Origin of the sequence: Acidovorax sp. ACV01 (genome assembly GCF_014851495.1) — a bacterium.
GTDB classification, from domain to species: Bacteria; Pseudomonadota; Gammaproteobacteria; order Burkholderiales; family Burkholderiaceae_C; genus Acidovorax; species Acidovorax radicis.
Map to the genome: position 1 here is coordinate 1 of NZ_JACUZT010000013.1, position 83,706 is coordinate 83,706.

The 83,706-nt window shown below is 63.9% G+C and carries 104 protein-coding genes, 4 tRNA genes and 1 pseudogene; 73 read left to right on the top strand and 36 right to left on the bottom strand.

Annotation, left to right across the window (positions count from 1 at the left end; genetic code table 11):
- The 13 genes and pseudogenes from IB243_RS25545 to IB243_RS25605 all read left to right on the top strand — a co-directional run.
- Positions 1-126, top strand: a pseudogene (locus IB243_RS25545) (elongation factor Tu); the annotation flags it as partial.
- A 28-nt stretch (positions 127-154) separates the two neighbouring features.
- A complete protein-coding gene (rpsJ, locus tag IB243_RS25550) occupies positions 155-466 on the top strand; it encodes a 30S ribosomal protein S10 (RefSeq protein WP_005796953.1) in 312 nt (103 codons plus the stop codon).
- Positions 467-681: 215 nt separating this feature from the next.
- Positions 682-1,356: a 50S ribosomal protein L3 gene (gene rplC / locus IB243_RS25555; protein ID WP_192429933.1), complete on the top strand. Its 675-nt coding sequence runs from the start codon at positions 682-684 to the stop codon at positions 1,354-1,356.
- A complete protein-coding gene (gene rplD, locus IB243_RS25560) occupies positions 1,356-1,976 on the top strand; it encodes a 50S ribosomal protein L4 (protein WP_010467171.1) in 621 nt (206 codons plus the stop codon). Before rplC ends, rplD begins: the two co-directional genes overlap by 1 nt.
- The gene (gene rplW, locus IB243_RS25565; RefSeq protein WP_010467173.1) at positions 1,973-2,287 is read left to right on the top strand and encodes a 50S ribosomal protein L23; all 315 of its coding nucleotides are present in this window, start codon (positions 1,973-1,975) and stop codon (positions 2,285-2,287) included. The genes rplD and rplW overlap by 4 nt, the downstream gene beginning before the upstream one ends.
- Positions 2,288-2,289: 2 nt before the next feature.
- Entirely contained in the window at positions 2,290-3,114 is an 825-nt protein-coding gene (gene rplB / locus IB243_RS25570) for a 50S ribosomal protein L2 (protein ID WP_010467175.1), read from the top strand.
- A 10-nt stretch (positions 3,115-3,124) separates the two neighbouring features.
- Entirely contained in the window at positions 3,125-3,400 is a 276-nt protein-coding gene (gene rpsS, locus IB243_RS25575; RefSeq protein ID WP_010467177.1) for a 30S ribosomal protein S19, read from the top strand.
- 9 nt (positions 3,401-3,409) lie between these two features.
- Positions 3,410-3,742: a 50S ribosomal protein L22 gene (gene rplV, locus IB243_RS25580; protein ID WP_007847806.1), complete on the top strand. Its 333-nt coding sequence runs from the start codon at positions 3,410-3,412 to the stop codon at positions 3,740-3,742.
- 15 nt (positions 3,743-3,757) lie between these two features.
- Entirely contained in the window at positions 3,758-4,639 is an 882-nt protein-coding gene (gene rpsC / locus IB243_RS25585) for a 30S ribosomal protein S3 (protein WP_010467178.1), read from the top strand.
- A gap of 2 nt (positions 4,640-4,641) precedes the next feature.
- The gene (rplP, locus tag IB243_RS25590) at positions 4,642-5,058 is read left to right on the top strand and encodes a 50S ribosomal protein L16 (RefSeq protein WP_010467180.1); all 417 of its coding nucleotides are present in this window, start codon (positions 4,642-4,644) and stop codon (positions 5,056-5,058) included.
- Between the two features lie 16 nt (positions 5,059-5,074).
- Positions 5,075-5,269: a 50S ribosomal protein L29 gene (gene rpmC, locus IB243_RS25595; protein ID WP_010467182.1), complete on the top strand. Its 195-nt coding sequence runs from the start codon at positions 5,075-5,077 to the stop codon at positions 5,267-5,269.
- A gap of 9 nt (positions 5,270-5,278) precedes the next feature.
- Complete coding sequence (gene rpsQ, locus IB243_RS25600) at positions 5,279-5,548, top strand: 30S ribosomal protein S17 (RefSeq protein WP_010467186.1); 270 nt, start codon at positions 5,279-5,281, stop codon at positions 5,546-5,548.
- 155 nt (positions 5,549-5,703) lie between these two features.
- A complete protein-coding gene (locus IB243_RS25605; protein WP_010467187.1) occupies positions 5,704-6,213 on the top strand; it encodes a peroxiredoxin in 510 nt (169 codons plus the stop codon).
- 144 nt (positions 6,214-6,357) lie between these two features.
- On the opposite strand, the gene IB243_RS25610 is transcribed toward IB243_RS25605, so the two are convergent.
- The 3 genes from IB243_RS25610 to IB243_RS25620 all read right to left on the bottom strand — a co-directional run bounded on the left by IB243_RS25610 (position 6,358) and on the right by IB243_RS25620 (position 9,419).
- A complete protein-coding gene (locus tag IB243_RS25610; protein ID WP_192429934.1) occupies positions 6,358-7,947 on the bottom strand; it encodes a reverse transcriptase family protein in 1,590 nt (529 codons plus the stop codon).
- Between the two features lie 247 nt (positions 7,948-8,194).
- A complete protein-coding gene (locus tag IB243_RS25615; RefSeq protein WP_057225640.1) occupies positions 8,195-8,686 on the bottom strand; it encodes a GNAT family N-acetyltransferase in 492 nt (163 codons plus the stop codon).
- A gap of 46 nt (positions 8,687-8,732) precedes the next feature.
- Positions 8,733-9,419, bottom strand: a complete 687-nt coding sequence (locus IB243_RS25620; RefSeq protein ID WP_192429935.1) for a cytochrome b/b6 domain-containing protein — start codon at positions 9,417-9,419, stop codon at positions 8,733-8,735.
- 160 nt (positions 9,420-9,579) lie between these two features.
- Here IB243_RS25620 and IB243_RS25625 point away from each other — a divergent pair, with 160 nt between their 5' ends.
- The gene (locus tag IB243_RS25625) at positions 9,580-10,035 is read left to right on the top strand and encodes a cytochrome c (RefSeq protein WP_010467195.1); all 456 of its coding nucleotides are present in this window, start codon (positions 9,580-9,582) and stop codon (positions 10,033-10,035) included.
- 333 nt (positions 10,036-10,368) lie between these two features.
- Here IB243_RS25625 and IB243_RS25630 read toward each other — a convergent pair whose 3' ends face one another.
- Positions 10,369-10,872 (bottom strand): TlpA disulfide reductase family protein, encoded by a 504-nt coding sequence (locus IB243_RS25630; protein WP_010467197.1) that lies wholly within the window; start codon positions 10,870-10,872, stop codon positions 10,369-10,371.
- Positions 10,873-11,053: 181 nt separating this feature from the next.
- On the opposite strand from IB243_RS25630, the gene IB243_RS25635 reads away from it, so the two are divergent.
- The 5 genes from IB243_RS25635 to ptsP are packed head-to-tail and all read left to right on the top strand — an operon-like array spanning position 11,054 to position 15,329.
- The gene (locus IB243_RS25635; protein WP_029414399.1) at positions 11,054-11,608 is read left to right on the top strand and encodes a hypothetical protein; all 555 of its coding nucleotides are present in this window, start codon (positions 11,054-11,056) and stop codon (positions 11,606-11,608) included.
- Positions 11,605-12,876, top strand: coding sequence for an MFS transporter (locus tag IB243_RS25640; RefSeq protein WP_192429936.1), 1,272 nt, complete (start codon positions 11,605-11,607; stop codon positions 12,874-12,876). Before IB243_RS25635 ends, IB243_RS25640 begins: the two co-directional genes overlap by 4 nt.
- Positions 12,873-13,325: a PTS sugar transporter subunit IIA gene (locus tag IB243_RS25645; protein WP_010467203.1), complete on the top strand. Its 453-nt coding sequence runs from the start codon at positions 12,873-12,875 to the stop codon at positions 13,323-13,325. Before IB243_RS25640 ends, IB243_RS25645 begins: the two co-directional genes overlap by 4 nt.
- Positions 13,294-13,563, top strand: coding sequence for an HPr family phosphocarrier protein (locus IB243_RS25650; protein ID WP_192429937.1), 270 nt, complete (start codon positions 13,294-13,296; stop codon positions 13,561-13,563). Before IB243_RS25645 ends, IB243_RS25650 begins: the two co-directional genes overlap by 32 nt.
- On the top strand, positions 13,560-15,329 hold the full coding sequence (gene ptsP / locus IB243_RS25655) for a phosphoenolpyruvate--protein phosphotransferase (RefSeq protein WP_010467205.1): 1,770 nt from the start codon (positions 13,560-13,562) through the stop codon (positions 15,327-15,329). The genes IB243_RS25650 and ptsP overlap by 4 nt, the downstream gene beginning before the upstream one ends.
- A gap of 57 nt (positions 15,330-15,386) precedes the next feature.
- Here ptsP and IB243_RS25660 read toward each other — a convergent pair whose 3' ends face one another.
- The 14 genes from IB243_RS25660 to IB243_RS25725 all read right to left on the bottom strand — a co-directional run bounded on the left by IB243_RS25660 (position 15,387) and on the right by IB243_RS25725 (position 25,983).
- Entirely contained in the window at positions 15,387-16,001 is a 615-nt protein-coding gene (locus IB243_RS25660; protein WP_370540395.1) for a class I SAM-dependent methyltransferase, read from the bottom strand.
- A gap of 424 nt (positions 16,002-16,425) precedes the next feature.
- Positions 16,426-16,917, bottom strand: coding sequence for a phage virion morphogenesis protein (locus tag IB243_RS25665; protein ID WP_192429938.1), 492 nt, complete (start codon positions 16,915-16,917; stop codon positions 16,426-16,428).
- Between the two features lie 4 nt (positions 16,918-16,921).
- Entirely contained in the window at positions 16,922-17,620 is a 699-nt protein-coding gene (locus IB243_RS25670) for a phage minor head protein (protein ID WP_192429939.1), read from the bottom strand.
- Positions 17,613-19,235: a DUF935 domain-containing protein gene (locus IB243_RS25675; RefSeq protein ID WP_192429940.1), complete on the bottom strand. Its 1,623-nt coding sequence runs from the start codon at positions 19,233-19,235 to the stop codon at positions 17,613-17,615. The genes IB243_RS25670 and IB243_RS25675 overlap by 8 nt, the downstream gene beginning before the upstream one ends.
- 9 nt (positions 19,236-19,244) lie before the next feature.
- The gene (locus tag IB243_RS25680; protein WP_192429941.1) at positions 19,245-20,900 is read right to left on the bottom strand and encodes a hypothetical protein; all 1,656 of its coding nucleotides are present in this window, start codon (positions 20,898-20,900) and stop codon (positions 19,245-19,247) included.
- A gap of 187 nt (positions 20,901-21,087) precedes the next feature.
- Complete coding sequence (locus IB243_RS25685; protein WP_192429942.1) at positions 21,088-21,681, bottom strand: DUF3486 family protein; 594 nt, start codon at positions 21,679-21,681, stop codon at positions 21,088-21,090.
- 3 nt (positions 21,682-21,684) lie between these two features.
- A complete protein-coding gene (locus IB243_RS25690; RefSeq protein ID WP_192429943.1) occupies positions 21,685-21,999 on the bottom strand; it encodes a hypothetical protein in 315 nt (104 codons plus the stop codon).
- The gene (locus IB243_RS25695; RefSeq protein ID WP_192429944.1) at positions 21,996-22,343 is read right to left on the bottom strand and encodes a hypothetical protein; all 348 of its coding nucleotides are present in this window, start codon (positions 22,341-22,343) and stop codon (positions 21,996-21,998) included. Before IB243_RS25695 ends, IB243_RS25690 begins: the two co-directional genes overlap by 4 nt.
- A complete protein-coding gene (locus IB243_RS25700; RefSeq protein WP_225585358.1) occupies positions 22,340-22,576 on the bottom strand; it encodes a TraR/DksA C4-type zinc finger protein in 237 nt (78 codons plus the stop codon). Before IB243_RS25700 ends, IB243_RS25695 begins: the two co-directional genes overlap by 4 nt.
- Entirely contained in the window at positions 22,569-23,084 is a 516-nt protein-coding gene (locus tag IB243_RS25705; RefSeq protein WP_192429946.1) for a hypothetical protein, read from the bottom strand. Before IB243_RS25705 ends, IB243_RS25700 begins: the two co-directional genes overlap by 8 nt.
- Complete coding sequence (locus tag IB243_RS25710; protein WP_225585366.1) at positions 23,081-23,893, bottom strand: transglycosylase SLT domain-containing protein; 813 nt, start codon at positions 23,891-23,893, stop codon at positions 23,081-23,083. Before IB243_RS25710 ends, IB243_RS25705 begins: the two co-directional genes overlap by 4 nt.
- On the bottom strand, positions 23,893-24,261 hold the full coding sequence (locus tag IB243_RS25715; RefSeq protein WP_192429947.1) for a putative holin: 369 nt from the start codon (positions 24,259-24,261) through the stop codon (positions 23,893-23,895). Before IB243_RS25715 ends, IB243_RS25710 begins: the two co-directional genes overlap by 1 nt.
- 121 nt (positions 24,262-24,382) lie before the next feature.
- Positions 24,383-24,925, bottom strand: a complete 543-nt coding sequence (locus IB243_RS25720; RefSeq protein ID WP_192429948.1) for a hypothetical protein — start codon at positions 24,923-24,925, stop codon at positions 24,383-24,385.
- A gap of 617 nt (positions 24,926-25,542) precedes the next feature.
- A complete protein-coding gene (locus IB243_RS25725; protein WP_225585368.1) occupies positions 25,543-25,983 on the bottom strand; it encodes a helix-turn-helix domain-containing protein in 441 nt (146 codons plus the stop codon).
- An 82-nt stretch (positions 25,984-26,065) separates the two neighbouring features.
- Here IB243_RS25725 and IB243_RS25730 point away from each other — a divergent pair, with 82 nt between their 5' ends.
- The 35 genes from IB243_RS25730 to IB243_RS25900 all read left to right on the top strand — a co-directional run bounded on the left by IB243_RS25730 (position 26,066) and on the right by IB243_RS25900 (position 54,695).
- Positions 26,066-26,323: a helix-turn-helix domain-containing protein gene (locus tag IB243_RS25730; RefSeq protein ID WP_192429949.1), complete on the top strand. Its 258-nt coding sequence runs from the start codon at positions 26,066-26,068 to the stop codon at positions 26,321-26,323.
- On the top strand, positions 26,320-26,631 hold the full coding sequence (locus IB243_RS25735) for a helix-turn-helix domain-containing protein (protein ID WP_192429950.1): 312 nt from the start codon (positions 26,320-26,322) through the stop codon (positions 26,629-26,631). Before IB243_RS25730 ends, IB243_RS25735 begins: the two co-directional genes overlap by 4 nt.
- A gap of 29 nt (positions 26,632-26,660) precedes the next feature.
- Positions 26,661-27,722, top strand: a complete 1,062-nt coding sequence (locus IB243_RS25740; RefSeq protein WP_192429951.1) for a hypothetical protein — start codon at positions 26,661-26,663, stop codon at positions 27,720-27,722.
- Between the two features lie 9 nt (positions 27,723-27,731).
- Positions 27,732-29,540 carry a hypothetical protein gene (locus tag IB243_RS25745; RefSeq protein ID WP_192429952.1) on the top strand — a complete coding sequence of 603 codons (1,809 nt, stop codon included), beginning with the start codon at positions 27,732-27,734 and terminating at the stop codon, positions 29,538-29,540.
- The gene (locus tag IB243_RS25750; RefSeq protein WP_192429953.1) at positions 29,540-30,733 is read left to right on the top strand and encodes an ExeA family protein; all 1,194 of its coding nucleotides are present in this window, start codon (positions 29,540-29,542) and stop codon (positions 30,731-30,733) included. Before IB243_RS25745 ends, IB243_RS25750 begins: the two co-directional genes overlap by 1 nt.
- Positions 30,734-30,740: 7 nt before the next feature.
- On the top strand, positions 30,741-30,953 hold the full coding sequence (locus IB243_RS25755; protein WP_192429954.1) for a hypothetical protein: 213 nt from the start codon (positions 30,741-30,743) through the stop codon (positions 30,951-30,953).
- Positions 30,950-31,192 carry a hypothetical protein gene (locus IB243_RS25760; RefSeq protein WP_192429955.1) on the top strand — a complete coding sequence of 81 codons (243 nt, stop codon included), beginning with the start codon at positions 30,950-30,952 and terminating at the stop codon, positions 31,190-31,192. Before IB243_RS25755 ends, IB243_RS25760 begins: the two co-directional genes overlap by 4 nt.
- Positions 31,189-31,788 (top strand): hypothetical protein, encoded by a 600-nt coding sequence (locus IB243_RS25765; RefSeq protein ID WP_192429956.1) that lies wholly within the window; start codon positions 31,189-31,191, stop codon positions 31,786-31,788. Before IB243_RS25760 ends, IB243_RS25765 begins: the two co-directional genes overlap by 4 nt.
- On the top strand, positions 31,785-32,024 hold the full coding sequence (locus IB243_RS25770; protein WP_192429957.1) for a hypothetical protein: 240 nt from the start codon (positions 31,785-31,787) through the stop codon (positions 32,022-32,024). The genes IB243_RS25765 and IB243_RS25770 overlap by 4 nt, the downstream gene beginning before the upstream one ends.
- Positions 32,025-32,036: 12 nt before the next feature.
- Positions 32,037-32,654 (top strand): DUF3164 family protein, encoded by a 618-nt coding sequence (locus tag IB243_RS25775; protein WP_192429958.1) that lies wholly within the window; start codon positions 32,037-32,039, stop codon positions 32,652-32,654.
- Positions 32,651-33,142 carry a hypothetical protein gene (locus tag IB243_RS25780; protein ID WP_192429959.1) on the top strand — a complete coding sequence of 164 codons (492 nt, stop codon included), beginning with the start codon at positions 32,651-32,653 and terminating at the stop codon, positions 33,140-33,142. Before IB243_RS25775 ends, IB243_RS25780 begins: the two co-directional genes overlap by 4 nt.
- Complete coding sequence (locus tag IB243_RS25785) at positions 33,139-33,417, top strand: hypothetical protein (protein WP_192429960.1); 279 nt, start codon at positions 33,139-33,141, stop codon at positions 33,415-33,417. Before IB243_RS25780 ends, IB243_RS25785 begins: the two co-directional genes overlap by 4 nt.
- On the top strand, positions 33,414-33,680 hold the full coding sequence (locus IB243_RS25790) for a hypothetical protein (RefSeq protein ID WP_192429961.1): 267 nt from the start codon (positions 33,414-33,416) through the stop codon (positions 33,678-33,680). The genes IB243_RS25785 and IB243_RS25790 overlap by 4 nt, the downstream gene beginning before the upstream one ends.
- 1 nt (position 33,681) lies before the next feature.
- Positions 33,682-34,389 (top strand): DUF2786 domain-containing protein, encoded by a 708-nt coding sequence (locus IB243_RS25795; RefSeq protein WP_192429962.1) that lies wholly within the window; start codon positions 33,682-33,684, stop codon positions 34,387-34,389.
- Between the two features lie 349 nt (positions 34,390-34,738).
- Positions 34,739-34,957 (top strand): hypothetical protein, encoded by a 219-nt coding sequence (locus IB243_RS25800; RefSeq protein ID WP_225585375.1) that lies wholly within the window; start codon positions 34,739-34,741, stop codon positions 34,955-34,957.
- Positions 34,958-34,959: 2 nt separating this feature from the next.
- Complete coding sequence (locus tag IB243_RS25805; protein ID WP_192429963.1) at positions 34,960-35,397, top strand: regulatory protein GemA; 438 nt, start codon at positions 34,960-34,962, stop codon at positions 35,395-35,397.
- Positions 35,398-35,421: 24 nt separating this feature from the next.
- Complete coding sequence (locus tag IB243_RS25810) at positions 35,422-35,844, top strand: Mor transcription activator family protein (protein WP_225585370.1); 423 nt, start codon at positions 35,422-35,424, stop codon at positions 35,842-35,844.
- A 109-nt stretch (positions 35,845-35,953) separates the two neighbouring features.
- Positions 35,954-37,084 (top strand): phage protease, encoded by a 1,131-nt coding sequence (locus IB243_RS25815; protein WP_192429965.1) that lies wholly within the window; start codon positions 35,954-35,956, stop codon positions 37,082-37,084.
- Between the two features lie 36 nt (positions 37,085-37,120).
- Positions 37,121-37,522: a hypothetical protein gene (locus tag IB243_RS25820; protein WP_192429966.1), complete on the top strand. Its 402-nt coding sequence runs from the start codon at positions 37,121-37,123 to the stop codon at positions 37,520-37,522.
- 48 nt (positions 37,523-37,570) lie between these two features.
- Positions 37,571-38,473, top strand: a complete 903-nt coding sequence (locus IB243_RS25825) for a Mu-like prophage major head subunit gpT family protein (protein ID WP_192429967.1) — start codon at positions 37,571-37,573, stop codon at positions 38,471-38,473.
- A 15-nt stretch (positions 38,474-38,488) separates the two neighbouring features.
- Complete coding sequence (locus IB243_RS25830; RefSeq protein WP_192429968.1) at positions 38,489-39,001, top strand: DUF1320 domain-containing protein; 513 nt, start codon at positions 38,489-38,491, stop codon at positions 38,999-39,001.
- A complete protein-coding gene (locus IB243_RS25835; protein ID WP_192429969.1) occupies positions 39,001-39,465 on the top strand; it encodes a hypothetical protein in 465 nt (154 codons plus the stop codon). The genes IB243_RS25830 and IB243_RS25835 overlap by 1 nt, the downstream gene beginning before the upstream one ends.
- Positions 39,466-39,467: 2 nt before the next feature.
- The gene (locus tag IB243_RS25840; RefSeq protein ID WP_192429970.1) at positions 39,468-39,797 is read left to right on the top strand and encodes a hypothetical protein; all 330 of its coding nucleotides are present in this window, start codon (positions 39,468-39,470) and stop codon (positions 39,795-39,797) included.
- Positions 39,790-40,263, top strand: coding sequence for a hypothetical protein (locus IB243_RS25845; RefSeq protein ID WP_192429971.1), 474 nt, complete (start codon positions 39,790-39,792; stop codon positions 40,261-40,263). Before IB243_RS25840 ends, IB243_RS25845 begins: the two co-directional genes overlap by 8 nt.
- Positions 40,264-40,267: 4 nt before the next feature.
- Positions 40,268-40,789, top strand: coding sequence for a hypothetical protein (locus IB243_RS25850; protein ID WP_192429972.1), 522 nt, complete (start codon positions 40,268-40,270; stop codon positions 40,787-40,789).
- Between the two features lies 1 nt (position 40,790).
- Complete coding sequence (locus tag IB243_RS25855) at positions 40,791-41,495, top strand: hypothetical protein (protein WP_192429973.1); 705 nt, start codon at positions 40,791-40,793, stop codon at positions 41,493-41,495.
- Positions 41,496-41,551: 56 nt separating this feature from the next.
- The gene (locus IB243_RS25860; RefSeq protein ID WP_192429974.1) at positions 41,552-41,932 is read left to right on the top strand and encodes a discoidin domain-containing protein; all 381 of its coding nucleotides are present in this window, start codon (positions 41,552-41,554) and stop codon (positions 41,930-41,932) included.
- Positions 41,929-42,549, top strand: a complete 621-nt coding sequence (locus tag IB243_RS25865; protein WP_192429975.1) for a hypothetical protein — start codon at positions 41,929-41,931, stop codon at positions 42,547-42,549. Before IB243_RS25860 ends, IB243_RS25865 begins: the two co-directional genes overlap by 4 nt.
- Positions 42,550-42,625: 76 nt before the next feature.
- Positions 42,626-42,871: a hypothetical protein gene (locus IB243_RS25870; protein WP_192429976.1), complete on the top strand. Its 246-nt coding sequence runs from the start codon at positions 42,626-42,628 to the stop codon at positions 42,869-42,871.
- A gap of 6 nt (positions 42,872-42,877) precedes the next feature.
- A complete protein-coding gene (locus IB243_RS25875; protein WP_192429977.1) occupies positions 42,878-43,678 on the top strand; it encodes a hypothetical protein in 801 nt (266 codons plus the stop codon).
- A 305-nt stretch (positions 43,679-43,983) separates the two neighbouring features.
- Positions 43,984-48,312, top strand: coding sequence for a phage tail tape measure protein (locus IB243_RS25880; RefSeq protein ID WP_192429978.1), 4,329 nt, complete (start codon positions 43,984-43,986; stop codon positions 48,310-48,312).
- Positions 48,313-48,414: 102 nt separating this feature from the next.
- Positions 48,415-51,483, top strand: coding sequence for a hypothetical protein (locus tag IB243_RS25885; protein WP_192429979.1), 3,069 nt, complete (start codon positions 48,415-48,417; stop codon positions 51,481-51,483).
- Positions 51,480-53,108 (top strand): carboxypeptidase-like regulatory domain-containing protein, encoded by a 1,629-nt coding sequence (locus IB243_RS25890; protein ID WP_192429980.1) that lies wholly within the window; start codon positions 51,480-51,482, stop codon positions 53,106-53,108. The genes IB243_RS25885 and IB243_RS25890 overlap by 4 nt, the downstream gene beginning before the upstream one ends.
- Complete coding sequence (locus tag IB243_RS25895) at positions 53,108-53,752, top strand: hypothetical protein (RefSeq protein WP_192429981.1); 645 nt, start codon at positions 53,108-53,110, stop codon at positions 53,750-53,752. The genes IB243_RS25890 and IB243_RS25895 overlap by 1 nt, the downstream gene beginning before the upstream one ends.
- A 151-nt stretch (positions 53,753-53,903) precedes the next feature.
- A complete protein-coding gene (locus tag IB243_RS25900; RefSeq protein ID WP_192429982.1) occupies positions 53,904-54,695 on the top strand; it encodes a DNA adenine methylase in 792 nt (263 codons plus the stop codon).
- Between the two features lie 82 nt (positions 54,696-54,777).
- Here the strand turns inward: IB243_RS25900 and IB243_RS25905 are convergent, their stop codons facing one another.
- Together IB243_RS25905 and IB243_RS25910 are read right to left on the bottom strand one after the other, a co-directional pair.
- Entirely contained in the window at positions 54,778-54,921 is a 144-nt protein-coding gene (locus IB243_RS25905) for a hypothetical protein (protein ID WP_370540394.1), read from the bottom strand.
- Positions 54,922-54,954: 33 nt separating this feature from the next.
- Complete coding sequence (locus IB243_RS25910; protein ID WP_057271496.1) at positions 54,955-55,914, bottom strand: LysR family transcriptional regulator; 960 nt, start codon at positions 55,912-55,914, stop codon at positions 54,955-54,957.
- Between the two features lie 124 nt (positions 55,915-56,038).
- Between IB243_RS25910 and IB243_RS25915 the strand changes: the two genes are divergently transcribed.
- Positions 56,039-57,064, top strand: coding sequence for a zinc-binding alcohol dehydrogenase family protein (locus tag IB243_RS25915; RefSeq protein WP_192430001.1), 1,026 nt, complete (start codon positions 56,039-56,041; stop codon positions 57,062-57,064).
- Positions 57,065-57,145: 81 nt separating this feature from the next.
- Here IB243_RS25915 and IB243_RS25920 read toward each other — a convergent pair whose 3' ends face one another.
- From IB243_RS25920 to IB243_RS25940, 5 genes are all read right to left on the bottom strand, one after another.
- The gene (locus IB243_RS25920) at positions 57,146-57,979 is read right to left on the bottom strand and encodes a DMT family transporter (RefSeq protein WP_192429983.1); all 834 of its coding nucleotides are present in this window, start codon (positions 57,977-57,979) and stop codon (positions 57,146-57,148) included.
- A 95-nt stretch (positions 57,980-58,074) separates the two neighbouring features.
- Complete coding sequence (locus IB243_RS25925; RefSeq protein ID WP_192429984.1) at positions 58,075-58,785, bottom strand: AraC family transcriptional regulator; 711 nt, start codon at positions 58,783-58,785, stop codon at positions 58,075-58,077.
- 35 nt (positions 58,786-58,820) lie between these two features.
- A complete protein-coding gene (gene lipA / locus IB243_RS25930) occupies positions 58,821-59,801 on the bottom strand; it encodes a lipoyl synthase (protein ID WP_192429985.1) in 981 nt (326 codons plus the stop codon).
- A gap of 15 nt (positions 59,802-59,816) precedes the next feature.
- On the bottom strand, positions 59,817-60,512 hold the full coding sequence (gene lipB, locus IB243_RS25935; RefSeq protein ID WP_192429986.1) for a lipoyl(octanoyl) transferase LipB: 696 nt from the start codon (positions 60,510-60,512) through the stop codon (positions 59,817-59,819).
- 25 nt (positions 60,513-60,537) lie between these two features.
- The gene (locus IB243_RS25940; RefSeq protein ID WP_010467220.1) at positions 60,538-60,855 is read right to left on the bottom strand and encodes a YbeD family protein; all 318 of its coding nucleotides are present in this window, start codon (positions 60,853-60,855) and stop codon (positions 60,538-60,540) included.
- 276 nt (positions 60,856-61,131) lie between these two features.
- Here IB243_RS25940 and IB243_RS25945 point away from each other — a divergent pair, with 276 nt between their 5' ends.
- The 9 genes from IB243_RS25945 to IB243_RS25985 all read left to right on the top strand — a co-directional run bounded on the left by IB243_RS25945 (position 61,132) and on the right by IB243_RS25985 (position 68,301).
- Positions 61,132-61,605, top strand: a complete 474-nt coding sequence (locus IB243_RS25945) for an ATP synthase subunit I (RefSeq protein ID WP_192429987.1) — start codon at positions 61,132-61,134, stop codon at positions 61,603-61,605.
- Between the two features lie 19 nt (positions 61,606-61,624).
- Positions 61,625-62,503 (top strand): F0F1 ATP synthase subunit A, encoded by an 879-nt coding sequence (gene atpB, locus IB243_RS25950; RefSeq protein ID WP_010467223.1) that lies wholly within the window; start codon positions 61,625-61,627, stop codon positions 62,501-62,503.
- Between the two features lie 54 nt (positions 62,504-62,557).
- Positions 62,558-62,827, top strand: a complete 270-nt coding sequence (gene atpE, locus IB243_RS25955; protein ID WP_007847749.1) for a F0F1 ATP synthase subunit C — start codon at positions 62,558-62,560, stop codon at positions 62,825-62,827.
- Between the two features lie 34 nt (positions 62,828-62,861).
- Entirely contained in the window at positions 62,862-63,332 is a 471-nt protein-coding gene (locus tag IB243_RS25960) for a F0F1 ATP synthase subunit B (protein ID WP_007847746.1), read from the top strand.
- Positions 63,333-63,342: 10 nt separating this feature from the next.
- On the top strand, positions 63,343-63,885 hold the full coding sequence (locus IB243_RS25965; RefSeq protein WP_010467227.1) for a F0F1 ATP synthase subunit delta: 543 nt from the start codon (positions 63,343-63,345) through the stop codon (positions 63,883-63,885).
- A gap of 42 nt (positions 63,886-63,927) precedes the next feature.
- Positions 63,928-65,481 (top strand): F0F1 ATP synthase subunit alpha, encoded by a 1,554-nt coding sequence (gene atpA, locus IB243_RS25970; RefSeq protein ID WP_010467229.1) that lies wholly within the window; start codon positions 63,928-63,930, stop codon positions 65,479-65,481.
- Between the two features lie 18 nt (positions 65,482-65,499).
- The gene (gene atpG, locus IB243_RS25975; RefSeq protein ID WP_010467230.1) at positions 65,500-66,366 is read left to right on the top strand and encodes a F0F1 ATP synthase subunit gamma; all 867 of its coding nucleotides are present in this window, start codon (positions 65,500-65,502) and stop codon (positions 66,364-66,366) included.
- A 33-nt stretch (positions 66,367-66,399) separates the two neighbouring features.
- Entirely contained in the window at positions 66,400-67,806 is a 1,407-nt protein-coding gene (atpD, locus tag IB243_RS25980; RefSeq protein ID WP_010467231.1) for a F0F1 ATP synthase subunit beta, read from the top strand.
- Between the two features lie 78 nt (positions 67,807-67,884).
- Entirely contained in the window at positions 67,885-68,301 is a 417-nt protein-coding gene (locus IB243_RS25985; protein WP_010467232.1) for a F0F1 ATP synthase subunit epsilon, read from the top strand.
- A 105-nt stretch (positions 68,302-68,406) separates the two neighbouring features.
- Here the strand turns inward: IB243_RS25985 and IB243_RS25990 are convergent, their stop codons facing one another.
- From IB243_RS25990 to IB243_RS26015, 7 genes are all read right to left on the bottom strand, one after another.
- Positions 68,407-69,003, bottom strand: coding sequence for a hypothetical protein (locus IB243_RS25990; RefSeq protein ID WP_225585371.1), 597 nt, complete (start codon positions 69,001-69,003; stop codon positions 68,407-68,409).
- 14 nt (positions 69,004-69,017) lie between these two features.
- Complete coding sequence (locus tag IB243_RS27215; protein WP_225585372.1) at positions 69,018-69,239, bottom strand: hypothetical protein; 222 nt, start codon at positions 69,237-69,239, stop codon at positions 69,018-69,020.
- A gap of 173 nt (positions 69,240-69,412) precedes the next feature.
- Positions 69,413-69,706, bottom strand: coding sequence for a DUF4148 domain-containing protein (locus tag IB243_RS25995; protein ID WP_192429988.1), 294 nt, complete (start codon positions 69,704-69,706; stop codon positions 69,413-69,415).
- Between the two features lie 82 nt (positions 69,707-69,788).
- Positions 69,789-70,076, bottom strand: coding sequence for a hypothetical protein (locus IB243_RS26000; RefSeq protein ID WP_010465399.1), 288 nt, complete (start codon positions 70,074-70,076; stop codon positions 69,789-69,791).
- A 466-nt stretch (positions 70,077-70,542) separates the two neighbouring features.
- Positions 70,543-71,082: a TPM domain-containing protein gene (locus IB243_RS26005; protein WP_192429989.1), complete on the bottom strand. Its 540-nt coding sequence runs from the start codon at positions 71,080-71,082 to the stop codon at positions 70,543-70,545.
- Positions 71,083-71,084: 2 nt separating this feature from the next.
- Positions 71,085-72,026, bottom strand: coding sequence for a YgcG family protein (locus IB243_RS26010; RefSeq protein WP_192429990.1), 942 nt, complete (start codon positions 72,024-72,026; stop codon positions 71,085-71,087).
- 37 nt (positions 72,027-72,063) lie between these two features.
- Positions 72,064-72,675, bottom strand: a complete 612-nt coding sequence (locus tag IB243_RS26015; protein WP_010467264.1) for a LemA family protein — start codon at positions 72,673-72,675, stop codon at positions 72,064-72,066.
- Positions 72,676-72,906: 231 nt separating this feature from the next.
- On the opposite strand from IB243_RS26015, the gene IB243_RS26020 reads away from it, so the two are divergent.
- From IB243_RS26020 to IB243_RS26030, 3 genes are all read left to right on the top strand, one after another.
- Positions 72,907-73,356 carry a nuclear transport factor 2 family protein gene (locus IB243_RS26020; RefSeq protein ID WP_057225606.1) on the top strand — a complete coding sequence of 150 codons (450 nt, stop codon included), beginning with the start codon at positions 72,907-72,909 and terminating at the stop codon, positions 73,354-73,356.
- 65 nt (positions 73,357-73,421) lie between these two features.
- Complete coding sequence (locus IB243_RS26025; protein WP_192429991.1) at positions 73,422-74,444, top strand: YheT family hydrolase; 1,023 nt, start codon at positions 73,422-73,424, stop codon at positions 74,442-74,444.
- Complete coding sequence (locus IB243_RS26030) at positions 74,437-75,012, top strand: DUF2946 family protein (RefSeq protein WP_192429992.1); 576 nt, start codon at positions 74,437-74,439, stop codon at positions 75,010-75,012. Before IB243_RS26025 ends, IB243_RS26030 begins: the two co-directional genes overlap by 8 nt.
- A gap of 78 nt (positions 75,013-75,090) precedes the next feature.
- Here the strand turns inward: IB243_RS26030 and IB243_RS26035 are convergent, their stop codons facing one another.
- The 4 genes from IB243_RS26035 to IB243_RS26050 all read right to left on the bottom strand — a co-directional run bounded on the left by IB243_RS26035 (position 75,091) and on the right by IB243_RS26050 (position 81,976).
- On the bottom strand, positions 75,091-75,951 hold the full coding sequence (locus IB243_RS26035; RefSeq protein ID WP_192429993.1) for a cytochrome c5 family protein: 861 nt from the start codon (positions 75,949-75,951) through the stop codon (positions 75,091-75,093).
- A gap of 161 nt (positions 75,952-76,112) precedes the next feature.
- Positions 76,113-77,531, bottom strand: coding sequence for an efflux transporter outer membrane subunit (locus IB243_RS26040; RefSeq protein WP_192429994.1), 1,419 nt, complete (start codon positions 77,529-77,531; stop codon positions 76,113-76,115).
- A complete protein-coding gene (locus IB243_RS26045) occupies positions 77,524-80,679 on the bottom strand; it encodes an efflux RND transporter permease subunit (protein ID WP_192429995.1) in 3,156 nt (1,051 codons plus the stop codon). The genes IB243_RS26040 and IB243_RS26045 overlap by 8 nt, the downstream gene beginning before the upstream one ends.
- A gap of 13 nt (positions 80,680-80,692) precedes the next feature.
- Positions 80,693-81,976, bottom strand: coding sequence for an efflux RND transporter periplasmic adaptor subunit (locus IB243_RS26050; protein ID WP_192429996.1), 1,284 nt, complete (start codon positions 81,974-81,976; stop codon positions 80,693-80,695).
- A gap of 192 nt (positions 81,977-82,168) precedes the next feature.
- Between IB243_RS26050 and IB243_RS26055 the strand changes: the two genes are divergently transcribed.
- From IB243_RS26055 to IB243_RS26080, 6 genes are all read left to right on the top strand, one after another.
- Entirely contained in the window at positions 82,169-82,828 is a 660-nt protein-coding gene (locus tag IB243_RS26055) for a TetR family transcriptional regulator (RefSeq protein ID WP_192429997.1), read from the top strand.
- A gap of 96 nt (positions 82,829-82,924) precedes the next feature.
- Positions 82,925-83,000, top strand: a tRNA-Arg gene (locus IB243_RS26060).
- 100 nt (positions 83,001-83,100) lie between these two features.
- A tRNA-Tyr gene (locus IB243_RS26065) sits at positions 83,101-83,186 on the top strand.
- Between the two features lie 75 nt (positions 83,187-83,261).
- A tRNA-Gly gene (locus IB243_RS26070) sits at positions 83,262-83,335 on the top strand.
- 62 nt (positions 83,336-83,397) lie between these two features.
- Positions 83,398-83,472, top strand: a tRNA-Thr gene (locus IB243_RS26075).
- A gap of 74 nt (positions 83,473-83,546) precedes the next feature.
- The coding region (locus IB243_RS26080; RefSeq protein ID WP_255509277.1) for a GTP-binding protein at positions 83,547-83,706 on the top strand (160 nt) is incomplete at its 3' end.

Sequence of the window (83,706 nt, forward strand, 5' to 3'; positions counted from 1 at the left end):
GGTGACAACGTGTCGATCACTGTGAAGCTGATCAACCCCATCGCCATGGAAGAAGGCCTGCGCTTCGCTATCCGCGAAGGTGGCCGTACCGTGGGCGCTGGCGTCGTGGCCAAGATCCTCGCGTAATCTGTTCTGAATTGCACAAGGAATCGCCATGTCCAAGCAAAAAATCCGCATCCGCCTGAAGGCGTTTGACTACAAGCTGATCGACCAGTCCGCTGCCGAGATCGTTGACACCGCCAAGCGCACCGGTGCGATCGTCAAGGGCCCCGTGCCCCTGCCGACACGCATGAAGCGTTTTGACATCCTGCGCTCGCCACACGTCAACAAGACGTCGCGCGACCAGCTCGAAATCCGCACTCACCAGCGTCTGATGGACATCGTGGACCCAACGGACAAAACCGTTGACGCCCTGATGAAGCTCGACCTGCCCGCGGGCGTGGACGTCGAAATCAAGCTGCAGTAATGGCTGTTGAGAAGCCGGTCTGACCGGCCTCTCTGCGTCAGAAATAACGCGAACTTGCTTGAAAAAGCAGTTCGCGTTATACTTTAGGGCTCCGCTCAATTTGCGCCTGTGAAAAGGCATGAATTGAGCGAAGTTTTATTAACCTTCTTTCATGCACGCGAGTGCAAACGCTGCAGCCAATTGAAGTTGTAGCGGTGGAAGTTTTGGAGAAACAAATGAGTCTGAGCAACTCCCTCGGGTTGCTGGGTCGCAAAGTGGGCATGATGCGTCTGTTCACCGATGATGGGGACGCAGTGCCTGTCACGGTGGTGGATGTGTCCAACAACCGCGTTACCCAGATCAAAACCCAAGAGAACGATGGCTACGTGGCCCTGCAGGTCACGTTCGGTTCGCGCAAAGCATCGCGCGTGACCAAGCCAGAAGCCGGCCACCTTGCCAAGGCAGGTGTGGAAGCCGGTGAAATCATCCAGGAATTCCGCGTGACTGCCGATACCGCTGCCCAGTACCAAGCTGGCGCATCGGTGGCTGTGACGTCCGTGTTCTCCGTGGGTCAAAAGGTCGACGTGCAAGGCACCTCGATCGGTAAAGGCTACGCCGGCACCATCAAGCGTCACAACATGAAGTCGCAGCGCGCGTCGCACGGTAACAGCCGTTCGCACAACGTGCCCGGCTCCATCGGTATGGCGCAAGATCCAGGTCGCGTGTTCCCCGGCAAGCGCATGACGGGCCATCTTGGTGACGTCACCAAGACCACGCAGAACCTCGATGTGATCCGCATCGACGAAGCACGTCAACTGATCTTGATCAAGGGTGCAATCCCGGGCGCCAAGGGTGGGTTCGTGACCGTGCGTCCCGCAGTCAAGGCCAAACCTTCCAAAGGAGCGAACTAATGCAGCTCGAACTCCTGAATGACCAAGGCCAAGGCGCATCCAAGCTGGATGTTCCAGAAACCGTGTTCGGTCGTGAATACAACGAAGATCTGGTTCACCAGATCGTGGTGGCCTATCAGGCCAACGCACGCCAAGGCACTCGCGCCCAGAAGGATCGCGAGCAAGTCCGTCACTCGACCAAGAAGCCTTTCAAGCAAAAGGGTACGGGTAACGCACGTGCAGGTATGACCTCGTCGCCACTGTGGCGCGGGGGCGGTCGGATTTTCCCGAACATGCCTGACGAAAACTTCACGCAAAAGATCAACAAGAAGATGTACCGCGCCGGCATGTCTGCGATCCTGTCGCAGCTCGCCCGTGAAGGTCGTCTGGCTGTGGTCGATTCGCTGAAGCTTGACTCGCCCAAGACCAAGGTCCTGGCCGACAAGTTCAAGGCGATGAATCTGCAATCGGTGATGGTGATCGCCGAGGAAGTGGACGAAAACCTGTACCTGGCATCGCGCAATCTGGTGAACGTGCTCGTCGTCGAGCCACGCTACGCCGATCCCGTGTCGCTGGTCCGTTTCAAGAAAGTGCTCGTCACCAAGGGTGCAATCGACAAACTCAAGGAGATGTTCGCATGAGCACACTCAAGTTTGACGAAGGTCGTCTGATGCAAGTGCTGGTCGCTCCTATCGTGTCCGAAAAGGCCACCATGGTTGCTGAAAAGTCCAATGCTGTGACGTTCAAGGTGCTGCAGAACGCAACCAAGCCAGAAATCAAGGCCGCTGTGGAATTGATGTTCAAGGTCGAGGTCAAGGGCGTCTCTGTGGTGAACACCAAAGGCAAGACCAAGCGTTTTGGCAAGACCATCGGCCGCCGCGACAACGTTCGCAAGGCTTATGTCACGCTGCAGCCTGGTCAAGAGCTGAACCTCTCTGGGGAGGCCGCGTAATCATGGCTGTCATCAAGATGAAACCCACTTCGCCCGGCCAACGTGCCGTGGTGAAGGTCACGCGTGACCACCTGTACAAGGGTGAAGCGTACGCCCCCCTGCTGGAACCACAATTCCAGAAGGCCGGCCGTAACAACAACGGTCACATCACCACCCGCCACAAGGGCGGTGGCCACAAGCACCACTACCGCGTAGTGGACTTCAAGCGCAACAAGGATGGCATTCCGGCCAAGGTTGAGCGCATTGAGTACGATCCAAACCGTACGGCCCACATCGCTCTGGTGTGCTATGCCGACGGCGAGCGTCGTTACATCATCGCTCCCCGCAACCTGGAAGTGGGCGCAACCCTGCTGTCCGGTTCGGAAGCCCCGATCCGCGCTGGCAACACGCTGCCTATCCGCAATATCCCCGTGGGTTCGACCATCCACTGCATCGAGCTCAAGCCCGGTGCCGGTGCACAGATCGCTCGCTCGGCCGGTGCTTCGGCAACGCTGCTGGCCCGTGAAGGCGTCTATGCCCAGGTGCGTATGCGCTCGGGTGAAGTGCGCAAGATCCACATCGAATGCCGCGCCACCATTGGTGAAGTGGCCAACGAAGAACATAGCCTGCGCCAATTGGGCAAGGCCGGTGTGAAGCGCTGGATGGGTATTCGCCCAACGGTTCGCGGCGTTGCCATGAACCCAGTGGATCACCCTCACGGTGGTGGCGAAGGCCGCACCGGCGAAGGCCGCCATGCAGTCGATCCTTGGGGCAATCTGACCAAGGGTTATCGCACCCGTAACAACAAGCGCACACAGATCATGATCGTGTCGCGTCGCAAGAAGTAAGGGGTAACAGATGACTCGCTCTCTTAAAAAGGGTCCATTTGTTGACCATCACTTGCTGGCCAAGGTCGAAAAGGCCGTCGCCACCAAGGACAAGAAACCAGTCAAGACCTGGTCGCGTCGCTCCATGGTTCTGCCCGAGTTCATCGGTCTGACCATTGCCGTGCACAACGGCAAGCAGCACGTACCTGTCTATGTCACCGACCAGATGGTGGGCCACAAGCTGGGCGAATTCGCCCTGACGCGCACCTTCAAGGGTCACCCCGCTGACAAAAAAGCGAAGAAGTAAGGAACGACCATGTCTGAAACACGTGCAGTCCTCCGGGGCGTCCGTCTGTCGGTCGACAAGGGCCGTCTGGTCGCTGACCTGATCCGCGGCAAGAAGGTGGACCAGGCTCTGAACATCCTGAACTTCACGCAGAAAAAAGCTGCGGGAATCGTCAAGAAGGTTCTGGAGTCGGCCATCGCCAACGCCGAACACAACGATGGCGCTGACATCGACGAACTGAAGGTCAAGACCATCTACGTCGAACAAGGCACCACGCTCAAGCGCTTCACCGCGCGCGCCAAAGGCCGCGGCAACCGCATCAGCAAGCCCACGTGCCATGTGTACGTGACGGTTGGCAACTAAAGGCTCGGGAAGACTATGGGACAAAAAATCCATCCTACCGGCTTCCGCCTTGCGGTCAGCCGCAACTGGTCCAGCCGTTGGTACGCCAGCAACCGCGATTTCGCGGGCATGCTGGCCGAAGACATCAAGGTGCGTGAGTACCTGAAGGCCAAGTTGAAGAACGCGGCTGTGTCGCGCATCCTGATCGAGCGTCCTGCCAAGAACGCCCGCATCACCATTTACTCGGCACGTCCTGGTGTGGTGATCGGCAAGAAGGGTGAAGACATCGAGAACCTCAAGAAGGAACTCGCTGCTCGCCTGGGCGTGCCTGTTGCAGTGAACATCGAAGAAGTGCGCAAGCCTGAAATCGATGCCAAGCTGATTGCCGACAGCATCACGCAGCAGCTCGAAAAGCGGATCATGTTCCGCCGCGCGATGAAGCGTGCCATGCAGAACGCCATGCGTCTGGGTGCCCAAGGCATCAAGATCATGTCGTCCGGTCGTCTGAACGGTATCGAAATCGCTCGCTGCGAGTGGTACCGTGAAGGCCGCGTGCCACTTCACACGCTGCGCGCCGACATCGACTACGGCACCTCTGAAGCCAAGACCACCTATGGTGTGATCGGCGTCAAGGTCTGGGTCTACAAGGGCGATACGCTGGGTCGTAACGACCTGCCTGCCGTGGAAACCCCACGTCCAGACGAAGAACGCCGCCCACGCGGTCCACGCCGTGATGGCCGCCCAGGTGGCGACCGTCCAGGCGCAGGCCGTGGTCCACGTCGTCCTGTCGGTGGCAACACCGCACCGGCCGACGGCAGCGACAAGCCAGTGGAAGCTGGTGGCGCTGATAACACCGCCGTTAAGCGCGTACGCAAAGTCGCCGCGCCCGCTACAGCAGCGGACGGAAAAGGAGAATAAGTATGCTGCAACCTGCTCGCCGCAAGTATCGCAAGGAGCAAAAGGGCCGTAATACCGGTGTCGCAACGCGGGGTGCCTCCGTTGCGTTCGGTGATTTCGGTCTGAAGTGCACCGATCGTGGCCGTCTGACGGCCCGCCAGATCGAAGCTGCACGCCGTGCGATTTCCCGTCACGTCAAGCGTGGCGGCCGTATCTGGATCCGCGTGTTCCCGGACAAGCCAATCTCTACCAAGCCCGCAGAAGTGCGTATGGGTAACGGTAAGGGCAACCCCGAGTACTACGTGGCCGAAATCCAGCCCGGCAAGATCGTTTTCGAGATCGTCGGTGTGCCCGAAGAACTGGCCCGTGAAGCGTTCCGCCTGGCTGCTGCCAAGCTGCCGCTGCGCACCACGTTCGTCAGCCGCCTGATCGGCGCGTAATTCAGGAGAACAAGCAATGAAGACTACTGAACTGCGCCAAAAAGACGTCGCCGGCATCGAAACCGAAATCAAGGCGCTGCAAAAGGCCCATTTCGGCCTGCGCATGCAAAAGGCTACGCAGCAATTGGGTAACACCAACACGCTGCGCACCACCCGCCGCGATATCGCCCGTGCCAAGACCATTCTTGCTGAAAAGCAAGCCGCCAAGTAAGGAGCCCACATGACGGAACCTAAAAAATCCCTCAAGCGCACCTTGGTTGGCAAGGTGGTCAGCGACAAGCGTCAAAAGACTGTGACCGTGCTGGTCGAGCGCCGTGTGAAGCACGAGCTCTACGGCAAGATCGTCGGTAAGTCGAGCAAGTACCACGCCCATGATGAAAAGGGTGAGTACAAGCTGGGCGACACGATCGAAATCACCGAGAGCCGTCCGCTCTCCAAGACCAAGAACTGGGTTGCTACCCGCTTGGTGCAAAAGGCCGGCCTGCTGTAAATCAGCACCATGCTGCCCCGGGGCCAAAACCCCGGGCGGCAAAGCCCTTCAAAACGACCCACAATGTGGGTCGTTTTGCTTTGTGGGCCACACTTTTATGGCCCTGGGCAGTTCGCTCTTCCATCCCCATTCATCCCAATTTAAGGAGATAAGCAATGATCAAAGTCGGTGACACCCTGCCAGCCAGCACACTCATGGAATATTCGGAAGTCGAGGGCGAAGGCTGCAGCATTGGCCCGAACCCCGTGCCTGTGGACAAGGCCACGGCCGGCAAGACGATTGCCCTGTTCGCGTTGCCCGGCGCCTTCACCCCAACCTGCTCGGCCAAGCATGTGCCTGGCTATGTGGAAAAGGCCGCTGAGTTCAAGGCTGCAGGTGTGGATGAGATCTGGTGCGTGAGTGTGAACGACGCCTTCGTGATGGGCGCCTGGGCACGGGACCAGAAGACCGATGGCAAGGTCCGCATGCTGGGTGACGGCGATGCCACCTTCGCCAAGGCCACCGGTCTGACGCTGGACCTCAATGGCAAAGGCCTGGGCCTGCGCAGCAACCGTTATTCGATGCTGGTGCGCGATGGCAAGGTGGTCACGCTCAACGTGGAAGCCCCGGGCAAGTTTGAAGTGAGCGACGCCGACACGCTGCTCCAGCAAGCCCAAAAGGCTTGAGTTCAGTGCTACAGGCTGCGGCGAGTGGGTCCCCGCGATTTCGGGGCGCTCTGGCTTCGGCAGGCCGCCGGGGTCGCCATTGCCGTGGCGGGCGTTTGCGAAGCCGCCCGGCAACGCGATCCCCGGGAAGGTTTTGAACGGGTTCTAAGCCTCGTTTGAAAATCGGATGGCGTGGAGCAGCCGCTGCAGCTTTGCGCTGCGCGTCGGCGCCAGCCATTGGCTGGCCCATTGGATCTCACCTGCCAGCCGGGCCCGCTCGCTGATGTTCACCGGGGGCTGTTGGGCCAGCCGGTGCAGGCGGGCCTTGAGGGTGTCGAACTGGGTGCGGCTGTAGTTGGTGCGCTGGTTGACCACCAGGCCCGTCACATACTGCCGCTGGTGCGCGGGCATCACGCGGGTCTTGTCCGCGCGCAGGGTGAATCCTTCGTCTTGCGCAATGGCGGTCACCCAAGCACGAAAGTCCACCCACTGGCGGTGCAGCAGTGCCTTGGGACCCGAGAACACCAGGTCATCGGCATAGCGCGTGTAGTGCGCGCCAAAGTGCTCTGCCAGTGCGTGCAGCCGCAGGTCCAGTCCGAATGCGCACAGATTCGCCAAGGCTGGTGATGTGGGTGCGCCCTGCGGCAAATGGGATTGCTTCAGGCGGGCACCGATGGTGTGGCGCTGCGCGATGGCCTCAGGAGGGATGGAGGTAGCTTCCAGCAACCGGTCACGGACGGCCTGGGGAGTGCGCGTGGTGGTCAGCCGCGTCAGTAACTCGGCGGCAGGGCGGCCGTGGCCCAGTGCCCGCCATAGCGCGCGCACGCGCGTGGCAGTGATGCACGTGAAGAAATCAGCCAGATCAAACCGGATCACCACGGCCTGGTGGGTATGAACCTGTGCATGGCTACCCACGCTGCGGCCACGCACAAAGCCATGGGCGGCCTCGTGCACAGGAACACCGGCCAGCAGGCTGTCCAGAATGCGGCGTTGCGTGCTGGCCAGGCGCGGGCGGGGCGCCTCCAGCAGGCGCAGCCCGCCGCTGGGCTTGGGCAGCAAGCGATAGCGATACTGTGAAAGGGGCAGGGCATGGCGCCCGTTCTGGCGTTCGCGCCAATGCGCATGCTCGGGCGCGAGCCACAGCAGGTCGTCCAGCGAAATGACCAGGGCCTCGGTTACGTCGGTGGCGGTCGCGAGCACCGGAGCGGTGCTGTCGCGGCCCTTCCATGCGGGCTGCGGGCCTGCAGCGGCAGGGCGCAGCAGCCAGTGCAACGTTTCACCGGCACGCACGTTGGCGGCCCAGGTGCGGAAAGCCCGGGCGAGTTGGGGATCAGGCCATTGGTGCACAGGCAGGGCGGGCTCGGCGTCTTCATCACCTTCGTCCGCCAGATGGCCCCAGGCATCCTGCTCTTCTGCGTCCTGGCCGCAGTTCGCCGTAAGCGCCTGCAGGGCGGAGCCGTTGCGCACCCCCGCTTTGCGCCACCAGATACCCCAGCACAGCCAGGTGGCCACGTCCTCGGGCTCCAGCCGGGCCCATTCGGGGTCGGACATGTTGGATAGGCGGCGCAGCTGCTCGGACAAAGGCGCGGGCAGTGGATCGGGGCTGTCCGCCGGGGTGGTGCGGCCACCCAGGCAGGCACCCGCGCGCGCGGACAGCGCCTGGAGGGTGTGGCGTTCCGGCTCCCGGGCATCGGCCAGCACGGCCATCGCCAGCGCCTTGGCCAGCGCGCGTGTGCGGGGTGAAATCTTCTTCACGAAGCAGCGAAGTGTAGGAGGTTGGCCCGGTGCCAACCGGCGGGTTGGGCGCGAACATCGCGCCACGGGTGGCGGGAGGTTCGTGCGCCGCGATGGACGCTTTGGAAGACAACACCGTGGGGCTGCCCCACGGCTCGAACCTGATGAACAGGCTCGAAATGCTTGGCACCGGGCGACCGCAATTCTATGGGTGCTACAAAAATAGTAGCTATTGACGCAATGCCAATAAGCGCCAGGCCCAAAAAACTCAAGAAATATCGACCTTGAGGTAGTGCGCGCCCGCAATGGGGTTGTGGTAGTAGGGCGGGATCTCTTCAAAGCCCAGGTCGGTGTACAGCGCGCGCGCCGACTCCATGTCGTCAAGCGTGTCGAGCAGCACACAGGCGTAACCCGCCTGGCGGGCGCGGTCGAGCATGGCCTCGGCCAGCTCGCGGCCCAGGCCGAAGCCGCGAAACGCCTTGCGCACATACAGGCGCTTCATCTCGCTCGCATTGGGGTAGTCGGCGGCATCTAGCGGGCGCAGGGCGCAGCAGCCTGCGATGGCCCCTTCGACCTGTGCCAGCAGCAGCGCGCCGCGCGGCGGGCCGTAGTCGCCGGGCAGGCCCGCGAGTTCATTTTCAAAATCCTGAAAGCACAGGTCCACGCCGAGGGTGTCGGCGTATTCCCGGAAGATATCGCGGACCGCATCCATCTCGGCAGGCGAGGTGGGGGTCAGCAGGGTGACGGAAGGCTTGTCCAAAGCGCAGCAGTGAAAAACGGCGGAAAGAGCAGTGTAGCCAGTCCGGTTAGAACCCCGCAGCGGCCGTCCCCAGCGACGATACCCACCAGGCCAGAGCGGCACTCAGGGCCAGCACCACCAGGGCCACGGCGCGGCTGGCCAGATCGTCGCGGGATGGCGCAGCCGGCGCGGGCAGCACCTTGTCGCCATGCAGCATGGGCCGGACGAGCCGCTGGCGGCGCACCAGCACATAGAAAGCGATGGCGAGCAGGTGCAAGGCGACCAGCCCCAGCACCAGGTACTGGCCAATTTCCTTGTGATAGCCCGTGGCCTGGCCGACCACCGCGTTCGAGACGAAACGCGTGAGCGGGCCCGCGAACGCGATCTCGTCATCACTGAGCAGCCCGGTGCCCACCTGGGCCATCAGCACGGCCAGCAGAGCGAAGACCGACAGGGCGCCCAGCGGGCTGTGGCCAATGCTGTCCTCGGCGTGGGCCGAGCCCCGCAGATACCGCAATACCCGAACGGGCGAATACAGAAAGCTCGCGAAGCGCGACCAGCGCCCGCCAATCAGGCCCCAGACAACGCGGAACACCAGCAGCGCCAACACACCGTACCCCAGCCGGAAATGCCATTCCATGGCGTTGCCACCCAACTTGGCGGTAACGACCAGGGCCACGATGCTGGCGGCCAGGGCCCAATGGAAGATACGGGTGGGAAGGTCCCAGATGCGGGTGGTGTGCTGCTGCGTCATGGTGGTGGGGGCCGGGGGTGTGGGAAGGGCAGATGGCCGCATTGTGAAGGAGGCTGGGTAAACCCGAAAGGGTGCCGCCGCTGCGAAATTGGCGGTAAACCGGCATACTCCCTGCGGGTCAAAAGGTTTTTGTCCACCCCACGAAAAAAGGAAACTCCCCATGAAAGCACTTGCCGCGTTTGTCCTTGCCGCCGCCACGCTGACCTTGTCCGCACCGGCCTCCGCCCAGTTCGCCAAGGCGGAAGACGCCATCAAATACCGCCAGAGCGCGTTGTTCGTGATGGGCCAGCATTTCGGGCGACTCGGGGCCATGGCCAATGGGCGCATCCCCTTTGACGCCAAGGCGGCACAAGAAAACGCAGACGTGGTGGCCCAGATGGCCAAGCTGCCTTGGGCGGGCTTCGGCGCCGGCACCGACAAGGGCGCGCCCACCAAGGCGCTGCCTGAAATCTGGACCGAACAGGCCAAGTTCAAGGAACATTCCGACAAGCTCGAAGCCGAATCGGTCAAGCTGGCCGCCGCCGCCAAGACGGGCAGCCTGGACAACCTCAAGACGGCCTTTGGCGCCGCAGCAGGCACCTGCAAAGCCTGCCACGACAACTACCGCGCGAAATAGGGTACATCCCCCTGAGCGGCTGCGCCGCTCGGTGCTGGTCGCCATAGGCGACAGCTCTTCGGGCCGTCCAAGCCTGCGCAGGCAGGCTTGAAGCCGCGGCCCTTCTCTCTGCGCGCTACGCGCTCCGGGAAGGGGGACGACGCCAGCGCACGCAAGCGAAGCGCCGCCCACGCGGCTTGGCGGCCCATGCACGGCGTCCGCTGGTCTGGGCAGCGCCAGTTGCAGATGCCATTTTCAATATTGATAGCTGCTGGCGCTTGTCGCATAAGCGGAAAAGGCCGATTTCATGAGAAATCGGCCTTTTGTCTTTGGAAGGACTGAGGGGGATGCGGCTCAGGTCTCGGCCAGCAGTTTCTCGATGAGCTGGTGCAGCTCGGGGAAGTTGGGTGCGCCCACATAGGTCTTCACGATCTCGCCGCGCTTGTTCACGATGAAGGTCGAGGGTGTGAGCCGCACATCGCCCCAGGCCTGGGCCACCTTGCCGGTGTTGTCGATGGCCACCTGGAAGGGCAGCTTGCGGGTTTCGGCAAAGTTCACCACGTAGCTGGGTGGGTCGTAGCTCATGGCGACGGCCAGGGTGTCGAAGCCTTTGCCGTGGTATTTGTTGTAAGTGGCCACGATCTCGGGCATTTCGGCCACGCAGGTGGTGCAGCTGGTGGCCCAGAAATTCACCAGCGTGACCTTGCCGTGCAGATCGGCCGTGGATTTGCTGGAGCCGTCCAGCAGCACAAAGGTGGATTCCGGTGCCGCAGAGCGGCCCGTATCCAGGTACACATAGGCGCCCACGGCCGCAAACGCTGCCACTGCCACACCTGCCGCCCAATGTTTGATCGCCATGACTTCCTATCCATCCAGAACTGTGGGCCGGGCCCCCGCCGGCAAGGGCCGGACACCGCACCGAAACCCGGCTGTAGCCGAGGCCTCGATTGTCGCAGCATGGTGGATTCCCGTGGCGCGCAAAAGTTCGGGCCAAAACGACTGGACCGCCACCGCACGCGGCTGTGCCGATAATCGACCAATGAACCGAACTCCGACCCGGGCTGCGGCCCTGCCGCCCGTGCTGTTGGTGATGTGGCTGGCAGGCTGCAGCCCCGCGCTGAACTGGCGCAGCGTGCCACTGCCCGAGGCCTCCATCACCGTCACGCTGCCCTGCAAGCCCGACCAGGCCGTGCGCGTGGTGGAACTGGCGGGGTCACCTGTCGAGCTGGCCATGGCGGGCTGCGATGCCGATGGCGCCACTTTTGCGGTATCGCACGCGGCGCTCCCCGATCCGGCCCTGGCGGGCGCTGCGCTCACCCACTGGCGTGCGGCTGCCATCGCCAACCTCGGCAACGGTGCGGCGGCCAGCGCGGTCGATGTGCCATATGCGCCGCCCGGCGTGTTGCCCTTGCCGCAGTCCGTGCGTACGGTGGTGCAGGGCCAGCGCGCGGATGGCGGCGCGGTGGTCGCCCAGGGCGTGTGGTTTGCACGCACCGTGGGGCCACAAATGCGGCTGTACCACGCGGTGGTCTACACCAGCAAGCCTCGGCCCGAGGTGGCTGACCAGTTCTTTGCCGGGATCACGCTCCAATGACTGGCCACAGCGTGTTGCCGCGGCGCGCCGCAGTCATCGTCTTCCTGGCCTTCGCCTTCGCCTACTTCCTGTCGGCCCTGGTGCGGGCCGTCACGGCCACCCTGGCGCCCACGCTGTCGCAGGAGTTTTCGCTGCACGCCAGCGACCTGGGGCTGTTGGCTGGGGGGTACTTCCTGGGCTTTGCCGCCACGCAGTTGCCGCTGGGCACCTGGCTGGACCGGCATGGCCCCCGGAAGGTAGCGCTGGGATTTTTGGGCGTGGCCGTGGTGGGCAGCCTGGTGTTCTCGGTGGCCACGGGATTTTCGGGCCTGCTGGCTGGGCGCGTGCTGTGTGGCGCCGGGGTCAGCGCCTGCCTGATGGCGCCGCTCACCGGTTATCGGCGCTGGTTCGAGCCCACCACGCAAATGCGCGCCAACTCCTGGATGCTCATGACGGGCTCGCTGGGCATGGTGGCGTCCACGCTGCCGGTGCAGTGGGCCTTGCCGCTGGTGGGTTGGCGGCCCCTGTTCTGGGGGTTGGCGGCGCTGATCGCGCTGTCGATGGTCGTGATTGCGGTCTGGGTGCCGGGCTGGGCTGCGGCCACCCCGGGTGCGCATGTTGCCCAGCCTGAATCGGGCAACAGTGCCGCAGTGCCCCAGGGCTACGCGGTGGTGTGGCGCCACCCATATTTCCAGCGCCTGGCTCCCTTGGGGTTTTTTGTGTACGGCGGCATGGTCGCCATGCAGACGCTGTGGGCTGGCCCATGGATGCAGCGGGTGGCGGGCTACACGCCGCTGGAGGCCGCGACGGGGTTGTTCTGGATCAACGTGTCCATGCTCTGCACGTTTTGGACCTGGGGCATGGTCAACCCCTGGCTGCTGCGCAAGGGGCTGGGGGCGGACCGGTTGATGGCTGCGGGCCTGCCGCTGTGCCTGGTGGTGCTGGTGGGCATCCTGTTCGCGGGGCCGCAGGCGGGGGGCGGGGCCTGGGCGCTGTTCTGTGTGTCGTGCACGTTTGTGTCGCTGTCGCAGCCTGCGGTGGCCATGGCGTTCCCGCAGGCGCTCGCTGGGCGTGCGTTGTCGGCCTACAACCTGGTGATTTTTGCGGGTGTGTTTGTGGTGCAGTGGGGCATTGGCCTGGGGGTGGACGCCTTTGCCGCTGCGGGCCTGTCTACCGTGCGGTCCTTTCAGGCGGCCATGGCGGTGTACCTGGCGTGCAACGCAGGCGCCTACGCGTGGTTCCTGCTGCGGGGGCGGCGCCATAATGTGCTGCAAACCACCGCGCCATGAGCACCACCAGCATCCTCATCATTGCCCACGCCCCGTTGGCCCATGCGCTGCGCGAATGTGCGCTGCATGTGTTTCCCGACTGCGGCGACAGCGTGGCCGCCCTCGATGTGCAGCCCAACCAGCCGCCCGAAGAATCGTTGGCGCAGGCCCGCATCATGCTGCACCAGCTGGGCGCAGATTCCACCCTGGTGCTCACCGACGTGTTCGGTGCCACCCCGTGCAACGTGGCGCAGCGCGTGATCGAGAACGTCCGCTCCCGCCTGGTGACGGGTGCCAACCTGCCCATGCTGCTGCGCGCCGTGAGCTACCGCCACGAACCCCTTGATTCAGTGGTCACCCGCGCCGTGGTGGGGGGCACCCAGGGCGTCATGCAGGTGGCCATCTCCGCACCGCAGAACCAGAACACCCGCAACCGACATGATCAAGACCCGTACGACCATCAGCAATAAATTGGGCCTGCACGCCCGTGCCTCGGCCAAGCTGACCAAGCTGGCCGGCAGTTTCCCGTGTGACGTTTTCATGAGCCGTGGCGACCGCCGCATCAACGCCAAAAGCATCATGGGCGTGATGATGCTGGCTGCCGGCATGGGCACTGAGGTGGAGATCGAAACCAACGGGGATCGCGAGCAAGAGGCCATGGAGGGGCTCCTGGCCCTGATTGCCGACAAATTTGGTGAGGGTGAATGACTTTCTCCGTCCACGGTCTCGCAGTCGCTCGCGGTATTGCCATCGGCCGTGCCGTGCTGGTGGCGTCCAGCCGGGTGGACGTGGCGCATTATTTTGTGAAGCCCGAGCAGGTCGAGGGCGAGATCGAGCGGGTGCGCAATGGCCGCAATGCCGTGGTCGAAGAGCTGCAGCGTCTGCAGACCGACATGCCGGCCGATGCGCCGCATGAACTCACCGCGCTCCTCGATGTGCACCTGATGCTGTTGCAGGACGAGGCCCTCACGGGTGGTGTCAAGCACTGGATCACCGAGCGCCTGTACAACGCCGAATGGGCGCTGACCACGCAGCTCGAAGTCATTGCGCGCCAGTTCGACGAGATGGAGGACGAGTACCTGCGCGAGCGCAAGGCCGACCTGGAACAGGTGGTCGAACGCATCCTGCGCTACATGAAGGGCGTGGCCGGCCCTGTGGCGCCGCCGGTCAGCAGCCCGCGCCGCCACAAGCAACTGGGCCTGCAGCAAGACCTGCTGCTCGACGACACCGTGGACGTGCCCCTGGTGCTGGTGGCGCACGACCTTTCGCCTGCCGACATGCTGCAGTTCAAGCAAAGCGTGTTCGCCGGTTTTGTGACCGATGTGGGTGGAAAGACCAGCCACACCGCCATCGTTGCGCGCAGCATGGACATTCCTGCCGTGGTGGGCGCACGTGCCGCGAGCCAGCTGGTGCGGCAGGACGACTGGGTCATCATCGACGGCGATGCGGGCGTGGTCATCGTCGATCCGTCACCCATCATCCTGGCCGAATACGGCTTTCGCCAGCGCCAGGTGGAGCTGGAGCGCGAACGGCTGGCGCGGCTGCGCCACACCCCCGCCATCACCATCGACGGCCACAAGATCGAGCTGCTGGCCAACATCGAGCAGCCTGGCGACGCGGCCACCGCCGTGCGCGCTGGGGCCGTGGGCGTGGGGCTGTTCCGCAGCGAATTCCTGTTCATGGGCAAGACCGGCAACCTGCCGGGGGAAGACGAGCAGTACCGCGCCTACTGCGAGGCCATCGACGGCATGCAAGGCCTGCCCGTCACCATCCGCACCATCGATGTGGGTGCTGACAAGCCGCTGGACCACAAGAGCCACAAGGACAATTACCTGAACCCCGCGCTGGGCCTGCGCGCCATCCGCTGGAGCCTGGCCGACCCGGCCATGTTCCGCACCCAGCTGCGCGCCGTGCTGCGTGCGGCGGCCCATGGCAAGGTGAACCTGCTGTTTCCCATGCTGGCGCACACCCACGAGATCCAGCAGACGCTGGCGCAGGTTGATCTGGCTCGGGGCGAGCTGGACGCGCGTGGCGAGCCCTACGGCCCGGTGCAACTGGGCGCCATGATCGAGGTGCCCGCCGCCGCGCTCATGGTGCGCACCTTCCTCAAGTATTTCGATTTCCTCTCGATCGGCACCAACGACCTGATCCAGTACACGCTGGCTATCGACCGTGCCGACGAGGCCGTGGCCCACCTTTACGACCCGCTGCATCCCGCGGTGTTGCGCCTGGTGGGCGATGTGATCGCCGAGGGCGAGCGCCAGGGCAAGAGCGTGTGTGTGTGTGGTGAGACGGCGGGCGACGTGACCATGACGCGCCTGCTGCTGGGCCTGGGCCTGCGCAGCTTCTCCATGCACCCCGCGCAGATCCTGGCCGTCAAGCAGGAGGTGCTGCGCGCCGACACCCGCAAGCTCGCGCCTTGGGCGCAGCAGGTGCTGGAAGGCGACGAGCCTGCGGCGCTGCTGGCGTCTTGATCACGGTTTTGCTACTGAATTGATAGCTTTCTGCGCATGTGGATAGAGCGCTAGGCCTCAATTTTTCGTGACATCGGCGCCCGGTGCAGTCGCCACCACGGGGCGTTCGAGCGCCAACACACTCCAGTGCACATCGGCGCGGCCCTGCGTGTCCTCGCGGCGGCCGCTGTAGACCTCCGCGAGCCCGTGGCGCGCCCCTTGTTTTGCCGTGGCCTGCGCGGACACATCAAACATGCGGCGCCCCTCGGGCACCGGCCCGTGGCGCAGCGACATCACCACGCGCCCGCCGGGAGCGACCAGTGCCGCGACGCAGCGCATCGCGGTCTCGCGCTCCTGGGCATCCAGGTGCATCCACACAGCGGTCAGCAGCACCAGGTCAAATGGGCGATGGCTGCCGCGCAGCACGGCAAGCGCCGGCAGGTGGTCGTCGATCCATTCAACCGGCAGCGCGGCGTGAATCCGCTGGCCGTGCTGCCGCAGCGCGGCGGTAGGCTCCACAGCCACCACCTGATGGCCTGCGCGGGCCAGCGCTGCCGCATCCCGTCCCGAGCCTGCACCGATGTCCAGCACCCGGCTGGGTGAACGGAGTTGAGATAAAGGAAGAGTGGGCGGCGCGATAAATTGGGATTTCGCGGGCTTAGGCGGGACGGAGTGGGATGGAATCCTGCAAATCTCTTTCCCAGTGCGAAAGTATGGAGCTCAAGAAAAATCGGCGCCGATCTGGCGCCATTTTTAATTGAAAACCCGGTCAATCAAACTCAGGGCCACGGCCGGAAAACCTTTTCCCATCTGCGACGACAAAGCCAGGTGGACTCACGTGCACCCGGCCATCGCTACAAAGGGCGCCGTTGACGGTCACAGTGCGAGGTCCGTTTACATGGATGCCCCGCGCCACAAGCCAGGCATCAACCGCCATCGCAACCTCATCGCCGGTCAGTTCAATATCTACCCCAGGCCCAAATTCTGTCGGCCCTTTCCCATATCTAACGTCCATGTGTCACCTCCTTATACCGATTGTGCGACTTAGAAATAGGGTTGCAACAGTCTTTCAGGCCTAAAACGGCACATCGTCCGGCCAATCCCCCACCTGCATTGCTCATTTCAGCCCCCCTGACGTCCTAAGCCAGTCCAGCGTGCGCTCCACCAGCTCGTTTTGGTCCGCGTCTGACAAGCCCAAGTAGGGCCGGGCCGGGATCGTCACGGATTTGGCGACGTGGCCACGGAAGGCGAGCAGTTTGCCGCTCTTGGGCTTGATGGTGCCGCCGAACTGGTGCACGGCCGCATAAACCAAGTTGCTCCCCACCTCGACGGACTTGCCCCCCACCACTTGCGACACCAGCTGGCCGCGCAGAAAGCCGCGCAGGGTGAGCACGCGGTTCTTGTTCTGGGACTTTTCCTTTTTGTACCAGGGCTGCAAAGCGGCCCAGGCCGTGCCATCAGGCCCAGTTTGGGTTTTGAAGCGGTCGCGCGTGGTGCGCAGGGTGTATTCGCCCAGTTGGGCGAGCAGTGGCGCCGGGTTTTCTATGCCCGCCAGCAGCCCGCGCAGGCTTGCCGTTGCTGCCGCCCCATCGAATCTCACCCCGGCCATGGCGTCACTCCTTGGAACGGTACGAGCGCCACCGATCCCGGCCAGGCGCGTACTCAAAACCGGGGTCGATGCCCTCGGGGACGGTCACCTCGCGCGGGCCGCCTGGGCTGTTCTGGCCGATGAGGCGATCCGTCCAAACCACCTCGGGCGCCTGGTCCGGCTGGGACTTGCCCAGCCGCGCCAGGTCGCGTGGCCACAGGCCAATCACCTTGCACTGGCACCCCCAGCCGTTGGGTGGGTAGTGCGTGCGCCACCAAGGGTCATCACGGGCCAGCACCAGGCCATCCCAGGCCAAATGCTGGTGCCGTGGGTTCTCTACCCAATCGGCGTGCTCGTACTGCCAGTAAGGCGCGGCCTGCAACTGTTCCCACCGGCCCGCCGCATAGCTGGTGTTCAGGTTGGTCTCGTAAATCACACGGGTGCGCCAGTCCCGCCCGCCGTTGTAGTCCCACCCGTAGCGCGCAACGATGCGGTCGAAGTCGCGCCGGAACTCCTCCAGCGTGGTGCCATCGGCAATCGCCTTGTCCACGGCCTCGCGGAAGTCACGCACGATGGCATCCCGGTTTGCCCCAGCCACCACAAACGACCACTCATGCTCGGCCGCGTACACGTCCAGCCATGACTCGGTGGTGAGGTTCAGTTTGCGCCGGAAAAACGCGATCATTTCCCGGAACGGCAGGCTCCCATAGGCGACATCAGCCATTCGCGCCAGCCTCCTGCAGCACCTCGTAGCGGCCCGCCAAGTGGGCAGCGGCCAAGGCCTCGGCCATGGCTGCAGCGTAGTCATCCAGGCTCATATTCGGGTCAAGTGCCGCGATGCCGTCCCGGATTTGCTCCAGGCTGGTGGCCTGCGAGACCAGCTCCCGGATTTTGTCCACCCAGGCAGTAGCCGGGGCCTTGATGTTGGCCGCGAGCTGGGGCTGCATGGCCGTTTGGGGGCTGGGGGGCAACTGGCCTGCAGGTAGCTGCCCTGCAGCGGCAGCAACGCCCCACAAATGGCCCGGAAACGGCACGCGGCCCGTGGTTGCCGCCATGCCCTGCCGCCAGATGGCCGGGGAAGTGGCCTGCAGGACTGGCTCACCGGCCTCCGGCTGCGGGATGCCCACCTTTTCCTGCGCCCACTGCACCGGGATTTGAAAGCCAACATCCACCAGCTTCGGCAGGGCATCTGCGTAGACCTTGATGTCCTCAGTCTCGCCCACATCCAACCAGAAGACAGGGCAACGGCGCATGCCTTCGGAAGCCAGACCGTTGAGCGCGGCCATCGGATACAGCAGGTCCCTCGTAATGGTGCTTCGCACCTGACGGATATCGCTGTCGCGCAGGTCCTTACGCACCTCGTTATGCACGTTGCCGAGCGCGTTGGTGCTGCTCTTGCCGTCCGCACCGCTGGTCAGCGTGCCGCCCAGGATCACCTTGGACTGGGTGCGCTCACACCAGTTGAGCATCAGCTCAAAAGCCTTGGGGTCGCCCGTGGCCGCGTCCAGAAAATCCAGCTCCATGCCCGCAGGGATGATGCCCGCCGCGTTGTGGCCAATGCCCACCAGCGCGCGCAGCAGCGTCATCTTCTCCTTTTCGCTGGCACCGCTGGGGTATTTGCCGATGCGCACAGGGATACCGTAAATCTCCAGGAACTCGGCTAGGTCGCCCACCGAGTAATTTTTGAAGAGATACGGCCACACCAGCTGCCGGAACATGGCCGTGCGTTCCAAATAGCCGCTCTTGGCCTTGTGCACGTGCGTGATCCAGCCAAACGGCTGCAGCGGCTCGCCCACGATGCCATCCACCGTGGTGTTGCTGCGCAAGCGCAGCTGCTGCCGGTAGCCACGATGCACGGTGAACCAGCTTTGCGGCCGATGCGTGATCGTCTTGGGCACCCAGTACTTGCCCGGCTTGTGCCACTCGATTTCGCAGCAAGAAAAGCCCTTGCCGATGGCGTCTGTCACGTCAAACAGCACGTCCTCAAAGTCCGCAATCTCTCCAACCAGCTCGGCCAGCAGCTCCGCGTTGCTCTTCTCCGCAGGCGTCGGGTTGTCGGGCGGCACCACGCTCCAATCAACCAGCAGCGCGCGGCGGCGCTTGCCCAGCTCGGCGGCAATGTGGCCGTCCTTTTCCTCCATGTCTTCATAGAGGTCGAACTGGGCCAGCAGATCGCCCTGCTCGGCCTGGTCGAGGATCGATGCCAGCTTGGACGGCGTGAGCCCGCGCGTCGGGTGGGTCTGCAGCTCGCGCTGCAGGTGCGAATAGTGCGACGTCTGAGGCTCAGACAGCGCTTCGGTGGTGATGGGCAGGCCATCAGGCCCCAGGATTTTTGCCATGCTTGCTCCTTACCAGCCGCCTGGCTCCGGCATGGGGAAGTCCAGGTCGGCGTGCGAGTTGATCTTGTTGTCGAACCCGCGCGAATGCCCGGGAACGGGGATGTAGTCGATGACGGCACTCAAATTGAGCGTGGCGAACCACCCCAGACACAGCATCACGGCGCCGTCGCCGTGGCGAAACAGGTCCGGGTCCTTCACATCGGCGCGCCGGGCCTTGGCCACCATGGCGATGCCGTCCACCTCTTCGATCGCGCGCAAGTCCTGCGCGATATTGGGGTCGGCCGGGATGTCGATCATTCCGTCTTCGAAGCCCTGCACCAGCTTCGGCATCCAGGTGCCGTACCAAGACCGATTCAGCTTGACCTGGTGCACATGCGAGTGCCCGAACTTGTCCGCCGTCTCTTCGGCCAGCGGTTCGCCCGAGCCCGTCGCATCCATGGCCCCACCGCAGCGGCGCGGCAGGCGCTCAATGGCATGCCAGGTGAGCTGGCGCTGCTGTGAGTAGGGCACCTTGTGCATCTCAACGACCAGCGGCACGCGGCGGCGCATGCCTGCGCCAAGCACCATCGCCCCCCAGCTCGAAAAGTCCCGGTGCCGCGCGTAGTCGTGCGAGAACACGTGCCGGTCGCGTGGGTCCAGCCGCTCCAGCGCAGGGTCGAGATAGCGTTCGATCCAGTCGGCCATCCAGGACTCACGCTCTTTGGGGCTCTTGAGGACGAAGTCCTCGTCCAGCGTCAGTCGAAGCACGCACTCAGGCTCCAGCACCATCGCCTGCTCAATCCACACACCAGGCAGGCACACTCCGTTGCCATCGCGGGGGATAGCGTCCAGCTCCTCGCGCATGGCGGCTTTGCGCACGCCGTAGCCGTTGCGAATCTTGGTGTACCAGGCCTTCTTGCCTTCCGCCGTGGGCGGGGTGCCCTTCATGAAGCAAACGCGCTCGTACAGGCCGTTGGCCACCGCATCGTCAAACGTCACGGTGACCACCGTGGCATCGCTGCCGTAGCGGCCAGCCTCAATGTCGCGGCAGAACTGCGCGAACGGGTTTTTCTTCCCGTTGTGCGAGCTGATCACCGTGATCTGGCCGCCCCAGATCAGCAAAGCGGCCGCAGCGTCCAGCACGCCCTGCACATCCGGGTGAAACGCGGCCTCATCAATCACCACATGACCCTGCAGCCCCCGGATATTGGCCGGGCGGCTGGACAGCGCACACACTTGGAAGCCCGAGGCAAAGCGGATGCGATAGGCATTGATGTGCCGGGTTTTGCCGGTGTCGTCCTGGTCTTCAAACAGGAACTCTTCCACGCCCGAAACGCCCTGGCCTTGAGCCTGGGCGATCACGCGGGCGAACTTGGCGCAGTAGCCGATGGCCTCCAGGCCCTTTTCCTTGGTGTCGCCGATGTAGTAGACGTTGTCGCCCCCCGCGCTCTTGCGCGCGGCGGCCACCAGCGTCTTGTTGAGCATCGTGCCGAAGGTGATCCCGGTGCGGCGCCCCTTGGGCACCGCAATGATGGCCGACTGAATGGCCGCCACCTCGCGCTGGTGCTTCATGAGCACGCCGTCATCCAGCGGGTTGAAGCCCTCGGGAATGGACCGCACGCTGGCTGGGAGGTCTTCCCATTCCAGCGTGCGCAGGGTTGTGGCCAGGGGCTTGATGGCGTTCATCGGAGCAATCTCCAAAGGAGCACCAGGGCAAGGACTGGCCCACTGAACACGAGCGCGACGGATATGGCGAGCCAGAAACCCTGCACAAACACGTTGCGCCATTCTTTCCGGCGCCATGAGCCACGGACGCGTCTGCCACGCTCAAACAGAATGAACAGCACAGCGGCCAGAACTTGGAAAAGAACGTTCATGTGCCTATCCCCAAGAATTTGCGCCGCCAGAAATCGACCTGGGCTTCATCCATGCCTTGGGCCTTGGCGACTTCCTGCAGGTTGGCCTCTTGCTCCGCGTGCAGGCGCTTGCGCGTGGCTTCCTCAACCTTGGCCTGGAATTCCTTCAGGTTGATGCTCGACCTGGTCAGCGTGGCGATGTTCTTCGCCGCCTTCGACAGCAACGCCACGCGCTCACCGGGATCGACCTTTTCGCCGTCCTCGCCAACTTCATCGGCCTCTTGCAACGCAAGGATGGCCTCGAAAAGCTCGGTCTGCACCATTGCCGTGAGGGCCTCGCTGCGGGCGTCCTTGTCGTCGCCAGCGTGCGCCTGGATCATCTTGGCCGCTTCGGTGCTGGCACGGATCGCTGATAGGCGTCGCTCCAGCTTCTGCCCGTAACGGCCCACGGCCGAGCGGCTCGGAAGATCACCCGCCGTGGCCGCAGCTGGGTAGCGCGCCTGCAGGTCGCCGATCAACTCGTCCAGCGTCATGCTGCCCGAGGCCAGCATGGCCTGGATGTACGCCTTGATCTCCGGATCAAGCCGGTCGATGGTGCTCTTGCGGCCCATGGCTTACCAGTACTTCGCGGGCCGCGCGATCCCTGGCTCGCAGGGGATCGTGTATTCGGCCAGGTCAACGCCGATGCGCGTCAGCTCCGCGTGCCAGCGGCCAGAGGGCTGCTTGTCCAGCGTCACTAGCTGCCGGTCATACAGGTAGTCCAGCTCGCGGCGCAGCTCCAGCGGCGTGGCGTCTGGGTATTCAGACTGGGCCACGCTCAGCACAGGGCCTTCAAACGCGCCGATGGGCCGCGCGTTGTTCAGCGTCAGCAGGATAAGCCAGCGCAGGTTCTCGCGGCGGATTCGGGCGGTGTCGATGGCGGTATTCATGTGCTCCCTCGCTCATTCATGGATGCGCGCAACTGCGCGTTGTCGATCTTGGTGGCCAGGCCGTCCAGCTTGGCTTCCACGATGGATTGGCCGCGTACGTAGTCCTCGCGGCGCACGTAGTGCAACGGCAAATCGGCCTTGAAGGACATGAACTCGCGTTCCATATTGGTGATCCCTGCCACCTCGGCCTCACGGGCCTTCTGCAGCACATCGAAGCGCTCATTGATGCGCGATTCAAACTGCGCGGCGATCAACCGGCCCGCTGTAAAAATGACCCCGGCAAACGCCGTAATCAGCGTGAGGGCAACGCCCAACAACTGCCAAAAATCCACTTGCAATGTCATCTCGCCCCCTTCTTTTTTTCACGGCGTCCCTGGCACGCCACGCACAGTTGCACGCCAGGAATCGCCCGACGCCGCTTTTCGGGGATCACCTCCCCACACCCCCGCGCCTGGCAGACCTCGGCCGAATCAGCGGCCGTCTTGCCCGCCAGGCCTGCACGCAGGCTCTGATCGCGCAACGCATCCGAGAGAATCTCGGCCTCACGCGCCTGGGCGCGGTCGATGTCATCAATCAACGGTGCCCCCCGTCTTGCCCGCGCCGCACACATTGCGGGCAAAGTCCTGCAGCCCCGTCACTTGGTCTCTGAGTCCATCAGCCTCTGCCGCCAGCTCTTGATACGCGCCAGCGCTTTCTCCGAATAGCTCTCGGGCGGTACGGGCTTCGCGAGCGCAGGCGACAAGTCCGGCATCTCCTGTTGGGTAGGGATCGGGGCGGCTGTTGAGGCGGGCAATCTCGGTGTGCAGGCTGCGCACAGCAGCAACGGCAGCAGCATCACGAGCGCGGCGCGCGGCCTCGCGTTTGGCGTCTTCATGGGCGGTCCTTTCGGCATTGCGAAACTTGGTGGCGTTGTCGCGGGCGGTAGCCGCGTTGCGTTCGTTCTCTTGCGTGTCCCACGCGTGCTGCACACGGGTGGCGCCTTGGGCATCACCCTTGCTGACCAGGTGGGACTGCCAGAACTTGACGCCCGCAATGGCCGCCGCGATAGCGACGGCGATGGCGATGGAGCGGATGCTGAGACTCATAGACCTGGCCCCCACTGCAGATAGCGCGGTTGGATCACCACCAGGATGCGGTGGGGGTAGCCCAGGTTTTCTTTGCAATGCACGGCCGCGCGGCGGGCTTTACCGCAGGCCGCGTCAACCTGAGCGCGCGAAGGCTGGGCCAGCCCGGTACTGGCGGCCTCGCGTTGCCAATGGCCTAGCCCGCCGTTGTAGGAGCGCAGAGCGACCCACATGCGGTCGCGAGGTGCGTAGTGGGTGGGTGCGCGGTCGTAGAGCCAGCGGTCGTATGTGACCAAAGCGCGGATTGCCCAGGCCGGATTGAATGGCTGCTGCATGGCCAGCTCAGGGTCTTGGCCTGCGATCCATTTCGTGGTTGCTGGCATGAACTGAGCCAAGCCCTGCGCGCCCACGTGAGAGATGGCACCGACGCGCCAAGCGCTCTCCTGGTGAACCTGGGCAGCGAAAACGGCCACAGGCGCATCAAGGCCCCAAATGGCATGGGCAGTGCGTACCAGCAGCGCACGATGCTGCAGGGCAGCCGAAGGCACCGGGGATGGGGAAGCCTTGGTGGGAGCCGCCCATTGCGACGCGGCCTCAATCACGGGCGCCGGTTCCGCTGCTGGCGGGACTAGCTCAGGCGCGGACGCGGGCGCTTGTTGAGAGGCAGGCACGGCCGCCGGTGCGGGAGCTTGCGCAACGGGCGGCAACGGATAGAGTTGCTGCGCGGTCCGGGGCGCCGGTGCTGTGCCAGTGGGCAGCACGGAAGCCACCAGCGCACACAGCACCACCAGCCCCGCAGCAATGGCCAAATACTTGATCGCCCTGTGCATCACAGCCCCATTGCGGCGGCGAGCACTACGCCACCGATCACGATGGCGCGGCGGATTTGAGCCACGCAGAAAGGGGCGATGTACTCAGGCTTTGCGATGGGAAAATCAGCATCGCCCTCTGGCTCGCTCGTGCCCTTGCGCCAGTCGCGGTAGAGGTACGAATCGGGGCGGGCGTAGGGAAAGACGATGCGGTCGATCCAGTAGCCCAGAACGGCCGCGAGCGTTATCAATGCGACCTTGTAGAGCACCACGGGCAACTGGGCAGGGGACACCTGCGCAATGACTGCGAGCAGCAGCACCGCGAGCACGATGAGAACGCTGCTGCGCGGGGCACGCAGCCACAAGGGAATGTGAGACTTGAGAGACATGCCGGGCTCCTGAAAGGGCAACAAAAAAGGCTCTTGAGAAAGAGCCTTGAGTGTTGGCTTTTGAGGGCCTGGGGACTGAGTAAAACGCTTTACTTATTGCGGCACGGGTTGCAGGCGCATCTCATTGTTGCCGTCTGGACGTTTGAACGGACTCCACAACATCGTTGCGCAAGTACACGTAGTCACCGATGCCATACACCCACTGTTCTCTGGCGCCATAGGCACTTTCGGTGCGGTTGATGCTGGACGGCTTACCCCAAGCCTCACGGGCCTGCGCGGCGGTCATGCCGATCAACACCCGCCGTTCAAGGATGGCCTGTTTCAAACGGTCCTGCTGGGCCGTTGCAATAGCCTCCATTGCCTCCCTGGCGCGCTGTGCATCTGGACCAGGCCGCGGCTTGCGCTCCTGAGTTGTGGACAGCCACACAATAGGAATTGCCACCATCAAAACCAACATCCAGGCCCCCATGCCCAAGCCCGTTCGCTTCGTGATGTTTTGTTCCAATGAGTTGTACCTTGCTTCGAAGCCAGGTGCCTCGGGCTTAGATTGGCGTTGCGCCATTTCTACCTTGCTGTAGATTGCGCCGCACTGGGGGCAGGCCTCTGAGTCATTGCCTGTGGATGCATTGTTGACGTGGCCGCATTTCAAACAAGTCTCGATCATTTTTTCCCTCTCGTTGAGATTTACTCACGCCCAATCACTCACTTCTGCCTTTTGTTCATAGGCCTTGTTCGCCGGGGCTTTCGGCCCTTTTCCAACGCTTGCAAAGCGCGGCGCGCCACATGGTGGGGGTAGATAAACCTGCGCTGCAGGCTCCATGCCGCAAGTGAGCAGCCCGCCATGCAAGCGAAGAGCGTGAGTTGGATAGTCGGTGGGTAATGGTAAGACAGCCACAACGACCCTGCATAGGCCCCGAAGAGAGCAAACATCACAATCCCGATCAGACTCAGAAGGTAGTCGGGCAATGCAGCACCTCGGGTAAGGCGTCCATCCCTACAGACCAAGGCCTTGCTAACGCATGCCAAGGCAAGGCACTGAACATGCACGTCGGAGTTGTTGGCTATCCATTCCAACTGGCCGTGGCAGTGCACGGGCATTGCTTCCTTGGCCCGCTCCAGGTGCAAGCCATGCGCACTGGGACGAGGTGTCCCATCACCGCTGCGCACTCCCGGTAGTCGTATTTCAATCTTCCCAATCGCAAAACTAAACAGCGACTTGGTGACCTTTGCTTCTATTTTTTCTCCCGGCATTCACTGCGCGCCTCCACGCGCTCAAGGTAGCTACTTCCCTATTCTGATGCTGCCAATCGCGCCGCCGAACAGCGACTTCTTGACGGTCGCCTTGGCGATCTTCGCTGGTGAATTTTTGGTTGATGTCTTGACGTGCTCCGCGTAGAGGGTTGATTCCCGAATCAGCTCCGCTTGGTCTTCGGGTGTGCATTTCCTGTAGTTGGCCACCAGTAGCAACTCGCCCGGCTCGGGCGTGGGTATGACCGGGGTAGGCATGCCTGTGAGGATGTAAAGGACGTCTGCACCTGAAGTGGCGAGCGCTGCAAGCTGAAACCCGTCAGGCGCGGTCTTACCTGTCTCCCACGAAAACAGCGTTTGTTTTGTCGTGCCCGCCAACGCTGCGAAAGCAGGCTGACTCAGTCCAAGTCGTTCGCGCTCCTCGCGCAGTCTCTTTCCAATAGGCATGAAATATTTCCTAAAAACCAGTTGCATGGGAAAGAAATCTTTCCCATAATTCGCCTTAAGCGCTGCCGAAGCGCACAAACCTAAAAAGTTAGGCGAAAGGTTATCAGGAATGCACCCAGAACAGATCAAGGCTGCCATGCGTATGAAGGGCGTCACGCCCACGGCGCTGGCCGACGAAATGGGCGTGTCCAACGCCACCATGAGCCAGGTCATCAGCGGCCGTAGCGTGTCTGCCCGGATTCGCGAGCGGATCGCCGCAGTGACCGGCTACACGGTCGAAGCGATGTGGCCGCCGTCGAGCCGTCGCCCGGTGTTGCGCCGGACGCGGGCGCAGATTGCCGCAGCTCGTGCCGGAGCCGCCGCATGAGCCGCGCCACCGACTACACCAACGCCGCGCAGCAACGCCTACTGCAACTCATCAACCTGCTGGCCGGGCACGAGCTGCAGGGCCTTGCCCCCGCAGAGATTGCCAAGGCGCTGAACGTGGCGGCAAGCGTCGTCACCCGTGACCTGGACAACCTGCGCACGGCTGGATGGGCCGAGCAGACGCCCCAAGGCGGGCGCTGGCGCCTGAGCCCTCATGTGGTCCAGATATCCCTGCGCCACGCAGCAGCCATCCAGGCGGGGCAGCAGCAACTCCAAGACGTGGTGCAGCGCTTCAGCCGCAGCAACTGATCAACCAAGAACTATAGGAAGAAAAGCAAATGAGCAATGCAGCAACGCCGCGCGAGAAGGCCGCGATTCAAGGAGCGCTGGAGAAAGCCAAGCCAGGCCGCAAAGCCACCGTCGCCGCTGTTCCCGTGGACGCCAATCTCGATCAAAACGCGCTGACCATGGCCAGCGTGGCCGCCGATCAAATGGCGCTGGTCCAGGCCAGCTACAGCCACGGGCGTGACCTCGTGAACCAGTTGCTGGGGCAGGCCCAGGCCTTCCAGGCGGCAGGCAACCTACTCCAAACGTTTGGAGTCTCCAAGCTCGCAATCGTCAAGGAAAACAAGCTATATCAACAACTTAGCGGAATGAAGACTCCAAACGGTTTGGAGTTGAAGGGGACCTGGACGGAGTTCTGCCAGCTCCTTGGAATGTCCGACGAGAAGGCCAACCAGGATATTGCCAACCTCAACGCCTTCGGCGAAGAGGCGCTTGAGCAAATGCAGCGCATCGGCATCGGCTACCGCGAATTGCGCCAGTACCGCAAGCTGCCCGAGGACCAGAGAGCTGCCCTTATCGAAGTCGCCAAAAAGGGGGACAAGGAAAGCTTCGTGGAGCTGGCCGAAGAGATCATCTCCAAGCACGCCAAGGAAAAAGAAACCCTCGCGGCGCAGGTCGAGGAAGCCGCCGCCTCTCTGGAAGCGAAGGACAAGGTACTGAAGGCCAAGAGCCAGCGACTCAACGAGCTTGAGGAAGAGAAGTCACGCAAGACCAAATTCGTACCGCGTCCCGGCTCCGTGGCCCGCAACCAGGCCGAGGCCACCTTGCTCAAAGAGGTCTTCACGCAGTCGGTCCGGATCAACAGCCGCATGCGAGCCCTTTTTGAAGGCGCCGACGCGGCCTTAGGCGAAGGCGCCGATGCGTCGGAGGCCGTGCAGCAGGCCGTGCGCTCCAGCGTGCAGTACCTGGCACAGCAGTTTGCCGACATGGCCCGGGAGTTCGCTATCACCATCGACCTGGACGAGCGCGTAGACGCCCCCTGGACGGCCGAGGATGAAGCGGCCCTGGCGACGTTGGAAGCCCGCAACGAGGCCGCCAGCGGGCGCGCGAAGTAACCCCCCGCCATGGACGCCATCCGTATGGAAGTCATCCTGAACGCCGCCCGTGAGGCCGCTGCCGCCCCCCATGGCGAGCGCGGGCAGATCGTGGAACGCGCCGCCGAGGTGCTCAATCTCTCGGTACAGCGCACCCACACGCTCGTCTCGCAGGCCGCGCGCCAACTGGGCCTCAAGGCGCCGCGCAAGCGCCGGGCCGACGCGGGCGAGTCAGCAATCACGAACGACGAGCTCGAACTAATCGCCGGGACCATCCTGCACGACCGCCGCGCGGGCAAATGGATGATCCCGCTCGAAGACACCATCGACATGCTGCATGCGGCGGGCAAGATCGCCACGCGGCTGTCGGCCAGCCACGTGGGCCGCCTCCTGCGCGACAGGGGCTTGGACGGCCGCTTCCTCGCCGCGCCCAAGCCGCACGTGAGCATGCGCACCGAGCACATCAACGCCGTGTGGCAGGCCGACGCTTCGGTGTGCGTGCTCTACAAGACGCCCAAGGGTGAGCTGCTGCTGCTCGAAGAGGACGGCGTGCACTACAAGAACAAGCCCGCCAATCTGGTGCGCGTGATGGACCAGCTCCTGGTGCGATTCCTTTGCACTGAGCATGCCAGCGGTGCCAAGGCCTTGCGGTTCTACAGCGGCGGCGAGACCACAGAGAACGCCCTCGACTTCATGATGTGGGTGATGACGCAGCGCCTCGACGCTGCAGGCAACCCCATGCCTTTCCACGGTGTGCCCTTCCTGCTCTACACAGACCAGGGCGGGTGCTTCAAATCCGCACCATTCAAGAACTTCTGCAGTGCGATGGGCATCAAGCAGGACTGGCACGCGCCGCGCAACAGCCGCGCGACGGGCTCAGTCGAAACCGGCCAGAACATCGCGGAGCGGGGCTTCGAGTCGCGGCTGCGGTTCCTGGACCCGATGACCATCACCATCGGCCGGATGAACGCCCTGGCCGAGCTGTGGATGCACAGCGCCAACGGCACGAAGAAGCACAGCCGCACCGGCATGCCCCCGTACCAGGCCTGGAGCACCATCGGCACCGAGCACCTGCGCATCGCACCGTCCATGGAGATCATGCGCGAGTTGCCCGTGAGCCTGGCAAAGACGCGCGACGTGTCCGGCAACATGACGGTGAGCTTTGCCATCAAAGGCCAGGGCAGCCGCGACTACGACGTGCGCTACGTGCCCGGTGTGTCGCCCCGCAGCAAGGTACTCGTGGCCGTCAACCCGCTGGCCGCGCCTGCCGTGCGCGTGGGCGTCACAGACCGCGAAACCGGCGAGATCGTGTGGCACCAGGTCGAGCCCGTGCCAGAAGGCTGGATGGGCTATCGGGCAGATGCGCCCGTGCTTGGCAAGAGCGAGTTCAAGGCCATGCCCGCCACCCCGGCCGACGAGCTCCGCGCACGCATCGCGGCGCAGGCCTACGCCACCCCTGAGGGCCCGGCGACACCCAGCCAGGTCAAGTCCGCGCAGAAGGCTGGCGTGGCCCCGTACCAGGGCCAGTTCGACCCCTTCGCCGACATCAAGGCCAAGGCCGCCAGCTTGCCCAGCTACCTGCAGCGTCCGGGCACGGCCCACGGCGCCGCCGCGCCCACCGTCGAGCCCATGCGCCTTGCCGTTGCAGAGGCCTGCAAGCGCATGCGTCAGGCCCTGGGCGACGACTACGACCCCGCCACCTACGCATGGCTCACTGAACGCTACGGCGACGCGGGCGTGCCCGAGGACGTGGTGCCCGGCCTGATCGCCGCGCGCCGTCAGGCCCAGGCCCCTGCGCCCATGCCGGGCGGGCTGCGTGCAGTTGGAGGGGGCCAGTGATGCACGCCCATGCCTCCACCAACGTGATGCCGCCGCTGCAGGCGGTGCTCCAGGAGCACGAGATCACCCAGGCCGAGTTTGCCAAGGGCGTCGGTATGTCGAGCGCTGCGGCCTGCCGCCTGGTCAAGCACGGCCTGTTGCCCGCACGCCGCCCGGCAGAGGTGAGCCGCCGCGCGCTGGACTGGCTCAAGGGCCGTGGCGTGCCTGCCGCAGTCCTGAAAAAAGTTGACCCCGCCGAGTTGCACCTCGGCGAGGTCGCCCCCGTGAACCCCGAAACCATCGAAACCCAGGAGGAAGAGACGATGTTACTACCCCCCCAAACCTTGAGCGAAGCGGCCCGCCGCCAGTTCACCCTGTTCTCCGACCCGTTCCAGGGCGAGGTGACCACCGACGAACAGATGTACCTGAACGGCAACATCCGGTTTGTGCGTGAAGTGGCCTGGCAAGCCGCAGTGGGCGCCCGCATGGCGGCCATCGTGGGCGAGTCGGGCTCCGGCAAGACCACCATGCTCGATGACCTGAAAGAGAACCTCCTGCGCGATCACCGTCCGGTGGTGTGCATCGAGCCCAGCATGGAGGGCGCCGAGGAGACCGACACCAAGGGCAAGACGGTCAAGGCCGTAGATATCCATACCGCCATCGTGCGCACATTCAACGCCCGCGCCTCGGTGGCCAGCAACGGCGAGGCCCGCTCCCGCCAGGTGCACGCAGCCTTGACCGAGTCCTGCACTGCGGGCCACTCGCACCTGCTCATCATCGAAGAAGCTCACGCGCTGCCGGTGCCCACGCTCAACCACCTCAAGCGCCTGCGCGAAAAAATGCGCATCGGCCGCAAGTTCATGCTCGGCATCCTGCTGGTGGGCCACCCCGAACTGGAGGAAAAGCTCGGCCGCTGGGATGTGCGCGAAGTCATGCAGCGCATCGAAGTCGCCCGCCTGCCCCCATTGGGCGCCGACGTGGCCGCATACCTGCAATGCCGCGCCGCAGCAGCAGGCCGCTCGCTGGACGAGTTCATCACCCCCGATGGAGTCGATGAGCTGCGCTCGCGCCTGACCGTGCAGGGCACGGGCAAGGCAGCGCCCGCCAGCCTGCTCAATCCGCTCAACGTCAACAACTGGATGAGCGCCGCGCTCAACACCGCCGCCGAACTGGGCGCCCCGGTGGTGGGCCGCGATGTGATCCGGGCCGTGTGAGGTGGCGATGTTCCCGTATCACATCACCATCACCATGGGGGACGGCTCGCAGGGCAAGCACTGCGACCTGTATCCACACGGCGCAGCGGCGGCAGCGCGTGCGGCCGACCTTTTCCCCGACGCGGCAAAGATCGACGTGCTGCGCCTGTCCACGGCCTTGCGTCGCGGCCCGCGCGCTGCCCGCCGCCCCTCGCGCTATAGCAAGGAGGGCACGCGATGACCCGCCGCCGTGTCCACCCCTTCACCTGGCTGGTCTTCTGGCTTGGCATCACCGTCACCGCCCTGGTGCTCGCCCTGGTGTGGGTTGTCTCGAACCGCGACGTTTCCGAAGTGCAGCTCAACCGCGCGCATCTGGCGGGAATGGAGCTGGGGCAGACCATGTGCCTCGGGTTCCGCTCGGAGCTGGAGCGCAGCGCTTCCCCGCAACCCGCGCCACGCAAATCGGGAGGCCTGCTTTGACCGATATCGCATGCCCTGCCTGCGGGGCCGAGTTCGACCTCACCGTGGCGTTCGCTTGCGAGGAGGAGCGCTTGGCGTTCGCACGCCTGGCCAGCGTCAGCATTCCCCTGGGCACCCGCGTGCTGAAGTACGTGGAGCTGTTCCGCCCGGCCAAGCAGCGCCTGACCATCGCGAAGAAGGTCAAGCTCCTGCAGCAGCTCCTCCCGGACCTGGAGCGGTGGGCGATCACCCACAAAGGCCGCGACTGGGCCGCACCGCGCGAAGCCTGGGCGCAGGCCATAGACCAGATGCTGGCAGCGCGTGATGCGCAGCGCCTGGAGCTGCCCATGAAGGGCCACGGGTATCTGTACGCCATCTTGGCGGGTATGGCCGACAAGCACGAAGACCTGGCAGAGCAACGGCGGGAGCAAGAGCTTCGCACCGGCCCACGCGCCGCCACCATCAACGGCCCCACCAGCGCGGCCGACCTGGTGGAGCCGCCAGCACCCCGCGCTGTCCCGCGACCAGTTCCCGCCGCCCCGGCACTAGCTGGCATGTCCCCCACCGTCCGCGCCATGCGCGCAGAAATCGAAAGCAGGAAGGGCACAACGTCATGACCCGCACCGAGCACCAGTCCCAAGTGACCGCTCTTGCGCACCGCCTGGTGGAAATCGTCAGCGAACAGCAGACACACCGGGTGGCGCTGGAGGCGCTGATCAGCGCCTATGCCTCGGTAGCCGTGTGCCACCCCTGCTGCGCGCAAGGCGCTGCCACTACCGCCCGCCAGGTGGCGGACCTCATTCAACAAAACGCCGCTGCGCCCGCGAATGCTTGCGCCGCACATCTGAACTGAAAGGAGCATCCCATGGATCAATCCCCCGTCCCCAATGGCTACATGCGCAACGCGCAGGGCCACCTTGTCCCGCTCGAACTTGTCAAGCCCATCGACCAGGAACGCGACCGCTTGGTGCGCGAGCTGGTGGCCGTCGCCAAGGACCTCAACGCTCGCTTGGTTGCGGGCAAATCCAAGATGTTCGGCGATGTGGCCGCCTTCGCCGATCTGAGCGCCGAGCAGTACGGCGTGAAGCGCGGCGGCGCCAAGGGCAATATCACGCTGCACACCTATGACGGTGCGTACAAGCTGCAGATTGCCACGGCCGAGAACGTAACCTTCGACGAACGCCTGCAGGCGGCCAAGGCCCTGGTGGATGAATGCATCAACGAGTGGGCGCAGAACAGCCGGCCCGAGATCATCGTGCTGGTGCAGCAGGCATTCCAGACCGATAGAGAGGGCAACATCAACGTGGGCCGCATCATGGGTCTGCGCCAGTTGGCGATCAAGGACGAGCGCTGGCAGGCCGCGATGACGGCCATTGGCGAATCGGTGAAGGTGATCGGCACCAAGCAGTACGTGCGGTTCTATGAGCGCGTGGGCAGCTCGGACCGTTATGCCCCCATCCCCCTGGACATGGTGGCTGTATGAGCACGCCGGAAACCATGGAACGGTTGGGGATGAGCGCGTACGCGGCCTATACAAAGAAGTTGCACGGCTTGAAGGGCCTTGAGATGGCGCCATGGGCCAAGCTGCCCTGGGATCAGATGGGCGGCTGGACCCATGCCGCCAACAGCGTCGTGGCACGGGTCGCAGCCCTCGGCTATCCCCGCCCGCTTGGTGCGGCCGAGGACGCACGCGAGGCACGCCGGTGCGCCGAATGGCTGATGCACATGGCCGATGGTGGAGACGCTGGCGGCGAGGTGCAAACCCGCATGTTCTTTCGGACGGCGGCGGCGCAGCTCGCGAGCAAGGCGGCTTCTTCCGCCCGGGTCGATGCGTCTGGCGAATCGGTCAAGGCCTTTCGCGAGTACCTGAGCGTGCATGAGGTGGGCGGGCTGCTCACGGGCCACGAGAAGGACGCCCTTGCGCTGGGCCTCGCCCGCCTCGCATTGAGCCTGCGGGAGGAAAGGCAATGATCCAGACCCAAGCACAAGCCAACGCCTACTGGGCCGACAAAGAAGTGAAGAAGTGGGTTGTGGAATTCACTGCGGGCCCACACCACTGGCGCCGCACGGCGCGATCCTTGGTGTCCGCGCGCAGCACAGCTCGCGCCCAGGCTGCGGGCATCCAGCACCAGATCGTCGTGATGAACAACACCTGGGTGCGCCGCGCCTCCGCCACCACCGTGCGTCTTGCCACGGCCCAGGACCTGGGCTGTGTGTATGTGTGCGAGAAAGGCGGTGCCGCATGAACGCGCAAGAACCCATCCTCAATGCGTTTCAGGCCGTCCGCCCGCGCGGCATCGACGCACCCAGCGCCGCACCGCGCCCCCACAACGTGGGCCGTGCGCCCGGGTTGCTGCCCGGCTCCGGCGCCCCCCTGGCCATGGACATCAGCGGCAGACGCATCGTGCCTTTGAAGCCTCGGCTGAATCCTGGCGAGGCCAATGAAAGCCGCGAACAGTACCTGGCAGCGAACGATAGGCGCCGCGCAATCGTGCGGGGAGGTATCTGACATGACCCGCGACGAAGCACTCGACAAGATCAAGAAGTGCCTGGCGCTCGCTGCCAGCCCGGAGATGCACGAAGCCGCCGCAGCGTTGCGACAGGCGCAGAAGCTCATGGCTCAGTTCGGGTTGACCGAGGCGGACGTGACGCTGGCCGATGTGGGCGAAGCCCGCCAGAAGGCGCAGAACGTGCCCGTGGTGCGGTGGGAGGCTGTCTTGGCGGGCATGGTGGCGCGCGCATTCGGCTGCGACACGTACACCTCGGCCAGCTTGGTGCTGGTTCAGGCCCGTCAGTTTCGCCGCCGTCGCTATTACGTGTTTATCGGCGTAGGCCCGGCGCCCGAGGTTGCGGGCTATGCCTTTGATGTGTTAACGCGCCAATGCGCACGAGATCGGCGCCGATACATCGGACTGCAGAGCAAGAACTGCAAGCCCAAGACCAAGGTTGCACGCGGCGATCTGTATGCCGAGGGCTGGATTGCCGGTGTGCGCGACAAGCTGGAGCATCTCGCGGGCAATGCACGGGACGAAGCGTTGATCGCCCAGTACATGGCCCAACGGCACGCCGCCATGACGGACATCGGTATCAAGGACCGGGCGAAGGGCAAGAACGTGACGGACAACGACTGGCACCACGGCCAGAAGGCGGGCCGGAGTGCCGAACTCAATCATGGTGTACGGGGAGGCGCGGCGCAGCCGTTGCTGACCAGGCAGTAGACGCAACGCGCAGCAGGCCGCCTTGGGGCGCGTAGGCCTGCGTGGCAAGCGGTGTGTGCCACGGCCTTCCCACGGGCTGCAACTGCCGCAGGTATCGAGTGCCACCGCGCTGACGTTTCCGCCGTCACTGTGGGCCTCCTCCCCGAAAGGGGCTGGCGCGGCGATACCCGGTTTCCGGTGTCCGTCAACACCGGGTCCTTCCAGCGGATGCCGATTCAGTCCTGAAAACCCCTGCCAAGCCATGAAAACCCCTTCCAAATCATTCCAAACGCAAAACCCGGGGGGTTGCCCCCACTGCGGCGGCAGGCCCCTGCAATCGCCCACTGGCGTCCGAGTCCTCACCGCGTCGGTGCTTGCATCCTTTTTTGGCGTGCTCGGTGCGCTGATCCTGGCGCAGCCAAAGCTGGCGGCCTGGAGCTTCGGCCCCTTCATCGTGTCGAACCTGGCCTGGCTGGCCAGCAGCGCCTGGTCGCGGCAGTGGCCTCTGCACGTGCAGCAGTGGGTATTCCTGGCCTGCAGCCTGCTGGGCTTGTGGAACTGGTGGCTGGCGCCGCTGGGGAGGGGCTGAACATGGCCAATCACATCGCCGCCATTCATGCGTTGTCGTCCAAGCTGGGCCAGTCCGAGGACGACTACCGGGCGCTCCTTGTCAACCTCACCGGGAAAAGCAGCAGCAAGGCCATGAGCGCCACCGAACTGGCCCGCGTGCGCGATCACATGCAGGCCCTCGGCGAGCGCATGGGCGTGGTGAAGCCCATGCGCCGCCGCGCACCGGGCCGCACGTTCGCTCAGGCCAAGGCTGAGGCCAGCCCGCGCGAGCGCAAAGTGTGGGCGCTGTGGCACCAGTTGCACCGTGACGGCCTGGTGCATGACACCAGCCCCGCCGCGCTCAACGCGTGGGTGCAGCGCACGGTGCATGTGGCCGCGCTGGCGTTTGCCACCGGGCCGCAGCTGGATACCTGCATTGAAGCGCTCAAGGCGTGGCAGCAACGCAAGGAAGAGAGGTAACCCATGCTCCCAACGACCAAACGAATGACCGCAGCCGAAGCGGCCGTGCTGGACGCACAGCTACCCGCAGGCCTCACCGAGGAAATGCGCGACGTGGCGCTGTGCCTGTACGAAGCCATGGCCCTCACGGATTCGCGCCTGGGCCAGGCGAAGCCGGATGACAGCTGGGTGATGGTGCTGGGCGCCATGGCCCGCGTGGCCGTGATCCAGCTGCAGCACCTGGCCGAGCAAAAGGGCGGGCGCGCAATCTACCTGGCCAAAGGTGTGGCGGTGCACCTGTCGGCGCGCGACCGCAAGATGTGCGAGGAGTTCCGGGGCGACTACGAAGTGCTGGCAGACAGGTACGATCTGACTCCCATGCGCGTGCGGCAGATCGTGGGCGCCTGGCAGGACGAACAGTTTCGCCGCCGCCAGGGCCGTCTGCCCGGCCTGGATGACTTGACCTAGGGCAATAGCCGCCCAACGCTGGCGTGCAACGCGCCAGCGATAGAACAGCGCGCGAAATAGTAAAGCGCTTTACTTCTTCCCCACGGGGCATCGCCGGAATCATGGCGGCATGCCTCGTACAGCAGCCCAAGCATTCCAACCCCTCCTGGCCATTGCGGCTTGCGCGTTCTCTGCGCTGGCCCTTGAAGCTCAGGACGCGGGCAATGGCCGGGTGCTGATGCAAGTCACCCCCGCGCAAGACTTCACCCCGGCCGATGGGCGAGAAATGGATGTGCCTGCCTGGCGCATCAATGAAGCCATCGCAGGCCGTGTGATCGCGGCCTACAACCCGGCGCAGCCCCCTGTCATCGACTACGAGCACCAGACCCTGCACAAGGAGGCCAACGGCCAGCCTGCACCCGCTGCGGGGTGGATTCATGGCCTGCGCTGGATTGATGGCAAGGGCCTGTACGCGGAGGTAGAGCTGACCCAGCGCGCCCGCAGCCTGGTCGATGCCAAGGAGTACCTCTACTTCTCGCCCGTCTTTGAATACGCCAAGGCAACCGGCGATGTTGTGCGCGTGCTCATGGGTGCGCTGACGAACCACCCCGCCATTGCAGGCATGGACGCCATCAACCTGATGGCCGCCGCCACCGCCCACTTCATCGCATCCCCCCATCCCAACCCACCGGAGACCACAGTGACCCTGCTGGAAAAACTGCTTGCGGCCATTGGCCTGCCTGCCAACACCACCGAAGACGCGGCCATTGCGGCCTGCACCTCCATCAAGTCCCAGGCCGACGCGGCCCGCTCGGCGCTGAAGCTGGACGGCACCGCCACGGCCGAGACCGTGACGGCCGCCTGCACCAGCTTGCGCACCGCTGCGACGAACGCCACGCCCGACCCCGCCAAGTACGTTCCGGTATCGGTGGTCGAAGAACTGAAGACCAGCGTTGCCGCGCTGACTTCCCAGGTGGGCGAGCGCCAGGTCGAAGACCTGATCGCCCCGGCACTGGCCGATGGCCGCCTGCTGCCCGCGCAAGAAGGCTGGGCGCGCGAGCTGGGCAAGACCAACATGGCCGCGCTCACCACATACCTGAAAACCGCCCAGCCCTTCGCCGCGCTGACGGCCACGCAGACGGGCGGCAAGCCCCCCGCTGGCGAGCCGGGCAAGGATGCCCACGGCCTGACCAAGGACGAGCTGGCCGTGGCCGCCGCCTGCGGCATGACGCCCGAGGCCTACGCCAAGGGCAAGGCGTAAACACGCCGCCCGCACCCCGCAACTACCGGAGCTGACATGACCGCTTTGACCAAAGACCGACCCACCGCCCAGCGTGCTGGCCACCTGGTGTCGGACCCCCTTGCCACTGGCGTGACGATTTACGCCGGGGCCATGTACGTGCTGGACGGCTCGGGCGATGCGACGCCCGCTACTGCCGCCGCGACCACCCCTGTTCGTGCCGTGGCGCGCAAGCGCGCGGTGCAGGCCGAGGGCGACGAACTGACAGACGGCGCGCGAGGTGTCTTCTGTTTTGCCAGTGCTACGGGCGGCACCGAGATCACCCGCGCGCACATCGGCGAGAACGCCTATGCGGTGGACGACCAGACCGTTGCTAACGCGGGCACCTGCGTGGCTGGCGAGATTCTGGACGTGGACGACAGCGGCGTGTGGGTGTGCGTCGGCACACGCGTTGCCTGACCGCCTGGCCGTACCTGAAAACCCTTTTCATCCCAAGGAACCAACACCATGGAAATCAACAACGCCAACCTGCGGATGCTCTTTACCGCATTCAATGGCGCCTTCAAAGCGGGCTTGGGCCAAGCCGCCAGCCAATACCTGCAAATCGCCACCGTGGTGCCCAGCACCACGGGCAGCGAGGAATACGGCTGGCTGGGTGAGCTGCCCGGTCTGCGCGAGTGGATCGGTGACCGCGTGGTGCATGCCATCGGCACCCACGGCTACACGGTGAAGAACAAGCCGTTCGAGCTGACGGTGGGCGTGCCCCGCACGGCCATCGAAGACGACAACTATGGCGTCTACACGCCGCTGATGCAGGAAATGGGACGTGCCGCAGATGCGCACCCCGACGAGCTGGTGTTCCGTCTGCTCAAGAACGGACGCACCGAGCTGTGCTACGACAAGAAACCGTTTTTCTCCACCACCCACAAGGTGCTGGACGAAAAGGGCAAGGAAGTCAGCGTGTCGAACGTGTCCGACGACGGCGCAGGCCCGAGCTGGTATCTGCTGGAAACGCGCCGCGTGATCAAGCCACTGATCTTTCAAGACCGCAAAAAGCCAAACTTTGTGGCGAAGACGGCCGAGACCGACGACAACGTGTTCCACGCTGGGCAGTTTGTCTACGGGGTGGATGCGCGCCGCAATGCGGGCTTCGGCTTCTGGCAGCTGGCACACGCCAGCAACAAGGCGCTTACGGCCGAGAACCTCAAAGCAGCCATTACCGCCATGGACACCCAGACCGGCGACTATGGCCGCCCGCTGGGCATTTCGCCCAACCTGCTGGTGGTGCCGAAGGCTCTGAAGTTCACCGCCAAGCGGCTGCTGGAAGCCGAGCTGGTGAATGAAGGCGGCGTGCAGGTCAGCAACGATGTGGCTGGCTCGCTGGACCTGCTGATCGCCGACTGGCTGTAAGCGAAGGCACGGCCCATGGCTTACATCACGCACGCAGACCTTGCAGACAGCCCCGGTGCGCTGGAGCTGTCGCAGGTCGCCAGCGATGAGCACCGCCCACCCGTGCGCGCCGAGCTGCTCGACGCCGTGTTGCGGGGCGGCGATCTTGCCGACTGGCCTGCCGAGGACGTGGCGGACGCGCAGCGCGCTGTCGGTCGCATCGACTCGGCCGTGCGTGACGCGGGCTCCATGATTGACGGCTACCTGGCCAAGCGCGGCTATGCGCTGCCGCTGGACCCGGTTCACCATCTTGTCGTTGCCTGGTGCCGCGCGATCGCGCGTTACATGCTGCACAAGAACCGCACCACGCTGGAGAGCAAGGACCCCATTGCGCGCGGCTACACGGACGCGCAGCGCCTTCTGCAGCAGACGGCCGACGGCAAGTTCAGCCTGGGCGCCCAGGACACGGTGGCCAATGACAAGACGGATGCGCGGTTCCTTCACGCGCCCAAGGTCTTCGGCCGCGACCAGCTACGGGTCTTTCGTTGATGAACTTCGAGCCATTCGATACCAGCATCATCGTGCGCCGCCTGCAGGCCAAGGCCACCGGCCTGCACCTGGTGGGCAGCGCTGCGGACTACGCGGCCGTGAAAGAGCTGCGCAGCTTTCGCACGCCCAGCGCCTACGTTGTGTTTGCCGATGAAGAGAACACGGGCGGCCTGCCCACCACGTTCTGCACGGTGCAGGTGCATGCCAAGGTGCAGTTCGGAGTGGTGCTGGCATTGCGCAACTACCAGGAGCAGCTGGGCGGGCAAATGAGTGATGAGGCGCGCAAGCTGATCGGACAGGTGCGCTCCGCCCTCATCGGGTTCCAGCCCACCGGCAAGGGCGCCAACGTGGTGAGCTGGCAAGCAGGCTCGGTGCTGGACTATGACGCGTCGGTGCTGCTTTTTGCCGACCGCTACGAGGTGCCGCACACGCTGCAACGCGCACCGAGCGCCGGGGGCTGCTGAGCATGCCCTGCAACGCAACCGGATGGGAGTTCAAGCGAGGAGCCAGCTTTGACCTGACGCTGCGCGTTCCGAGCGAGTTTGCGGATGGGCACTTCGCCGGATGGACGGTTGAGTCGAAGGTGCGAACGCCCAGCTTCGGCCTGGTGGCCGCGCTTACGGCCGACTGGGCAGACCCCGTCACCACGCGCCATGTGCGGTTGCAGTTTCTGGACACGCGTGCTTGGCCTGTCGGTGAAGTGCATTTCGACGTAGTGTTTGTGTCGCCTAGCGGATTCAGATGGCCGACCAATACCTCATCGTTCACCGTCACCAAGGGGCCGACCGATGCCTGAGGTGTTTGAGCTCCGTTTTGAGGTGCCCCCAGCCATCGCACTGCGCATGGCGCGCGCACCGCGAGAGCTGCCTGCAGACATGGGCGTGCTCATTGCGGGCAAGCCCGGCACGGGTGGCACTACGCAGATGGTGCGGCAGTCAAGCGCTGCCTTGTCGGCCCTGCGAGTGGTGTGGGAAGACGAGCTGGGTGTGGTGCGGCCACTGGATGCCAGCGATGCAGACCACATCGACCTGGTGTGCGGTCTCACGCTGACCGGCGCCAGCGGCCCGGCCGATGTGACCGTGCAGCGCAGCGGACCGGTTGAAGACGCGGCCTGGGCCTGGACGCCAGGCCGGGTGTGGCTGGGTGCCGGTGGCGCACTCACCCAGGTGGTGCCCGCTGCGGGCTTTGACCTGGTGGTGGGCTTTGCCGTGTCGCCTACACGGCTGTATTTGGATTTTCAAGATCACGTAGAACTGGAGTAGCACCATGGCAACGCAAGGATTCTTGGCTCGCTTAGGGGGCAAGACTAAACAGATCATCGCAACCGTCGTGTCAGCGGGAGCGGCCGATGCCGGAAAGATCGGCGCCCTGGGCGCTGATGGCCGGTGGGACATGAGCACGATGCCTTTGGGCATCGGTGCCAACACCACGCAGGCCGCCGCGTCCGAAGCCATCGACGCGGGCAAGTTCATCAACTTCTGGAACAACGCAGGCGTGTTCTCCATGCGCCTGGCCGACAACAGCAACGGCCGCCAGGCCGATGGTTTTGTGAACTCTGCGGTGGCCAGCGGTGCGGTGGGCACGGCATACCCGCTTGATGGCACCAACGCGAACTTGACGGGTCTCACTGTGGGCGCACGCTATTGGCTGGGCACAGCGGGTGGCGTGATCGCCGCGCCGCTGGACGAGGCCGACGCAGGCAACGTGAACAAGGTCAGCCAAGGCCTGGGTGTGGCGAAGTCCGCGACCGAACTGGTGACTGACGACGAAGGCTACGTGATCCTCTGACATGGCAACGCGGCTCCCCCAGGTCAGAGTAGGCGGCAAGAACCGGCAGATGCCTGCCGGGGATGCTGTACCTGTTGCAGCGGGCGGCACGGGGGCCACCTCGGCCGCTGCCGCGCTAGCGGCCCTCGGTGGGGTGCCTATGGCCATCACTGGCACTCTGGCGAAAACAGACCTGATGTCCGATGCCCCGGTGGGGCGCTGGGTGTCGTATCTGACCGTCACAGGCGGGGGAACCGACTGGCCTACTGCATTGACTGTCGGCTACTGGAACGTCTTCACCTTTGGGGTTGCCTCGCGGACCACGCAAATTGCGCAGGAAGCGTTTCAGACCGGGGTGGAAGTGGGCGGCCTGTTCGTGCGTGCAAAGCACGACAGCACCTGGACTCCATGGAAGCGCCTTGCATCACACGCTGAGGCCGTAGCTTCCGTGGCTGCTGGCGTCATGGATTGCGCGATTGCCAACACGTTCTCGGCCGCGATCAGCGCCAACACCACGCTGTCATTCAGCAATATCCCCTCCGGCGCGTATTCGTGCGTGCTGGAGATCAACCACACCGGGGGCGCTATCACGATGCCCAGCGGCACGGTGTGGGTGGGCGGAACGCCCATCTTCACTGCTGGCACAAGGCATCTGATCTTCTTCCAGCGCGCTACGTTGGGCACGGCAGGCTGGTATGCCTCTGCGCTCGCGGGGTTCCCCGCATGAATCGTGGCATGGCGCTTTCCGCGCGCCGAGATCATTTCCGGTTCTGGGGCTTGCTTTTGCAATCTACCAACGGCGGGCCGGAATTCGGGATCACCGAAGTGGAACTGCGCGCCACCGTGGGCGGTGCCGATGTCACCACATCGAGCACGCCAGCCACTGCCACCAGCACGTTTGCGCCGTTCGCAGCAAGTTCGACCGTGGACAACAGCACCTCCACCTACTGGAGATCCACCAGTCCAACGAATCAGCGGCTGGCGTATGACCTGGGCGCCCCCACCGTGATCCGGCAGGTGGCGATCTACCCTTACGCCGTTGTTTCCTACAACCCGAACGCCTTCGTGATCCAAGGGTCGCACGACGGGGTGTCGTGGGTCAGCTTGCGTGAACTGACGGGCCTTTTCTGGACCGCTGGTGTGCAAAGAACTTTCAGCCTATGACTGCTCAACTTTTCTTCATCGACACGGTGTCCGGTGAATACCCCGTGACGCTCGCCCAGATCCGCGCGGCCCACCCGCTGACGGTGTTCCCGGAGCCGTTCAACGAGGCTTTCGAGGGGTTCGCCCCAGTGGCCACCGTCGTACCACCTGCGCACAACCCAGCCACGCACAAGGCGGTGGAGCTGCAGCCCGTCGAGGCCAGTGGGGGATGGGAGCAAGCCTGGATGGTTGTGCCGCTCGATGCGGACGAAATTGCCCAGGTGCGGGCGGGGCTGCTGGCCGCCCTGAACGAAGAGTACGAGCGCCGCATGCAAGTGATTGCCGGGGGCTACCCCCTGAGCGAGCGCGAGAGCTGGCATGTGCAAACGGCCGAGGCCCGGGCGCTGCTGGCGGATGTGCACGCGCTCACCCCCTGGATCAACGGGGCCGCCGCCGCCCGGCAGATTGACCGCCACGAGCTGGCCCAGCGCATTGCGGCCAAGGACGACGCCTACCGGGCCATCCATGGCGCTTTGACGGGCGTGCGCCAGCGCATTGAAGACCAGATCAGCGCGGCGAGTGATGACGTGCAGGCCCTGGCCGATATCGACGTGTTCGTAGGTTGGCCTGGGATGTAGTTTGTAAAGCGTTTTACTTACAGCGCCCGCGCGCTATGCAAGACCATGAAGGCTCCCAACCGAGGAGCCTTTTTTCATGTCCACCAAAGAGCCCAAGATCGTCGCCGTCCACTTGCTCAAGCCGCACCGCCACGCGGGCCGCGACTACAAGCCTGGCACCCCTGAAAAACCCACCATCCTGAAGCTGCGCGAAGACAAAGCCGACTGGCTCGTCAACCAGGGCACGGCTGAGTATCCGCCTGCAGAAGCCACCGCTGCGGCCAAGACCGCCGCATCCGCCGCGCCTGTTGCGCCCGCTTCGACCCCAAAAGCCAAGGAGTAACCACCTATGTCCCTCGCATCCACCAGCATGATCTGGAACGGGCAAGGCCCAGTCATGATCGGCACCTACGATCCCGTCAAGGGCCGCCCGGAAATGGGCTTTTTGACCAACCTGTACAGCGTGGGCTGCGGCAACCGCACGCTGACCGCTACGCCATCGCGCGAAACCACCACGATCCCTGAAAGCTGCTCGGGCCAGCGCCTGGCGCTCAAGGAACTGGAGACCAGCAAGAGCCTGGCCGTGGCGCTGTCGATGGTGCAGTTCGACGGCCGCACGCTGGCCCAGGCGTTCTTCGGTGCCGCTGTGGTGAAAGCCGCTGGCACGGTGACCGATGAAACCCTGACCGAGCTGGCGCCGGGCGACTACTTCTTCTTGAAGAACCCGCGCAGCTCCAGCGTAGTCATCGAAGACAGCACCGCTGGCACGCCGCTGGTCTATGTGGAGGGCACCCACTACGAGATCAGCGACGCGGACCACAGTCGCTACCGCCTGCTGGCCCACCCAGCCACGCACGTGGAACCTGTGACGGTGGACTATGCCTATGCCGGGTACGTGAACATTGCCGCCTTCAGCAAGACCAACGTGGAGCGCGGGATCATTTTCAGTGGCGTGAACGGCGACGGTCAGAAGGGCCGAATGATCATCCCGCGCATCAGCTTGGCCATGACGGGCGACTTCGGCTGGATCACCGACGAAGCCAGCGAGCTGACGCTGGGCGGCCAGGCCCTGTACGTGCCTGAGCTGCAGAGCGATGCCGACTTTGGCCCGTTCATGCGCATCGACCTGATGCCCGATCTGCCCGTTTAAGCGCGGGGGGCCTTCGGGCCGCAGGCAAAGAAAAACCGCGCCGGGCATATCGCCTGGGCGCGGTTTTTTATTGGAGGCGAGGTCGCTATCGCACCCAGCGATTCACAACACCCACGACGGCTGCTGCAGTGGCCATACCCACGGGCAGTAACACAGGCAACACCACGAGCCACCCGTAGATAGCCGTTGGCTCGACGCCTTGCACAAGTGCGGTCAATAGCGCCAGCAGCGTGCCAACGATGGCGGCCACTACCAAACGCCTGCCCCGCACCACATCCGGGGAATCAATTTGAAAGGTCTGAGGCATGACGAATAAAGAGCTGAGAGCCAAGCTGGTTATCGAATCTGAGAGCGAAGGCTCGGACGAAATCATAAAGCTGGAGAAGGCGGTTGAGAAGCTCGGCACCTCCGCGGGTCTGGCGGGGCCGGAGTTTGAGGCGCTTGCGGCCGAGATTGAGAAACTGGGCTTGCAACAGGCTGCGATCAATCAGTTCGACCGACTCAAACAGGCGACGGGCGACACTGCCAAGAAAACCCAGGAGCTGCAGGCCGCTACCCGCGAGGCCGCTATTGCCCTGAAGGAAAAGCAGGCGGCACTGGCTGCGACCACGAGCGCCCAGCAAGCGAGCAATGCGCAATTGGCCCAGGCTCGCCAGCAACAGGCGGCCATGGATGCCACTATCAGTGAGTTGAGCCGTGAATTGAAGGAGTTGTCACGCGCTGCCAAGGAGTCTGGTGACAACTCCGCTGCCATGGCGGAGCGGCTGGCTGACGGGACGGCCCAGCTGGCGGTGCTCAAGACCGAGTCGCAAGCGGCTGCGGCCAATATTGCTGCATTGTCGCGGGCGAACCGTGACAGTGCAAAGGCGTTTACCGAGGCCAACCGTGAAACGAACGCCGCACAAAAGAACTTTGATGGACTGCGCAAGACCACCAAGGAAACCCAGGCGACGCTAGACGCGCAGAACGCCAGCCTGCAGCGATCGCGCGATGAGTTGAGCAAACTGGGAATCTCCAGCAGCGCCCTGTCCAAATCGCAAGTGCAGCTGAACCAAGGGCTCAGCGCCTCAAGCGCTGCCATCGCACGGTTGGCAAAAGATGCTGAAGCGGCGGCGGCTGTGCTGGCAGACCGCGAACTTTTGGGGGTGCGCGCCCATGCTGATATTCAAAAGGAAATTGACCAGACAAGAGCAGCATATGAACGGCTCAAGGTCAGCGGCAAGCTGACCAATACGGAGCTTGCCCAGGCTTCGCTCAAGACCGAAGAGCGAGTGCGTGAGCTGCAGCACCAGACCAACGGGTGGGTGGAATCCATGGGCAAGGCCAAGGTGGCTTTTGCCGGGCTGGCTGCCAGCGGGGCGGGCATTGCGGTAGCTGCAAACGCCGCCATCAAATTTGAGAGCGCCATGGCCGATGTGGCCAAGGTGGTGGAAGGCACCGAACAGCAGATGCAGGGCCTTGCAAGCCGGATCAAGGAGATGACGGCCACCATACCGCTGGCGGCCACTGAGCTGGCACAGATCGCAGCAGCGGGCGGTCAACTGGGTGTACCCATTGAGAAACTGGACCAGTTCATCACGCTGGCAGCCACGATGGCCACCGCTTTCAACATGAGCGCGGAGCAAGCGGGCCAGGCCGTGGCCAAGCTCAGCAATGTCTTCAACCTCCCCCTGGAGGAGGTGCGCAAACTGGGCGATGCCATCAACCTGCTGGGCAACACCACGGCTGCCCGGGAGTCGGACATTGTGGAGGTGCTTACCCGGATTGGCGGTACAGCCCGCCAGTTTGGCCTGACCGCGCAGCAGGCTGCGGCGCTGGGCACCGCCATGCTCAGCTTGGGCGTTCAGGCCGAGGTGGCGGGCACGGGCATCAACGCCATCTTGAGCAAGCTGCAGACGGCAAGCGTGCAGAGCAAGGATTTCCAGCTCGCTTTGGGTCAAATGGGGGTGTCTGCCAAACAACTGGCAAAGGATATTCGGGCCAACCCACAAAAGGCGCTTACCGATTTCTTGGACACGCTGTCGAAGCTGGAGGGAGGCAAGCAAGCCGAGGCGCTGGCCCGCCTGTTTGGCGTTGAGTACCAGGACGACGTGGCGCGATTGCTTGCCGGCCTGGATGGCTACAAGAAAGCGCTGCAGGCAGCGAGCAGCGAGGCCGCCACTGCCGGGGCGATGCAAAAGGAGTTTGAGAAGCGCGTGCAGACCACTGAAGCGCAGATCACGCTGCTCAAGAACTCGGTGGGGGTACTGGCAACAAACCTTGGCAGCGTGTTGCTGCCTGTGCTCAAGCCCATCATTGGCGGGCTGACGGACGCCTCCACCGCGATGGCGAACTTTGCGGACCAGTTCCCGCTGATATCTGCCGGGGCAGCAGGGCTGGTGACCGCCACAGCTTCGGTCGGCGCACTGGGCTTGGCGTTTGGCGCGTTGCGCGTGGTCGGGTCAAAGACTATTGATGCGCTTGCACTTGGCTTGCCCGCGCTGAACAAGAGCATCGGTGAAACAGTGGCCGCGTCCGGCGCCCTCAAGACAACACTGGGCGGCATCGCTGTTGTCCTGGCTGGCTTTGGAGCTGGTTGGGACATTGGCACCCACCTCCGCAAGGAGTTCCTGGCGGTGGAGCTGGCGGGCATTTCCATGGCAGCGGGTCTGACCAAGGCCGCTGCACAGTACCAAGCGGCATGGGAAATGATGAAGGCGCCGTTCAATGACGACACCATTGAAGCGGCGCAAGAGCGACTGCGGGTGAAGTTGCAGGAAATCGACGATGAGTATGCGCAGCTTTTCATCTCTGCCGGGCAAGCCAGGGACGTGCAGAACCAGCAAGCTGCCGCATCTGACGCCGTTGCCGCTGCCACCCAGAAACAGGCCCAGGCGCAAGCTGCTGGTGCCAAAGCCACTGCGGATGCCGCCACGCAGGCCAAGGTGCTGGTGGATCAGTTCTATGCGCTGCGCGACAGCTCGGAGGGCACACAGGGCGCGATAGAGAAGCTGGTCGGTTCGCTGAAATTCAACGATGTGAACAGCGTGGGCGCCTTTGTGCAGGCTTTGGACCATCTTCGCGAGGTCGGCACGTTGAGCGCGCAACAGGTGGGCGATGCGTGGAAGCAGGCGCTTGCCGGGATGAGCGTTGAGAACATTCATAACTTGCGCCTGGCCATGGAGGTTGCCACGGCCAAGGGCATCATCAGCGCCCAGCAGTGGGCTGCGGCCAATGAGCAAATACTCGCAGCCAGCTTCGACAAGCTCGGCGTGAACGCGGCCCAGGCGCTGGGCAAGATCAGCACGGGTGCTCAGGACGCCATCGACGCCATCAGCCTGGTGGCGGACAGTGCCAAGGCTGCAGGTGTGGGGGTGCAAGACGCCGCCCGCGCCATCGAGATGGCCTTTGCCGCTGCAATCCCGAAGGCAGACAGCCTGGAGGCCATCGACGCCCTGCAAAAGCAGCTCAAGGCCATGGGCGATGCCGGGAAGATCAGCGCCGAGGGGATCGAGCGCAGCCAGGCTGCGCTGGACAAGCAGCGGGCGACCATTGAGGGCCAGATACCCGGCATCCAGAGCCTGGAAGAAGCCTTGCGCAACCTGGGCGTGAAGCCGCAGAAGGAACTGGCTGCACTGGCCGCCTCTGCAAAGCAGGCGTTCGACGCTGTGAAGGCCAGCGGCACGGCCACGCCGCGCGAGATCAACGAAGCCTGGAAGGCCATGGCCGAGGCGAGCATAGAGGCCAACAACGGGGTGGCGGATGCCTCGCTGAAGGCGCAGGCGCAGCAGTACGGCATGGTGATCGAGACGGACAAGGCCGGTAAGTCCATCGTCAAGAGCATGAAAGAGGCCGAAGACGCCACCAAGGACGTGGGCAAGGCGGCCAAAGCGACGGCCGAGACGATTGCGGAGTTGTCGGCTGCTGGGTGGGACGCGGCAAAGGACATGGTGGCTCAGGCGCGCGCGCACAACGCTGCCATGGCCACGGTGGAGACGAGCTGGCTGGATGCCACGGCCGCCGCCAGCAAATACAGCCAAGAGATCGCTGCGGTGGTCTATGACGCGAAAAAATCCATACAGACAATGACCGAGCTGCATGCGCGGCTGGTGGAGCAGATGGAGGCGTTGGAAGACCAGCAAAAGCAGCTTGAAGACCAGGGCAATGGTGCCGCGCGCGGGGTGGAAGATTTGCGTTTGCGCCTGCTGGAGCTGTCGGGCACGGAGGAAGAGATTGCCCGCGCACGCCAGGACCGCGAGGTGGCTGAGGTGCAGCGCAAGATGGCGCTGATGCAACTGGACCTGCAGCGGGCGGAGATAACCGGCAAACAGGACGAAGCGGCGCGCCTGCAGGCTGAGCTGGCCCTGCTGCAGGAACAGCTCAAGCTGCTGGATCAGATATTCCGCAAGGAAGAGCAGCAGCGCAAGGCGCGGGAGCGCGAGGAGCGGAGTGGCGGCGGTGGTGGTGGCAACGGCGGCGGGAGTGGTGGTGGCGGTGTGGGCACGGGTGGCGGCGGATTGGCGGCACCGCCGCCGCCCTCGGCACCTGGGGGGCCAGTCAACATCACGCTCAACGCCAATGGCATCAACGATCCGGTAAAACTGGCCCGCCTGATTGAGCCCGAGCTGGCCAAGCTGGGGCGCCTGGCGCGGTAGACCCTGCCCCCAAACCGGCCTGCCCAGTGCACTGCGGGCCGGGTGCTTTCTTTAAAGCGTTTTACTCATGCTGCACGGGGCAGCGCGGGCACAGTTGCTGCCATGCCCTCCGTGCAACGCTTCCTCTCTGGCCGAAACAATCTTGTACGTGACGCGGTGCTTGCCGCGTCCAGCGTGCGGCCGAGCACGGCCATTGAGCGCATTGCGGCGCAGCGCACGGGCGGCGGGCGTGTGCGCCTGGCGGGTGCCTACACGGGGCACGAGGCGGCCCAGGTGGACGTGGAGATCGTCGCGGCCGGGGGAATACCCCGTGCGTCGGTGCCCCAGTTTGTGGGGGTTGGCAATGGGCAGCTCGATGTGCTGTCGGTGGACGGCGCCGCGCCGCTGCAGGGACTGACTCTGTCGCTGGTGGACCTGGGTATCCCCACCGAGCACGCCCGGCTGGATGCGCGCCAGGTGCAGATTCGCGCCAAGGTGGCGGGCGCTGCGGGCAATGACATTCGCATCACGGTGGAGCCACAGCTCACCCGCACGCTCACGGCGTGGGCGCTGCTGGCCGATTGGTCTGCGGGCACGGCGGTGCAGGCGGGGAGCCAGTGGGACTTTGGTGGCCTGCCGCTGTCTGCCCAGGGCGATGTGGACCCGGACAGTCCGCGCATTCAGTTTGGCTTTGACCCGCAGGTCTACCGACCGTGGCGCCAGTACAAGGACGGGGCCTGGCAGTTTGGACTCTCTCCAGCCCTGGAGCGCACGCAGCCCAAGGGCACGGCGGTCTATGCAGTGACAGGCGGCTACAAGATCACGGTGACCGATGGCGTGGCCCTCGAGGTGTATGGCGACGTGGCGGCCAGCCAGCCCGCCGTTGTGACGTTCTACGACCTGCTCACGGCCCTGCAGGCGTCTGCGCTGGTTGAGGTGGCGGGCGTGGTTGCGGTGGACCGCGCGATCAATGGCCAGGCGGCGATTGATGTGCCCCTGCGCACATCGGCCTGGCTGATGGCCATGGGCGGCAAGGTGCAGCTGCAGGGCGTGTCGGTGCCAGCAGCAGCCCCCACGCAGACCGTGACGGTGCGCTGCATGAATGCCGACGTGATCGGCGCGGAGCGCTGGAGCGTGGTGGGGGATGTGTCGGGCACGCTGGCCGTTGCAACAACCGGCATCCCCTATGAGAGCGCGGCCGCGCGCTTCACTGTGCCTGCCATAGACCCTGCAGCTGTGGGCTCGGGCGAGTGGTCGTTCAAGTATGAGCCTGTGACCCGGGACGCTGGCAAGGGCGTCCCGAGTGTTTGCGTGCGGCCATTCAAGTTCGGCCGCAACGCGAAGGCGCGCACGGTGACCTTTCGCTACCAGCGTCGGCCGCCAGCGGACTGCAAGTGCAGCGATATGCCAGCCATCCGCGTGTCGGATGAGTGCCTGGGAATTTTTGACGAAGGAGTAGATATGCCTCCCGCAGTACAAACGCGGTTAGTCAGTTTGATGGAGTGGCGTTCTGGGTTCCTTGGCACCAACATTGCCCTGGAAGCGGGTGAAACACCCAATAGTGCCCAGGTGAAATCCGATTCTGGAGACGTGCGCCTGGTCAACAACTGCATCGGCAATGTGCTGGTGCCTGCGTTGCAAGAGGTGTACGAGAACGCGGATGCCCTGGCGGCGTGGGATGCCGCCGTTGTGCTGTTCAAGGCCGACTGGACCGCCTATGCGGCCAAGGATGATGCCGGGGGCAACTTGTCCACGCTGGGTGACATGCTCAACCAGAAGTACGAAGCCAAGATGGACGTCTGCCGCGCAAAGGCAGGTATCTACCCAAAAAAATCTGATTCCAGCGGCGGAGACGCGGGCGGCTGCTGGACGGACCATGGCGGCACCCACTGGTGGGCTGACGTCAGCGGTTACTACTTGCCCGCATTTTCAAACGAGCCCTATATCAGTTCGCGGCGCAACACTGATACGGGCGAGGCATATTCAACGATGGAGTTTGGCTTTGGGTTCGTCGTGGCGTGCCCCGAGCGAGTGGAGGAAGGCGACACACTCTCACTCACGATCAGCCAGGTGGACGGCGAGCGGCCCTACCAGGTGGGCGACGAATCGGTGCTGCAGACCGTTGCCGCTGGCCCGGCCTGGATGGCGGGTGGCGTGGACGGGACCGACGTGCAGACCTGGCGCGTGGTTGGCAGCGCCTCGGGCATGTTGCCCGACTACCTGGTGCCTACGGATGGCACGGCCGTGCCGGTGTACGCGCAGGTGGGTGTGGACCTGCAGTTGGCGCCGGGTGGTATCCCGTTTGTGCTGGGCGATGTGTTCAGCCTGGCCATTGAGGCCGGGCAGTACCGCTGGCGGCGCGACGGTGGCGCGTGGTCGGCCCTGACGGATATTCCTGCAGCCGGCGCGGATGTGCTTGCGGACGGGCTGACGGTGCACTTTGACGCAGGGGCTGCGCCCTCGTTTGCCCCTGGCGATGCCTACGGCTTCGACGTGCACCAGCCTTGGGCTGTGAGCCATGTGCGCGATGCGCTGGCGAGCATGTGGGGGTGGGCGGGCAGCGATGCCAACATGGTGATTGACCTTGGCAGCGTGCAGGACCTGGGCGCGGTGGCGCTGGCCCGGTATGAGTTGCCCGAGGGCGCTGCGGTGGCGGTGGAGCTGTCGGACGATGCGTTGACCTGGTCGGCGCCGCTGGCCATGGATGTGTCCCGCGCCGTGAGCGTCCGGTTTGGAGTACTGCAGGCACGCTATGTGCGCGTTTCGGTGGCAGACGCGCCAGGCGGCAGCATAGGGTGGATTTGGGCGGGCCAGCCTTTGGCAACCGACCACCACGCCAGCACTTGCCAGCGGCGCCGCCGCTGGGCCGTGGGGCGCGGTAGCGGGCTCAACCCAGCAGGACTGTATGCGGGGGCGGGCGATGGCTGGAGCCTGGCGTGGTCGCTTGGCAATGAGACGGCCAGCCGACTGCTGGAGAACGACGTGCAGCAGCTCGTCGCGCTGCTGGACTGGGCACAAGAAACGGACGAGCCGCTGCTCTTCTCGCCCAACTACCTGCACACGCGCGACGCATCACTTGTGCGCTTCGGGAATGACGCGCTGGATGTGGATGACAAGCACCAGTTCCAGCCGGATGGTGCAGAGCACCGCGTCTTGTCGGCCGCGCTGGAGCTGGAGCCCGTGTTCGCATGATCGCCTGGCTGCAGATTGATGGCGGCGCGGATGGCTGCAGCGTCGCCCTGGTGCGCGACCGGCAGGCGATGGCCAGCCAGGCCGCAGACAGGGCGCTGCCTATGCTAGCGGGGCTTTCCACGATTCGTCGCCCGTTGTCGGTGCCGGGTATTGCCTCAGCGGCTACCAGCAACATGGACGCGCAGCTGGACAACGCGGGCGGCGAGCTCACCGCACTGTGGGGCCAGCGGCCCCCTATGCGGCGGGCGGCCCAGGTGCTGACGCCTTCTGGCCCGATCTTTGACGGTGTGGTGACTGGCCTGGACCTGGGTGCGCAGGCGAGCATCAGCCTTGAGGCGGGCATGGACCGGCCACTGTCTGACAACGTGCCGCTGCGCACAAGTGCGGTGTGGGGCGGCTGGCGCGAGGTGCGTGTGTTGCCGTGGGGCTGGGGCGAGGTCACCATCACGCCCATCCAATACAGCGACGATCAGCGGGTTTTCTTCCTGCTCGACCACCCGATTGCCGGAGTTGATGAGGTCAAGCGTGACGACGTGGCCACGCGGGCGTTTACGTGGAGCAATGGGGTGGACAGCACCGACCAGGCGGTGTCGTTCCTGGAACTGGCGGAGCCGCTGGCTGAAGGTGAGCGCCTGGCCGTGACGCTGCGCGGGCGCATGCACCCGCAGACGGCGCGCCTGCTGCAGACGCCTGCGGAGATCCTGCACGATGTGCTGGCCAACTTGGCCAGGGCGCCAGTGGAGTGGGCTGACTTCGACGACTACCGCACTGAGACGGCGCACCTGGTGCTGGGTGGGCTTCTGACCGACAACACCGTGAGCATCAGGGCGGCGGTGGACGGGCTCATTCAGTCTGCGGGCAGTGCCTGGTCGGCGGCGATGCCTGGCATTGCGCTGACCTGGCCACCGCTGGACGATGCTGCTGCCCCGGCGATGCGTGTGGACAAGCTGTCTGCCACCAATCTGAAGGCCACCACCAGCGCCACGGGCATTTACACCGTGCTGCGGGTGCTCTACGACTGGGACCACGCGGCAGGCCGATATCGCCGTGCTATCCAGCTGCAGGCGCCCGAGGCGGTGAAGGATTACGGGGTGCTGGAGCTGGAGTGGCCCGCGCCTTGGCTGCGCACGCCGCGCCATGCGGAGGAGCTGGGGCAGCGCATGCTGGCCTGGCTGGCGCGGCCGCGCTGGCGAATCACTTGGCAGCAGTCTTTTGCCGACGTGGCCACGGGCGCGTGGGTGCAGATGAACCACCCGCTTTCGCCCATCCAGGGGCGCCATCGTCTGATCAGCGCGGAGCTGGACCTGTCGGCCGCCAGCCTTGCCTGCGTGGTGGAGGCGCCAGTGGGCGCTGCACCTGTCATCGAGACCATGAAGCTGTCCACCGCATTCGATCCCGTCATCCAGCCAGGTGTGACGGTCGAGGTGGCGGGCAGCGAGATCATCTTCACGGCCCGCGACGAACAGGGCCACGTGCTGGCCGGGGCACGGATCACGCTCAACGGCAAGGCCACCCGCATTGCGGACAGCGCCGGGCGCGTGTCCTTTCCTGTGCAGCGTGGCCGCCATGTACTGCTGATTGAGGCCGATGGCTACCCAGCCACCCAGGCTGTGGTGCCGGTGTAATGGTCGCTCGTCGCCGCTTTTTCCCTTCGACCAAGGTGCAGACGGTGCCAGGCAGGACCGTGGAGCTGGAGCTGCAGCTACGGCCGATGGCCAAAGCGACTACACCTGCGGCCGCCGCGCCACCAGTTCCCGGGGACGATGAGATATTTGGTGTGGGGTGGCTGGCTCCCACGCTGGACGAGAGCCCGAACCCGAACTTGCGCTCGGAACTGCTGCCCGATGGTCGCTATGAAATCATGGACTACGACCGGTGGGGCCTTGAATCCTCCATCTGGGAAGGCACACCCGTATACGTCGATGTGGACTTTGTCGTGCACCCAGTGCCCGGACCGGGGTTTCACTGCGTGGAGCTGCAGGTGGAGACCACCTACTACATGACGTGGCCTGGCCGCACTTACTTTGGGGTCGTTCAAGGCACGACCATGACCAATGTGAGCTGGGAATTTGAATGGGACTTCGCGTCGTCAGACCCTGCGGTTTCGAGGCAGGGCCACCGCGTCGTGACCTACGGGAATGTGCTGCATCTTCGCTGCGAGGCGACCGGCACCGGCTCTGAGTTGACCGACACCTTGACCGCCCGCGCATTCAGCAGCGGCGTGCAGGTGGGGCAACTGATCTTTCGAGGGGTTGCCCATGCTTCCTAAGTAAAAAAGACGGGCGACCTGGCCAGGTGCGCTAACACCAGTCCAGGCCCCCAACATGCAGGTATGAGCTGCAAGCCAGGCAAGACCCGCCACCCTGTACAGAGTGCGGCGAGCCTACCAGAGTTTTCACCACAGAAAAAAGGCTTGCAAGATGGCAAATCCAATCATCCCGTGGATCGGCGGCAAACGACGGCTGGTCGACCTGCTGCTCGGTCGGTTCCCTCCGCACGAGTGCTATTGCGAGGTGTTCGCGGGAGGCGCGGCGGTGTTCTTCGCCCGCAACCCGGCGCCTGTTGAGGTGCTCAACGATGTCAATGGCGACCTGGTCAACCTGTACCGGGTCGTGACGCACCACCTCGAGGAGTTCGTCCGCCAGTTCAAATGGGCTCTCACCAGCCGCCAAGTGTTCAAGTGGCTGCAGGAAACCCGGCCTGAGACGCTGACCGACGTGCAGCGCGCGGCCCGGTTCTTCTACCTGCAGCAGCAGAGCTTCGGCGGCAAGGTTGCTGGCCAGACCTTCGGCACAGCCACCACGGCCCCGGCTATCAACCTGCTGCGCATCGAAGAAAACCTGTCGGCCGCTCATATGCGGCTGGCGAACGGCGTATGTATCGAGCACCTCGACTGGACCGCTTGCATCGACCGCTACGACCGGCCGCACACGCTGTTCTATTTGGACCCTCCCTATTGGGAGACGGAAGGGTATGGCGTGCCGTTCCCCTGGGAAGAGTACGTGGCCATGGCTGCAAAGCTCAAGGCGATCAAGGGCAAGGCCGTGGTCAGCATCAACGACCACCCTGCCATTCGGGAGTGCTTCGCTGACTTCGAGATGGAGGCGCTGAAGCTGGACTACACGGTGGGGGGCGGTGCCAACCGCGTGGAGCGGGGGGAGCTGGTGATCTACAGCTGGGACCGGGCGGCCGAACCGGTCGGGCTGTTCTAAACTGCAATTTTGTTTCGTGCTGCGAAAGCGGAGCAGAGGCGCATTTATCGCGCTTCAGGCACCGCATTTATCGCGGCGCGCTTCAGCTGGGCCGCAGCGGAAACAGGTGGAGCACGTCGCGGTGCACATCGGCGAACGCAATGTTTTCGTACTGCGCGACCAGTGCGGCGGCGTTGGGTCCATACCCCGCAGTGCCGGGAACGAAGGGTGTCGTGGTGGTGGTCATGGCGCGAGGCAGTCTGGTGATGCAGCGCAGGTTTTACCGCAGGGCAGCCAGGGCGGACAGCTTTTCCTGTGCTGCGTCAGCGGCGGGCAACGGGCGCTCTGAGGGCAGCGTGCCGAAACGCTCGGCCAGAAAATCCAGCAGCCTGCGCACCCGCAGCGGCCCGTTTTTCTGCGCCAGTACTACGGCGTGCAGGGGCGCATCCTCCGTCGTCCACTCGGGCAACAGGGCCACCAGGCGCCCGGCCTGCAGGTCGGGCAACACGTCGAGCCGGCTTTTGTAGGCAATGCCTTCGCCTTGCACGGCCCATTGCCGCACCATCGATCCACTGGAGGCGCACAGAGGTCCGTCGATCTTCACCTGCACCCCGCGCCCGTTGCGGCTGAACTGCCACTGCACGTGGCGCCGTCCGCTCAGAAAAAAGGTCAGGCAGCGGTGGTGTGCCAGATCGCCGGGGTGTTCGGGGGCGCCGTGCTGGCGCACGTAGTCGGGGCTGGCCACCAGCACGCGGCGGTTGGTGCACAGCCGACGGGCGACCAGGCTGGAGTCGGGCAGGTCGCCATAGCGCAGTGCCATGTCCAGCCCGTCGCGCGGCAACGCCTGCACGGTGTCGCTGGCGTGCAGCACCACCTGCAACAGGGGGTGCTGCCGCAGGAACTCGGGCAGCCAGGCCGCCAGCCAGACGCTGGCCAGGTCCGTGGGCGCCGACAGGTGCACCACGCCCTGCAGGCCGCAGTAGCGGTCGCAGAGCTGCGCTTCGCCCTCGGCCCACACGGCCAGCAGGCGCTCACAGGTGTCCAGAAACTGTTCACCCTCGGGCGTCAGCCGCAGTGACCGGGTGCTGCGCTCCAGCAGCCGCACGTTCAGCTGGGTTTCAAGCTTCTTGAGCGTGGCACTCACCGCAGCGGGGGTCAAGTCCAGCTGGCGGGCGGCTTCGCTGAAGGAACCGGCGGCGGCCACGCGGGCAAACAGGCGGGCGTCTTGAAGGTGCAGCATGGTCTTCAAAAATAATTTGTGATGGATTCAATTTTGAATGCCTTTTTCAAAATTGGCTATCTCTCTACAGTCACTCCATCGTTTGTTTTTGTTGCCTGGAGAATTGACCATGACCCCTGCCACCATGAAGGCCGTTGGCCTGCACCAGTACCTGCCCATTGACCACCCCGAAGCCCTGGTGGACCTGACCCTGCCCGTGCCCACCCCGGGCGCGCACGACCTGCTGGTGCAGGTCGAGGCGATTTCCGTGAACCCGGTGGACGCCAAGGTGCGCGGCCAGAAGTCGCCGCCCCCCGCCGGCCCCCGCGTGCTGGGCTGGGACGCTGCCGGTACCGTGGTAGCCGTGGGCAGCGCCGTGGGCCGGTTTACGGTGGGTGACGCCGTGTACTTTGCGGGCGACATCACCCGCGCGGGCAGCAACGCGCAGTTTGTGCTGGTGGACGAGCGCATCACTGGCCCCAAACCCGCCTCGTTGGGTTTTGCCGAGGCCGCCGCACTGCCGCTCACCGCCATCACGGCCTGGGAGGCCCTGTTCGACCGCCTGGGCTTGTTGCCCACACCTGCCGCGGACAGCCCCCAGCGCGGTCAATCGATCCTGATCATTGGCGCGGGCGGCGGCGTCGGCTCCATCGCCGTGCAACTGGCGGTGGCGGCGGGCCTGACGGTGGTGGGCACCGCATCGCGCGCCGAGTCTGTGAACTGGGTGCGTGAACTGGGCGCGGCCCATGTGGTGGACCACCACCAACCGCTGCGCCCGCAGCTCGACGCCCTGGGTGTGGGGGAAGTCAACCATGTGCTCCTGCTGGCCGACACCGACACGCACTTTGCCGCGCTGTCCAGCGTGCTCAAACCCCAGGGGCGCGCCTGCGGCATTGTGGAGAATGCCCAACCGCTCGACCTGAACCTGCTCAAAGCCAAGAGCCTGGGGTTTGTGTGGGAGATGATGTTCACCCGCAGCATGTTCCAGACGCCCGACATGGCCGCGCAGCACGCCCTGTTGGCCGAGGTGGCGCGCCGCATCGATGCAGGCAGCCTGCGCAGCACGCTGCGCGAGGTGGTGGGCACCATCAACGCCACCCACCTGCGCGACGTGCACCGCCGCATCGAATCGGCGCACACCACGGGCAAACTGGTGCTGGCGGGGTGGTGAATGTCGATTGCTACTAAATCAATAGCTTCTGACGCTTGTTGGATAAGCGCTAGAGGCCGATTTGGTTGATATCTCTGCCTGTCAGCGTGCCCGCATCCCCATCACCGCCGCGCTGATGATCATCACTGTGGCCAGTGCAATGCTCCAGCTGAACGTGCGGCCGCTCACCACAATCAGCAGCGCGGTGGACGCCAGCGGCGTGATGTAGCTCAGGATGCCGATGTGCCGCGCGTCCCCGAGCTTGAGGGCCTTGTCCCACATGAAAAACGACGCCCCCAGCGGCCCCAGGCCCAGCACCGCCAGCAGTGCCCAGTCGCGCGGCTGCAGCGCCACGGCAGGCTCCAGCGCCACATGGCAGAGCAGCGACAGCATCCCCGACACCAGCCCGAACAGGCCGATAGCCGTGGTCGGGAAGGCGGCCACGCGCTTGGTCAGCAGCGAGTACGTGGCCCAGATGAATGCTGCTGCGAGCGCGGGCAGATAGCCCCAGGCCAGCGTGCCGCTCAGCTCGCGCCCGCCCACGATCGCAATGGCGGCACCCCCAAAACCCAGCAGTGCCGCCAGCACATGCGGCAGGCGCAGCGACACGCCGGGCAGCACCACGGGCGAGAGCACCACGATGAACAGCGGCCACAGGTAGTTGACGAGGTTGGCCTCTACCGGCGGCGCGTGGCGCAGCGCAATGAAGAGCAGGAAGTGGTACGCGAACAGGCCATACACGCCGAGTGCCAGCGTGCGCAGCGGAATGCGCCACTGCGACGGATCGCGCAGCACAAACGGCCAGGCCGGCACGCTGCCGATGATGAGCGCGATGCCCGTGAGGAGGAACGGCGGAATGTGGGTGAGCGACACCCCCAGCGAGGCGAGGGAAGCCCACAGCGCGATGGCGCCCAGGGCGTAGAGGTTGGCTTGCATGGCGCCGAGCTTACGCGCGCCCGCCGCCCTGGATCGTCGCGCAACGGCGGCCCGTCGTCGCGTGCCAATCGTCGTCAATGGCCGCCAACGGTCGGTCAGAGGTGTGCGGTGCGGCGCAGTGCAGCTGTGAGTGCCGAGGGCGAACGGTAGCCGGTGCGCCGCGCCACCTCGGCCACGGCCATGCCGGTGCCCCGCAGCAGCTGGGCTTGCGCCAGGCGCTGGCTGCGCAGCCAGGCCATGGCGCCCATGCCTTGGTCTTCGCGGCACCGGGCGGCAAACTGGCTGGGGCTGAGGTGCACCTGCGCCGCCAGGTCGGCGACAGTGAGTTCGCGGTGCCACTGCTGCGCGGCCCATTGCCGCAGCGCTGGCCAATCGATGGCGCGTCGGCGTGCAGTGCTGGCTGGTGGGATGTGTGAATGGACGCCGCCCAGCCACGCCTCCAGCAGCAGCGCCGGGCCGTGGGTTTGTGCGAGAGGGCGGCCTTGTTGCAGCGCAATCGCCAAGTAGTGCGCAAGGGGCCCGGCATCGGTGGGCAGTGCGGTGGTGTTGTGGGGGCTGGCGCATTGCGCCCAGCCGGGGTGGGCACTGTCGAGCACGAGGCAGACACTGCCACGGGAGGATTCAAAGTCGTGGCGATCCCCCGGTGCAATCACACAGCCGCCGCCGGGTGCCACACGCACGCCGTGCCCATCGACCTCCAGGTCCAGCGTGCCGGAGAGTCCCAGCAGGATCTGGAAGTGGTCGTGGCTGTGGCTGCCCGGCGATGCGCCATAGCGCCGCAGCGAGAGCGATTCCGCCGGGCCCATGTGCGTGCGCTCTGCAGTTTTGCTCAGCGCGGGACTTACACGCCTGCGGCGTGTGCCTGCTGATCGGCGTGGTAGCTGCTGCGCACCATGGCGCCCACCGCCGCGTGGCTAAAGCCCATCTTGTAGGCCTCTTCCTCGAACATCTTGAAGGTGTCGGGGTGCACGTAGCGGCGCACGGGCAGGTGGCTGTTGCTGGGCGACAGGTACTGGCCGATGGTCAGCATGTCGATGTGGTGTTCGCGCATGTCGCGCATCACCTGCAGGATCTCTTCGTCCGTCTCGCCCAGTCCGACCATGATGCCGCTCTTGGTGGGCACCTTGGGGTGCAGGGCCTTGAACTTCTTGAGCAGGTTCAGGCTGAACTGGTAGTCGGAGCCCGGACGCGCTTCCTTGTACAGGCGGGGCGCGGTTTCCAGGTTGTGGTTCATCACGTCGGGCGGCGCGGCCTTCAGGATCTCGAGCGCGCGGTCGTCGCGGCCCCGAAAGTCGGGCACCAGGATCTCGATCTGCGTGGTGGGCGACAGTTCGCGGATGTTCTGGATGCATTCCACGAAGTGGCCGCTGCCGCCATCGCGCAGGTCGTCGCGGTCCACGCTGGTGATCACCACGTACTTGAGCTTGAGTGCGGCAATGGTCTTGGCCAGGTTCAGTGGCTCGTCCTTGTCCAGCGGGTCGGGGCGGCCATGGCCCACGTCGCAGAACGGGCAGCGGCGCGTGCACTTGTCGCCCATGATCATGAAGGTGGCCGTGCCTTTGCCAAAGCATTCGCCGATGTTGGGACACGACGCTTCTTCGCACACCGTGTGCAGCCTGTGTTCGCGCAGGATTTCCTTGATCTCGTAGAAGCGCGTGGTGGGGCTGCCCGCCTTCACGCGAATCCATTCGGGCTTCTTGAGCACCTCACCCTGCTCCACCTTGATCGGAATGCGCGACAGCTTGGCGGCAGCCTTTTGCTTGGCCAGCGGGTTGTAGGCTTCGGTGGATTGCGCTTCGCGGACGACTTCAGGGGTGCTCATGGCTGTAGGCAGAGTTCAGGGCGCCAACCGGATGCTGAGCTGCTGGCCCAGCACCTGCGCGGCTTCTTCCCAGGTGGTTTGGACCCCGATTGTAGAAAGGTCCACCGTTTTCAATCCTGCGTAACCGCAAGGGTTGATGCGCGCGAAGGGTTCCAGGTCCATCGCCACATTGAGTGCCACGCCGTGGTAGGTGCTGTGCCGGCTGACCTTGATGCCCAGGGCGGCGATCTTGCCCAGGCCTTCGAAATCGGGAACCGGTGCGGCCGTGCCGATTTGTTTTTGTGGGCGCTGGGGCAGCATGGCGTGGCTGTGGGGGTCGTCCAGGCGCACGTAGATGCCAGGTGCGCCGCCCACTCGATGGCCGGTGATGCCAAAGTGCGCCAGCGTGCGGATCACGGCTTCTTCCACGCGGTAGACGTACTCCTTGACGAAGTAGCCGGCGCGCTGCAGGTCGATCAGCGGGTAGGCCACCACCTGGCCGGGACCGTGGAAAGTGACCTGCCCGCCACGGTTGGTGGCAACGATGGGGATGTCGCCCGGGCTCAGCACGTGATCACTTTTGCCTGCGAGTCCCTGTGTATACAGCGGGGCGTGCTCACACACCCACAATGCGTCTGGCGTGTCGGGGGTGCGGGTGGCCGTGTAATCCTGCATCGCCTGCACGGTGGCGCCATAGTCCACGCGGCCCAGTATGCGAATGTCGATGCCCATGCGACAAATTTGCTGCAGCCCCGGGCTACAGAACCACCTTCACCATGGGATGCGACGACAGCGCACGGTACAGGCCGTCGAGCTGCTCGCGGCTGGTCGCAGTGATGGTGATGGTTACTCCGAGGTAATTGCCAGCGCGGCTGTCGCGAAGTTCAATGGTGCCAGCGTCAAAGCTTGGATCAAACTGGCGGGCCAATTCAGTGACAGCATGCACAAAGCCGTCCACCTTGGCGCCCATGACCTTGATGGGGAACCTGGAGGGGTATTCGATCAACGAGTCTTTGCGCGGATCGTTAGTCTGTGCGTCGAGGCCGTTGGCAGGTGGTGGGCTGGAGGATGTCATGGTGAATGCTGCTTCGGTTTCAATAGCTGGCAGGGCTTTGCCATTGTGCGCCAGCGGGGTTGTCGTACTAGCGCCTGGCGCACGACGGCATGCCCCAGACCAGTGCATGGCGGTGCGGAAGAAAGGAAAAAAGCCGTTGGACTGTCGCCACAACAGAGCACACACACGCACCGGTTTCAGTCCGGGCTTGCAAGTCTTTGTCGAGCGTCACGGGTTTTTACTTATAATTAGAGGCTTTGTGAAAGTTGCAGTCTGTAACGCGGGCGTCATTCAACGATGAAAACAATCCCGCCTGAGACTGAAATTGAGGCTGAAGAATCTGACTTCAAGCCCCTGACGGCCCAAGAGGCAGAGCAGTGGCGCAGTCGCAATCCTTCCATCTCGGTATGGAAGGTGGTGGCAGGTCAGGCGCTGGTCGGAATGCTGGTGGCCCTGGTGGCCTGGGTTCTGACGGGCAGGGCATCGGTGGGCTGGTCTGCAGCTTATGGTGCGCTGGCTGTGGTGGCTCCGGCAGCTTTGTTTGCGCGCGGTGTGTTGCGTCATTCGGCGTCTTCCAATCCGCGTGCTGCCATGGTGGGGTTCTTTGGCTGGGAGATCGCCAAGATCGTGCTGACAGTGGCGCTGCTTGCAGTGGCACCTCGGCTGGTGCCGGGCTTGAGCTGGATTGCCTTGCTGGTTGGCATGGTGGTCGCAATGAAAACGTACTGGGTGGCACTTTTGGTGCGGCCTAGTGTCCGAAAAACCGATTGATATAGAGAAGAGTTGTCCGATGGCCGCAGAAGCGCACGCTCCGACTGCAAGTGAATACATCGTTCACCACCTGCAGCATCTTCAAAACGTCAACCAGACCAAGATTGTTGATTTCACCGTCATCAACTATGACTCGATCATCGTGGGTTTGGTTCTGGGTGCCCTCACCCTTTTGATTCTGTGGTCAGCTGCCCGTAAGGCAACCTCTGGCGTCCCAGGCCGCTTCCAGGCTGCGGTGGAGATGCTGGTCGAGATGGTGGACAATCAGGCCAAGGCCAACATCCACAACGCCGAAAGCCGCAAGTTCATCGCCCCTCTGGGTCTCACGGTGTTCGTCTGGATCTTCCTGATGAACTTCATGGACATGCTGCCTGTGGACCTGCTGCCCGCCATCTGGGCCCAGATTTACGGTGCTGCCGGCCATGACCCTCACCACGCCTACCTGCGTGTCGTGCCGACGGCCGACCTGTCGACCACCCTGGGCTTGGCGTTTGCCATCCTGATCCTGCGCTTCTGGTACAGCGTCAAAATCAAGGGCGCTGGCGGCTGGGCGCACGAACTCGTGTCGGCGCCATTCGGCACCAGCAAGAATCCCATCTTCGCCCTGATCCTGGGCGTGGTGAACCTGCTGATGCAGATCATTGAATATGTCGCCAACACCGTGTCGCATGGCATGCGGTTGTTCGGCAACATGTACGCTGGCGAACTGGTGTTCATGCTGATTGCCCTGATGGGCGGCGCAGCTGCACTGTCGCTGTCGGGTGTGCTGCTGCCTGTGGGCCACGTCATCGCTGGCACCATCTGGACGCTGTTCCACATTTTGGTGATCTCGCTGCAAGCGTTCATCTTCATGATGCTTGCGCTGATCTACCTCGGTCAGGCGCACAACGCGCACTAAGTTTCCCTTTCGCTTTTTCTTTCCTTAACTTTTCTTTTTTACTCAGGAGTCATCATGGAAAACATTCTCGGTCTCGTCGCTCTGGCTTGTGGTCTGATCGTTGGTCTGGGCGCTATCGGCGCTTCCATCGGTATCGCACTGATGGGTGGCAAGTTCCTCGAATCGTCGGCACGTCAGCCTGAACTGATCAACGAACTGCAAACCAAGATGTTCATCTTGGCCGGTCTGATCGACGCTGCCTTCCTGATCGGCGTGGCCATCGCCCTGCTGTTCGCATTCGCCAACCCCTTCGCTTCGACGTTCTTGGCCAACCTGCCCAAGTAAGTCCCGTTCAACGCCACTCTAGAAAGGTGTTGCCGTGAGTATCAACGCGACCCTGTTCATTCAGGCCATCGTCTTCTTGATCCTGGTGTGGTTCACGATGAAATTCGTGTGGCCCCCGATCGCGAAGGCGTTGGATGAACGAGCCCAGAAAATCGCCGAAGGCCTCGCTGCTGCCGACCGTGCCAAGTCCGAACTGACCGCTGCGAACCAGCGCGTCGAGAAGGAATTGTCACAGGCGCGCAACGAAACGGCCTCGCGTCTTGCGGACGCCGACCGACGTGCCCAGGCCATCATCGAAGAAGCCAAGGCACGCGCCACGGAAGAGGGCAACAAGATTGTCGCTTCCGCACGTGCCGAAGCCGAACAGCAAACCGTGCAAGCCCGCGAGGCCCTGCGTGAGCAGGTCGCTGCGCTGGCCGTCAAGGGGGCTGAGCAGATTCTCCGCAAGGAAGTCAATGCCGGCGTTCACGCCGACCTGCTCAACCGCTTGAAGACCGAGCTGTAAGGGGACACACATGGCTGAACTCGCCACCATTGCCCGCCCTTACGCGGATGCTCTGTTCAAGGCCGCGACTGCGGGTGCGGGCATGGACCTGGCCAGCACTGCTGACTGGGTCGATGAACTGGCGGCCATTGCCGCCAACCCCCAGTTGCGCCAGCTGGCGGACAACCCCAAGGTGACCGCAGACCAGGTGTTTGCAGTTGTCACGGGTGTGGCGCGCTCGGCGCTGTCCGACACGGCCAAGAACTTTCTGCGCACGGTCATCGACAACGGGCGCCTCAACGCGCTTCCGGAAGTGGCTGCGCAGTTTCGTGCCCTCGTGAATCGCCGTAGCGGCTCTTCGGATGCCGTGGTGTACAGCGCCTTTCCGATGGACAGTGCCGCACTGTCCGAGGTCAGCGCAGCGCTGGAAAAGCGCTTCGGCCGCAAGCTCAATCTCGCCGTTCAGCAGGACGAGTCTTTGATTGGCGGCATTCGCGTAGTGGTGGGTGACGAGGTGCTGGACACTTCGGTCAAGGCCCGTCTTGAACAAATGAAAGCGGCCCTCACCGCGTAACACGCGGCGAGGACAGCGAACCAAAGAAAGAAGGAAAGAGTCATGCAACTCAATCCCGCAGAAATTTCTGAACTCATCAAGAGCCGCATCGAAGGTCTGGCTGCCAGCAGCGATATCCGCAATCAGGGTACCGTGGTGTCCGTGTCGGACGGTATCGTGCGCGTTCACGGCCTGTCGGACGTGATGCAAGGTGAAATGCTTGAGTTCCCCGCCACCAAGGACGGTCAACCTTCCTACGGTCTGGCTCTGAACCTCGAGCGCGACTCCGTCGGCGCCGTGATTCTGGGTGAGTACGAACACATCTCGGAAGGCGACACCGTCAAGTGCACGGGCCGCATTCTGGAAGTGCCCGTGGGCCCTGAGCTGATTGGCCGCGTGGTGAATGCTCTGGGCCAGCCGATCGACGGCAAGGGTCCCATCAACGCCAAGCTCACCGACGTGATCGAAAAGGTCGCTCCGGGCGTGATCGCCCGTAAATCGGTGGACCAACCCCTGCAGACCGGCCTGAAGTCCATCGACTCCATGGTGCCTGTGGGCCGTGGCCAGCGCGAGCTGATCATTGGTGACCGCCAGACCGGCAAGACGGCCGTGGCCATCGACGCCATCATTGCCCAGAAGGGCCAGGGCGTGACCTGTATCTACGTCGCCATCGGTCAGAAGGCTTCGTCGATCAAGAACGTTGTGCGCGCACTGGAACAAGCCGGTGCCATGGACTACACGATCGTGGTGGCCGCATCGGCCTCCGAATCGGCCGCCATGCAGTACGTGTCGGCCTACTCGGGCTGCACGATGGGCGAATACTTCCGCGACCGTGGCGAAGACGCCCTGATCGTGTATGACGACCTGTCCAAGCAAGCCGTGGCTTACCGCCAAGTGTCGCTGCTGCTGCGTCGCCCACCAGGCCGTGAAGCCTATCCTGGCGACGTGTTCTATCTCCACAGCCGTCTGCTCGAACGCGCAGCCCGCGTGAACGCCGATTACGTCGAAGCCTTCACCAAGGGTGAAGTCAAGGGCAAGACGGGTTCGCTGACGGCTCTGCCGATCATTGAAACGCAAGCTGGCGACGTGTCCGCTTTTGTGCCTACCAACGTGATCTCGATCACGGACGGCCAGATCTTCCTGGAGACCAGCCTGTTCAACGCCGGTATCCGCCCCGCCATCAACGCCGGTATCTCGGTGTCGCGCGTCGGTGGTGCTGCCCAGACGAAGCTGGTGAAGAACCTGTCCGGTGGTATCCGTACCGACCTGGCCCAGTACCGTGAACTGGCTGCGTTCGCGCAGTTCGCTTCCGATCTGGACGAAGCCACCCGCAAGCAGCTGGACCGCGGTGCCCGCGTGACCGAACTGCTCAAGCAGGCGCAGTACAGCCCGTTGTCCATTTCGTTGATGGCCTCTACGCTGTTTGCAGTGAACAAGGGCTTCATGGACGACATCGATGTCAAGAAGGTTCTCGACTTCGAACACGGCCTGCACCAGTTCCTGAAAACCAGCCACGCCGCTCTGCTGGCCAAGCTGGAACAGGCCAAGGCCATGGACAAGGACGCAGAAGCCGAATTGACCGCTGCCATCGGCGCGTTCAAGAAGTCGTTCGCTTAAACCGGACGAGGAGCCATCATGGCAGCAGGCAAGGAAATACGCGGCAAGATCAAATCGGTGGAAAACACCAAGAAGATCACCAAAGCCATGGAAATGGTGGCTGCATCCAAAATGCGCAAGGCGCAGGAACGGATGCGGGCTGCCCGCCCTTACAGCGAGAAGATCCGCAACATTGCAGCCAATCTCGGCCACGCCAATCCGGAATACGTGCATCCGTTCATGAAAGTGAACGATGCCAAGACGGCGGGCGTGATCGTGGTGACGACCGACAAGGGCCTCTGTGGTGGCATGAACACCAACGTGTTGCGCGTCGTGACGTCCAAGCTGCGTGAGCTGCAGGGTGCTGGCGTGTCCACCGAGGCGGTTGCCATCGGCAACAAGGGCCTGGGTTTTCTGAACCGTGTCGGCGCCAAGGTGGTTTCGCACGTGACGGGTCTGGGCGACACCCCCCATCTGGACAAGCTGATCGGCCCCGTGAAGGTGCTGCTCGATGCGTATGCAGAAGGCAAGATCAACGCGGTGTACCTGAGCTACACCAAGTTCATCAACACCATGAAGCAGGAGTCAGTGGTGGAGCAGCTGCTCCCTCTGTCGTCCGCGCAGATGCAGGCCGAGAAGACCGAACATGGCTGGGACTACATCTACGAGCCCGATGCACAGACCGTGATCGACGATCTGCTGGTCCGCTATGTCGAGTCCCTGATCTACCAGGCGGTTGCGGAAAACATGGCGTCCGAGCAGTCGGCACGCATGGTGGCCATGAAGGCTGCCACCGACAACGCCGGCAGCGTCATTGGCGAGTTGAAGCTGGTCTACAACAAGACGCGCCAAGCAGCGATCACGAAAGAACTTTCGGAAATCGTATCCGGCGCCGCAGCTGTGTAAGCGGCTCAACCAACATCTAAATTGGAGCGAAAAATGGCTCAAGTGCAAGGCAAGATTGTTCAATGTATCGGCGCTGTGGTGGACGTTGAGTTCCCGCGCGACCAGATGCCCAAGATTTACGACGCTCTGAAGCTCGACGGCTCGACCCTGACGCTGGAAGTGCAGCAGCAGCTGGGCGACGGCGTGGTGCGTACCATTGCGCTGGGGTCTTCCGATGGCCTGCGCCGCGGCATCATGGTGACCAACACCCACGCGCCGATCACGGTGCCCGTGGGCAAGGCCACGCTGGGCCGCATCATGGACGTGCTGGGCGCGCCCATCGATGAACGTGGTCCTGTCAGCCAGGAACTGACGGCATCCATCCACCGCAAGGCCCCTGCGTACGACGAACTGTCGCCTTCGCAAGAGTTGCTGGAAACCGGCATCAAGGTGATCGACTTGGTCTGCCCGTTCGCCAAGGGCGGCAAGGTGGGTCTGTTCGGTGGCGCTGGCGTGGGCAAGACCGTGAACATGATGGAACTCATCAACAACATCGCCAAGGCCCACAGCGGTCTGTCGGTGTTCGCTGGTGTGGGCGAGCGTACCCGCGAAGGGAACGACTTCTATCACGAAATGGCCGATTCCGGCGTGGTGAACCTGGAGAAGCTCGAAGAGTCCAAGGTTGCCATGGTGTATGGCCAGATGAACGAGCCCCCAGGCAACCGTCTGCGCGTGGCGCTGACCGGCCTGACCATCGCCGAGTCGTTCCGCGACGAAGGCCGTGACGTGCTGTTCTTCGTGGACAACATCTACCGCTACACCCTGGCCGGTACCGAAGTGTCCGCCCTGCTGGGCCGTATGCCTTCCGCCGTGGGCTATCAGCCTACGCTGGCTGAAGAAATGGGCCGTCTGCAAGAACGTATCACCTCGACCAAGGTGGGTTCGATCACTTCCATCCAGGCCGTTTACGTGCCTGCCGATGACTTGACCGATCCATCGCCTGCCACGACGTTTGCCCACTTGGATTCCACCGTGGTGCTGTCGCGCGACATCGCTTCGCTGGGTATCTACCCCGCCGTGGACCCTCTGGACTCCACCAGCCGCCAGCTGGACCCGAACGTCGTGGGTGAAGACCACTACGCCACGGCCCGTGCGGTGCAAGGCACGCTGCAGCGCTACAAGGAACTGCGCGACATCATCGCCATTCTGGGGATGGACGAACTGGCTCCTGAAGACAAGCTGGCCGTGGCCCGCGCGCGCAAGATCCAGCGTTTCCTGTCGCAGCCTTTCCACGTGGCCGAAGTGTTCACGGGCTCGCCAGGCAAGTACGTTCCACTGTCGGAAACCATCCGTGGTTTCAAGATGATTGTGGCCGGCGAATGCGATCACCTGCCAGAACAAGCTTTCTACATGGTGGGCACCATTGACGAAGCCTTCGAAAAGGCCAAGAAGGTGGCCTGATTGCCCGGCGGCTGAGCAGCCCTGTGCTGCCCGGCCATCCTGAGCAATTCAGCAACCCCTCTTTTCCTAGGAGCAATGATGAACACCATCCACGTTGATGTGGTCAGTGCCGAAGAGTCCATCTTCTCCGGTGAAGCGCGTTTCGTGGCGCTGCCTGGTGAAGCTGGCGAGTTGGGCATCTATCCCCGCCACACCCCGCTGATCACCCGTATCAAGCCGGGCTCGGTGCGCATCGAAATGGCTGACGGTTCCGAAGAGTTTGTCTTCGTGGCCGGTGGCATTCTGGAAGTGCAGCCCAACTGCGTGACCGTGTTGTCCGATACCGCCATCCGTGGCAAGGACCTGGACGACGAGAAGGCCAATGCCGCCAAGGCCTCTGCTGAGGAAGCCCTGAAGAATGCCAAGAGCGAGATCGACCTGGCCAAGGCCCAGTCTGAACTGGCCGTGATGGCTGCGCAGATTGCAGCGCTTCGCAAGTTTCGCCAGAAGAAGTGACTCTGGACCTTGCGGATCCGCCCAAAAAAACCCGGCCATGCCGGGTTTTTTTTATGCCCGCTTCGTGCAAAAGACGTGAGCTACGTGAGGCGACCGTGGAGTGACTCAAGGCAAAGGCAACGCTGGGGATGCTTCTACCAGACGGATCTGTAAACCTTCACAGGCCACGGAGAGCTCATTCCCCGTATCCGCCTGAAGCAGCAGGCGGCTGGCCAGAAAGGCGCGCGCTACGGCCAGCGAGCGTACGCCAAACGACAGTGATTCAATCCGCAGATGGCGTCCGGGAACCAGCTCCAGGGAGATGTCGGGCGTGAGCGCAATCGAATGCCCGGAGTGCGAGCCGGCGAGCGCTCGCCATTGGCGCCCGAGTGTTTCGATATCTGGTGTGCCCATGCGTATGGCGCGCAGTCCAATGATCCCCAGAGGGCCACCCTCACGATGCAGCAGGGCCTGCCGATGTTGCGCACGGCGGTGTACCGGCGTGGCAGCTTCTGACCAGGGGTAGATGGCTGCGTGCGGGTCCCATTCGCAAAAGAACACGCAGCAGCTGGGGGCGGACAGGTCGAGCAGCACCGCATTGGTGAAATTTGTGACCAGCTCGCCCTGGGTGTTCTCGGACTGGAAGGTGCGGGGAGGCTTGTTGGTGATGCCTGCCTCATTCACCCACCCGAGACTTTCTGACAAGGGCTGGGCCGGCTCCAATGCAAAGCCGTGGATCAGGGGCGGTTGCGCATGGGCGGGAAGATCGCTATTGGAGGTGGCTGCCCAAAACTCCAGGTCCGTGTTGCCCGCATGGACCCACCGTACGTGGCGAAATCGGTGCGCTGCAAGGGCCAGGCGACGGGCAGGCCGAAGGTCTCGCTGAAGCGCCTGAACAAAGGCTCGACCGCGTCGAGCCGCAGCATGACATGGTCAACGGAGCGGTAGCTGGAAGGCATCTTGGTGTTCGGGGTTGGTGGCGAGACTATTGTCCGGGCATCCCCGTTGGATGGGGCCTTTTGAATTACAGCCCACGGCCCCATGCAAAAAAGGCCGGGGCCCCTCACGGGACCCCGGCCTTTTTGGCGTCTGCAATCACCCGCCCCATGCGCAATGCATGGGGCCTTGGGAATTACATGGCGCTGAATTCGCCCGAAGGGATCTGGCCAGTGCGCAGGGCTTCAGCAGCCTGAGCACGCACCGCAGCGCGGTCAGCGGTGGACTTGTAAGTCACCACACGCGAGCCAGCAGGCTCGATGGAGCGGGTCTGTGCCACGGTAGCGGCTTCAGCAGCCACTTCGGCGCGGGTGCGGTTCGTGTCGAACTTGGTGGCGAACTGCGAAGCATCGGCTTCGTCAGCCTGGGCACCGAAAGAAGCGAAAGCGGCCACAGCGGCGATAGAGAGGAAACGTGCGGTCTTGTTCATGGTGAAACTCCAGTGAAATTCAAAAAATGGGGACGAGGTACTTGGGAATACGAAAACGTGTGAACCGTGGATTCAACAAGAATCAACCACGCTCACCCGAAGGGATCTGGCCGGTGCGCACGGCATCCGCAGCCTGGCTGCGCACAGCAGCGCGGTCAGCGGTGGACTTGTAAGTCACTACACGCGAGCCAGCAGGCTCGATGGAGCGGGTCTGTGCCACGGTAGCGGCTTCAGCAGCCACTTCAGCGCGGGTGCGGTTCGTGTCGAACTTGGTGGCGAACTGCGAAGCATCGGCTTCGTCAGCCTGGGCACCGAAGGAAGCGAAAGCGGCCACAGCGGCGATGGAGAGGAAACGTGCGGTGTTGTTCATGATGAAAATCCTTGAAGTTAAAAAAGCGTCTCAAAAAAACCGGAACAAAGAGCGAGAGAGGAAAGCTGCTTCAAACCGGGTTCGGTGAGTCGCCTTGCGGGTTCGGCTCATCGATGGGTTGAACTGTACGCGGGTAGAAGCGGAAGAAAAACCACCGGGTCGCAAACTAACTGTTCCAGTATTGGAAACAATGCGTCGGGAACTTCGCGTGGAGTCCCCTGCTTTGGTGGATGGCGGCGTCCGAAAGAAGGGTTTTTAGAGGAAAACCCTGCTGCCGATTTGGGACAGTGAAAATCGAACGAAGGAGCGCACTATGCCACACGGCGAGTTCAGCGAGGACACTCCGAAACCAGGTCCCTGCGGTGTTCCAGCGCTTTTTTTTGGAGGGCCTTCTGGCCTGTCCATGGCACTCGAGACCACCCCTGTTTTCGGGGAGTCTGATCACGGGGATACGTCGCGTGGGGCGCTAGCGAATCACCGGTGCGTCGGGCAATTCGTTGTGCCCGGGGGTGTCCGGGGGGCGTGGAAAGTGCCGGACGAGGCGGGACGAAACTGCCTCGATGGCCTGCACGAGGCCCTCTTCGTACTCCAACTGGCGAAAGCGAGGGGCCATGAGCGCAATGACATCGCGCCATTCGTCCGGTGCCACATGGCGGGCGAGGCCCCGGTCGGCCACGATCTCTATCGCGTGCTCGGGCAGCAGCAGGTAGATCAGCACGCCGTTGTTGTGCTCGGTGTCCCACACGCGGTATTTGCTGAACAGCATGAGGGCGCGTTCGCGCGCACTCGCATGCCGGCGTAGGTAACTCCAGGGCAGGCTGGCTTCGGCGACGATGCGGATCTGGCCCATGTGCTGCTGTTCGCTGGCGGCCACCTGCGCGGCGAGGCGCTCCAGGGTCTCACCAGGCAGCGCACGGCGCGCCTGGGGCTCGCACCACCGGTGGCGCACCAGGCGCCAAAGTGCAGCTGGTAGAGCGGTGATGGAGGTGGCTGTTGCTGATTCCATGTTCACCAGTCCCCCGAGGCGCCGCCGCCTCCAAAATCCCCAGCGCCGCCCGAGCTGAATCCGCCACTGTCGCTGTTGCTGCCACCGCCGCTCCAGCCGCCGCCGGCACCAGCCCCCCAACCTCCGGTCGCCGCACCGCCTCGGCCACGCCGGGGGCTGCTGCTGCCGCCGGAGCCACCGAAGATCCAGGTGTAGAGCAGTGCGAGCAGGCCCGCGCCGCCCGCCACGATCAGGCTGGAGGTGACCACGAAGGCCAGGAAACCCACACCCCCACCCATGAGAAGGCCACCCAGGCGGCTGCCAAAAATGCTGCGCGCCAGGGGCCCAGCCACGATCACGCCGAAAAAGAGGAAGACGGCGAGGTCCGTCCAATCGAATCCGTCGCGGCTGCTGTTTGGGCTGTGGGTCGTGTTGTTGCCGCTGCTGGCGGGTGCTGGCAACGCTTCGCCGGCAATGCGTGCGGAGAGCTGGGTGATGGCCGCGCCCAGCCCGCCTGCATAGTCGTTTTGCTGGAACCGGGGTTTCATGGCGCCGTCGATGATGCGCGCCGCTGCAATGTCGGGGATGGCCCCTTCCAGGGCCTTGGCGACCTCGATGCGCATCTTGCGGTCGTTCTTGGCCACGATCACGAGCACGCCGTCACCCACGTCGCGGCGCCCGATCTTCCAGGCGTTGCCCACGCGGTTGGCGAACGATGCGATGTCCTCGGGGGCGGTAGTGGGCACCATCAGCACCACCACCTGCGCGCCCCGGGTCTGCTCCAGCGTGTGCAGCTGTGTTTCGAGCGTGGCCTTGTCGGCGGCGCTCAGGGTGCCGGTCTGGTCGATGACGGGGCTGGTGAGCGCGGGCACGGGCTGCAAGCTGCCGTCGGCATGTGCCCAAGGCAGTGCAATTGCTATAAATAATATAGCTGTTAGCGCTTTATGGATAAGCGCTAGAGGCATATTTTTCTTAAATTTTCAGCGACGAGACGGGCTGCGTTCAAGGCTTGGGCTTGGACGCGGAGAAATCCACGGTGGGTGGTGCGGAGATCTGGGCCTCGTTGGCCACGGTGAAGCTGGGCTTGGGGGGATAGCTGAACGCCATGGCGGTCAGGTTGGTGGGGAAGCTGCGCGCGAGCACGTTGTATTCCTGCACGGTCTGGATGTAGCGGTTGCGTGCCACGGTGATGCGGTTCTCGGTGCCTTCCAGCGTCACGCGCAGGTCCCTGAAGCCCTGGTTGGCCTGCAGCGTGGGATACCGCTCAGAGACCACCATCAACCGAGACAGCGCACCCGACAATTCGCCCTGCGCCTGCTGGAACTTGTTGAATGCCTCGGGGTTGTTCAGGGTTTCGGGCGTGACCTGGATGGAGGTGGCTTTGGCGCGCGCCTCGACCACGCGGGTCAGGGTTTCCTGCTCGAAGTTCGCCTCGCCCTTGACGGTGGCGACGATGTTGGGCACCAGGTCCGCACGGCGCTGGTATTGGTTGAGGACCTCGCTCCACGCGGCCTTGGACTGCTCGTCCAGCCGCTGGAAGTCGTTGTAGCCGCAGCCGGTCAATGCGCTCAACGCCAGCACGGCGGCCAAAAGGGCAAGAATGCGTTGGATCATGGTGGGGTTTGCCAAGTGGGGTTCAGGGACAGGTTGGGGCACGGAGCCAAGACGCCAAGGTGCCAAAAACCGGATGCTCGGCAGATTCTGCAACAAGTGCAGCACCCGGCGCCACTTTCCGGGCGCGGCGCAAGGCTTTGGGAGATGGCCGCACAATAGCACCCTGCACATGGCGGGCCGCGCAGCCGCCATGCCATCCTACTTTGTCCCAGACGTCCCACCCCGACCACCATGCCCCGTTCCCGCGCCAGTGCCGCCACCCTCGGAGGTTCCTCGGACGACACCGAAGCCGCGTTCTACGAGGCTTTGCAGCGGGGCGACATCGAGCTTTTGATGGCCTGCTGGGCCGAAGACGACGACATCATTTGTGTGCATCCGGGCGGGCCCCGGCTGCTGGGTGCGGGGGCGATTCGCACTGCGTTCGAGGCGATGTTTTCGCATGGCACGGTGCGGGCGCGGCCCTTGCAGGTGCATCGCGTGGTGGCGCTGACGAGCGCTGTGCACAGCGTGGTCGAGCAGGTCGAGGTGATGCTGCCCGACGGTCTGCACCAGGCCGTGGTGCTGGCCACCAACGTCTATCACAAGACCCCGGAAGGCTGGCGCCTGGTGGCGCACCATGCGAGCCCTGGCGTGGCGCCGGACGCGCAGGTGGTGGATGCCCAGCGGCCCGTGCTCCACTGAGCGGCGGTAGGCTTGCATTCAAGCTTTTTTGCTGCCTGGCGCATGATCTGTAAGAGTTTATTGCTATGAAGTATGTAGCACCCCGATGGTTGCCTGGTGGCCAGCTACAGACCATCTGGCCGGCCCTGTATTCGCGCCGTGTGTTTGGCCCCCGCCCCGAATACCGCCGTGAGCGCTGGGACACGCCGGACGGGGATTTTGTGGACATTGATTTCCTGCAGGAAGAGGGCGCCACGGCGTCTGTGGCACCCCGGCCGCTGTTGGTGGTCTTTCACGGTTTGGAAGGCTCGTCGCGCAGCCACTACTGCGAGGCTTTTGCCGATCTCGCGCGCGAGCGCGGCTGGGCCTGCGCGTTGCCCCATTTCCGGGGTTGCAGCGGCGAGATCAACCGGGCGCCCCGCGCCTACCACTCGGGCGACCACGCCGAGATCGGCTGGATGCTGCAGCGCCTGCGGGCGTCGCACCAGGGGCCTTTGATGGCCGTGGGGGTCTCCTTGGGCGGCAATGCACTCTTGCGCTGGGCGGCCGAGGTGGGCGAGGACGCCGCGCGCAGCGCCGATGCCGTGGCTGCCGTGTGCTCGCCCGTCGATCTGGCCGCAGGGGGGCACGCCATTGGGCGCGGCTTCAACCGGCAGGTCTACACACGCATGTTCATGCGCACCCTGGTGCCCAAGGCGTTGCAGAAGCTGGCGCAGCACCCAGGGTTGTTCGATCGGCAGGCGCTGATGGCCGCGCGCGACTTGTATGCGTTTGACAACGTGTTCACCGCGCCGCTGCACGGCTTTCGCAACACCGAGGACTACTGGCAGCGGGCGTCGGCCAAGCCGTTGCTGCACCACATCCGCATTCCGGCCCTGGTGGTCAATGCGCGCAACGACCCGTTTGTCCCGGCCGCCAGCCTTCCGCTGCCGCACGAGGTGCGCAACGGGTTCGTCACACTGTGGCAGCCTCCGCACGGCGGCCATGTGGGTTTTGCCCATGGTCGCCTGCCAGGACATGTGCGCGCGATGCCTGACGCTGTGGGCGGATGGCTGGCCGAACACACAGAGGCCGGGGCGCGGGCGGGCGCACAATCGCCGCATGGATGACATCGTCAAACAGGCGCTGGCCAAGTGGCCCAACGTGCCCAACTGCTACGGCTGGCTGGGCCTGGACGCGCGTGGCCATTGGTACCTGCGCGATGACCAAGCCCAGGCCACTGGACCGTTCCCGCAGAGCAAGGGGTCCTTGCTGCAGCATGAAAAGCTCATCGAATTCATCGCACGCAATTTCGAACCCGATGGGCAGGGTCAATGGTTCTTCCAGAACGGGCCCCAGCGGGTGTATGTCGAGCTGGAAGCCACGCCCTGGGTCTGGCGCATACAGGCTGATTTTTCGGTGGTGTCCCACACGGGCAGTGGCGCGGCGGTGCAGGATTGTCTGGTGGACGCACAGGGCCGCGTTTACCTGACCACTGCGCAGGGTGTGGGCCTGGTGCACACACTGGACGTTCCGTTGGTGGCCGAAGCGGTGGAAGCCGGGCGCTGGCTTCCGCAGGCGGTGCGGGCGGAGGACCTGCCTGGCCGCTACGGCTTTGTCATGAGCCCGAGCAGCCGCTGGGCGGCGCAGGCCCAGGCTCCAACCAAGGCGCCCTCGGTGTCGGGCCCCCACCCATAAAAAAAGCCGGTCAGCAAGACCGGCTTTTTTGTCCCCGTGTTCCGCCCCGAAAGGTGCCGCGAGTGGACGGGTGTTGATTTACTTGGCGGCGGCTGCCATGAATTCGACCGCTGCGCGCAGGTCGGCGTCTGAAGCCTGTGCTGCACCGCCACGGGGAGGCATGGCGCCCTTGCCCTTGGCGACGCTGCTGTACAGCGCATCGATGCCAGCAGGCAGGCGGGCCGACCAGGCGGCCTTGTCACCAAACTTGGGGGCGCCGGCCACGCCAGCGGCATGGCACACCTGGCACGCCTGCTTGTACAGGGCTTCGCCAGCGCCCGCGGTTGCGGCAACCGGTGCGGCAGCGGCTGGAGCAGCCTCAGCGGCGGGGGCTGCCGCCGCCACCGGAGTGGCTGGGGCTGCAGGGGCTGCCTCTGCGGCTGCCGGAGCGGCGCCAGCGGCGGCGGGGGCTGCAGGTTCTGCAAATTTGGCGCCGGCAGCATTGGCGATGTAGGCCACGGCACGTGCAATTTCGGTGTCGTTGAAATCCCCGCCACCTTGCGGAGCCATCGCGCCCTTGCCCTTCAGGGCGGATTGCACCAGCGTTTCAAAGCCGGTTGCGATGCGGGCCGACCAGGCGCCGGCATCCGAAAATTTGGGAGCACCGGCAGCGCCTGTGGCATGGCACGCGGCGCACTGGCCCTTGTACACCTCTTCACCGGCCTTCAGAGGGCGGTTGGCATCACGGATCTCGACCATGCCCACCTTCTGGATGCGCTCGGCAATGGCTTTCTCGGGATTGGCGGCGCCAGCGGCTGGCTTGTCGGCCGACGTGACGTACAGAACCAAGCCAATGATGGCAAAGATTGGAATCACAAACGAGAAAAGTACCGCGACCAGCAACTGCTTGGGGTTCTTGATCGGGCCGGTATGGGCTTCTTCGTGGTGGTTGTCGCTCATGACGTCCTCTGGTGTATCGGGGGCTTTGATGAAATCAACCTTAAATTATATCTGCGGGGCTGTTGTTCTCCGGGTAAGGCCCGCGCACGCCGTGACCCTGATACACGGCACGACCCTGCGCGCGCCACAAACTGCGGCGCGTCAGGGGGCCGTCTTTTGTATCAGGATGGATTGCCTGCTGCTGCCGCTTCAGGTGCTCCGCCACCCAGGGCCTTGTACAGCGCCACCTGGTTTTGCAGTTGTGCGAGTTTGACCTGCACCACGGCCTGCTGCGCTGCGAACAGCGAGCGCTGCGCATCCAGCAGATCCAGGTAGCTCGACACGCCGTTGCGGTAACGCAGATCGGACAGCTGCAGCCGTGAGGCCTCGGCCTGGGCCTGCAGCTGCTGCGCCTGCGCCTGCTCGCCCAGCGTGGCCTGGCCTGCCAGTGCGTCCGACACTTCGCGGAAGGCTGTCTGGATGGCTTTTTCGTACTGCGCGATGGCGATGCCGCGGCCGGCCCGTGCGCTCTCCAGGTTGGCCTGGTTGCGGCCCGCATCAAAGATGGGCAGCAGCAGGGACGGCGCAATGGTGAATCCCCACGAACCGCTCTTGAACAGGCCCGACAGCTCTCCGCTGGCGGTGCCAGCTTGGGTGGTGAGCGAAATGCGCGGGAAGAACGCGGCCCTGGCAGCGCCGATGTTGGCGTTGGCTGCAATCAGCTGCTGCTCCGCCTGGCGGATGTCGGGCCGACGGGTCAGCAGTTCGGATGGCAGCCCCGCTGGCAACTGCGCCATGGCGGGGGCCGCTGCCAGCCTGCTGCCTGCGAGGCTGGCACGGATGTCGTCGGGCAGGGATTGCCCGAGCAGCAGTGCCAGGGCGTTTTCGTCCAGCGCGCGCTGGCGCTGCTGCTGGGCCAGCGTGGCCCGTGCGGCCTGGGTCAGCGACTCGGCCTGGCGGAAATCGAGCTCGGAAGCAACGCCTGCATCCAGGCGCATCTTGGTCAGGCGCACAGACTCGTCCCGCGAGGCTAGGGTCTGGCGTGACAGGTCCAGCAGCTCTTCATCGGCCAGCAGGTTCAGCCAGCCGTTGGCCACGGCGGCCACCAGGCTCACTTGCGCAGCGTTGCGACCTTCTTCGGTGGCGAGGTACTGCGCCAGGGCCTGTTCCTTGAGGCTTGCAATGCGGCCAAAGAAGTCGATCTCCCAGGCCGTGACCGCCAGGCCGACACTGAACGAGTTGGTCAGGTCGCCGGTGCCCGTGGCGGGCGCGCGGCTCGCGTTGGCGGCCAAGCCCACGCCCGGGTACAGGTCTGCCCTGCGCACCTGGAACGTTGCGCGTGCCTGCTCGATGTTGAGCACGGACACCCGCAGATCGCGGTTGTTGGCCAGGGCCACTTCGATAAGTTGGCGCAGCCGGGGCTCGGCGAAATAGTCCTGCCAGGGCGCTGCCGCTGCGGCGTTTGGCGTGGCGGCGGCGCTCGTGGCGTAAGTGGCTGGCACGGGCGCCGCGGGGCGCTCATACGTCGGTATGAACGAGCAACCGCCCAGCAGCAGGGCTGTTGCCAGCGCGATGGCGGTGGTACGTGGGTGACTAGTCATGGGTTCCAACTCCTGCTTCCTCTGCATGGCGGCGGTTCATTTCCTGCTGGCGCGCGCTGCCTTTGAACAGGCTGCGGACCACTACGAAGAACACGGGCACGAAGAACACGGCCAGCACCGTGCCAGTGACCATTCCACCCAGCACGCCGGTGCCAATGGCGCGCTGGCTGGCCGAACCGGCCCCCGATGCGATCACCAGCGGCAGGACCCCCAGGCCAAAGGCCATCGAGGTCATCACGATGGGACGGAACCGCAGGTGGGCCGCCGCCAGTGCCGACTCGATCACGCTCTTGCCCTGGGCCTGCAGGTCTTTCGCAAATTCGATGATCAAAATTGCATTCTTGGCAGACAGACCGATGATCGTGATCAGCCCCACCTGGAAGTAGACGTCGTTGGCATAGCCGCGCAGCAGGGTGGCCAGCAGTACACCCAGCACGCCCAGGGGCACCACCAGGATCACGGCCAGCGGGATCGACCAACTTTCGTACAGCGCTGCCAGGCACAGGAACACGGCCAGGATGGCGAAGCTGTAGAGGATCAGCGACTGTGCACCCGCCAGTTTTTCTTCGCGGGATTGGCCTGTCCACTCAAAGCCGAAGCCTGCGGGCAACTGGGTCGCGAGTTTTTCCATCTCGGCCATCGCGGCACCGGTGCTGAAACCCGGGGCGGGCGCACCCGATATGCGCATTGCCGGATAGCCGTTGTAGCGCACCGTTTGCTGCGCGCCGTTCGCCCAGCGCGTTGTGGCAAATGCCGAAAGGGGCACGGGCTTGCCCTGGCTGTTGCCGGCGTTGATCTTCAACAGGTCATCCGGTTGCATGCGCGCCGGGGCGTCGGCTTGCACCACCACGCGCTGCAGGCGGCCCTGGTTCGGGAAGTCGTTCACGTAGCTCGAGCCAAGCGCGGTGGACAGTGCCGAATTGATCGCATCAAACGGCACGCCCAGCGCGTTGGCCTTGTCGCGGTCGATATCGATCTGCAACTGCGGGGCGTCTTCCAGGCCATCCGGGCGTACCTGGGTCAGCACCTTGCTTTGCGAGGCCATGCCCAGCAGCTGGTTGCGCGCCTTCACCAGCGCTTCGTGCCCGGCACCCCCGCGGTCCTGCAGGCGGAACGTGAAGCCGCTGGCGTTGCCAAGCTCGGGAATAGGTGGCGGGCTCAACGGGAAGATGAACGCATCGCGGATGCCCATCAACCCCCCGAAAGCCCGGCTGGCGACGTCCTGTGCCGACTGGCCTGGGCCGTGGCGCTCGCTCCAGTCCTTCAATGTCACAAAGGCAAGGGCGGCATTCTGGCCCTGGCCGGAGAAGCTGAACCCCAGCACGCCCACCATGCTTTGCACTTCGGGCTGTTTGAGGATGAACTCCTCGACCTGCTGCATCACGGCCAGCGTGCGCTCTTGTGTGGCGCCGGGTGGCAGTTGTACGTTGACAATGATGTTGCCCTGGTCCTCGCTGGGCAGGAACGATGTGGGCAGCCGCATGTACACCACGGCCACGGCGCCAATGATGGCTGCGTAGATGACGAGGTAGCGCGCTGCCCGCTTGAGCATGCGCGAGACAAAACCTTCATACCCCTTGGCCGTGCGCGAGAAGCCACGGTTGAACCAGCCGAAGAAACCGCGCTTTTCATGGTGGTGGCCGGCTTCCACAGGCTTGAGCAAAGTGGCGCACAGTGCGGGCGTGAGCGACAGCGCCATGAAGGCCGAGAAAGCAATGGATGCCACCATCACTGCCGAGAATTGGCGGTAGATGTTGCCGGTGGACCCCGCAAAGAAGGCCAGTGGCACGAATACTGAAATCAGCACCACGGTCACGCCAATGATGGCGCCCGAGATTTGGCGCATGGCCTTGCGCGTGGCCTCCAGGGGCGAGAGCCCTTCTTCGCTCATGATGCGCTCGACGTTTTCCACCACCACGATCGCATCGTCCACCACGATGCCGATCACCAGCACCATGCCAAACATCGTCAACACGTTGATCGAGAACCCCAGCGCCAGCAGCGTGGCGAATGTACCCAGGAGAGCAATGGGCACCACGATCGTGGGGATGATGGTGTAGCGCCAGTTCTGCAGGAACAGGAACATCACGAGGAACACCAGCGCCACCGCTTCCACCAGGGTTTCTGCCACCTGCCTGATAGAGATGTCCACAAAGCGTGAGCTGTCGTACGGGATGCTCCAGCTCATGCCTTCAGGAAAGTAGCGCGAGAGTTCATCCATCTTGGCGCGAACGGCCTTGGCAGCTTCCAGGGCGTTGCCACTGGGGGAGAGCTGGACGCCGATGCCCACGGCGGGCTTGCCGTTCAGTCGTGCAGCGGTGGCATAGGCCTGGCCACCGAGTTCCACGCGTGCCACGTCCTTGATGCGCACCGTGGACCCATCGGTGTTGGCCCGCAGAACGATGTTGCCAAACTGCTCCACGCTGGAGAGCTGGCCGTTGACCACGACGGTGGCTGCGATCGCCTGGCCTGCGATGTTGGGCAGATCGCCGATGGTGCCGCTGGCCACCTGGGCGTTTTGTGCGCGGATTGCGGCCGTGATCTCGGCGGCCGAGAGGTTGAAGCTCACCATCTTGGCGGGATCGATCCAGATGCGCATGGCGCGCTCCGTACCAAAAAGCTGCGCCTGGCCGATGCCTTTCAGGCGTTGCAGTTCGGGCACGACGTTGCGCGATGCATAGTCACCCAGGGCCACCGTGTCCGTTGCCGGGTTGGTGGACGAGAGCATGGTGAACAGCAGAAAGTTGGAGCGCGATTTGTCCACGCGCACACCTTGCTGCGTTACGGCGGAGGGTAGGCGGGGCGTTGCACGTGACAAACGGTTTTGCACGTCCACCTGTGCCAGGTCGGCATTGGTGCCGGGTTGAAAACTCAGGGTGATGCTGCCGGAGCCATCGGCCTGTGCGACGGATTCCATGTAGATCAGCCCGGGCGAACCGTTCATCTCGCGTTCGATCACCGACAGCACGCTGTCTTCGAGGGTTTGCGCGGATGCACCGGGGTACGCTGCGTTGATGACGATGGCCGGGGGGGCCACTGGCGGGTACTGTGCAATAGGTAGCTGCGTGATCGCCACGCCGCCCATCACCATGATGAACAGCGCGATCACCCATGCAAAGATGGGGCGGTCGATAAAGAACTTGGCCATGCTGGAGTGCCCCTTATGGCTTCGATGCCGAAGCGGCAGATGCAGCAGGTGTGGCGGCCTGTGCCGAAAGTGCACCAGGTGCGGAAGCGCTTCCTGGGGCTTGCCATGGGACGGGTTTCACAGGTGTGCCCGGGGGCAGCATCTGCAGTTTCTGAAAACCGTCCACCATGACTTTCTCCCCCGCCTTCAGCCCGTCAAGAACCACCCACCGGTTGTTCTGGGCGGCGCTGACCTTGATGGTGCGTGGAGACACCTTGCCATCGTCACCCACTACGCTCACCGAGTCACCCTGCTGGGTGCGTGTGACTGCCTGCTGGGGCAGGGTGATGGCGTTACTGGCCTGTGCTTGTTCGATGCGTACGCGCAAATACAGACCCGGTAGTAACTCACCCTTGGGGTTGGGGACTTCCGCGCGCAATGTGACCTGACCGGTGGTGGAGTCCACCGACAGATCGGTGAACAGCAGCTTGCCTGCCTGGGCGTATTCGGTTCCATCGCCCAGAACGAGCTTGACGCTCGCGGCCTCTGCGCTTCCGGCGCGCTTGAACTGGCCGCTTTCCATGGCCCGGCGCAACTGGAAGACATCGCTGGCCGACTGGGTGAAGTTCACGTACACGGGGTCGATTTGCTGCACCACGGCCAGGGGGGTGGCTTCTCCTTGCCCCACCAATGCCCCTTCAGTAACCAAGGCGCGGCCTATACGGCCCGATATGGGCGATGTCACGCTGGCGTAGCCCAGAGTGATGTCGGCGGTGCGTACTGCGGCCTTGGCGGTGGCCACATCCGCCTGTGCCTGCTTCTCGGCGGCTTCGGCGTTCACGAAGTCCTGTTTGCTGATAGCGTTGGCAATTACCAGTGGGCGATAGCGTTCCACCTGCGCGCTGGCCTGCGCGAGGTTGGCCTGCGCTTTTGCCAGACTGGCCCGCGCACTCTCGGATGCTGCAGCATAGGGTGCAGGGTCAATGCGAAACAGTGGTTGTCCTGCCTTCACATCACTGCCTTCCTTAAAAAGGCGTTGCTGCAGGATGCCTGCAGCGCGAGCCCGTACCTGCGCAACCCGCGAGGCCTCGACACGGCCTGGCAATTCAGTGATCAACCCGACGTCGCCAGGGGTCGCAGTCACAACGCCGACCTCCACGGGGGGCATCTGCGGTCCTCCGGCTGCGGCTTGGCCGTCCGCCTTGCCACATGAGGCCAGTAGGAGCGCTGCCGCAGTAGCGGCGACCAGAGAGGCGGCCCTGTGAGTTGGGGAGGCGCGAAAGGAGGCGGTGGTAGATGCGTCACGGGATGTGGGCATGGGAGTCCTTTTGATTGGCGTCAAGGAAAGGGGTTGTAGGGGATGGCCCCTCGGTCGGAGGCAGTCCAAGATCAGAGCCCGACGAAATAAGTGCGCGATTATACATACAGACATGAATGTATAATTGCGATGCCCCGATGTCTTTGCATAAAGTGTGGGTACTTAGTATTGAACATAAGGAGGCAATTACCAATGGCGCGTCGAACCAAGGAAGATGCAATTGCCACGCGCAATAGCCTGATTGATGCGGCGGAGCATGTCTTCTGGGAGAGGGGGGTTTCGCGTGCTTCGCTGAGTGACATTGCTCAGGCCGCCGGTGCTACGCGGGGGGCGATCTACTGGCACTTCAAGGACAAGGTGGATCTCTTCAATGCCATGATGGACCGGATGACTCTTCCGTTAGAGCAGGGCTGCGGTGAGTTTGAAAGCAGTACTTGTCCGAATCCCGTGCAGCGACTGCGGGCTGTGATGGCGTTTGTGCTGCGCAGTGTGGCTTCTGACGAGCGAACGCGCAGGGTTTTTGAGATTGCGCTCTACAAGGTGGAGTATGTGGGTGAACTTGTGGGGGTTCGTGATCGCCACATGGCTGCGTCGGATGGTTTTACGCGGCAACTGGCGCGTGACTTTGAGCTGGGCGCGCAGGCGCAGGGGGTTGTCTTGCCTGTCGCGTCCATCGAGGCGGCGATTGGCTTGCATGCCTTGTTCGACGGGCTTATCAGAAACTGGATACTGAGTGAGGGGGGCTTTGATCTGGTGGTGGTTGGTGGGGCGAGTACCGATGCTTTTTTGCTGGGGCTGGGGTTGTCGCTCCCAGTGTCTGGGGATGCCGAGGCTCGCGGTCTCTCCTTGTGAAGTGGGTGTTTTGCTCTTCTCGTGTTGGGGTTGGGTGGCGCCGATCCTGGTGGGTTGGTTGCGTGCGATAATGTGGGGCTGCGTCAGTTTTACCGTGCGGCTGTAGCTCAGTGGATAGAGTATTGGCCTCCGAAGCCAAGGGTCGTGGGTTCGATCCCCGCCAGCCGCACCAGTGACGCATGCAGTCCTGAGTCTTTCTTGTGGGACTGATGGCGAGGATTTGGGAATTTCTTCGGGCCGCAAAAAACTAGTGCTATAATTCGAAATTCTCCGGAGGGGTGCCCGAGTGGCTAAAGGGGGCAGACTGTAAATCTGTTGGCTTACGCCTACACTGGTTCGAATCCAGTCCCCTCCACCAGTGAGCGAGTAGTGTTGAGGTCGATGTTTGGCTTTGCTTTTGGCTTTGTCAGGCGCGCAGAGGTTGTTGGCCGATGCGGGAGTAGTTCAATGGTAGAACCCTAGCCTTCCAAGCTAATGACGCGGGTTCGATTCCCGTCTCCCGCTCCATTGCTTGTTTGTGCTGGTTTGTTGAGTTAGCAATTTTGATGTCGCGCGAGCGGCGTCAAGTTGCCCATGTGGCTCAGTGGTAGAGCACTCCCTTGGTAAGGGAGAGGTCGCGGGTCCGATTCCCGCCATGGGCACCACTTTCAGGTGCGTCCGATTCTGGTTGCGCCGAAATCCAGTTGTATTGGTATAGATTTTTTTCGGAGTCGGAAAAATGGCAAAAGGAAAGTTCGAGCGCACCAAGCCTCACGTCAACGTGGGCACGATCGGCCACGTGGACCACGGCAAGACCACGCTGACGGCAGCGATTGCTACCGTGCTGTCCTCCAAGTTCGGCGGCGAAGCCAAGGCATACGACCAGATCGATGCAGCGC

What these genes read in the sequence shown, in the direction of transcription:
- rpsJ (WP_005796953.1), top strand. Translation starts at nt 155, where the DNA reads ATGTCCAAGCAAAAAATCCGCATCCGCCTGAAGGCGTTTGACTACAAG.
- rplC (WP_192429933.1), top strand. Translation starts at nt 682, where the DNA reads ATGAGTCTGAGCAACTCCCTCGGGTTGCTGGGTCGCAAAGTGGGCATG.
- rplD (WP_010467171.1), top strand. Translation starts at nt 1,356, where the DNA reads ATGCAGCTCGAACTCCTGAATGACCAAGGCCAAGGCGCATCCAAGCTG.
- rplW (WP_010467173.1), top strand. Translation starts at nt 1,973, where the DNA reads ATGAGCACACTCAAGTTTGACGAAGGTCGTCTGATGCAAGTGCTGGTC.
- rplB (WP_010467175.1), top strand. Translation starts at nt 2,290, where the DNA reads ATGGCTGTCATCAAGATGAAACCCACTTCGCCCGGCCAACGTGCCGTG.
- rpsS (WP_010467177.1), top strand. Translation starts at nt 3,125, where the DNA reads ATGACTCGCTCTCTTAAAAAGGGTCCATTTGTTGACCATCACTTGCTG.
- rplV (WP_007847806.1), top strand. Translation starts at nt 3,410, where the DNA reads ATGTCTGAAACACGTGCAGTCCTCCGGGGCGTCCGTCTGTCGGTCGAC.
- rpsC (WP_010467178.1), top strand. Translation starts at nt 3,758, where the DNA reads ATGGGACAAAAAATCCATCCTACCGGCTTCCGCCTTGCGGTCAGCCGC.
- rplP (WP_010467180.1), top strand. Translation starts at nt 4,642, where the DNA reads ATGCTGCAACCTGCTCGCCGCAAGTATCGCAAGGAGCAAAAGGGCCGT.
- rpmC (WP_010467182.1), top strand. Translation starts at nt 5,075, where the DNA reads ATGAAGACTACTGAACTGCGCCAAAAAGACGTCGCCGGCATCGAAACC.
- rpsQ (WP_010467186.1), top strand. Translation starts at nt 5,279, where the DNA reads ATGACGGAACCTAAAAAATCCCTCAAGCGCACCTTGGTTGGCAAGGTG.
- IB243_RS25605 (WP_010467187.1), top strand. Translation starts at nt 5,704, where the DNA reads ATGATCAAAGTCGGTGACACCCTGCCAGCCAGCACACTCATGGAATAT.
- IB243_RS25620 (WP_192429935.1), bottom strand. Translation starts at nt 9,419, where the DNA reads ATGACGCAGCAGCACACCACCCGCATCTGGGACCTTCCCACCCGTATC.
- IB243_RS25625 (WP_010467195.1), top strand. Translation starts at nt 9,580, where the DNA reads ATGAAAGCACTTGCCGCGTTTGTCCTTGCCGCCGCCACGCTGACCTTG.
- IB243_RS25630 (WP_010467197.1), bottom strand. Translation starts at nt 10,872, where the DNA reads ATGGCGATCAAACATTGGGCGGCAGGTGTGGCAGTGGCAGCGTTTGCG.
- IB243_RS25635 (WP_029414399.1), top strand. Translation starts at nt 11,054, where the DNA reads ATGAACCGAACTCCGACCCGGGCTGCGGCCCTGCCGCCCGTGCTGTTG.
- IB243_RS25640 (WP_192429936.1), top strand. Translation starts at nt 11,605, where the DNA reads ATGACTGGCCACAGCGTGTTGCCGCGGCGCGCCGCAGTCATCGTCTTC.
- IB243_RS25645 (WP_010467203.1), top strand. Translation starts at nt 12,873, where the DNA reads ATGAGCACCACCAGCATCCTCATCATTGCCCACGCCCCGTTGGCCCAT.
- IB243_RS25650 (WP_192429937.1), top strand. Translation starts at nt 13,294, where the DNA reads ATGATCAAGACCCGTACGACCATCAGCAATAAATTGGGCCTGCACGCC.
- ptsP (WP_010467205.1), top strand. Translation starts at nt 13,560, where the DNA reads ATGACTTTCTCCGTCCACGGTCTCGCAGTCGCTCGCGGTATTGCCATC.
- IB243_RS25665 (WP_192429938.1), bottom strand. Translation starts at nt 16,917, where the DNA reads ATGGCCGGGGTGAGATTCGATGGGGCGGCAGCAACGGCAAGCCTGCGC.
- IB243_RS25670 (WP_192429939.1), bottom strand. Translation starts at nt 17,620, where the DNA reads ATGGCTGATGTCGCCTATGGGAGCCTGCCGTTCCGGGAAATGATCGCG.
- IB243_RS25675 (WP_192429940.1), bottom strand. Translation starts at nt 19,235, where the DNA reads ATGGCAAAAATCCTGGGGCCTGATGGCCTGCCCATCACCACCGAAGCG.
- IB243_RS25680 (WP_192429941.1), bottom strand. Translation starts at nt 20,900, where the DNA reads ATGAACGCCATCAAGCCCCTGGCCACAACCCTGCGCACGCTGGAATGG.
- IB243_RS25685 (WP_192429942.1), bottom strand. Translation starts at nt 21,681, where the DNA reads ATGGGCCGCAAGAGCACCATCGACCGGCTTGATCCGGAGATCAAGGCG.
- IB243_RS25690 (WP_192429943.1), bottom strand. Translation starts at nt 21,999, where the DNA reads ATGAATACCGCCATCGACACCGCCCGAATCCGCCGCGAGAACCTGCGC.
- IB243_RS25695 (WP_192429944.1), bottom strand. Translation starts at nt 22,343, where the DNA reads ATGACATTGCAAGTGGATTTTTGGCAGTTGTTGGGCGTTGCCCTCACG.
- IB243_RS25705 (WP_192429946.1), bottom strand. Translation starts at nt 23,084, where the DNA reads ATGAGTCTCAGCATCCGCTCCATCGCCATCGCCGTCGCTATCGCGGCG.
- IB243_RS25710 (WP_225585366.1), bottom strand. Translation starts at nt 23,893, where the DNA reads ATGCACAGGGCGATCAAGTATTTGGCCATTGCTGCGGGGCTGGTGGTG.
- IB243_RS25715 (WP_192429947.1), bottom strand. Translation starts at nt 24,261, where the DNA reads ATGTCTCTCAAGTCTCACATTCCCTTGTGGCTGCGTGCCCCGCGCAGC.
- IB243_RS25720 (WP_192429948.1), bottom strand. Translation starts at nt 24,925, where the DNA reads ATGATCGAGACTTGTTTGAAATGCGGCCACGTCAACAATGCATCCACA.
- IB243_RS25725 (WP_225585368.1), bottom strand. Translation starts at nt 25,983, where the DNA reads ATGCAACTGGTTTTTAGGAAATATTTCATGCCTATTGGAAAGAGACTG.
- IB243_RS25730 (WP_192429949.1), top strand. Translation starts at nt 26,066, where the DNA reads ATGCACCCAGAACAGATCAAGGCTGCCATGCGTATGAAGGGCGTCACG.
- IB243_RS25735 (WP_192429950.1), top strand. Translation starts at nt 26,320, where the DNA reads ATGAGCCGCGCCACCGACTACACCAACGCCGCGCAGCAACGCCTACTG.
- IB243_RS25740 (WP_192429951.1), top strand. Translation starts at nt 26,661, where the DNA reads ATGAGCAATGCAGCAACGCCGCGCGAGAAGGCCGCGATTCAAGGAGCG.
- IB243_RS25745 (WP_192429952.1), top strand. Translation starts at nt 27,732, where the DNA reads ATGGACGCCATCCGTATGGAAGTCATCCTGAACGCCGCCCGTGAGGCC.
- IB243_RS25750 (WP_192429953.1), top strand. Translation starts at nt 29,540, where the DNA reads ATGCACGCCCATGCCTCCACCAACGTGATGCCGCCGCTGCAGGCGGTG.
- IB243_RS25755 (WP_192429954.1), top strand. Translation starts at nt 30,741, where the DNA reads ATGTTCCCGTATCACATCACCATCACCATGGGGGACGGCTCGCAGGGC.
- IB243_RS25760 (WP_192429955.1), top strand. Translation starts at nt 30,950, where the DNA reads ATGACCCGCCGCCGTGTCCACCCCTTCACCTGGCTGGTCTTCTGGCTT.
- IB243_RS25770 (WP_192429957.1), top strand. Translation starts at nt 31,785, where the DNA reads ATGACCCGCACCGAGCACCAGTCCCAAGTGACCGCTCTTGCGCACCGC.
- IB243_RS25775 (WP_192429958.1), top strand. Translation starts at nt 32,037, where the DNA reads ATGGATCAATCCCCCGTCCCCAATGGCTACATGCGCAACGCGCAGGGC.
- IB243_RS25780 (WP_192429959.1), top strand. Translation starts at nt 32,651, where the DNA reads ATGAGCACGCCGGAAACCATGGAACGGTTGGGGATGAGCGCGTACGCG.
- IB243_RS25785 (WP_192429960.1), top strand. Translation starts at nt 33,139, where the DNA reads ATGATCCAGACCCAAGCACAAGCCAACGCCTACTGGGCCGACAAAGAA.
- IB243_RS25790 (WP_192429961.1), top strand. Translation starts at nt 33,414, where the DNA reads ATGAACGCGCAAGAACCCATCCTCAATGCGTTTCAGGCCGTCCGCCCG.
- IB243_RS25795 (WP_192429962.1), top strand. Translation starts at nt 33,682, where the DNA reads ATGACCCGCGACGAAGCACTCGACAAGATCAAGAAGTGCCTGGCGCTC.
- IB243_RS25805 (WP_192429963.1), top strand. Translation starts at nt 34,960, where the DNA reads ATGGCCAATCACATCGCCGCCATTCATGCGTTGTCGTCCAAGCTGGGC.
- IB243_RS25810 (WP_225585370.1), top strand. Translation starts at nt 35,422, where the DNA reads ATGACCGCAGCCGAAGCGGCCGTGCTGGACGCACAGCTACCCGCAGGC.
- IB243_RS25815 (WP_192429965.1), top strand. Translation starts at nt 35,954, where the DNA reads ATGCCTCGTACAGCAGCCCAAGCATTCCAACCCCTCCTGGCCATTGCG.
- IB243_RS25820 (WP_192429966.1), top strand. Translation starts at nt 37,121, where the DNA reads ATGACCGCTTTGACCAAAGACCGACCCACCGCCCAGCGTGCTGGCCAC.
- IB243_RS25825 (WP_192429967.1), top strand. Translation starts at nt 37,571, where the DNA reads ATGGAAATCAACAACGCCAACCTGCGGATGCTCTTTACCGCATTCAAT.
- IB243_RS25830 (WP_192429968.1), top strand. Translation starts at nt 38,489, where the DNA reads ATGGCTTACATCACGCACGCAGACCTTGCAGACAGCCCCGGTGCGCTG.
- IB243_RS25835 (WP_192429969.1), top strand. Translation starts at nt 39,001, where the DNA reads ATGAACTTCGAGCCATTCGATACCAGCATCATCGTGCGCCGCCTGCAG.
- IB243_RS25840 (WP_192429970.1), top strand. Translation starts at nt 39,468, where the DNA reads ATGCCCTGCAACGCAACCGGATGGGAGTTCAAGCGAGGAGCCAGCTTT.
- IB243_RS25845 (WP_192429971.1), top strand. Translation starts at nt 39,790, where the DNA reads ATGCCTGAGGTGTTTGAGCTCCGTTTTGAGGTGCCCCCAGCCATCGCA.
- IB243_RS25850 (WP_192429972.1), top strand. Translation starts at nt 40,268, where the DNA reads ATGGCAACGCAAGGATTCTTGGCTCGCTTAGGGGGCAAGACTAAACAG.
- IB243_RS25855 (WP_192429973.1), top strand. Translation starts at nt 40,791, where the DNA reads ATGGCAACGCGGCTCCCCCAGGTCAGAGTAGGCGGCAAGAACCGGCAG.
- IB243_RS25865 (WP_192429975.1), top strand. Translation starts at nt 41,929, where the DNA reads ATGACTGCTCAACTTTTCTTCATCGACACGGTGTCCGGTGAATACCCC.
- IB243_RS25870 (WP_192429976.1), top strand. Translation starts at nt 42,626, where the DNA reads ATGTCCACCAAAGAGCCCAAGATCGTCGCCGTCCACTTGCTCAAGCCG.
- IB243_RS25875 (WP_192429977.1), top strand. Translation starts at nt 42,878, where the DNA reads ATGTCCCTCGCATCCACCAGCATGATCTGGAACGGGCAAGGCCCAGTC.
- IB243_RS25880 (WP_192429978.1), top strand. Translation starts at nt 43,984, where the DNA reads ATGACGAATAAAGAGCTGAGAGCCAAGCTGGTTATCGAATCTGAGAGC.
- IB243_RS25885 (WP_192429979.1), top strand. Translation starts at nt 48,415, where the DNA reads ATGCCCTCCGTGCAACGCTTCCTCTCTGGCCGAAACAATCTTGTACGT.
- IB243_RS25890 (WP_192429980.1), top strand. Translation starts at nt 51,480, where the DNA reads ATGATCGCCTGGCTGCAGATTGATGGCGGCGCGGATGGCTGCAGCGTC.
- IB243_RS25895 (WP_192429981.1), top strand. Translation starts at nt 53,108, where the DNA reads ATGGTCGCTCGTCGCCGCTTTTTCCCTTCGACCAAGGTGCAGACGGTG.
- IB243_RS25900 (WP_192429982.1), top strand. Translation starts at nt 53,904, where the DNA reads ATGGCAAATCCAATCATCCCGTGGATCGGCGGCAAACGACGGCTGGTC.
- IB243_RS25905 (WP_370540394.1), bottom strand. Translation starts at nt 54,921, where the DNA reads ATGACCACCACCACGACACCCTTCGTTCCCGGCACTGCGGGGTATGGA.
- IB243_RS25910 (WP_057271496.1), bottom strand. Translation starts at nt 55,914, where the DNA reads ATGCTGCACCTTCAAGACGCCCGCCTGTTTGCCCGCGTGGCCGCCGCC.
- IB243_RS25915 (WP_192430001.1), top strand. Translation starts at nt 56,039, where the DNA reads ATGAAGGCCGTTGGCCTGCACCAGTACCTGCCCATTGACCACCCCGAA.
- IB243_RS25920 (WP_192429983.1), bottom strand. Translation starts at nt 57,979, where the DNA reads ATGCAAGCCAACCTCTACGCCCTGGGCGCCATCGCGCTGTGGGCTTCC.
- IB243_RS25925 (WP_192429984.1), bottom strand. Translation starts at nt 58,785, where the DNA reads ATGGGCCCGGCGGAATCGCTCTCGCTGCGGCGCTATGGCGCATCGCCG.
- lipA (WP_192429985.1), bottom strand. Translation starts at nt 59,801, where the DNA reads ATGAGCACCCCTGAAGTCGTCCGCGAAGCGCAATCCACCGAAGCCTAC.
- lipB (WP_192429986.1), bottom strand. Translation starts at nt 60,512, where the DNA reads ATGGGCATCGACATTCGCATACTGGGCCGCGTGGACTATGGCGCCACC.
- IB243_RS25940 (WP_010467220.1), bottom strand. Translation starts at nt 60,855, where the DNA reads ATGACATCCTCCAGCCCACCACCTGCCAACGGCCTCGACGCACAGACT.
- IB243_RS25945 (WP_192429987.1), top strand. Translation starts at nt 61,132, where the DNA reads ATGAAAACAATCCCGCCTGAGACTGAAATTGAGGCTGAAGAATCTGAC.
- atpB (WP_010467223.1), top strand. Translation starts at nt 61,625, where the DNA reads ATGGCCGCAGAAGCGCACGCTCCGACTGCAAGTGAATACATCGTTCAC.
- atpE (WP_007847749.1), top strand. Translation starts at nt 62,558, where the DNA reads ATGGAAAACATTCTCGGTCTCGTCGCTCTGGCTTGTGGTCTGATCGTT.
- IB243_RS25965 (WP_010467227.1), top strand. Translation starts at nt 63,343, where the DNA reads ATGGCTGAACTCGCCACCATTGCCCGCCCTTACGCGGATGCTCTGTTC.
- atpA (WP_010467229.1), top strand. Translation starts at nt 63,928, where the DNA reads ATGCAACTCAATCCCGCAGAAATTTCTGAACTCATCAAGAGCCGCATC.
- atpG (WP_010467230.1), top strand. Translation starts at nt 65,500, where the DNA reads ATGGCAGCAGGCAAGGAAATACGCGGCAAGATCAAATCGGTGGAAAAC.
- atpD (WP_010467231.1), top strand. Translation starts at nt 66,400, where the DNA reads ATGGCTCAAGTGCAAGGCAAGATTGTTCAATGTATCGGCGCTGTGGTG.
- IB243_RS25985 (WP_010467232.1), top strand. Translation starts at nt 67,885, where the DNA reads ATGAACACCATCCACGTTGATGTGGTCAGTGCCGAAGAGTCCATCTTC.
- IB243_RS27215 (WP_225585372.1), bottom strand. Translation starts at nt 69,239, where the DNA reads ATGCCTTCCAGCTACCGCTCCGTTGACCATGTCATGCTGCGGCTCGAC.
- IB243_RS25995 (WP_192429988.1), bottom strand. Translation starts at nt 69,706, where the DNA reads ATGAACAAGACCGCACGTTTCCTCTCTATCGCCGCTGTGGCCGCTTTC.
- IB243_RS26000 (WP_010465399.1), bottom strand. Translation starts at nt 70,076, where the DNA reads ATGAACAACACCGCACGTTTCCTCTCCATCGCCGCTGTGGCCGCTTTC.
- IB243_RS26005 (WP_192429989.1), bottom strand. Translation starts at nt 71,082, where the DNA reads ATGGAATCAGCAACAGCCACCTCCATCACCGCTCTACCAGCTGCACTT.
- IB243_RS26010 (WP_192429990.1), bottom strand. Translation starts at nt 72,026, where the DNA reads ATGCCTCTAGCGCTTATCCATAAAGCGCTAACAGCTATATTATTTATA.
- IB243_RS26015 (WP_010467264.1), bottom strand. Translation starts at nt 72,675, where the DNA reads ATGATCCAACGCATTCTTGCCCTTTTGGCCGCCGTGCTGGCGTTGAGC.
- IB243_RS26020 (WP_057225606.1), top strand. Translation starts at nt 72,907, where the DNA reads ATGCCCCGTTCCCGCGCCAGTGCCGCCACCCTCGGAGGTTCCTCGGAC.
- IB243_RS26025 (WP_192429991.1), top strand. Translation starts at nt 73,422, where the DNA reads ATGAAGTATGTAGCACCCCGATGGTTGCCTGGTGGCCAGCTACAGACC.
- IB243_RS26030 (WP_192429992.1), top strand. Translation starts at nt 74,437, where the DNA reads ATGGATGACATCGTCAAACAGGCGCTGGCCAAGTGGCCCAACGTGCCC.
- IB243_RS26035 (WP_192429993.1), bottom strand. Translation starts at nt 75,951, where the DNA reads ATGAGCGACAACCACCACGAAGAAGCCCATACCGGCCCGATCAAGAAC.
- IB243_RS26040 (WP_192429994.1), bottom strand. Translation starts at nt 77,531, where the DNA reads ATGACTAGTCACCCACGTACCACCGCCATCGCGCTGGCAACAGCCCTG.
- IB243_RS26045 (WP_192429995.1), bottom strand. Translation starts at nt 80,679, where the DNA reads ATGGCCAAGTTCTTTATCGACCGCCCCATCTTTGCATGGGTGATCGCG.
- IB243_RS26050 (WP_192429996.1), bottom strand. Translation starts at nt 81,976, where the DNA reads ATGCCCACATCCCGTGACGCATCTACCACCGCCTCCTTTCGCGCCTCC.
- IB243_RS26055 (WP_192429997.1), top strand. Translation starts at nt 82,169, where the DNA reads ATGGCGCGTCGAACCAAGGAAGATGCAATTGCCACGCGCAATAGCCTG.